The sequence below is a fragment of the Streptomyces sp. NPDC043176 genome (genome assembly GCF_056436715.1).
Window position 1 is genome coordinate 1 of record NZ_JBWKCA010000016.1, and the last position, 115343, is coordinate 115343.

Sequence of the window (115343 nt, forward strand, 5' to 3'; positions counted from 1 at the left end):
CCAACTCGCCGACCGCATCGCCGTCCTGAACAACGGCAGGATCGCCGCCGAAGGCACCGCCGAGGAACTCAAGCGCCTCGTCCCCGGCGGCCACGTACGCCTCCGCTTCACCGCCCCCGACGCCTACCGGACCGCCGCCGCCGCCCTGAGCGGCGCGGCGCGGGACGACGAGGCCCTCGCCCTCCAGATCCCCAGCGACGGCAGCCAGCGCGACCTGCGCTCCGTCCTCGACCGGCTCGACGCGGCCGGCATCGAGGCCGACGAACTCACCGTCCACACCCCCGACCTCGACGACGTCTTCTTCGCCCTCACCGGCACCACCGACATCCCCGCCCAGCAGAACCAGCCCAAGGAGAACGTCCGATGAGCTCCCTCTCCCTCGCCCTGCGCGACTCGTCCACGATGCTGCGCCGCAACCTCCTGCACGCCCGCCGCTACCCGTCGCTCACCCTGAACCTGCTGCTCACGCCGATCATGCTGCTGCTGCTCTTCGTCTACGTCTTCGGAGACGCGATGAGCGCGGGTCTCAGCGGCGGCGGAGGCCGCTCGGCGTACATCGCCTACATCGTCCCCGGCATCCTGATGATGACCATCGGCTCCACCGTCGTCGGCACCGCCGTCTCCGTCTCCACCGACATGACCGAGGGCATCATCGCCCGCTTCCGGACCATGGCCATCCACCGCGGCTCCGTCCTCTTCGGACACGTCGCCGGCAGCGTCCTCCAGTCGGTCGTCAGCGTCACCCTCGTCGGCGGCGTCGCCGCGGCCATCGGCTTCCGCTCCACGGACGCCACCCTCCTGGAGTGGCTCGCCGCCTTCGGCCTGCTCGCGCTGTTCGCCCTGGCCTTCACCTGGATCGCGGTCGGCATGGGCATGGGCAGCCCGAACGCCGAGGCCGCCAGCAACAGCGCGATGCCGCTCATCCTGCTCCCGCTGATCTCCAGCGCCTTCGTCCCCCTGACCTCCATGCCGGGCTGGTTCCAGCCGATCGCCGAGTACCAGCCCTTCACCCCCGCCATCGAGACCCTCCGCGGCCTCCTCCTCGGCACCGAGATCGGCCACAACGGCTGGATCGCCGTCGCCTGGTGCCTCGGCCTCACCGTCCTCGGCTACTTCTGGTCGAAGGCACAGTTCGACCGCGACCCCAAGTAACTCCCATGAACACACGGGCCCTTGAGCCCGACCGCACCGAACGCACAACCCACACAGCCTGCACCGACCGCTCCGAACGCACCGCCCGCCCAGCCCACAGCCCACGCCGAACGCACCACCCGCACCACCCGCACAGCCCGCACAGCCCGCACAGCCCGCACCGACCGGGCGAGCCCACCCGGGCTCCACCCCCGAAGGCCCGTCCCCACCGTCATCCGACGGTCGCGACGGGCCTTCGCCGCGTCCGGACGCCTGTACGGGTACACGGGTCCCCCGACGGCGTTACGGGCCCGGGCCGCGCTGCCGCGAAGCCCGCGAGGCCCTCAGACGCCGGCCGCGTACTCCGCCAGGGCCTCCGTGCGCGTACGGCGGGCGACCTCCGCGAGGACCGGGTTCGTCACGCGGTAGTAGTTCTCGGTCACCAGACCCCAGGCGAGGGCCCAGCCGCGCCCGCGCGCCCAGGTGGCGTCGTCGACACCGGACGCCTCGCGGAAGAGGTCCCGGGTGCCGGCCGTCAGCAGCGTCCAGGCCGGCATCGTGTCGCAGGCGGGGTCGCCGACACCGATGCAGCCGAAGTCGATGACGGCGCTGAGACGGCCGTCGCGGGTCAGGAGGTTGCCGGGCAGCAGGTCGGCGTGCACCCAGACGGGAGCGCCCTCCCACTGCGGCAGCCGCAGCACCGACTCCCATGCGGCAAAGGCCTGTTCGGCGTCGACACCGCCGTCCGCCGCGAGGGCGCGGATCGCCCCCGGGAGGTTCCCGTCCTCCCACGCCGTCACCGGCCCGCCCCGGAACGAGGCGGGGCCGCCACTCGCGTCGACAGCCCGCAGGGCGCGCCCGAAACGACCCAACTCCACGGCAGCGTGCGCGAGATCGGCGACCGGCGCGTCGAACGCGTCGTCCCCGTCGAGCCACCGGTACACCGACCACGGCAGCGGGAAGCCCTCCCCCGCCTCCGCCCGCCCCACCGGCACCGGAACCGCCAGCGGCAGGTGCGGGGCGAGCAACGGCAGCCACCGCTGCTCCTTCTCCACCTGGGCCGCCGCGTACGGGACCCGGGGCAGCCGTACGACGAACTCCTCCCCGAGCCGGAACATCGCGTTGTCCGTACCCGCCGAGTCCACCGCCCGCACGCTCAGCCCCGCCCACTCGGGGAAGCGCCTCTTGACCAGCCCCTCCACGAGGGCCGTGTCGATGTCCAGTTCGCCGGGTTGCATCCGCGTGAGCGCCATGCCGCGGAGGCTAGCCGCCCCGCTCCGGCCCCGGCCATAAGTTTTCACCCCACCCAGTGCCCCCGGTCGCGGGCCGCACCTCCCCGTACCCGAGTCACAGGCCGCGCCTCCCCGTACCCGAGTCACAGGCCGCGCCCGGGTTGTGGGCCGCGCCTCCCCGTGCCCAGGTTGTGGGCCGCGCCCGGGTTGTGGGCCGCCCCTCCCCGTACCCGGGCCACAGGCCGCACCCGGCCCCTGGGTTGCGGAGCCACCGGGCCCCAGAGTCGCGGCCACGCCCACCCTGCGCCCCACGGGTTGTGGACGGCGCCCACCTCGTGCCCCGGGGTTGTGGGCAGGCGTTCCGCGGGGCGGAACGGGTGGGCACAACCCACGACGGCGCCGCACCTTCGGCGCACCGCTCAGGCACGGAAAGCCTGGGCCCGGCAAAGGGCGCCGTCCCGTGTGCCCACCCGTCCCGCCCAGCGGGACGATTGCCCACACGGCGGGGTGGGTGGGTGGCGGACGCAAGCGCCCACACAGGGCGGGGCGGGCGCAGAGGCCCACGCGGGCGGGGGCGCGGGCGCCGGACCCGCGGGGCGGCACGGCCGTCCGGCCGGACGCGGGCCCACACGGGCTGGGGCGCGGGCCCACACGGCGGGCGGGTGGCGGCCCCGACCCAGCGGGCGGGGCCCACCCAGAGCGGCAACGGTCGAGGCCCACCCAGACAGCGGAGTTCAGGGCACCGCCCAGACCGGCGGAGGTCAGGGCCCCGCCCGGGCGGCGAAGGTCAGGGCACCACCCAGGGCCGCGGAGGTCAGGGCGCGGCCCGGGGCCGCCCGGGTTCAGTTGGGGCGCCCCCGGCGGAGGGGGCGTGGTGCGGGTCCGGCCCTCCGCGGGTTACGTGTCGAGGGCGGTGCGCCAGGTGCGGACGGCGTCGGGGGAGACGGGGGCGGCCCAGCCCCGGGGGCGGGCGGCGCCGCCGATGTGGAAGGCGGTGAGTCCGGCGGAGCGGAGCTCGGGGAGGTGGTCGAGGCGGAGGCCGCCGCCGACGAGGATCTGGGGCTCGTAGCCGGGTTCGCCGGCGCGGGCGGCCTCGGCCTTGAGGGTGGCGAGGCCGTCGTCGACGCCGGTGGCGGAGCCGGCGGTGAGGTAGGTGTCGAGGCCGGGCAGGTCGGCGAGCCGCTTGCGGAGTCCGTCGCGGTCGGCGGCGCGGTCGATGGCCCGGTGGAAGGTCCAGCGGCAGCCGTCGAGGACGGTGATCAGCCGCTCGACGGCGACCAGGTCGGGCTCGCCGTCGGGGGTGAGGAAACCGAGGACGAACTCGTCGGCGCCGGCGGCCCGCAGTTCCTGGGCCCGTCCGACGAGGGCGTCGACGTCTCCGGCGGCGAAGCCGTCGGTGAGGCGGAGCATCACGCGCAGCGGGATGTCGACGGCGGCGCGGATCGCCGCGAACGAGGCCGTGGACGGTGTGAGCCCGTCCGCCGCCATGTCGGTGACGAGTTCGAGCCGGTCGGCGCCGCCGGTCTGGGCGGCGACCGCGTCCTCCTCGTCGAGGGCGATCACCTCAAGGACTGCACGGTTGCTCATCGAGCCCATTCCTCCATGAATGACGGCTACAGGTCTAGTCCAATGACCAGACTAACCGTGCGCGTGGCCCGCCGCACCGTGCGTGGGCTCACCGATGGCGGGAACGGTCGCCTTCCCGGTCGCCCGCGCGCTTCCGGTGGTGACCGTGAAGGCGGCGGTGCGGACCTTGCCCTCGTGCCGGAAGTCCAGGAAGAGACGGTACGCGCCGGGGCTGGGCGCGGTCGCCGTGAAGGAGACGTCGGGGCCGGGGCCACCCTCGTTCGGGTGCACGTGGAGGTAGGCGAGGTCGCCGTCGCGGAGGGCGACGAGGTGCCCGTACGCCCCGAGGTAGGGCTCGAGGTCGGTGACGGGCTCGCCGGCCTTGGTCACGGTGAGCCGGAGCTCGCCGGCCTTGCCGGGGTCGAGGGTGCCGCCGAGCCGGACCTGGTAGCCGTCGACGGTCGCGGTCGAGGCGACGGCGGGGAGCGGCTTGGGCGCGTACGCCCCGGGTACGGCGAGGTCGGCGCCGAGGGTGACGGCCTTGGCGCCGGGTGTGGCGGGCTTGAAGTCGGCGAAGGCCTTGTAGCCGCCGGCGGCGGGGAGGTCGGCGGCCACCGACCAGGTGCCGTCCGCGGCCTTGACGGGGTGCAGGTGGCGGAAGGTGCCGAGGTCGCGCGAGGCGACGACGAAGTGCAGTTCCTTGCCGTGTTCGGTGGTGAAGGCGGTGACCTTCCTGCCGGTCGCGTCCTTGATCGAGAACGTGAGGACGCTGCGGCCCGCGGGCGGCGTGGGCGTCTCCAGGGCGAGCGTGTAGCCGCCCTGGGAGACCTGGAGGCCGCCGGGGGGTTCCGCGGTGGCGGGGGTGCCGGTCGTGGCGCCCTCGTCGCGGCCGGCGTGTCCGCCGACCGTGGGGCTCTTCGAGGGTGCGGGCGCGGCGGCGTGATCGCCGTGCGCGGCCTGCTTCGGTTCGCCGACGGGCCCGACCCCCTTGCCGACCCCGTACGCGGTCCCGAAGGTCGCGGCGAGCGCGGCGGCAAAGGCGGTGATCTTCACTCCGGTGTTCATTGCTGCTCTCCCGTGCGTGAGGGGCGTACGTACGTGAGGGGCGTACGTACGTGAGGGGCGTATGGGACGGAGGCGTACAGGGGCGCGAGGAGGGGTTGAGGGGGCGGGGGTGAGCGGCGGTGAGCCGCAGTGACCCCTTCGACGCGCTTCCCCCCATACACTTCACCATACCCCTAGGGGGTATCAAGTCAAGCCGCCGATTCGCTTGCTTCAGATACCACTGGGGGGTATACATGGACCCACGACCTGATACCCCCCTAGGGTATCGAAGAAAGTGGAACCGACCGAGGAGGAAGCCATGGGCTCCTGCTGCACCCCCGACCACAGCTGCTCCACCACGCAGACCGCCGCCGTCGCCGACAGCACCGTCACCGTCTACGCCGTCTCCGGCATGACGTGCGGCCACTGCAGGACCGCGATCACCGACTCCGTGAGCGCGCTCGACGGCGTCATCTCCGTGGACGTCGACGTCGCCGGCGGCCTGGTGACCGTGACCACCGGCGGTGAGCCCGACGACGCCGCGATCACCGCGGCCGTCGACGACGCGGGCTACGAGCTGACCGGCCGGGCCTGATCCGCCGCCGGGCCGGCCGACGCCCACCCGCGCCCCGTCCCGGTACACGCCGGTCCGCCCGGCCGACGGACGACCGCCCGCCTCCCCGTCCCCTACGCGACGGTCCGCCCGGTCGGCGGACGGCCGCCCTCACCACCCCGGCCGCCGGGGCCCACCGCCACGCCCGGGCCCCGGCCCCGCCCGACCCCGCCGAACGGCCGCCACGACGGGCGAACCGAGCCCAATCAAAAGGGAGCAGGAAATGACCACGACCACTCCGGGCACCGCCCAGGTCGAGCTCGCCATCGGCGGCATGACCTGCGCCTCCTGCGCGGCCCGCATCGAGAAGAAGCTCAACCGCATGGACGGGGTCGAGGCCACCGTCAACTACGCCACCGAGAAGGCGAAGGTCACCTTCGACGCCGACGTCGACGTCGCCGACCTGATCGCCACCGTCGAGGCCACCGGCTACACCGCCAGGGAGCCCGGGCCGGAGCGTCCGGCCGCCGCCGGAGCCCCCGAGGGCCCGAGCGACGAGGAGAAGGCCGACGAGGAGCTGCGGCCGCTCAGGCAGCGCCTGGTCACCGCCGTCTCGCTCGCCGTGCCCGTCATCGCGATGGCGATGGTCCCGGCCCTCCAGATCGAGTACTGGCAGTGGCTGAGCCTCACCCTCGCCGCCCCGGTCGTCGTCTACGCCGCCTGGCCGTTCCACAAGGCCGCCTGGACCAACGCCAGGCACGGCGCCGCCACCATGGACACCCTGATCTCGGTCGGCACGACCGCCGCGTTCCTGTGGTCGCTGTGGGCGCTGTTCCTCGGCACGGCCGGTACGCCGGGTATGACGCACCCCTTCGAGTTCACGATCGCCCGCACCGACGGCGCCGGGAACATCTACCTGGAGGCCGCCGCCGGCGTCACCGCCTTCATCCTGGCCGGCCGGTACTTCGAGGCCCGCTCCAAGCGCAAGGCGGGCGCCGCACTGAAGGCGCTGATGCAGCTGGGCGCGAAGGAGGTGACCGTCCTCAGGAACGACCGCGAGGTCACCGTACCCACCGCGGAACTCCAGGTCGGGGACCGCTTCCTGGTCCGCCCGGGCGAGAAGATCGCCACCGACGGCACCGTCGTCGAGGGATCCTCGGCCGTCGACGCCTCCATGCTCACCGGCGAGTCCGTCCCGGTCGAGGTCTCGGTCGGCGACTCGGTCACCGGCGCCACCCTGAACGCCGGCGGCCGGCTGGTCGTCGAGGCCACCCGCGTCGGCGCCGACACCCAGCTCGCCCGGATGGCGAAGCTCGTCGAGGACGCGCAGAACGGCAAGGCCGCCGCCCAGCGCCTCGCCGACCGGATCTCCGCCGTCTTCGTCCCCGTCGTCATCGCGCTCGCGCTCGGCACCCTCGGCTTCTGGCTCGGCACCGGACAGGGCCTGACCGCGGCCTTCACCGCCGCCGTCGCCGTCCTGATCATCGCCTGCCCCTGCGCCCTCGGCCTGGCCACCCCGACCGCCCTCATGGTCGGCACCGGCCGCGGCGCCCAGCTCGGCATCCTGATCAAGGGCCCCGAGGTCCTGGAGACCACCCGCAAGGTCGACACCATCGTCCTCGACAAGACCGGCACCGTCACCACCGGCCTGATGACCCTCATCAAGGTCCACACCGCCGACGGCACCGTCGAGACCGACGTCCTGCGCCTCGCCGGCGCCCTGGAGCACTCCTCCGAGCACCCGATCGCGCAGGCCGTCGCCACCGGCGCCGCCGCCAGGGTCGGCACCCTGCCCACCCCCGAGGACTTCGCCAACGTCCCCGGTCTCGGCGTCCAGGGCGTCGTCGACGGCCACGCCGTCCTCGTCGGCCGGGAGAAGCTGCTCGAGGAGTGGGCCATGGCCCTCCCGGCGGACCTCAAGTCCGCGAAGGACACGGCCGAGAAGACCGGCAGGACCGTGATCGCCGTGGCCTGGGACGGCGAGGCCCGCGCGGTCCTGGAGGTCGCCGACGCCGTGAAGGAGACCAGCCCGGAGGCCATCCGCCGGCTCCGCGCCCTGGGGCTCACCCCGATCCTGCTCACCGGCGACAACAAGGCGGTCGCCGAGGCCGTCGCCGCCGAGGTCGGCATCGACGAGGTCATCGCCGAGGTCATGCCGCAGGACAAGGTCGACGTCGTCAAGCGGCTGCAGGCCGAGGGGCGTTCGGTCGCCATGGTCGGCGACGGCGTGAACGACGCCGCCGCGCTCGCCCAGGCCGACCTGGGTCTGGCGATGGGCACCGGGACGGACGCCGCCATCGAGGCCGGCGACCTGACCCTCGTACGGGGCGACCTGCGGGCCGCGGCCGACGCCATCCGGCTCTCGCGCAGGACCCTCGGCACGATCCGCTCGAACCTCTTCTGGGCCTTCGCCTACAACGTGGCCGCCCTGCCGCTCGCCGCGGCCGGACTGCTCAACCCGATGATCGCGGGCGCGGCCATGGCCTTCTCCTCGGTCTTCGTGGTCGGCAACAGCCTCCGCCTGCGCGGTTTCCAGGCCGCCGACCGCTGACGCACGACCCCGCGCCACCCCGCCGTGCAGCCCTTGTCGGCACCCGTGTCCCATGAGACCGTTTTCGACCAACGACCGGACATCCAGGGGGAGTTCACATGGCAGTCGAACCGATGGACGGCGACCGGGCGCTGATGGACCAGTACGCCCTGCCCTGGATCGAGGCGAACGAGGACCGGTCGTCCGACGCCGACGGACACCTCCGCTCCTACCGGTCCTCCCTGGAGGAGGACGGCCACAAAGCGACCAAGGCCGTCCAGCGGTTGATCTCCAGCGGGCGCGGCGAGGCGCTCAAGGCCCTGGAGGCGCACTGGACCCGCGTCCGCGCGTGCTTCGACCGGACGACCGCCGCCGCCCTGACCATCGCCGCCGAGATCCAGGGCTGCGGCGACACCATCGCCATCGGCAAGGACCGCGCCCAGGACATCGTCTCGTACCTCCGGACGATGAACCCCGACATCGGCACCGCCGCCCCCAACGCCACACTCCAGCGGCACATCGACGTCGCCAGGGAAGACCTGGAGACCAACGTGACGACGACCCTCGCCGAAGCCCGGGAAGGCGCCGCCCGCGCCCGCGGCGACGAGGACGTCATCGCCGTCAAGACCGTCCCCACCACCCTCGGCGGCCTCCTCGGCCGCGCCATCGGCGGCGACCTGGGCGACGGCGTCCGCGGCAGCTCGGGAGGCGACCTCCCCGACGGCATCCGCGGCAGCTCCGGCGGCGACCTCCCCGACGGCATCCGCGGCAGCTCCGGCGACGACCTCCCCGACGGAACCGGCTCCGGCACCAGGGGCGCGTCCTTCGCCACGACCCCCGGCCCCGTCACAGGGACCAACGCGGGCAGCTGGAGCGTCTTCGTCGACCACGACGAGCACAAGCGTGCCGCCGAAGGCCTCGCCAAGGCCGCCGAGCACATCCGCGGCGACACCACCACCGCCCTCGCCCGCGCCCTCTACGACCTCGACGCCCTCGCCGCCAGCGGCTCCGTCGGCAGCTCCATCGCCGCCGAGTACACCCCCCTCCTCGACGACCTCGACCTCGCCGGCCGCGCCCTCGCCGACCACCTCGACGGCCCCCTCCGCGACATCGTCCTCACCATCTCCACCGACCAGCAGGACACCGACGACGACAACCGCGGCCGCTTCGACTGGTGGCGCGACCGACCGCCGCGCACATCTCCCCGCGACTGACCTCCGCGCACAGTTCCCCGCGGCCGACCGCCGCGCACGACCCCCGGCCGGTGCCAACTCACCGGCCGGGCCCGGGGGCGGACCGGGCCCGTAGGGTCGGTGTCATCGTCTGGGCCGACTCCGCCCACGCGGGCCGGCTCGTCACCTGGGCCAAGGAGCACCTCCGCCTCACCATCAAAACGCTCAGCCGGCCCAAGGACGCCACCGGATTCGTCGCCCTGCCCCGCCGCTGGGTGGTCGAGCGGACACTGGCCTGGCCCGCCGTTGGGTGGTCGAGCGGACACTGGCCTGGCCGATGCGCGCCCGCCGCCACGCACGCGGCTACGAACGGCTCATCCAGCGCTCCGAAGCCTCGTCACTTGGGCTGCGATCACGTTGATGACCCGACGAATCACCCGAGGCCGCGAAGGTCGGACCGCACACCGAACGGCCGACTTGGGCGACTCGGACACAGGTACTCAGCGGCGCCAGAACAGGTGGTGCGTCACCCCGCCCCTCGGGCTCACCACCGCCTCGTGCTCGAAGCGGTCCAGCAGCTCGTCCGGGGACTCCCAGAGCCGCGCCCCGGCCCCCAGCTCCACCGGCGACACCGCCACGTGCAGCGTGTCGACCAGGTCGGCGTCGAGGAACTCCCGGATCACCGTCGCCCCGCCACCCAGCCGGACGTCCTGGCCCTTCGCCGCCTCCCGCGCCCTCGCGAGGACCTTCGCCGGTTCCTCGTCCACGAAGTGGAACGTCGTGTCCGACAGCGTGAACGACGGCCGCGGGTGGTGCGTCATGACGAACACCGGCGTCCGGAAAGGCGGTTCCTCACCCCACCAGCCCTTCCACTCGTGATCGACCCACGGCCCCCGCTGCGGCCCGAACTTGTTCCGGCCCATGATCTCCGCGCCGATGTTCCGTGCGAAGTCCCGCGTGAAGTAGTCGTCGAGCCCTCTGCTGCCCCCCGAATCCGTCCTCATCGGCCAGCTCGCCGTCGCCCCCGCCCACGCGAACATCTCCCCCGGCTCCGCATGCCCGAACGGCCTCTCCAGGCTCTGCCCCACCCCCGCCCCGAACCCGTCGCTCGACACGCTGAAGTTCATGACCCTCAGCAACTGCTCCACGTACGTCCTCCTCCACGACCACGACGGCACCACGACCTCGGCGGCACCGCGACACCGCGACACCGCGTCCACGGTGATATCGCGACGACAGCGGCTTCCCGCGGCGACTCTCCGAGAACGACTCCCCGCACCTCCGGAACTCATCGCCCGCCCGCCCGAGCGCCCGAGCGCCCGAGCGCCCACCCACCCCGCCGCACCCGCTCGCCGGTCGTCCCGGCCCTGCCTAGGATCGCCGCATGACCACTCAGCGCACCTCGCCCCTGTCCCTGTGGTCCCGGGACTCGTTCCTGTCCGTGGGCTCGGTCGGCTCGACCCTCTCCATCGGCTCGGTCGGCTCCTTCATGTCCGTCGGCTCCGTCGGCTCCGCCCTGTCGATCGGCTCCATCGGCTCCGCCCAGTCCATCGCGTCCGTCGGCTCCTGGGCGAGCGTCTGCTCCCTGCTCTCCGCCCGATCGACCCGCTCCGTACTCTCCTGGCGCTCCCACCGCGGTGTCCTCGCCGCCGGCACCGCCCTGGCCCTCGCCGGCACCGTCGCCCTCGCCGTCTGTTCCCGCCGCACCCCCTGACACGCGTCCGGCCTCCCCCGTACACGACGGGAGAGGCCGGATCCGTACTTCCTTGCGCGCCCTACTCAGGCACGATCGTGTGCGCCGATACGCGCTCCGCCCCACCCGGGACGGTCGCGGCGGTCACACCGAGGACGAGCAGCGACAGCGCGCCGAGCGCGAGGGCGATGGTGCGGGTCATGGGGATGATCTCCAGCGAGAGTTACGGATGGTTGGTGACGGTGCCGGCCTGGACCGTGCCGCTGTCGGCGGCGGACGACTGGAGCGCGAACGCGCCGGCGGCGAAGCCGAACGCGGCGACGGCCACCGCCAGGGCGAAGGTGACGCGGGTCTTGATGCTCATGGATCCCCCCGGGTTCACGGCATGTTGACGATGTTGCCGGCCTGGACCGTGGTGGCTCCGGCTGACGGCTGAAGGGTGAGGGCGCCGGCGGCGAGGCCGAAGGCGGCGGCGGCCGCCGCGACAACGATGGTGATGCGGGCCGTGATGTTCATGAATCCCCCCGGAGTCACGGACGGTTGGTGATGGTGCCGGCCTGGACCGTGGACGACTGGGCGTCGGTCGGGGCGGCGAGCGTGACCGCGGTGAAGGCCAGGCCGGTGGCCGTGAAGGCGATGGCGACGGCGGCGGCGATCCGCTGCGGGATGCGCATGGTGGTAATCCCCCTAAATGTCGGCCCCCTGCCGACAGTTGGGGATGATCATCGCATGTTTCCGGCCAGGTGATCAGAGCGTTTCGGTTACGCCCGGCGGGAGGAGGCGGAGGCGGCCCGCGAGGTCGGGAGTGGCGAAGGCCGCGGTGATGCGGGCGGGGTCCTCGGCGAGGTGGTCCCAGGAGTCGAAGTGGAGGGGGATGACGGTACGGGCGTCCAGGGTCCGGGCGAGGGCGGCGCCTTCCCGGGCGCTCATGGAGAAGGCGCGGTCGCCGGTGGTGGGGAAGTGGGCGTCGCCGAGGTGGAGGAAGGCGGTGTCGATGGCGAAGCGGGCGCCGATCTCGGCCAGGGCGTCGTGGCGGACGGTGTCGCCGGAGACGTACAGGGTCCCGCCGTCGTACTCGACGACGAAGCCGGTCACGGGCCCGGTGACGTGCTCGGTGCCCGCCGGGCCGTGACGGGCCGGGGTGGCGGTGACCGTGACCGTGGTGCCGCCGGCGGTGACCTTCCGGCTCTCCCAGGGCGCGAGGCCCTCGATCCGGCCGTTCGTCAGACCGTCGTCGCCGAGGCGTTCGGCAGCCTCGGGCGTGGTGAGGACCGTCGCCGCCCGGGCGAGCACCTCGCGGCCGGCGTGGTCGAGGTTGTCGGCGTGCTGGTCGTGGGAGAGCAGGACCAGGTCGACGTGCGGCAGCCGGTCGGCGGCGAGCGCGGGGCCGGTGGTGCGACGGAGGGGGCGAGCCCCCGGATAGTCGGCGGGGGCCTCGTCGAACGCGGGGTCGGTGAGGACGGTGAGACCGCCGAGACGGAGGAGAACCGTCGCGGTCCCGACGTACGTCACGGTCGCGGGCACAGGGTCCGGCGCGGGCACAGGGTCCGGCGCGGGCACAGGGTCCGGCGCGGGCACGGGGTCCGGTGCGGGCGCAGGCTCGTAGGCGGGCGCGGGCGCGGGCTCGTACGCGGGCAGGGGCTCGCACTCAGGCGCGGGCCCGTACTCAGACGCGAACTCGGAGGGTGTCATGCGCGGGTCGCCGCCCCTTCGATCTTGGAGTGGAGGGCGGTGAGGAGGTCCTGGAGGAGCGTGACGGTGGTGTCGTCGGTGAGGTGGCCGTCGGCGTCGAAGCGCTCGTGGGAACGGAAGACGTGGACCTCGGGCTTCACGACGACGTCGTTGTCGGTGCAGACGAGGATCTGGCGGAGGGCGATCTGTGCGCGGACGGTGCCGAAGGCGCCGGGGCCGGCGCCGAGGATGGCGGTGGGCTTGCGGCTCAGGGGGAGGCCCTCGGTGCGGGTCCAGTCGGTGCTGAGCCAGTCGAGGGCGTTCTTGAGGACGCCGGGGACGGAGTAGTTGAACTCCGGGGTCGCGATGAGCAGGCCGTCCGCCTCGGCGACGCGGCGGCGGAGGTCGCGGACGGCGGCCGGTCGCAGGTCGGGGGTGTCGAGGTCGAGGTCGTACGGCGGGATGTCGCGCAGGCCTTCGTAGATCTCGATCTCCATGCCGCCGGGATTGAACTTCCGTGCGGCACGCAGCAGCAGCGTGTTGTGCGAGTCGGCGCGGAGCGAGCCGGAGATGGCGAGGATCGAGGACGCGGACATGGGAACCCCCCAGTTCGTCGGGTGAGCCGGCGGGCGCCGGACTCGACGACGACGAAGCTAAACCGGTCGGTTCAGTCTGTCAACCAACCGGTTCAGTCAACAAAACAGTTCAGTCTTGACAGTGAACTGAATGGTGTAGTTCATTCGACGCATGGCTTCCTCCGTGATCGACTCCGCGACCGCCGTGGCGGCGACCGCGACCCCCGCCACCGCCACCGCCACCGCCACCGCCACCGCGAGCACCACCGCGCGGGCCGTCGCCCGTGTCACCCGCCCCGTCCACACCTACGAGGGCGCCGGATTCCCCGTCCGCCGCCCCTTCCCCACCGAGGACCTCCCCTTCGTCGACCCTTTCCTGATGGTCGACCAGGTCGGGCCGGTCGACCTCGGGCCCGGCGAGGCGAAGGGCGCTCCCCCGCACCCTCACCGCGGTTTCGAGACGATCCAGTACGTGCTCGACGGCGACATCGCGAACGCCGACTCCCGCGGCCACCACGCCGTCGTCCGCTCCGGTGGCGTCCAGTGGCTGACCGCCGGTGCCGGAATCGTCCACGAGGCCCTGCCCACCGAGGAGTTCCTCGCCTCCGGCGGCCGTCAGCACATGCTCCAGATCTGGCTGAACCTTCCCGCCCGGCTGAAGGCCCTCCCGCCGCACAGCCAGAACGCCGAGGCCGCCGAACTCCCCGTCGCCGTCGCCCCGGACGGCACCTCCGTGACCGTCCTCGCCGGCACCAGCCACGGCGTGACGGGCCCCTTCGAGACCCGTACGTCCGTCCTCGTCGCCCACGGCCGCCTCACGCCCGGCGGCCGCGCCGAGTTCACCGTCCCCACCGGTCACAACGCGATGGTCTACGTCCTCCAGGGCGCGGCCACCGTCTCCGGCACCCACCTCCCCGACGGCCACCTCGCCGTCCTCGCCCGGGACGGCGAACGCTTCACGATCGAGGCGGGCCCGTTCGACGAGCCGCACGGGACCGACGAGCCGGGCCCGACCCACAAGGCGGGCCCGGCCGACGCCCCGGCCCCGGGCGACGAGCCGGTCACCGTCGCCGCCTCACACCCCCGCTGGGCGGCCGAAGTGCTCGTCCTCACCGGTGAGCCGATCGGCGAACCGGTCGCCCGGAGCGGCCCGTTCGTGATGAACACGGCCGCCGAACTCCGTCAGGCGGAACGGGACTTCAGGCACGGCGCGATGGGACGGATGCCGGCATGACCGCCGTGTCCACGTCGACGCCCCTACGCGACGCCGCTCCACGCGGCGGCACCCGGGCCGGACTGCTGCTGGCGGCGCTCGCCGCGCCCGCGGCGATGGGCGTGTCCGGCCCGAGCCTCGCCCTTCCGGAGGCGGCCCGCGAACTGGCCGTGTCCCCGGCTTCGGCGGCCTGGCTGATGACGGCGTACGGGCTCGGGATGGCGGCCGGCACCCCGCTCCTGTCGGCCACGGCCGGCCGCCGGCACGGGCCCGCCGGCGTCATACGGGCCGCCGCCGTCCTCGTCGCCCTCGGCGCCCTGCTCGTCCTCCTCGCCCCCACCCTCTCCCTGGCGGTCGCCGGGCGCGCCCTGGAGGCGGCGGGCGCGGCCGGCCTGAACATCGCCGCCTTCCAGCTCGCCGGCCGGGACTCCACGGGCCGCACCCCCGGGCTCGTCGCCATCGGCAGCGCCGCCGGCGGCACCATCGGCCTCTTCGCCGGCGCGGCCGTCGCCGGAGCCCTCGACTGGCGCGCCGCCCTGGTCCTCCCCCTCCTCAGCCTCCTCGCCCTCGCCCCGGCCCTCCGCCTGTCGGCCCAGGGACAGGAGCCGAGGTACATCCCGATCCCGCGCCCCTCCCCCACCCCCAGCCACTCCCCCACACTCCACCCCGACCCCAACCTCGCACCCGCCCCCAGTCCCTCCCCCACCCCCACACTCACCCCGACACTCACCCCCGCCCCCGCCCTCCCCCTCGACATCCTCCGCAACGCCCGCTTCCGCACCGCCGCCGGCCTCATGCTCGTCCTCTCGATCGTCAACTTCGCCCTGCTGTACGCGGCTCCGCGCCGCGTCGCCGCCCTCACCGGCTGGAGTTCCGTGCAGACGGGTGCGGTCGCGTCGCTGGCGGCGCTCGCGGGGGCGCTGCTGTCGTGGCTGCTGATCCGGTCGGCGCTGATCCTGGGAGCACGCAGGGTCCGGATGGTGCTGGGGACGGGTTCGGCGGGGGCGCTCGTGCTCGCGCTCGCCGCGCCGTGGCCGGCTGTGGTCCTCGTCGGCTCGGGGATGAGCGCCCTCGTCACCGCAGGAGGGCAGGGGCTCCTCACGGGTGCCGCGACCGGTGGCCTGCCGCAGGCCCGTCACGGCCTCGCGATCAGCCTCTTCAACCTGGCGTTCCTGGTCGGGGTCGCGGCGGGGCCGGCCCTGGCCGCCCTGGCGGCCCCGACGACATGAGCGGCCCGCGACGCGTTCCCGGCCGGTTCGGCGCCGCGCCCGCCCTTTGCAGACCAAACCGTTCAGTTCATATACTGACGGTTCCCTGTCACCCCCGCAGTCCCCGAAGTCACCCCGAAGTCACCCCGCAGTACCCCATAGCCACCCCCCGTCGTCACCCCGCGTAAGGACACCCCCATGGGAGCCGGAGCCGAGACCCAGGACGCCCTCGACGAGTACGGCATCCCGATCATCCCGGACCCCGCGGACGCGGCGTCGCGGAAGCGGCAGGCGATCATCGACGCGGCGCTCGCGGAGTTCCTCGCGGAGGGCTACTCGGCGGCGTCGATGGACGCGATCACCCGCGGCTCGGGCGTCTCGAAGGCGACGATCTACAAGCACTTCGGCAGCAAGGAGCGGCTGTTCCTCGCGGTGATCGGCGGGGTGCTGCCGAAGACGTACGCGGATCTGGAGCCGTCGAACTCCACCATCGCCGAGGCGCCGGACCTGCGGGCGGCGCTGATCAGGCTGACCACGGACTGGGCCCGGATCCTGCTGCGGCCGGACATCATGTCGCTGCGGCGGCTGGTGATCGGCGAGATAGACCGTTTCCCGCAGCTGGGGCAGCTCTGGTACCGGGTGAGCTACGACATGAACAACGGTCCGCTCATCGAGGCCTTCACGGAGCTGAACGCGCGCGGCACGCTCGACGTGCCGGATCCGGCCCTCGCCGTGCAGCAGTTGGTCGCGGCGACGCTGGGCGTGCCGCAGCTCGTCCGCACCTTCTCGCCCGCGGCCGAGATCGACGACGCCGAGCTGACGCGGGTGATCAGTTCGGGAGTGGATCTGTTCCTGGCCCGGTACGCGCGTTCCTGACGCTCCTGACCCACGCCCAGGCCAGCAGGGCGGCGGCCCAGCAGCCGGTGGTGAGGAGCTGGGTGCGGCTGGCCGCGTCGCCGAGCATGAAGAGCAGCACCGCGCCGATGCCCGCGAGGGCGAGACAGGCCCGTGCGGACGGGCCGTGCAGCCGCAGGTGCGACGCGGCGATCAGCGCCCAGACGATCAGGATCGCGGCGCCGATGGAGTTGAGCAGGAACGGGAAGACCGTACGCGGCCAGAGCAGGCTGAGGACGACCGAGACGAAGCCGAAGGCGGCGGAGGCGAGGACGGCGGCGTAGGGCACGCCGGCGCGCAGCCGGCCCAGGGGGCGGGGCGCGTCGCCGCGGCCGACCAGGGCGTACAGCATGCGCGAGGAGCCGTAGACGTTGGCGTTCATCGCCGACAGGAGGGCGACGAGCACGACGGCCTTCATGAGGTCGGCGGCGCCGGGGACGCCGAGGGTGTCCATCACGGCGGCGTACGGGCCGTCGGCGACGCCGGGCGCGTTCCACGGGACGAGGGTGACGATGACCGCCATCGAGCCCAGGTAGCAGACCGACACGCGCCACATGACGGCCCGTACGCCCGCGCGCACGGCGCGGACCGGGTCGTCGGACTCCGCCGCCGCGATCGTGACGGTCTCCAGGCCGCCGAAGGCGAACACGGCCGCGACCATGCCGACGGCCACGCCGTGCCAGCCGTGCGGCAGGAAGCCGCCGTCGCCGGTGAGGTGGGCGGCGCCGGGGGACGGATGGCCGGGGAGCAGCCCCGCGACGACGACCGCCCCGAGCACGAGGAAGCCGCCGATGGCGGCGATCTTCAGACCCGCGAACCAGAACTCCAGCTCACCGAAGTTGCGCACCCCGGCCAGGTTGCTCACGGTGAACACGCTCATGAAGACGGCCACCCACGCCCAGCCGGGCACCCCCGGCACCCAGCCGCCCACGATGCGCGCCGCCCCGACGGCCTCCGCCGCCACGCTCACCACGAGCAGCGCCCAGTACATCCACCCGGCCAGCAGCCCCGCCCACGGCCCGAACGCCCGCCGCGCGTGCTCCGCGAACGAGCCCGTCACCGGACGCGCCGCCGACATCTCCCCCAGCATCCGCATCACCAGCACCGTCAGCACCCCGGCCAGCGCGTACGCCACCAGGATTCCCGGTCCGGCCGCCGCGATCCCGAACCCCGACCCCACGAACAGCCCGGCCCCGATCGCCCCGCCCAGCGCGATCATCGCCAGATGCCGCTGCCGCAACCCCGACCCCAGTACCCGCCCCGTCACGGCTCCCCCGTTCTCCGAAGCCGCCCGGACCACCTCCGGACGATCAGCGCAGGAGCCTGACCCGAACGCCCGTCCCAGGGCAAGCCGCTTCCGGGCACTGAGACGTCACGAAAGGCGGAGACGGCGACACCAGGGGGATGGCGACACCAGGGGGATCGCGAGGGCCCGGGGGACGCAGCCGTGGACCGCCTGATCATCCGGAGGGCCTGTGCCCGTGGGACGCCGACACCGTTGATCTTCTGTTGGTGGGCTGTTGGAGGGAGGCGGGAGGCTGAGGGCGGTTGCCCCGCTACTGGGGTGCGGGGCGGCCGGTCACGCCGACACCCTTCAGGAATCGAGGATTCGCACGTGAACTTCAAGGCGCCGATGGCCCGACTCGGATTCGTCGCGGCAAGCACCGCTCTCGCCCTGGGCGCGTGGGCCGCTCCCGCCCAGGCCCACCCCTGGGCCCAGTGGATCGGCTACGGGCAGCCGAACACCCGGGAAGGGGTGGGGTGCTTCCAGGACCTCTTCAACGACCTGTGGTGGCAGACCGGTTACCACCCGATCGCCGAGGACCGTCTCTTCGGCCCGGACACCGACGGTGCGATCAGGGCCTTCCAGAAGTGGAAGGGCCTGAATCAGGACGGGATCGTGGGGCCGACGACGGGTACCGCGCTCCTCAACGCGACCAACTGGGGCAACGGCACCGGCTGCGACTACTACATCCCCAGCAACTAGCCCTTCAGCGAAGCCTCTTGCCCGGCCCGGGGGTCACACCACGAGGCCCACCGCCAGCGCCGCGATGAGCGCGCTCGACGCCAGGGCGGTCGTGAGGCGGCCTCGCGGGCCGGTCAGGACCCGGCCGAGGAGGGTGCCGCCCGTGGAGAGCAGCAGTTGCCAGCTGGCCGAGGCGACGAGTGCGGCGAGGACGAAGACGGTGCCTTCGGTGACGGTCGACGCGGCCGAGGGGCCGCGGGCGAGGATCAGGGCGGCGAAGTAGATCACCGTCATCGGGTTGAGGATCGTGATGCCGAGGAAGGCGAGGAAGGCCCGGACCGGGGTGAGCGGGGCGCCCGTCCCGTCCCGCGTGGGCGCCGAGCGCGCCCGGTAGGCCCGTACGGCCGTCCACGTCGCCCGCGCCGCGAGCCCCACGAGCACCACGGCCGAGATCCACCGCAGCGGGGTCGTCACGGGAGCGATCACCGGGACGAGCGCCGCCCCGCCGAGCACGGCGAGCAGCGCGTACACGCCGTCCGCCGCCGCGATGCCCAGGGCCGCGCCCGCACCCGTACGCCACGGGGAGCGGGCCGCGACCGCCACCAGGTGGGCGCCGACGGCGCCGACCGGGATCGCGATGCCGTAGCCGGCCAACAGCCCGGCCACGACCGTCCCGCCCATCACGCGACGGCGGGGATCGCGCCTCCGGGGGTGCCGGGCTGCTGCTGTCGGCGGTAGTCCGCCCCGTCCTTCGTACGGGTCAGGAACCCGCCGATCACCAGGTATCGGCGCAGGGCCGGGAAGTCCTCGTGCACGGCGCTCAGGGCCTCGTTGACCTCGGGCTCGCGGTAGGTCCGGTCCGCCTCGAACAGGGTCGCGGCGAGGTGCGCGAGCAGCGCCTCGCGGCGTGCGGGCTTGCGCGGGATCGCCTTGAGGCGCCCGTCGGCGGAGAACAGGTCCGCGACGGGGCGGGAAGGATGACTGGTCATGCCCGAGAGGGTGGCTCCCGACGCCCCCGCCCCGCAAAGCATTTTCGGCGACCTTCGGCAGCCTTCGGGCCCGGAGGCCGTTCAGCCGCCCCCGCCCCGCACGACCACGTTCACCGCCTGCTGCACGCTCGGAACGGCCTCCCGGGCCCCGCCTCCTCGAAGAACGGCATCGCCTTCTGCGCGAAGGCCTCGAAGTGCTCCTCCGTCTCGAAGAAGTCCACGATCCGCCATCTCCCGGAACCGTCCGGCCCCGACGCGTGCGCGAGGAACCCCTCCGGCGGAAACCACTCCGCGCCCTGGATCAGCGCCGTCATCCTCTCGCACTGCTCCTGGTTCCCGCCGGGGATCTCCACGTCACGGGACCTCCACCGATGCCGTACGCCGCCTCGGGCATCCCGTCGGCGCGCCAGACGAGCGGAAGCGAAAGGTCGCTCACTCGTACGGGCGACGATCACCGATCGTGTCGGCGTCGACACCCTGAGTGGGATACGTTCACGCGAAATGGCCCCCGGCGATGCTTGGAACATCAGCCGGGGGCCTCGACCACCGATGGAAACAGGGATCCACCGTGATCTACCGGCACTTTAGCTCTCCCTCGCGTGCCTTCACTCAGCTCTCGCACGACATCATTCGGCACCCCCGGCTGAGCTCCGACGCCGTGCGGCTTCTGACCTGGCAGCTTTCCCTTCCGCGGGGCGCCCGCGAGTCGTTGTCCCGTACCGCGGAACGTGCCCGAATCGGTGCATGCGCGTTCACCCGTGCGAAGCGGCAGTTGAAGGACGAGGGGTTCGTGCACGAGCGCCGGGTACAGGGGGAAGGCGGACGCTGGGTGACACAACAGCTGGTCTCCAGCACCCCGTTGAGCCCCGCCGAGGCGGTGAAGCTCCTCGCGGGGACACCACTGCCCGTCTGCTCGGACCTCGTATCGCCGCAGGTCGTACCGGGTCCTCGGAAACCGGGTGCCGGTGAGCCGGTCGTCGGTGAGCCGGGGACCCCGCCGACCGACGGTCATCCAGAGAAAGACCTGGGGGAAGACACCTCCTACCTTCCGGGCGGGGTGGGAGGTGGAGGGGCGGCCGGGGTGGCCGAGGCGGCCGAGGTGGCCGAGGCGGCGGAAGCGACCGAGGCGGCCGAGGTGGCCGAGGCAACGAGGGTGGCCGGGGCGGCCGGGGCGGCGGAAGCGACCGGGGCTACCGGGACCACCTCGCCCGGGACCGAGGGTCCTCACCTGGAAGCCGCCCGCGCGCTGGTCGGCGTACTGCACCTCCTCTCCCCCGCGCTGAGGGCCATCCCGCCCGGCATGCGGGAGGAGCTCGCGCGGCTGGCGGAGCGGTGGTTGGAGGCGGGGTACTCGTCGGGGGAGGTGCACGAGCACGTGCTGCGGGGGATGCCGGGCGCCGGGACGCCCGTACACCGGCCCGGGGGGCTGGTGAGGTTCCTGCTGAGGGAGGTGCCGCCGAGGGTTCTGGCGCCCGCGCACGCACCCGGGCCCGTACCCGCATCCGGGCCCGCACCCGAGTCCGAGCCCGAGCCCGAGGCCGTGGGGGCCGCGACGGCCGGGCCGGGTGGGCAACGGCTGTCGGCGCGGCTGGAGGGGGCGCGGGAGTGCGAGGGGGGTGGGCACACACAGCCGATGCTGTTCCGGGGGGCCGAGGGGGAGACGCTGTGCGGGGAATGCAGGCGGAACGGACTCCTCCCTGTACCTCCTCGGTAACAGAAGCGCCCCACAGGCTTCTTGGGATCCGGTGGCGAGCAGACTCTGCTCGCCAAGGACAGTGCGGAAGCGGCCACGTACGGCCGAACACGGGGGATACATCATGAGGACTTCGGTCAGTCTGCCCACACGCAGGAGCTCCAGGGGCCGACGGCGGTACGCCGCCGGGGCCGCCGTCGTCGCGGCGCTGCTGACGTCGACGGCGTGCCAGGGGTCGGAGGACGGCTCGGACCAGGGGAAGGGCTCGGGCGGGCCGAGCGCGACGAGCTCGTCGACGCCGGGCGCCACGGCGTCGGCGACGCCGAGCCGGACCGCCTCGCCGAGCGCGGGCACGCCGACCGAGACCGCGCCGCCGAAGCCCGGCGCGACGACGGACGGCAACGGAAACGGTGGCGGCCGCACCGCCATCCCCACCTGCACGCAGGAACAACTCGCCGTCTCCTCCGAACTGGAGCCCCCGGACAGCAAGGAGCCGAGGCACCTCCTCCTCACCGTCCAGAACGTCAGCGAGAAGAAGTGCAACCTCTTCCGCTACCCCCACGTACGGATCGGCGCCGACTCCCAGGCCGACACCCCCGTCCTCAAGGACACCGACCCCGACCCGGGCAAGCCCGTCACCCTCGACCCCGGCCGCGAGGGCTACGCCGCCCTGCTCGTCGCCGGCGGCGCCCGCGACGAGTACGAGGCCACCGGCATCACCCTCACCCTCCAGGGCGCCAAGGCCGGCACCCACGCGGGCTCCCCCATCGACGTCCCCCTGCCCGTCGCCAAGCTCTACGCCGACGACGGCCAGCTCGTCACCTACTGGACGACCGCCTCCGGCTTCGCCCTCCGCGCCATCATGTCCAAGTAACCCTCGCCTCCCCCTCCCCGCCCCCGCCCACCGCCCACCGCCCGCGAACACCTGCGGCCAGGTGGGCGGTTGGGAGAAACTTCCGAGTGGGGCGCCCACACCGGCCACCCCCGGACGAAGGGAACCCATGGGCAACGGAATCTCGCTGGCCGAAGCACTCCGAGAGCTGCGACAGGAGCTGTACGCGGCCCAGGCCGACGGGGCCCACCAACAGTTCCGGTTCGAGGTCGAACAGGCCGAACTCACCCTCGAAGTCGAGTTCCGCCGCGACGGCAACGGCAAGGTCAAAGTCGACGTCGGCGCCCTCGGCGCCAAGATCGGCGGCGAGGCCGGCGGCGGCCTCGGCAGCACCCACCGCCAGACCCTGACCCTCACCTTCCAGGTGCGCGACGAGGCCACGGGCGGGGAGAGGGCACGGATCCGGCGCCAGGCGGGAGGCCTCGGGCCCCGCCCGAACGGCGGGGCCGGCGGCGCCGGTGGGGCCGGTGGGGCAAACAACGCGGGGAACCCCGCGGAGGACGAGGAGGAAGAGGGCTCGGAGGACGGCGCCGAAGAGGGCTCGGGCACGAACCCGGAGAGCGGCGGCCCGGCCAACGGCTCGGGCACGAACCAGGCGGCCAACGGCTCGGGGGACGATCCGTCTTCTCCGTCCGGCACCTCCGGCGAGGGAGCCCGGCGCCGGCCGTGGGACGAGGACTGAGGTGGATCCCCAACGGCTGGTGTGGGTCCGCACCGGAGACCCGGACGGCTCCGGCTCCGGCTACCTCGTGGGCCCCCGGCTCGTCCTGACCGCCCTGCACGTCGTACGGGAGGACGGCCACTGGGCCGGCCGCGTACAAGTGCGGGTGGGACACCCCCACTTCGGACAGCTCCTCGAACGCCGGGCCGAGGTCTGCTGGCCCGACCCCCGGTCCGGCGTCCCGCCCGAGGACGCCCTGGACATCGCCCTCCTCTGGCTCGACGAGCCCGTCGCGGCCGGCGAGGGACCGGTCCGGTGGGGGCGGCCCGGCGGGACGGCCCGCATCCCGTTCACCGGGGCGGGCCTCCCCGCCTTCGCGGCGGACGAGGGCAGCGACGCCCAGTTCGAGGACCTGCACGGCGAACTGTCGGTCGTGTCGACGTCGTTGCCCGGATGGGTCCTCGACTGTCCGGTGTGGCCGGCGGCGAGGAGTCTCGACGGACCTCCCGCTCACGGCGGCGGCGGTGGCCCCGCAGGCCCCGGCCGTCCGGCAGCCGGACCCACCCGCCCCGGCCGTCCGGCCGCCGGAGCCCCCCGCCCCGACCAGGGCGGCGAACGGCCCTGGGCCGGCGCCTCCGGCTCGGCGATCTTCTGCCACGGCCGGATCGTCGGCGTCGCGGTCGAGGACAACCGCACCATGGACTGGCGCCGCCTCCACGCCGCCCCCGTCCACGAGGCCCTCGGCCTGCCCGGCTTCGCCTCCCTCGTCGCCCGGCACGGACACCCCGGCACCACGGCCGTACCGGAGGACGTCACCGCCGAGAGCGGCACCACGCCACCGGCCGACGATCACGTGCCGTGGCCCGTGGAGGTGGGCCCGGTACCGGCCCTGGCCTCCGCCTTCCAGCCGCGCGGCGGCCTCCGCGACCGGATCGACGCGGCCCGGTCCGACGGCGGAACCGTGGTCCTCACCCAGGTCCTCTCCGGCGGCGGCGGATTCGGCAAGACACAGCTCGCCGCCGCCTGCGCCACCGACGCCCTCGCCCAAGGCGTCGACCTGGTCGTCTGGGCCTCCGCCACCGAGGTCCAGCAGGTCATCACCCAGTACGCCCAGGCCGCCGCCGACATCCGCCTCCCCGGCACCACCGGCCAAGACCCCGAGGCCGACGCCCGCACCCTGCTCCGCTGGCTCGCCACCACCTCCCGACGCTGGCTGATCGTCCTCGACGACATCGCCCACCCCACCGACCTCACCCCCTGGTGGCCCGCCAGCCGAACCGGCACGGGCTGGGTCCTGGCCACGACCCGACTGAACGACGCCCGTCTCACCGGCGGCCGCCGCACCCGCGTCGACATCGACGTCTACTCCCCCGAGGAAGCCGACGCGTACCTCCGCGAACGTCTCGACGGCGACGGCGTGGGCCATCTCGTCGACGACCGCGCCCCCGCCCTCGCCGACGCCTTGGGCCACCTCCCCCTGGCACTGGGCCTGGCCGCCGCGCACATGATCAACGAGGACCTGACCTGCACGGCGTACCTGCGACGCTTCAGCGACCGCCGGACCCGCTTGGAGGAGGCCCTGCCGGAGACGGCGGACACGGAGGGATACGGGCGTCGGATCACGGTCGCGCTCCTTCTGTCCCTCGACGCCGCCCGGGCCGCCGACACCTCCGGCCTGGCCGTCCACGCCCTGCACCTGGTGGCGCTCCTGGACCCCGCCGGCCACCCCCACACCCTGTGGGCCGCCCCACCCCTGCTCGACCACCTCACCCGGTACGAGCCCGAGGTCACCCCCGACCTCACCCACTCCGTGCTACGCCTGCTGCACCGCTATGCGCTGATCACCTGCGAAACCCGCGCCGAACCCCGCGCGGTGCGCATCCACGCCCTCACGGCGCGCGCGGTCCGCGAGAACCTGCCCGAGTCCGACCTTCCCCGTCTCGTCGGCGCGGCTGCTGACGCGATCCTCCGGATCTGGCCCGATGTCGACCAGCCCCACCCGGAGCTGGCCGCCGCGCTACGCGCCAACTCGGACGCTCTCGCCCACCACGCGGAGCAACACCTCTGGCACCCCAAGGCACATGCTGTCCTGTATCGCGTCGGCAACAGCCTCCTCGACGCGGGCTTGGCCGCCACCGCCACCGCCCACTGGCAGGGCATGGTCGGCACTGCCGTACGGGTGCTGGGTTCCGACCACCCCGACACCCTCGCCACCCGCAGCAACGTCGCTCTGGCCTACCAGCAAGAACGGCGCACCGACGAAGCCATCGCCCTCGCGGAGGAGGTACTGGCCGACTACGAGCGCGTGTTCGGCGTCGACCACCCCGACGCCCTCACTCCCCGCGCCAACCTCGCGGGTTTCTACTGGGAGGCGGGGCGCACCGACGACGCCATCGCCATCGAAGAGCAGGTACTGGCCGACTACGAGCGCGTGTTCGGCGACGACCACCCGGGCACCCTGATCGCCCGGGTCAACCTGGCCGCCTCCTACACGCAGGCGGGGCGCACGGGGGAAGGCATCGCCATCGAAGAGCGGGTGCTGGCCGACTACGAGCGCTTGCTCGGTGCCGACCATCCCGACACCCTTACGGTCCGCGCCAACCTCGCTATCTCCTACGGGGAGGCAGGGCGGACCGACGAGGCCGTCGCCATCGAGGAGGTGGTGGTGGCCGCCCGTGAGCGGGTGCTGGGTGAGGACCACCCGGACACCCTCACGGCCCGTGCCCACCTCGCGTCCTCCTACTGGGAGTCAGGGCGGATCGACGAGGCCGTCACCATCGAACAGCGCGTGGTCGCCGCCCGTGAACGCGTGCTCGGTCAAGACCACCCCGACACCCTCACCTCGCGCAGCAACCTGGCCTTCGCCCAGCAGTACCTGAAGGACAACGGCGAACGGCCTGCGGACCCGCCCGGTACCGGCTCCTCCTGACCCGCCCGCGAGGGGCCAGTCGTCCCGTTCGGCGACGTCGGCGGCGTTAGCTTCGGGCTTCGGGCTTCGGCTTTCGGGCGTCAGGCTTCGGGCGTCAGGCTTCGGGCGTCAGGCGTCGGGCGTCAGGCAGCCCCTTCGGGGCGGGTCAGGCAGAGGCCCTCTCGCTCTGCGGGGCGGGCGCGGGTGCGGCCTCGGTGGCGACGGCCTTGTCGCTCTTCATGACGAGGAGGGTGACGACACCGCCGAGCAGCAGGCCGCCGAAGACGATCACGTAGGCATTGAAGACCCCCTGGAGCTCGCCCTGCGTGAAGCCCAGGTCCTTCTGCACCTCGGGGAGCGCCACCCCGATGATCAACGTGTCCATGATGACCATGAACTGGGCGGCCGCGAGCACGACAAGTGCCCACCAGCGCCGGGGATTGACGGCTGACATTGCCCTGACCCTTCGCGCGCCTCGACCCCCGACAGGAACCAGGGGATACCTCTAGGGGGTATTTGTGCGGAGCACCGTAACATACCCATGCGGGGTATGTAAGAGTGAGGTGCGGGCGGCAGCGCGAGCCCCGGGGAGGCGGGCTTTCCGGGTCCGGCGCGCAGATCGGGACCGCCCCCTCCAGGCACCCCGGCGGGCAGAATGCCCCCATGACCGCAGACCAGGAACCCGCCCTCCTCCGGCGCTGGACCAGCACCCTGCTCGCCGCCCGCGCCGGCCGCGAGGGCCCCGACCCCGACCCGTACGGCCGGAACCTCCTGGCCCGCTGGGCCGAGCCACAGCGCCGCTACCACACGGTCGACCACCTCCGCGCCGTCCTCGACCGCATCGACGAACTCACCGACCAGGGCGGCGAAGGCGGCGAGCTGGAGCTCGTACGACTCGCCGCCTGGTTCCACGACGCCGTCTACCGGCCCGACCGCTCCGAGAACGAGGAACGCTCCGCGACCCTCGCCGAAAAGGCCCTCACCGAGGCCGGACTCACCCCGCACGAGGTCACCGAGGTCGCCCGCCTCGTCCGGCTCACCACGACGCACGACCCCGACCCCGGCGACCTCAACGGGGAGACCCTCTGCGACGCCGACCTCGCGATCCTGGCGACCGACCCCGACACGTACCGGGAGTACACGACAGCCGTCCGCGCGGAATACGCCTTCGTCCCCGACGACGCCTTCCGCGAAGGCCGCGCCTCCGTCCTCCGCCACCTCCTCTCCCTCCCCCGCCTCTTCCGCACCCCGTACGGCGCGGCCGTCTGGGAGGAGAAGGCGAGGGAGAACGTGGAGCGCGAACTCGCGGAGCTGACGGACTCGAACGAGCCCTAGGGCCCGGCGGAGGCGCTCCCCACAGGGTCGACGAAAAGGCACTCCGTCGATGTCGTAGGCCCCTGTTAGCCTCCGGCGGTCGTGATCCACGGATCACGCGTTCGACCAGGGGAGGGAACCTTTGTTCAACCAGTTGAGAAACACGGCGAGAACTCTGGCGGCCGGGTGTTGCGCGGCCGCCGTCGTGACAGCTCTGCCGGGCACGGCGCACGCCGCGGAGAACCTGCCGCCGAAACAGCCTGTCGTCCAGGACCTGCAGACGAACTTCAAGGCGTGCGCCACCGGTGACGCGCCCACCTACGTCGCGGCCGTGCCGGTGGTGACCGCCGTGCTGTACGACCCGGAGGAGGACAACCAGCCCGCCGAAGCCAACATGGTCGGCGGCGAGTTCGAGGCCTGGTGGACGGACGCGTCCGGAGCCGAGCAGCGCCGTACGTACGCCTCCTCCTACCAGCAGCCCTCCGGCATCGCACAGCGCTGGCAGCTCCCGTCCGACGTACCGGCGGACACCCTCGTCTCGTGGCACGTCCGCGCCACCGACGGCACCGCCACCTCCGCGTGGAGCTCCGAGGGCACGGGGGCGGCCTGCCGGTTCGTGGTCGACCGCGTGAGCCCGGACAAGCCGGTCGTCGCCTCGGCGGAGTACCCCGCAGAGCAGTGGCGGGACGGCGTCGGCGTCTACGGCTCCTTCACCGTGGACTCCCCGTCTCCCGACGTCGTCGCGTACGAGTACGACTTCATGGGCGGCCCCCGTGGGACCGCTCGCCCCGCCGAGCCGGGCGGGGCCGCCACCATCCGCTTCCTGCCCCAGCGGACCGGCCCCACCTACCTGAGCGTCCGGGCCGTCGACCGGGCGGGCCGGAGCAGCGCGACCGCCACGCACTTCTTCTACGTGAACCCGGGCCGCGCCCCCATCGCCCACTGGCGGCTGGCCGACGCCGCCGGATCCACGAGCGCCGCCGCGGAGACGGGCCCCGCCGCCCGGGCCGGCGGCGGGGTGACCTTCGGCGGCCCGGCGCCCACCGGCACCGACCTCACGGCCACAGCCGCGCTCGACGGCGGCAGCGGGGGCTTCCTCACCACCGACGCCCCGGCCGCCGACCTCCGCAAGACCTTCGCAGTCAGCGCCTGGGTCCGCCCGACCCGCACCGACCGCACCATGGCGGTGGCGAGCCAGGACACCGCGGACGGAGCCGGCTTCACCCTCGGCCTCCGCGCCGAGGACTCCGGCACCACCTGGTCCTTCGCCCTTGGCAACGCCCGGGTGTCGGGGGGACTCCCCGAGACCGGTGAGTGGGCCCATCTGCTGGGGCTCCACGACGCCGAGACCGGCCGTGCCCGGCTGTACGTCAACGGGCACGAGGTGGGCACCCCGGCCCAGGCCGCGCCCGCCGTGGCGAGCGGCGCCTTCCAGATCGGCCGCGCCCGCCACGGGGCCGGCTACGGCCACCGCTGGCAGGGCGACCTCGGCGACGTCCGGGTCCACGACAGGGTCGTCGTCGCCGAGGAGGCGGCCTGGCTCGCCCACCGGCAGCCACAGCGGCTCGGCCACTGGTCCCTGGAGAACGCGACGGACGGCACCAGCCCCGAGCGGAACGGCGGCGCGCCGCTCCGGCTCGCCCCGGGGGCGACGATCCACCGCGGTCCCGACAACTCCTGCATCCCCGACCTCGACCCCGACTGCCCGGTCGTCCCGTACGCCCTCGACGGTGACGGCCACCTGACCCTCGACGGCGCGAGCGGCCACGCCGTGGCCGACGGGACCGTCATGGACACCTCGGACAGCTTCACGCTCGGCGTGGTCGTCCGGCTCGCGGACAGCGAGCCGGCCCGCCCGATGACCGTCCTCTCCCTGCCCGGGCAGCACACCGACGCCTTCAAGGTGCGCTACGAGCCGACGGCACACTCCTGGCAGCTCGTCGTGCCGGAGCGCGACGAGGCGGGCGCACCCGAGCGGGTCGTCTCCCAGATCGTCCCGGCGGACGGCGGCGAGGGCCAGGGACACCGGCTGGCCGTCGTCTACGACGACGGGAGCGACACGATCAAGCTGTACGTCGACGGCTACACCAACGCCGGCGCGACCGCGGACCTCCCGCGGACCTGGCGCGCCACCGGCCCGCTCCAGATCGGGCGCGGCCTCACCGCCGAGGGCCCCGGCGAGTACCTGCGCGGCGACGTGGACGAGGTCCAGGCGTACGCCGGCGCCCTGCGCGACCGGGACATCCCCGCACTCGGCAATGGCGGGGGCGAACCCTGCCTCTGCTGACGGTGAAGGACGGGGCCGCCCGAGATCGGGCGGCCCCGTCCGCATGACGAGACGGCCCGCAGAGCCGGAATGACAGGCACAAATCGAGGGTTGACGCATGTCATGCCGTCTCCCTCTGCCGAGCCCACCCGCCCCGCCGCCGACACCCCGCCCGCCGCCCGCATGCCGCTGGCCGTCCACATCCTGGGGCTGTCGGTCTTCGCGCTCGGCACGAGCGAGTTCATGCTGTCCGGACTGCTGCCGCCCATCGCGGAGGACATGGGCGTGTCCATCCCGAGCGCCGGGCTCCTGATATCCGCCTTCGCGATCGGCATGGTCGTCGGCGCGCCCCTGCTCGCCGTCGCCACGCTCCGGCTCCCCCGCAAGACCACCCTGGTCGCCCTCATCACGGTCTTCGGCCTCGGCCAGGTCGCGGGCGCCCTCGCCCCGAACTACGCCGTGCTCTTCGCGTCCAGGATCGTGAGCGCGCTGGCCTGCGCGGGGTTCTGGGCGGTCGGCGCGGCCGTCGCCATCGCGATGGTGCCGGTCGGCGCGCGGGCCCGGGCCATGGCCGTCATGATCGGCGGCCTCTCCATCGCGAACGTCCTCGGCGTCCCCGCCGGCGCGTTCCTCGGTGAGCACCTCGGCTGGAGGTCGGCGTTCTGGGCGGTCGGCGCGGCCTCCGCGATCGCGCTCGTCGGCGTGGTGACCCGCATCCCGCACATCCCGCTGCCCGCGACGAAGCCCCGCCTCAAGCGCGAGCTGACCATCTACCGCGACCGCCAGGTCCTCCTCTCGGTCGCCGTCACCGCCCTCGCCGCCGGCGGCGTCTTCTGCGCCTTCTCCTACCTGGCCCCGCTCCTCACCGACGTCTCCGGCCTCGACGAGGGCTGGGTCTCGGCCGTCCTCGGGCTCTTCGGCATCGGCGCCGTCGTCGGTACGACGATCGGTGGCCGCGTCGCCGACGCCCACCTCTTCGGCGTGATGCTCAGCGGCATCGCCGCCTCCACCGTCTTCCTCACGGCCCTGGCCCTCTTCGCCTCCAGCCCGGCCGCCACGATCGTGCTGACCTTCCTCCTCGGCGTGTCCACCTTCTACACGGCCCCGGCCCTCAACGCCCGCATGTTCAACGTCGCCGGCGCCGCCCCCACCCTCGCCGGTGCCACCACCACCGCCGCCTTCAACCTCGGCAACACCGGCGGCCCCTGGCTCGGCGGCACCGTCATCGACGCCGGCCTCGGTTTCGCCTCCACCGCCTGGGCCGGCGCCGCCATGACCACCCTCGGCCTCGCGACGGCCGCCCTCGCGCTCAAGCTCCACAAGTCGCCGTCCCGCGTGGTGGCTTCCGGCGCCCCGGCGAAGCAGAAGGCCGTATCGTCCCGCTGACATCGCGTACGCACCCACGGGGGGAATCCGTGACCACCAGCAGCACCGCCGTCACCGTCATCGCACGACTCCGGGCCGCGCCGGGCCGGGAGGCCGCCGTCCGCCGCCAGGCCCTCTCGCTCGTCGCCCCGACCCTCGCCGAACCCGGGTGCCTCTCGTACCGCCCGTACGAGGACCCGCTGGAGCCCGGTTCCTGGATCGTCGTCGAGGAGTGGACCGACCGCGCCGCCTTCGACGCCCACCTCCGCAGCCCCCACCTGGCGGCGGCGATGGCCGCCGGACCGGAGCTGCTCAGCGGCCCACCGCAGGAGACGGTGCTCGTACGGGCCGACTGAAAACCCGCTGCGGAACCGCCCGGGGTTCCGTACGGTGACACCGTGACGATGCGAATGATCATCCTCAACGGCGCCTCCAGCTCGGGGAAGTCCGGCATCGTGCGGTGCCTGCAGTCCTTACTGCCCGACCCCTGGATGACGTTCGGATGCGATTCGTTCGTCGACGCCCTGCCCAAGAAGATGTGGTCCTCGGAGGGCGGGATCGTCTTCGGCGACGACGGCGGCGTCACCGTCGGCGAGGACTTCCGGCAGCTGGAGGCCGCCTGGGCGGAAGGCATCGCCACGATGGCCCGGGCCGGCGCCAGGATCGTCATCGACGACGTCTTCCTCGGCGGCGCCGCCTCCCAGCAGCGCTGGCGCACCGTCCTCGGCGACCTCCCCGTCCTCTGGGTCGGCGTCCGCTGCGACCCCGCCACCGCCGCCGGCCGCGAGATCGCCCGCGGCGACCGCACCCCCGGCATGGCCGCCCAGCAGGCCCTCGTCGTCCACGAAGGCGTCACCTACGACCTGGAGATCGACACCACCCACACCGAATCCCTCGCCTGCGCCCACACCATCGCGGCCCGCCTCGGCTGACCGGGCACTACCGAGGGGCGCGGGGCGTCAGTCGGCGTGGAGGGTCAGGCCGCGTGGAGGGTCAGGCCGCGTGGACGTCCCATCAATCGGCGGACTCGTCGCCCGTGGAAGTAGCGGCGGACGGCAGCGGGTCGGCGACGAACGTGCCCAGGCCGACTTCGCCCCGCGTCCACCCTTGTTCCCGTACATGCCGCATGGCCTTCGCCGCCGTCGCGTTCACCACGCCGAACTCCTGGGCGATCTCCAGCGTGGACGGCACACGGCTCCCCGGAGGGTAGGTCCCGCCCTCGATGCGCCGGATGATCTCCGCGGCGATCTGCCTCCACAGGGGGCGGGTGCGATCAAGATCCATGAAGCCAGCGTGGGTGACCACAGCTTTCCGCGCATCCGTAGATAACCGTGGATAACTGCGGATACAGTGACGCCGGACACAGAAGCGCCCCCAGGGCGGCCGGGCAAGGGCCGCTCCCCAGGGGCTGACCGAAGAACGGAGCTTCGGATATGCAAGACCCTATCGCCGCGCTGCTCGCGTGGCTGCTGGGCGTACTCGCGCCCGGTTGCGGGCAGCGTCGGGCAGGCACGCCACCCTCCTTCCCGGCCTACGCCCGAGGGGTGGAAGAGTCCCGCCCCACTGCCGCCCCCGCCCGGCGGTTGCCGCGCGAGCGGATCGGTTCCCCCCAGGGGAGCACGACACGTCCCAGGTCCCCGTACGGCCTCGCCGAGACGTTCGCCGGGGAGGACACGGCCCTCATCCGCCCCTACCTGATCGCGTGCGAGCGCCAAGAGGAGCGCGCACGCCAGCGGTGGCGGTGCGTCAGCCTCGTACTGGCGGCGGACTTCGGCATCGACCTGGACACCCGGGACGTGCACGCGGCGGGGGTGGCGTGATGAGCGAGCCGACCCCTGGCGGGCCGCCGCGAAAGCCCGTCCGCATGTGCGTGCGCTGCGCCGTCGTCACGGACGCGCCCGTGCTCGTCTCCGAGGTGCACCAGAACTCCGGGCCCGGGTTCAACGTGTACGCGTGCCCGGAGTGCGCGCCGCACTTCCCGCCAATGCCCGATGTGCTTGACCTCCTCCAAGGAGGCAGCGGTCACGCGTCGTAGCGCGGCAGGTCTACCCCTGCGCCGGTCGACTCTTCGGCCGGCGCAGGCCCGCGTCCGTGAGGCGGCGGAGCAGCTCCTTCGACCCGACCTCCACGGCGCCGCCCGCCACCGCGTCCGCGTAGCGGTCGGAGGGGATGTCGTAGTGGTCGCGCTCGAAGGCGCGGGGAGGGGCGCCGATGGACGCGGCGAAGGCGTGGAGCTCGTCGAAGGAGACGTCGCTGACGAGGTGGGACCACATGCGGCCATGACCCGGCCAGGTCGGCGGGTCGATGTAGAGGGTCACGCGGCGGCCTCCGTCGTGCGGTTCACTTCAGGGCCCCCACCGGCGCGACGACGACGCCCTGCTTGCCGCAGACCCAGTGCGGGTCGGGGCCGAGCTCGGGTTCGACGTCGAGGGCGTGGGGGTCGCCGGAGGAACAGACGGGACAGAGGGGCCAGCGTCCGTAGCGTTCGAGGAGCGCGTCCTGGACGTCCTGCGCGACGAGACCGGCGACGTACGTGAGGCCCTCGGGCCACTGCTCGACCCACCAGCGGCGGTGGGTCACCGAGTCCTCCACCATCGACACGACCTCGGCGGCAGCCACCTTCCGGGCCGCCAGGTCAGCCAGTACCAGCGCGCGGGCGGCGTGCAGCGCCTGCTCCACGGGGTCGATGTCGTCCATGCACTCATTGTCACCCGGAGTGCCGGAAAGGACGAAGGTCCCGTCCGTTTCCGGGACCCCTGCGGGACCGACGGGGTCTTGTCGGCCCACCCGGCCGAAAGTATCTTTCAGATGTGACCAATGACGTGAAGGAAAGTTTCACCAGCGACGCGCCCCCCTCGCCCCCCGCCCCCGCCGCGCTCGCCGCCAAGGTGCGGACCCTCGCCCCCTCCATGACCCGCTCCATGCAGCGGGTCGCCGAAGCCGTCGCCGGCGACCCGGCCGGCTGCGCCGCCCTCACGGTCACCGGCCTCGCCGAACTCACCGGCACCAGCGAGGCGACCGTCGTCCGCACCGCCCGCCTCCTCGGCTACCCCGGCTACCGCGACCTGCGCCTCGCCCTCGCCGGCCTCGCCGCCCAGCAGCAGTCCGGCCGCGCGCCCGCCGTCACCGCCGACATCGCCGTCGACGACCCGATCGCCGACGTCGTCGCCAAGCTCGCCCACGACGAACAGCAGACCCTCGCCGACACCGCCGCCGGACTCGACACCGTCCAGCTCGGCGCCGCCGTCGCCGCCCTCTCCACCGCCCGCCGCGTCGACATCTACGGCGTCGGCGCCTCCGGCCTCGTCGCCCAGGACCTCGCGCAGAAACTCCTCCGCATCGGCCTCATCGCACACGCCCACAGCGACCCGCACCTCGCCGTCACCAACGCCGTCCAGCTCCGCTCCGGCGACGTCGCCATCGCCATCACCCACTCCGGCTCCACCGGCGACGTCATAGAACCCCTCCGAGCGGCCTTCGACCACGGCGCGACGACCGTCGCGATCACCGGCCGCCCGGACGGGCCCGTCACCCAGTACGCCGACCACGTCCTCACCACCTCCACCGCCCGCGAGAGCGAACTGCGCCCCGCGGCCATGTCGTCCCGCACCAGCCAACTCCTGGTCGTGGACTGCCTGTTCACCTGCGTCACCCAGCGCACGTACGAGACGGCGGCCCCTGCCCTCGCCGCCTCGTACGAAGCCCTCGCCCACCGCCACTCGCCCCGGAACCGCTGAAGCCCCCGTCAGCCGAGCGTCACACGTCGACGCGGACGCCGCCGACGACGTCCACGCACCGAAAGAGCCCGCACATGTCCACTTCCGCGTACTCCGAACTCCGCGCCCAGCTCGCCACCCTCACCACCGAGGCGTTCCGGCCCGAGCTCGCCGAGATCGACCAGCTCCCGACCCTGGACATCGCCCGGACCATGAACGGCGAGGACCAGACCGTCCCCGCCGCCGTCGCCCGCCGGCTCCCCGCCATCGCCGCCGCGATCGACGCCACCGCCGAACGGATGGCACGCGGGGGACGGCTGATCTACATGGGCGCCGGCACGGCCGGCCGCCTCGGCGTCCTCGACGCCAGCGAATGCCCGCCCACCTTCAACACCGACCCCGCCCAGGTCGTCGGCCTCATCGCGGGCGGCCCCTCCGCCATGATCAAGGCCGTCGAGGGCGCCGAGGACTCCAAGGAACTCGCCGTCCAGGACCTCACCGCACTCGGCCTCACCGCCGACGACACCGTGGTCGGCATCTCCGCCTCCGGCCGCACCCCGTACGCCATCGGCGCCGTCGAACACGCCCGCACCCTCGGCGCGCTCACCATCGGCCTCTCCTGCAACGCCGACAGCGCGCTCGCCGCCGCCGCCGAACACGGCATCGAAGTCGTCCCCGGCCCCGAGCTCCTCACCGGCTCCACCCGCCTCAAGGCCGGCACCGCCCAGAAGCTCGTCCTCAACATGATCTCGACCATCACCATGATCCGCCTCGGCAAGACCTACGGAAACCTCATGGTCGACGTCCGCGCCTCCAACGAGAAGCTCCAGGCCCGCTCCCGGCGCATCGTCGCCCTCGCCACCGGCGCCCCCGACGAACAGATCGAGACGGCCCTCGCCGCCGCCGACGGCGAGGTCAAGAACGCCATCCTCATGCTCCTCGCCGACATCGACGCCCCGACGGCCGCCCGGCGGCTCACCGACTCACAGGGCCACCTGCGGGCAGCGCTGCACGCGACCGAGCCGACCGAGCCGACCGCGTAACCCGTGTATCCCCCACAGCAAGCCCCCAGCACGGCCCCTCACAGCAGGGCCCCCGCACCATGAGCTCAGACGACAAGAACCGCGCCATCGCCGCCGCGATCCTCCCCCTCGTCGGCGGCGCCGGGAACATCAGCACCGTGGCCCACTGCATGCCCCGCCTCCAGCTCGGTCTGCGGGACCGCTCACTCGTCCAGGACGAGGCCCTCAAGGCCCTGCCGTCCGTGATGGGCGTGGTGGAGGACGACACGTACCAGATCGTCCTCGGTCCCGGCACCGTCGCCCGCGTGACGCCGGAGATCGAGGCCCTGGTGGCGGCGGCAGCGCAACCCACTCACTCGGCGGAGGACCTCGCGGCGCAGGGCGCGGCCTGGAGGCGGCGCAGAAGGCGAAGAACGCCACCCCCTTCAAGCTCTTCCTCCGCCGGATCGCGAACATCTTCGTCCCGCTGATCCCCGCCCTCATCGGCTGCGGCATCATCGCCGGCCTCAACGGCCTCCTGATCAACCTCGGCTGGCTGCCCGGCGTCACCCCCGCCCTCGCCGCCATCGCCAGCGGCTTCATGGCGCTCATCGCGGTCTTCGTCGGCTACAACACGGCGAAGGAGTTCGGCGGTACGGCGATCCTCGGCGGCGCGGTCGCCTCCATCATCGTCTTCGCGGGCGTCGCCAAGATCGACGTCTTCGGCCAGACGCTCTCCCCCGGCCAGGGCGGCGTCCTCGGCGCGCTGGGGGCTGCGGTCCTCGCGGTGTACGTAGAGAAGTGGTGCCGCCGCCGGGTCCCCGAGTCCCTCGACGTCCTGGTCACCCCGACCCTGACGGTCCTGATCCCGGGCCTCGTCACCGTCTTCGGCCTCATGTTCGTCGCAGGCGAGATCTCCCGGGCCATCGGCGACTTCGCCAACTGGCTCCTCGCGAACGCGGGCGCCGGCGCGGGCCTCGTCCTCGGCGGCCTCTTCCTCCCGCTCGTGATGCTGGGCCTCCACCAGGCCCTCATCCCCATCCACACCACCCTCATCGAGCAGCAGGGCCACACCGTCCTCCTCCCCATCCTCGCGATGGCGGGCGCGGGCCAGGTCGGCGCGGCGGTGGCCGTCTACCTGAAGCTCCCCCGCAACGGCTCCCTCCGCCGCACCATCAAGTCCGCCCTCCCCGCCGGCTTCCTCGGCGTCGGCGAACCCCTCATCTACGGCGTCTCCCTCCCCCTCGGCCGCCCCTTCGTGACCGCCTGCGTCGGCGGCGCGGCCGGCGGCGCCTTCATCGGCCTCTTCTCCATGCTCGGCACCACCGTCGGCTCCACCGCCATCGGCCCCTCCGGCCGGGCCCTCTTCCCCCTCCTCAACGGCAACCACGGCCTCGGCGAAACGATCGCCATCTACGCGGGCGGCCTGCTGGTCGGTTACCTCGTCGGCTTCGTGGCGACCTACTTCTGTGGCTTCAGCCAGGAGCTCCTGGAGGAGTTCGACGTGGACACCGACCCTGGGGAGCTCCCGGCGTCGGCAGACTCCCCCACCTCGCCCGCCAGAGAACCGGACCGGCCTTCGCAACCGGCCAAGGTCTAACCCATCGCCGCTCCCGCCCCAAGCGGCTGAAACCCAAAGGACCGCGTCACGTCGGCGACGACGTGACGCGGTCCGTTTCAGGCCCCCCGCTCTGAACTTATGCGCCTAGACGAGCTATTCGCTAGACGACCCTTCAGGGAGGCCCGGGTAGTCCCCAACCCCCAGATCGTCCAAGAAGGCGCTCCAGAACCCGTCTGGGGATTCCGTGGACAGTTCGTCGATCCCAGTGAGGACCTCTCGAACTCTCGCTTCAGCTTCTTCAGCGATGTCAAGGTCCCGATCTTCTCCATAGAACGGGATCATCGACTGGACCGCATTCAAGCAGTCCCGGAAGCATCGAAGATCCCTGTTGATCAGGAGCGGGGCAAGCGGGTACCACTCCGCAAGAGTGACCACGTTACCTGTGACGAGGTCCAGGCAGATTTCCTCGCCCTCTCGCGAATACCCGACAACCAATCCGTCGAACTGGTAACTCAAGCCGGGGGTGGTCGGCGCATGCAGGGATTCGGCTGCCCTGAAGATGGTCCAGAGCCTCCCGGGAAGCCCGGTCCGCTCCAGTATGTCGATGAGTTCGTCACCGGCTCCACTTGGAACCTGCCCTGGATACGAGACGAAACCTTCAACTGGAGCAGACACGGACTAGACCCACCTTTCGATCAAAATATGCTTCTCACCAGCTCCTTCAGAGCCACCTTCGCCGCTGGTCGACTAGCAGGATCCGCGAAGGGAATCGAATAGTACAACTGCACATCCGGACGCAGCAGCGGCAGGACGGCTCGACTCCCACGGGGACCCTGACACCGCGGACACATTCCATACTCCGTGTACATCGCGTCGATGTCCGAGGCTTGATACCCCGCCGCCCTGACTCTCTCGAGGAGATAGTTCTCGGCATGTCCATCCGCGTCCGAGTGGGCTACGAATATTTCGTCACCCACCCTTGCGGCACCGTAGAGATTTCCCCGGTTTTCATCGAGCAGACGCTGGAACATCGTCGCCCGACTCAGTTCGTCGGAACCAGCCGCTATCTGGGTACCGATATCACCACAGTTGTGAACCAAGATCGGCGTAGCCGCAGCCAGCACATAGTACGTGTGCAGGTCACTGACAGTCAGGTTGTGGACCGTGGCCGACTGGGCCGTCCAGCGTTCGATCGAGGTGATCTGGACGTGGGTGCCGGAGCCGGTCTGGAGCCACTGGCCGGAGGTGAGGTCGGTGGCGTCGATCCACTGGGACAGCTCGGGGACCCAGAAGGGGTGGCCGTCGGTCGCGGTGACCTGGGCCGTCTTCGGGCCGGACTTGCCGTCCGTGTCGATGGTGACCTTGACCAGGTGCTTGACGCCCTGGCCCTTGATCTCCGCCGTGACCGTCTCGACGCGGGTCTCACCGGTCTTGGGGTCGGTGGCGAGGACCTTGTCGCCGGTCTTGACCTGTTCGATCGGCTTGGTGGAGCCGTCGGCCATCAGGACCTTGGTGCCCGGGACGAAGCTGTTGTCAGCGGTGGAGCAGGAACCGCCGCTCGACCCGCCGCTGCTGCGCGACGAACCGCCGTTGGAGCCGCCGGCCTTGGTCGTGCCGGCCTTGCCGCCACCTCCACCTCCGCCGCCCTTCCCGCCCCCCTTGCCCGAGCCTGCCGCGGACGAGGCCTTCGGGGCTGCCTTGGCCTGGGCCTGCTTCTGGACGGGGTTGCCGGTTTTCTTGGTTTTCTGGACGGCTTGGTCGCTGATTTTCTTGGCTTGGTCGGCGGCTTTCTTCTTGGCCGCCTGCGCGGCCTTCTTGGCCCGTTCTATCGCCGCCTTCTTGGCCTTGAGCGCGGCTGCTTCGGCGGCCTTCGCCGCCTTGAGGACGATCTCGGCGGCCTTCTTGGCGGCCTTGAAGGCCTGGATCGCGTCGATCGTGCGGTCGATGGCCTTGAGGACGGACGGGATCTTGCCGATCTTGCCCCACGGGATGGCGTCGATGATGAGGCTGCCGCAGGACCACATGTCGCCGCCGAAGCAGGCCATGGCGTCGTTGATGCCGATGAAGTCCTTGAGGGTCTCCCAAGCGATCGAAAGGATCACGGAGCTCAGGGACTTGCCCATGGTGGCCTGGGCCTGGGCGACTTCGGCGGCGCTGAGGCCGGCGCCGGCGAGGGCGGCTGCCTTCTCGGAGGCGGTGAGGGAGATGGCCAGACCGGTCGGGTCCGAGTGGGTGACCGGGTTGTTGTGGGCGTAGGCGTAGCCGTTGGACTGTTGGGGGTCGGTGAGGTCGACGATCGGGTCGACGGACAGGAAGCGTCCGACGACGGGGTCGTAGAGACGGGCGCCGAGGGGGGTGAAGCCGGAGGCGTCGTCCTCGGTGGCGCCGAGGAATCCCTTGTGGGTCTGCATGCCGATGCTGGTGGTCGCCGCGGCGCGCTGGTTGCCGAAGGGGTCCTGCTTGCGGATGCGGACCGACTGATCGCCGTTGAGCTCGACCTCGGCATAGGGGGTGCCTTGGTGGTCCATCGTGATGGCGACCAGCCAGGAGGCGGCGGAGCCGTAGGCGAAGCGCATGACCGCGCCGCCGGGAGCGGAGTACGTGCGCTGGGTGTTGATCAGCGCACCGCCCTTCTGGACCGTTACCTCGGCCTCGCCCAGGTGCAGGGTGGCCTGCTTGCCCTTGATGGTGAGGAGCCGGCTGCCGTCGGGGCCGTAGATGTGACGGGTGTCGTTCTGCGGAGCCCATTGCTGAGCCGCGGCGGTGCCGTTGCAGGTCGCCAGCACGATCGCCGTACCGCTCGCGGTGGCCGCGTCCTTGACCGCGACGCACAGGCCCGACACGACGTGTGTCAGCTGCCCTGCGGCGTTCCGCTTCAGCTGCTGCGCCGCGGTGCCGGAGCAAGGTTGGATCTGCACCGCAGAACCCACCGCGTTCGCCGCCGGCTGGAGACACCAGGTGTCGTACACCGCCAGCGAGCCCAGGTTCGGGTCGGCCTGATTCGGTCCGGGGGTGAAACGAAGCTTCTGCGCCGCCGTGTCGTTGCAGCCGTACAACTGGAGCGACTGGCCTGCGGCCGCCAAGCCTGACTTGAGGTCGAGACACTTGTCCGCGAGCCCCAGATACGGGGTCTTGCCTCCGGTGCCCTGGCCGGTGATGCGGTCGATCTGGCCGTCGTACGTCCAGCTCAGCGACTGGCTGTCGCCGGTCATGGGGTCGGTGATGGTCTTGGTCTCACCGGTGAGCTCGTACAGCCGCTGGGTCTCGGCCGTGACGGCCGCGCCGGCAGGCGTCTTGTACTTCTTCGACACCTTGGTCAGGGTGTGCGGCTGGGAGCCGTCCGCCTTGCCGTAGGTGTAGGAGGTGACTGCGTCCTTCGTGGTGTCGCCGGTGAAGTCCTTCTCGGTCAGCTTCTTGCGGTTGCCGAGGAGGTCGTACTCGTACTCCTGCCAGTAGCCGGAGCCGAGGGTCTTGCCGGTGCCGGGTGTGGCGTTGATCGACCCGTCGGTGTTCGTCGGGCCGGTGGAGCACGTGGGGTTCTTGTCGGTCCACGCCTTCTTCAGCTGGCCCAGCGGGTCGTACGAGAAGCACTGCCGCTCGTCGATGCCCGTGGAGTGCTCCTGGATCCCGGTGACGTTGCCGGCCGGGTCGTAGGCGTAGGAGCGCTTGGAGACGAGGATGCCGCCGACGAGGGAGGTGTCGCCGGTCTGCTCGCGGTAGACCTGCTGTTCCTGGAGTTCGCCGCTGGCCTCGTCGAAGGTGTTCTGCGTCCACACGCGGTACGGCTGGGCGCCGAGCGTGGAGCGCATGACCTGGCCGTACGGCGAGTAGACGGTCTCGGCGCCGTACCAGTCCTTGCCGGATATGGAGAGCGGCAGGCCGTCCTTGTTGTAGCGGACGACGAGCTTCTCGGCGGCGAGTGCGCCGACGGCGGGCAGGGTGGCCGCGTCGAGCCGGCCGGTGTCGGAGTACTGGTAGCCGTACGTGTACGAACTCTGCAGACCCCAGGTGTCGGCAATCGACTGCGGAAGGCTCAGAGTGGTCGAAGTCGGCTGGTAGTCCTTGTCGTAGCCGTTGATCTTCTGCGTGTACGCGAGACCGTCGGTGTAGCGGGTCACCGAGGCCGGGAGGCCCTTGCCGCCGGGGACGGTGTCGTACGTGAAGTCGGCCAGGACGGCGCCGGAGCCGTCGGTGAGCCGCTGCTGCTTGGGCCGCGACAGGTCGTCGTAGGAGTTCCAGACGGTGCCGCGTTGGGTGGTGACGGTCTGCGGACGGTCACGGTGGTCGTACTTCGTGCTCGTCGTGCCGGCGTCCGGGTCGGTGGAGGAGTCCAGCCGGCCGCGGTGGTCGTACGTCCAGGACCACGGGTGCGTGGTGTCGGCCGAGGAGGTGGCCTTCGCGAGCTGGCCCCGGGCGTCGTACTCGTACGCCATCGACGTGAACTGCGTGCGTGCCGCGTCGGTGAACGTGTCGACGCGGGAACTGCGGCCGAGGGCGTCGGTGTAGATCCGGTAGGACGGCGAGCCCTGCGGGTTGATGACCGTGGACCAGTCCGTGCCGTACTCGTAGCGGGTGGCCCGCGACGGGAACGGCTGCGAGGTGGCGCCCTCGGACCCGGGGGTCTCGTACTTGAGGAACGGCATCTCCTGCACCACGCGGCCGAGGCCGTCGTAGGTGTACTCGGTGACGTTCGGGACGGCCGTGTCGGCCTCCGGCGTGAACAGCTCGCCGGGCTTGGCCTCGTAGGTCAGATACGCGTTCCGGGTGCGCCAGACCTCGCTGGAGCGGTTGTAGAGGGTGTCCGTGAGCAGCCAGCCGCGGCCGACGGCCTGTTCCTGCGTCTGGCGTTCGCGGCCGAGGCCGTCGTAGATCGTGACGGAGGTGTCGATCCGGCCCTCGTCACCGCGTGCGTACGTGGTGACGTACGGCGGCAGGCGCGTCGGGTCCGCCGGGTCGACCTCGGGGATCGTGTAGACGGCCCGGAAGTCGGGCACGGCCGTGGGCGACGGCGTACGGCCGGCGCCCCAGGCCTTGACGAGCCGGCCGAGCGGGTCGTACTCCGCCTGGCTGACGCGGCCGTTGAGGTCGGTGGTCTTGACGGCGACGGACCGGCCGGGCTCCAGTTCCTGGATCTGCTCGTGGCCCGCCGAGTTCCGCTCGGTGACCGTGAAGACCTGTCCCTTGTCGGGGGTGTAGGTGATCGTGGAGGTCTTCAGGTCGGGGTCGGTGCGCGAGGTGACGCGGCCGACCTCGTCGAAGTCGGTGGTGCCGTCGTTCTGGAAGCCGGTGCCCTCGCCGTTGAGCGACCACGTCTGGGTGGCCTCGCCGAGGGTCGCGGCGGTGAGCGCCGCCCCGTAGGCCTGGTGGTCGTACGCCGTGCGCGTGGCGCCGCTGAGCGTCTTCAGGTCACCGAAGGTGGCGTCGGCGCAGGTGGTCGGGGAGGTGAGGACCTCCTTGGTGAGGCCGATGAGGTTCTTGTCGGCCCGGTCCAGGTAGGTGGACCTGGTGCAGGACTCGTCGCCCGGCTTCGCGGTGTCCCCGAGGAACTCGACCTGCGTGGGCAGGCCGTCCGCGTCGTACCGCGTCAGGGTCTCGACCTTGCGCTCGGTGCGCTTGTCGTCGCCGGTGCCGGAGGACTTGGTGTACGAGGTGGTCCTCGGCTCGGTGACGCGCCAGGAGCGCAGCGGGCTCAGGCCGTCGTCGCGGTTGCGCCGGGCGAGTTCCTCGGCCTCGGGCACGGTGACGCTGCGGGTCAGCCAGTCCTTGTCCGCGTCGTCGGCGCTCGCGTAGGTGAGCTCCTCGGCGATGCGGCCGGCGAAGGGTTCCTCGTCCTTGGCGATCACGGACGGGTCCGTGGGCTCGATGTCGGTCCTGCCGACACCGGTGATGTCCGTGACGAGCGTGTCGGCGCCCATGCCCTGGAAGAACCGGGTGACGGACTTGGATCGCTTGCTGCCGCTACTGGGGTCGTCGGCGCCGGTGATCGTGGTGGTCTGCGCGACGCCGGCGAACTGGGAGTAGGTGCGGGTGGACTTCTTGGTGAACTCCGCCTCGGCAAGCTTCCAGCGCGGGTCCTTGTACTCGTAGGACGTCAGTGTCGGGTACGAGCCGGGGATGTTGGGGAGCTCTTCGACGCTGTCCACGGCGTACTTGTGGAACCAGTCGATGTCCTCGACGCTCGGGTCGGGGTTCCAGAACGAGGGGTAGCAGAAGCGGTTGTTGGCCTTCAGTCCCGCCGTGTCGTCCTTGCCGGGCAGTCCGGTGCCGGTGGCGCAGGCGCCGGTGGGCTTCTTGTAGGTGACGACGGTCTCGCCGCCGTACTCGTTGATGACCCGGCTGATCCGCTGGCGGGAGAAGCCGGGGCTCGAGTCGTCCTTGACGCGGTTGGGCATGTCCTCCCTGTTGGGCAGGAACCGCACGGCGTTGAGCTTCACGCTCGCGTCGCCGGCGCCGTTGCGCCCGAAGCCCGTGCGGGTGACCGAGTCCAGCCACAGCGCGGTGTTCACGCCGGTCTCGGTGGTCGGGAACTTCTGCGCCAGCCGGTACTCGTCCACCGCCTGGCGGGCGGTGGTGGAGGAGAGCCGCTGCGCCGACGTGGTGATCTTGTCGAGGCGCTTGCGGGTCCAGAAGGTGGGGCCGGCGTTCCAGCACGGCTTGCCGGAGGCACAGCGCAGGTCGGCGGGGGTGTCGTACCAGCCGCGGTAGTTGCCCGGTTGCTTGGAGGTGAAGTTGGCCTCGGTGCAGGCGATCGATTCGACCGTGTAGCAGCGCTCCTCGACGTCGAACGCGACGCTGGCGGGTGCGGTGGCCGAGAAGACGGTGTCCTTGCGCTGGCCGTAGTCGATGCGGGACAGGTAGCCGTCCCGGTGGTACAGGACCGGCGCGTTCCAGTTGAAGTTGCGGGCGTAGTAGTTGTTGTCGCGGGTCCACCACAGCGACATGGCGTTGCCGTGGATGTTCTCGACGTAGTCGAGGTTCCAGCGCCAGGCCTGGTTGCAGAACGAGTTGGGCCAGTCGCCCGCCTTGTAGCAGGGCTCGCCCTCGTGGTTGCCGTACACCGGGACGGCGAGCACGGAGTTCGTGTACGGGTCGTCGGCGAGGGTGCCGTTGTCGGACCAGCCCGGGAGCTTGTTGAGGCCGAAGTAGTACTTCGTGCCGTCCTTGGTCGTGACGACCCAGTACTCGCCGTCCGCGTCCTTCATGACACCGGTGCCGGTGCGCGGGTCCTTGCTGGTGTCCTTGATCCGCTCGATCTTCGAGCCGTCACCGTTCGCGGTGAACCACTGGCCGACGGGCTTGCCGTCGGAGCCGAGCGGGCCCTTGGTCGCGTCCCACACGAGTTCGGTGGTCGAGCCGCCGAGGGAGAGGGTGGCGTTCTCGGAGCCGTAGCAGAGGTCGCCGGTGCCGTGCGTGGGGTTGTTCGACCCGGGCTTCTTGGCGTCCTGGCGGCAGTTGGCGTAGGTGCGGGTGATGGAGCCCGCGTTGTAGTCCCAGCCGTCGCCGATCCAGGAGGCCTGGTTGTTCGTCGCCGAGGTGCGGCCGTCGACCGACTGCGAGGAGTACGACAGGTTCACCTTCGGCATGAGGCCGCCGGCGACCTCGGGGACCTGCACCTGGTAGCCGTAGGTGAAGGCGCCGCTCGACGAGCCGGACGACCACGAGCCGGACGACAGCAGCGGCGACGCGCCGAAGTCGCTGGCGCTGGAGGCGCCGGTGTCGAGCACGCCGAGGGTCTTGGGGTCCGGGGCGGTCTCCGCGACGAAGGCGGCGGTGTGTACGGAGGAGCCGGAGGCCAGCGGGGCGGGCTCGTCGGCCAGCAGCTTGGCGACGGGCACGGTGCCGGAGACGATCGTCCGGTTCGGCAGGTTCTTCGCGCCGGTGTTCCTGGTGGCCGCGGCCTTGGCCGGCACCACCTTCACCGAGCTGCGGAGCCGCTCGAACGACTCGGTGTCGTCCTTGCCCGTCATGGTCTCGGTGCCGCCGGAGCAGTCGCCGGACGTGGGCGAGGTCAGGACGCAGTCGGGCAGCAGCACGACGCCGAAGCGCTCGCCGGCCTGGGCGCCGTAGAGGTCCTTGAAGCTGCTGGTGTCGACGTCCAGGACGACCTGGGCGTTCGGGTCGACGGTGGCCGGCGGCGTGATCTGCATGATCAGACCGGAGACGCCCGCCTCCTCGGAGGCGGCGGGCGCGGCCAGGTCGACCTTCCACTCGCCCGCCAGCGCCGACGGCTCGGTGCCCTCGGGGACGCCGAGGGCGATGGGCAGGCCGTTGGTGACCGCGACCGACTTCCCGGGCTCCGCCGTGCTGGGGTCAGCGGTGCCGGAACCTTCCTGCCAGGGAGTCACGTTGGCCGGTGCGTAGGGCTTGACCGGCACCTCTTCGGAGATGCTCAGTTCCTTGACGGCCGTCGGGTCGGGATCGAGCGGTACGTCCTCGGGCAGGTCGGGCAGCTTGATCTGCGCCGTGTCCTCGGTACGGCTCATGCCGGGACCCGGCGCGGCCCACGCCTCGGCGCCCAGGGTCGTCACCGACAACGTCGAGGACAGCAGTAGGACGGTCGCCGTGCGGCCGAGCCGCCGACGCCGTCGTTGTGATTCCGTCATGGCTAGGCGTCCCCGCCCCAGCCATGACAGCGGACCTGAAGCACGCATACGCGGCGACTCCCACTGAGGCAATCCAGACAACGGATGAGGTGCGGAAACACCAAAGAGCGCACGCCCGTGACGGGCGCACGCGTGTGCACCCTCCGTCATCGACACCGCATGCCTCAAGACCGGTCGCGATCGGTTCCATCCCTCGACTGTGAGGTCGGACACGGGATATGACGCACCGAAAGACCATCCCGGCGATCTTTCGGATGGATCATCCGATTTGCCAGATACCAGGCCCTAAAGGTCTCCCGAAAGCCCCAGCGTGCGCCTTAGTGCCCGCTCGGTCATGGAACCCCCGGCTTCAGGTCACGACTTCATAAAACCTTCATGGATGGACAGGATGTGAAGCCCGTGTGATCGTTTGCGCGCCTGTGCCCCGCGGTCCGCCGTCCGGGGCTGTCTGTGCTGCCCCTTTCCGCTTGGTCCCCACGGGAGTAGACCGCCGTGACCGCGCCCCGCCTGCTCAGCCCCTTCGTGCGCACGCGCACCAGGCTGGCCTGCACCCTCGGCCTCGTTCTGGCCGCCCTCACCGCCGCCCTGTTGCCCTGGTGGCAACCCGACGGTCCACCGACGGCCCAACCCGCCGGACCGGTCGACGCGAAGCACGCCTCGACCGGTCCGCGCGACACGAAGGCCGCGGTGGAGCAGGCCCGGCGGACCGGAAAGCCGGTGCTCGTCGAGACGGCGACCACGGCCACCGAACTGACCTGGGCCCTGCCGAACGGGCTGATGCGGACCCGGATCAGTGCCCTCCCCAAGCGTGCGAAGAACGCCAAGGGCCAGTGGGCGCCCATCGACAACAAGCTGGTCCGGACGAAGGACGCGCCCCGCGGACTCTCCGTCCGGCCGGTCAACGCTGCTCTTCCCGTACGGTTCTCCGGCGGCAGCTCCGACGCCTCCCGCGCCGACCGGTCCTTCGCCCGGACTCCGCGGCCCGGCGACACCGTGCTGGCCGAGATGGACGTCGACGGGCACACCGTCGCGTACACCTGGCCCGGCACCCTGCCCGAGCCCGTCCTCGACGGCCCCCGCGCCCTCTACTCCGAGGTCCTCCCCGGCGTCGACCTGCTCGTCCTCGCCCGCGAGGAGGGCGGCTTCGCCCAGCTCCTCATCGTGAAGACCCGCGAGGCGGCGCGGCAGCAGGCGCTCAGGACCGTGACGTACGGACTCCGTTCGGATACCGCCGTCTTCCGGTACGAGGACAAGGGCAGCCGAGTACGGATCCTGGACAAGGCCGGCAAGGACGTCGGTTCGATCCCCACCCCGTTCGCCTGGGACTCCAGTGGCCGCGACCCCGAGCTTCCCGGCCCCGAGGCCACACCCCGTACCTCGACGGCCACCCCCGCCGACGTCCTGAAGCTGTCCGGCCTGAGCGGCATCGAGCCGGGCGCCAAGTCCGCCACCGTGCCCGTCCGGCTGGAGGGCGAGGGCACCGGCGACGCGCGCCTGGAGCTGGGGGCGGCCGCGACAGGGCTGTTCACCGACAAGGACGTCCGCTTCCCCGTCTTCGTCGACCCGACGATGAAGACCCCCAAGGAGCACTGGACGACCGCCTACCGGCCTTACCCGAACAGCAGCTTCTACGACGGCACCAACTTCAGCTCCGGCACTTCGGACGCCCGCGTGGGATACGAGACCGACACCGGTGGTCTGGCCCGCTCGTTCTGGCAGATGGACTTCAAGACCATCACGGGTGCCACGGTCTACGACGCCTCGTTCAAGGTGCTCAACAACCACTCGTGGTCGTGCAGCGCACGAGAGTTCCAGTTCTACCTGACCGGCGGGATCTCCACCGGCACCACGTGGAACGCGCAGCCGAGCTGGGCCACGTGGCTGCAGAACAAGAGCTTCGCCCACGGCTACGATCCGAAGGTCACGAACTGCGGCGACGCGTACGAGATGTTCGACAACACGAACGTGAAGGCCGCCGCGCAGAAGGCCGCCACCGGCGGTTGGGGCAACATCACTTTCGGTCTCCGCGCCACCAGCGAGGGCGACGCCCACACCTGGCGCAAGTTCCAGGCCTCCTCCGCCGAGTTCCAGGCGGACTACAACCGCAAGCCCAAGGAACCCACCGGCGGCTACAGCACGCCCGGCGGAGCGTGCGTGATCGCCCCGGGCACCAAGACCATCGCGTCGACCAACATCACCCTCACGGCCAACGCGAAGGACGACGACCTCAACCTGAAGCTGCTCCGCTTCCGCGTCACGAAGGTCGGCGGCACCGCGGTCGACTACCTGGGGACCACGAACTCCGCCGGAACCGCCACCGTGAACGTCAACGGCCTGGTGAACGGCGCCACCTACACCTGGGTGGTGCAGGCCGAGGACTCCTATGTCCCGGCAGGTCTCTCCAGCTGGTTCCCCCTGGGCGACCAGCCCTGCCGCCTCACCGTCGACACCACGGCGCCCCCGGCGCCCGACGTGGAGAGCACCGACTTCCCCGAGATCACGGACGACGGTCAGACCTGGTCCAAGGTTAAGTTCGGCGGCACCGGCACCATCAAGTTCAGTTCCGTCGGTGCCTCGAAGTTCCGCTACAACTTCGAGGGCGTCGGCAGCACCGACGTGGTCGCGACCAACGGTGTCGCGACGGTGAGCAACCTGAGGCCCCCGCACGCCGGCCCGAACGGAATGCAGATCTTCTCCCTCGACGCGGTGGGCAACGTCAGCGGCCGCACGGACTACGCCTTCTACGTCCGGCCCCGCGACAAGGCGGACGGCCCGGGTGACGTCGGCGGCGACAACATCGTCGACCTCCTGATCATCAACTCCAGCGGCAGCCTCCAGTCCCTGGCCGGCATCGAAGGGGGGGACCTGTACAGCGGCATGCGCGGCTCGTACGTCCTCAGGCCCGACGCCAAGGACCCGAACATCCTCAGGGCCGAGGAACCGCCGCCCGGCTACTGGTACGACGCCACCACCGGCAAGACAGCGTTGATCAGCAAGTACGCCGACACCTACCCGGGCGACGGCTACACCGACCTGTTCTCCGTCGCGCCGGACGGCACCTTCTGGATCTACCCCGGCGACGGCTACGGCACGTTCAACGTCGAGGAGCGGGTCTCCGTCCAGCTGCCGTCGAACGCCCCGGCGCCGTCGACCTGGACTCAGATGAAGGCGGTCGGCGACATCACCGGCGACAAGCTGCCCGACGTCCTCGTCCGCGCGGGTGCGAACTTCTGGATCCTCTCCGGCTACACCGGAGCCCACTTCCAGACGGCCACCCAGATGACCGGCGAGACCTGGACCAGCCGCGACATCGTCAACCTCGCCGACATCGACAAGGACACCACCCCCGACCTGCTGTTCCGGGACGTCAACACCGGCGTCATGTACATCCGCCACGGCAAGCCGGGCAGCGTCACCGGAAGCGTCACCCTGGCCTCCCTGATGACGTCCGCCGCCTCCCGGCAGGGTGACGTCTCGTACGGCACCGGCTGGACGCAGGCGAACGTCTCGGCCGTCATCGGCATCCCCGATGTGAACACGGTCGACTTCGCCGACGAGACCCGGAACAACGTCCCCGACCTGTGGGCCCGGGACGGGGCGACCGGGAACATGCGCGTCTACTACCCGTCCACGGGCAACACCCTCGCGGCGGCGAAGACCGTGCTCTCCATCGACTGGAGAAGCGTCAAGGCCTTCACGTAGCGGAAAGCGGTACGGGGAAGGGCCCGGTCGACACCAGTCGGCCGGGCCCTTCCCCGTATCCATCCGCGGAGGGCTCAGCGGCAGAGGGCGTCCTCCGCCGGGCGGGTGCCCTCCGTCAGGAAGCGGGTGACCGCGCGGTCGCCGCAGGCGTTGCCGCTGCCGAGGTAGACGGCGTGGCCGCCCTTGTCGACGGAGACGAGGCGGGCGCGGTCGCCGAAGGCCGCGCGCATCCGGAGGCCGGCCGAGTGGGGGGTGGCGGGGTCGCGGAGGCTCTGGATCATGAGGACGTTGGAGGGGCCGTGGTCGGTGATGCGGGTCGGCTTCTCGACGGCGCCGCCCTTCCAGAAGGCGCACGGGGTGATGTTGGCGGGCATCCCGGCCGTCAGGGGGTGGCGGGCGCGGTCGGCGGCGACGGCCCGCTCGTAGGCGGGGACGGAGCGGGGCCAGTCGACGTCGTTGCAGATCACGCCGACGCTCACCGTCGCGGCCTCGTCGGGCATCGGCCCGGTCAGCTCGGGCGGCAGGGCGGGGACGCCCGCCGGGTCGAGGGCCTGGGACACGAGACGGGCGAAGGGCTCGAAGGCGGTGTCGGAGTACAGGGCCTGCTGGAGGGCCTGGCGCAGGACCGTGCCGGTCAGCGGGACGCCGGGGGTGGTCGACGGGCGCGGGGCCCGGTCGAGGCGGGCGGCGAGGTCCAGGAACAACGGCCGTACTTCCTCCGGGCGTTCGGCAAGACGGAGTTCCTCCGACCGTGCCGGGTCCGAGGCCCAGGCGGCGAAGTCCGGGAAGCGGTCCTCGGCGCCCCGGGCCATGCCGGTCAGCCAGCCGTGGGCGACGTGCCTCGGGTCGGGGTCGGCGCTGCTGTCGAGGACCCAGCGGTCGGTGCGCTCGGGGAACTTCTGCGCGTACACCGCGGCCACGTACGTCCCGTACGACACGCTCCACGCCGACAGCTTCCGCTCGCCGAGCGCCTGCCGCAGCCGGTCCAGGTCCCGCACCTGGTTGGCGGTCGTCAGGCCGCGCAGCATCGCGCCGCCGTTGCGCTCGCAGGCCTCCGCCATCCGGCGTGACCGGGCCACGTTCTCGCCGATGCCGCCGTCCGCCGCGGGCCAGGACCGCAGCGTCACCAGCCGCCGGTCGTCCTCCGCGAACCCGCACCGGGCCTTCGCCGAGCCGCCGACGCCCCGCGGGTCGAAGGCCACCAGGTCGTAGGCCCCGCCCATCTCCTTCGCCAGGGCCGCCCCCTTCTGCCCGAGCCGCTGCACCCCGGAGCTCCCCGGGCCGCCGGGGATCACCATCAGCGTCCCGCGCCGCGCCTCGGGCCGGTCGCTGCGCAGCCGAGCGACGGCGAGCCGGATCTGCTCGCCGTCGGGGCGGGCGTAGTCCAGGGGTACGGAGAGCATCGCGCACTGCTGTCCGGGCAGCGGCTTCACCGCCGGGGCGCAGTCCCCCCATTCGAGCCCGCTCGCCGCGACGGCGGGCGTGACCCCGCCCCCGGCGAGGGCGACACCGGCCACGGCGGTGGCGGAGAGGGCGAGCATCAGAGCCTTGCGTCCACGGTTCGTCGTCATGGGCACAGCCTCCCGAACCCCGACCCCGGCTCCCATCCGGCAGACAGGCGGGTCGCAGGTAGGGCCAACCCCCCGCTTTCACGGCCGACTTCGTGAAACTCCGGTGCGGCGGCCCGGCCCTTTCCGCACAATGATCGTTTCCCTCGAACCGCAAGGTGGACCTCCCATGGAAACCGCAGCACACGCGACCGCCTCCGGGACCTGGCTCCTCGGCGGCGACCTCCCCGTCAACCGGATCGGCTTCGGCGCCATGCGGCTGCCGCAGCGCGGCGAGGCGCTTGTTGAGAACGCCGTCCCGATGGACCGCGACCGGGCGATCGCCGTCCTGCGCAAGGCCGTCGACCTCGGCGTGAACCACATCGACACGGCGTCCTTCTACTTCTCCCCGCTGCGCTCCGCGAACGAGCTGATCAACAGCGCCCTCGGGGGGCCGTACCCCGACGACCTCGTCATCGCCACCAAGGTCGGTCCCGCCCGTGACGCCTCCGGCGCCTGGAGCGACCACGCCCGCACGCCCGCGGCGTTGCGCGCGCAGGTCGAGGAGAACCTGCGGCAGCTCGGCCGGGACCGGCTCGACGTCGTCAACCTCCGTATCGTCGGCACCGATTCGATCGCCGAACGCTTCGGCGCCCTCGCCGAACTGCGCCGGGCGGGCCTCATCCGCCACCTCGGCCTCTCCAACGTCACGCCGGCCCAGCTCGCCGAGGCGCAGGCGATCGCCCCGGTCGTCTGCGTGCAGAACATGTACGGGATCGGGGTGCGCCCCGAGTACGAGGAGTTCGTCCGGCACTGCGGAGAGCAGGGCATCGCGTTCGTCCCCTTCTACGCGATAGCCGCCGCCGGCCGCGAGACGGGAGCCACCGCGGCCGAACACGCCGACGTCCTCGCCGTCGCCGAGGCCCACGGCGCGAGCCCCGCCCAGGTCCGCATCGCCTGGACCCTCCACCAGGGCCCCCACCTCCTCGCCATCCCCGGCACCGGCGATCCCGCCCACCTCGCCGCCAACGTCGCCGCCGGCGCCCTCCGCCTCACTCCTGAGGACCTGACCCGCCTGCGCAGCGCCCACCGGGCCCCCGTCGCCCGAGTGCCGGGGCCGAGCGTCGCCGCTTGGGCGCCCGGGGCCGAGCGACCGGAGGCTGACGCGTCCGAGGGCTGACGCGCCGGCCCCGTCCGACGCCCGGCGCGTCAGCCCGTCACTCCCTCCAGGGTCAGCGGCTTGCCCGGGATGAGGGCCTGGTCCCGGGGCCCGTACGGGATGAGCTCGTCCCACCACTGGGCCGCCGGGTCGAGGCGGGCGTGGGCGAGGGTTCCGACCAGGGACGGGTCGCGGGCCCGGAGGGCGCGCAGGGCGAACGCGGGGCCGTCGGGGAGGTGGGCGACGCCGTCGAGGACGAGCTTGCCGAGCTCGGTGGACATGACCGGGCCGCGCGCGGTCCGCGCGAGGCCGGAGACCCGGCGGGTGGCGTCGGCGTGGACGTCCAGGGCGCGGGCGAGCGGCAGCCCGAAGTAGCGGCGGGGGCCCGTGTCGCGCTCCACGAACATGTAGGAGGGCACGAGCCCCAGTTCGACCTGCTCCTGCCACATGCGGGCCCAGACCCCGGCGTCGTCGTTGACGTGCCGGGCGACGGGGGCCTGGGTGCGCAGCACCGCGCCGGTGGCGCGGAGCCGGCGCAGGGCGCGGCGGGCCGGCTCGGGGTGGAGTTCCCGCGGGTGGGAGACGTGCAGCATCAGGGCGAGGTGCCGCCCGGAGGCGACGACGCGCTCGAAGAGCCGGAGCAGGTCGTCGGCGTCGGGGGCGGTGAGGAAGCGTTCGGGCTGGAACGACACCGCCTTGGTCCCGATGCGGACGGTACGGACCTGGGGCAGGTCGAGGAGCGGTGCGACGTACGCGTCGAGCAGCTCGGTCCGCATCACCAGCGGGTCGCCGCCGGTCAACAGGACGTCGGTGACCTCCGGATGGCGCGCCAGGTGCCCGGTCATCACCCCGGGTCCGCCGACCGCCTGCCGGCCTGCCGCGTCGCCGGTGAACTGCGGCCGGCCGAAGCAGTACGCGCAGTACCCGTGGCAGGTCTGCCCCTCCCGGGGAAAGACCAGCAGCGTCTCCGGGTACTCGTGCTGGAGCCCCCACCCGTCCTCCGGCACGTTCAGGTGCAGCCGGCCGCCCGGATGCGGGTTCAGCCGTTCCCTCAGCCCGTCCACGACCAGCCGCAGCCGCACCCGGTCCCCGCCCCGCAACGCCGCCTCCACGGCGGCGAAGTCCGCGGGCGCCAGCATGTCCCGGTGCGGCATCACCAGCCGGTACAGCGGATCGTCGGGCGCCCTCGACCAGTCCACGAGCTCGTCGGCCACATGCGCGCTGACCTTGAACGGCAGCACCCGCCCCACGACCGCAGCGTCGTGACCGAGCGACGGCTGCCCCGTCCGGGCCGCGATCAGCCCCGCCAGCCGCTGCCCGGTGAACGACCTCACCTGTAGCCCCCCGCCAGAACGCCCGTCATCCGCACGGCTGCTCCCTCCCCGGAGCTCGCTCCGTCCCATCCGCCCGATGATGGAGAGCCTTGGGGGAGCCGCCAATACCGCTAGCGGTGGCCGTAGTCGAGGGCAACCCGCCAGTCCGGCCAATCGCCTCCACCACCTACCGGACAGACCCGGACACCACCGGACACCACCCCACGCCCCACACGACCGGTCTGCCCCTGTAAGTCCCCTTCGTCACCTGCCACTTTCGGCCCGCACCCGACGCCACGGCACCCGCCAGATTGACGCCTTTCCTCCGTGCCGCCACCGAGCGGCGGTCACCGGAGAATCCGTGGGATCAGTGACCTCGGCTCCCCCCGAAAAGACCCCTCCCCGGCCCTGGGAGCGACCCTCAGGGGGCCCGGACGCCAGGCCCGCCGGGGCGGTCCAGGGCGCCGTCAGACACCCGCCCACGGCCCGCACAGCACTGCCGCATACCCCATCTGACCTGGGCTTTTACCGCCTTCGCCTCTATCCTTGAGGGACTCGGAGGGGAGATCCACATGGAGCGGGACATCCGTACGATCGACGACGTCATGGCGCTGCTGGACGGGCTGTTCGCGCCCGGGGCGGACCGGTGGACCGAGGAGGGGGCGGAGTGGTGGGACGGGTTCTACGGGGACCGGGAGAAGGGTGTGCCGTTCTTCGTGGAGAAGCCGGACGAGAGTCTGGTGGAGTACGTGGGGCGGGAGTTGCTGCCGGGGCGAGGGAGGGCTCTCGACCTGGGGTGCGGGCCGGGGCGTAACGCGCTGTACCTGGCGTCGCTCGGATACGAGGTGGACGCGGTGGACCTGTCCGCCGAGGCGATCGAGTGGGCGGAGGAACGGGCCCGGGAGGCGGGGGCCGAGGGCGTCCGGTTCGTGTGCGGGGACGTGTTCGCGGCCGCACTGGAGGGGCCGTACGACCTCGTGTACGACTCCGGGTGCTTCCACCACCTGCCGCCGCACCGCCGCGTCGGCTATCTCGCCCTCCTGGACCGGGTCCTGGCGCCCGGCGGGCACTTCGCGCTCACGACGTTCGCGGCCGGCGAGGGCGGGATGGGTTCGGAGCTCCCGGACGCCGAGTTCTACCGGCGCGGAAAGCTGGAGGGCGGCCTCGCGTACACGGACGACTCGCTGCGCGCGATCTTCGCGGACCTGACCGAGGTCGAGGTGCGCCGGATGCGCGACGAGCCGGCCGAGTCCCCCGTGTTCGGCGAATCGTTCCTCTGGGCGGCCCTGTTCAGGCGCGCTGCGTAGACTCACCGGCATGACATCTGTGGCCCTCGCGGTCTACGACGGAGCCATGCTGTTCGAGGCCGCGGCGGCCTGCGAGGTCTTCGGCGTGGATCGAGAGATCACCGACGGATGGTACGAGTTCACGGTCTGCGCCCCGCCGGGCGCGGACCGGCTCAACAGCGGCTGGCTCCGCATCGACACCCCGCACGGACTCGACGTCCTGGCGGAGGCGGACACCGTGATCGTCCCGGCCTGCACGGACGTCGACGCCGAACCGCCGGCCGAACTGCTCGCCGCCGTCCGCGCGGCGCACGACCGGGGCGCCCGGCTCGTCTCCCTGTGCACCGGGGCGTTCGTCCTGGCGGCCGCCGGGGTCCTGGACGGCCGCCGCGCCACCACGCACTGGGCGCACACCGACGACCTCGCGGCCCGCCACCCCCGGGTGGACGTCGACCCGGACATCCTCTACGTCGAGGACGGGAACGTGCTGACCTCGGCAGGCAAGGCCGCCGGCATGGACCTGTGCCTGCACCTCGTCGCCGCCGACCACGGCGCCGCCGTCGCGGCCGAGCTGGCCCGCCGGCTGCTCGTGCCGGCCCGCCGCGCGGGCGGCCAGGTCCAGTACGTCGCCGCGCCGACCGTCGCCGACACCGGCCACGCGTTCGCCGACCTCCTCGACTGGGCGAGCGCCCGGCTGCACGAGCCGCTGGCCGTCCCCGACCTGGCCCGCCGGGTGAACATGAGCACCCGCAACCTGACCCGCCGCTTCACCGCCACCACCGGAACCACCCCGCTGCGCTGGCTGCACACCCAGCGCATCCACCGGGCCCAGGAACTCTTGGAGACCACCGACGACAGCGTGGAGCTCATCGCCTCCCGCACCGGCATGGGCACCGCGGCCACCCTCCGCCGCCACTTCCACAACGCCCTCGGCGTCCCCCCGGACGTCTACCGCCGCACCTTCCGCGGGCACCGCGCGGCCGCCTGAGCCCGGCGACGAGGCCCGGCAGCGGCCGGGCCCGCCCGCGGTGCCCCCCCCGGCGGCGCCTCACATCGACCCCGGCCGGCGGCGCCTCACATCGACGCCAGGTACTCCGCGAGCCGGTCGTACTGCTCCCGCACCCCCGCCTCCATGCCCGCCGCCAGTGCCTGGTCCCTGATGTCGTTCGACGGCCAGAAGGACGTGCTGGTCAGGGCCGTGCCCCCGTCGGGCGTCGCGTCGAAGGCGAGGTTCACCCGGACCGGCTCGGAGTCCGGCATCTGCTCGAAGACCTCCGTGTAGTCCAGCCGCTCGACCGGGACGACGTCCTCGTACGTGCCGGAGAAGACGATCTCCTGCCCGTCCGGCGCGGTCTGCCCCCACCGCCAGGCGCCGCCGGGCCGCAGGTCGATGTCCACGACGGTCGTCCTCAGGACGGCCGCCCCGTACCACTCGCGCACGTGCTCGGGGACCGTCCAGGCCTCCCAGACCCGCGCCGGCGGGGCGTCGAAGGTGCGCGTGATGACCAGCTCGCGATCGGCCGGCGTCGTCAGCAGGGTGACCATGGTCGCGACCCCTTCCGTACGCCCCCGCACGGCGGCCCTCCACCGTGACTGCCCCTTCCAGCATCCGCCGAACGCCCGAGGGCGGCACCCCCTGATGGGAGTGCCGCCCTCGGTCGCGTTCAGCGATGAACCACCGATCCCGGAGGATCAGAAGTCCATGTCACCGCCCGGCATGCCGCCGCCGGCCGGCGCGGACGCCTTCTCCGGCTTGTCGGCGATGACGGCCTCGGTGGTGAGGAACAGCGCGGCGATCGACGCGGCGTTCTGCAGCGCGGAGCGCGTGACCTTCGCCGGGTCGATGATGCCCTCGGCGATGAGGTCGACGTACTCGTTGGTCGCGGCGTTCAGGCCGTGGCCGACGGGCAGGTTGCGGACCTTCTCCGCGACGACGCCACCCTCGAGGCCGGCGTTGACGGCGATCTGCTTCAGCGGGGCCTCGAGGGCCAGCTTCACGATGTTCGCACCCGTGGCCTCGTCGCCCGCGAGGTCGGCCTCGAGCTTCTCGAAGACGTTGGACGCCTGGAGCAGGGCGACGCCACCGCCGGCGACGATGCCCTCCTCGACGGCCGCCTTCGCGTTGCGAACGGCGTCCTCGATGCGGTGCTTGCGCTCCTTGAGCTCGACCTCGGTCGCGGCACCGGCCTTGATGACGGCCACGCCGCCGGCCAGCTTCGCGAGGCGCTCCTGGAGCTTCTCGCGGTCGTAGTCCGAGTCGGAGTTCTCGATCTCGGCGCGGATCTGGTTCACGCGACCGGCGACCTGCTCGCTGTCACCGGCACCGTCGACGATGGTGGTCTCGTCCTTGGTGATGACGACCTTGCGGGCGCGGCCCAGCAGGTCGAGGCCCGCGTTCTCCAGCTTGAGGCCGACCTCCTCGGAGATGACCGTGCCGCCGGTGAGGATGGCGATGTCGTTCAGCATGGCCTTGCGACGGTCGCCGAAGCCCGGGGCCTTGACCGCGACGGACTTGAAGGTGCCGCGGATCTTGTTGACGACCAGGGTCGACAGGGCCTCGCCCTCGACGTCCTCGGCGATGATCAGCAGCGGCTTGCCCGACTGCATGACCTTCTCCAGGAGCGGGAGCAGGTCCTTCACGGAGGAGATCTTGGAGTTGACGATCAGGAGGTAGGGGTCGTCGAGCGACGCCTCCATGCGCTCCATGTCGGTGGCGAAGTACGCCGAGATGTAGCCCTTGTCGAAGCGCATGCCCTCGGTGAGCTCCAGCTCCAGACCGAAGGTCTGGGACTCCTCGACGGTGATGACGCCTTCCTTGCCGACCTTGTCCATCGCCTCGGCGATGAGCTCGCCGATCTGGGTGTCGGCGGCGGAGATGGAGGCCGTGGAAGCGATCTGCTCCTTGGTCTCGACATCCTTCGCCTGCTCGAGCAGGGCGCCGGAGACGGCCTCGACGGCCTTCTCGATACCGCGCTTGAGGGCCATCGGGTTCGCACCGGCGGCCACGTTGCGCAGGCCCTCGCGGACGAGCGCCTGGGCGAGGACGGTGGCGGTGGTCGTACCGTCGCCGGCGACGTCGTCCGTCTTCTTGGCGACTTCCTTGACCAGCTCGGCGCCGATCTTCTCGTACGGGTCCTCGAGCTCGATCTCCTTGGCGATGGAGACACCATCGTTGGTGATCGTGGGGGCACCCCACTTCTTCTCGAGGACGACGTTGCGGCCCTTGGGGCCGAGGGTGACCTTGACGGCGTCAGCGAGCTGGTTCATGCCGCGCTCGAGACCGCGCCGGGCCTCCTCGTCGAACGCGATGATCTTGGCCATGTGAAGTGGTCCTCCCGGACATGGGGTGGATAACGCTCCAGGACCGCGCCGACGCCCGCGACGGACGGCCTGCGTGCCCTGTGGTTCCTTGCCCCACCTGGCCGCGGACCTCGTCTGCCCGATCCTCGTAAGCACTCTCACCTTCCGAGTGCTAACGCCAATGATTAGCACTCGGCATAGGAGAGTGCAAGCGACTCTCGACGATCGGGATGTGGCGGAAGGGGCGCGCGGGGGCGCGCGGCAACGCACGAGGGGGTCCGTACGGGAACGCGGGACCCGGTCCGCGCGGGACCCCGGCCCTGGTCCCCCGCGAGAACGCGTGAGCGGGTCCGCGCGACCACCAGGACCGGGTCCCGTACGGGACCCGGTCCGCGCGGGACTCCAGGAGCGGGTGCCGTGCGGGAACGCGTGAGGGGTCCGCATCCCCTCAGGGATGCGGACCCCTCGACGGCGTTGCGTCGGTGGCCGATCGCGCCGCGCTCAGACGGCGAGCTTGACCATGTCCGCCTGCGGACCCTTCTGGCCCTGCGAGATCTCGAACTCGACTCGCTGTCCCTCTTCGAGGCTGCGGTAGCCATCCATCTGGATCGCGCTGTAGTGGACGAAAACATCCGCACCACCGTCGACCGCGATGAAGCCGTAGCCCTTCTCCGCGTTGAACCACTTGACGGTGCCCTGAGCCATGCCTAACTCCCCTGTTACTGGCCCTTGCGCGGGACCGCACTTCGCGGACCCGGGTCAGACCCTGCGCCGGAACGCGTCGACCGCCGCTGAATGTATCTGCCCAACTGCCCTCTGCAACAGGTCATTCGAGCGAGAAATCTCGGCGCGACGGAAAGGGGAATTGGGGAGAATCCCCTGGATGCCGGGGCAAGTCGGGCCCGGCAAAAGGCGCAGAACGCGCACAACGCACAGGGACTTTGGCTGCTTCTTGTCGCGCGGGGACGCTTTCTCATATGCGTCCGGCATGAGCAGCGGAGGGGACTTCCCCAACTCTACCCCGCTCAACCATGCAGAATTGCCCCTTCCGCTTATGGACGCGGAAGGGGCAATTCGAGAAACAGGGGACGCTTTACGCCTCGTACGGCTCAGCGGCCGCCGGCACCGTGGCGACGGCCGGCCGCCACCGCGCCCGGCGGTCAGCCGCCGGCGACGGCCGGGATGATCGAGACGCCGGCGCCGGCCGGGGTGGCCGTCTCCAGGCCCTGCTCGAAGCGCACGTCGTCGTCGTTCACGTAGACGTTGACGAAGCGGCGGAGCTTGCCCTGGTCGTCCAGGACGCGGGCGGCGATGCCGGTGTGGTTCTTCTCCAGGTCGGCGATGACCTCGGCGAGGGTCACGCCCTCGGCCTGGACCTCGGACCGACCGCCCGTGTAGGTGCGGAGGATGGTGGGGATGCGGACGTTCACGGCCATGTCTTCGTAACCTTTCGGAGGACCTGGAGGGCGGGCGGGCTCAGAGCGCCAGACCGGCGTCGCGGAACGCGTCCAGGCTCGGGCGGATGGTGACGGTCGCCTGGGAGGTGTCGGCCACCGCGTCCAGGGTCTTGAGGCCGTCGCCGGTGTTGAGGACGACCGTGGTGAGGTTCGGGTCGATCAGACCCGCCTCGACGAGCTTGCGGGTGACGCCGACGGTGACGCCGCCCGCGGTCTCGGCGAAGATGCCCTCGGTCCGCGCGAGCAGCTTGATCGCGTCCACGACCTGCTCGTCGTTCACGTCCTCCACGGCACCGCCGGTGCGGCGCGCGATGTCGAGGACGTACGGGCCGTCGGCCGGGTTGCCGATCGCGAGCGACTTGGCGATCGTGTTCGGCTTCTGCGGGCGGACGACGTCGTGGCCGGCCTTGAACGCGGCGGAGACCGGGGAGCAGCCCTCGGCCTGGGCGCCGAAGATCTTGTACGGCTTGTCCTCGACGAGGCCCAGCTTGACGAGCTCCTGGAGACCCTTGTCGATCTTCGTGAGCTGGGAGCCGGAGGCGATCGGGATGACGAGCTGGTCGGGGATGACCCAGCCGAGCTGCTCGCAGATCTCGTACGCGAGCGTCTTGGAGCCCTCGCCGTAGTACGGGCGGAGGTTGACGTTCACGAAGCCCCAGCCCTCGCCGAGCGGGTCGCCGATGAGCTCCGAGCAGAAGCGGTTGACGTCGTCGTAGTTGCCCTCGATGGCGACCAGGTCGCCGCCGTAGACGCCGGCCATGACGACCTTGCCCTGCTCCAGGTCGTGCGGGATGAAGACGCAGGAGCGGAAGCCGGCGCGGGCGGCCGCGGCGCCGACGGCGCCGGCCAGGTTGCCGGTGGAGGAGCAGGAGAGGGTGGTGAAGCCGAAGGCGCGGGCGGCTTCGAGGGCCTGCGCGACGACCCGGTCCTTGAAGGAGTGGGTCGGGTTGCCGGAGTCGTCCTTGACGAAGAGCTTGCCGGGGGCGACGCCGATCTCGCCGGCGAGGTTGTCGGCCCGGACGAGCTGGGTCCAGCCCGGGTTCAGGTTCGGCTTCTCGGCGACGTCGGCCGGGACGGGCAGCAGCGGGGCGTAGCGCCAGATGTTGGCGGGTCCGGCCTCGATCCGCTTGCGCAGCGCCTCGGGGTCACCGGTGGGGAAGTCGTACGCGACTTCGAGGGGTCCGAAACAGAGTTCGCAGGCGAAGATCGGGCCGAGCGGGAAGATCTCACCGCATTCCCGACAGGAAAGCCCGGACGCGGGACCGAGGTCGACCGAAGTAGCGGGAGTAACAGTCTGTGCAGCCATGGAGGCGAGGCCCTTTCTCCTCATCTTTCCCATGACGAATTTTTCGCCATGAGACGGATTTGGCACCTTCCCTAGCCGGGAGCCTCGCTGGAGGACGAGTAACCGACTGGAGGGTTGCCGGGGCTTCAACGGGCCGTTTCCCTCTGCCCCTCTGGATGAGCGGTATTCGATTGTGAGGCGCGGGAAGCTTCGTTCCTGCGCTCCGACGCGGTCGGCACCCCGACGTGCATCGGGGATCCGCGTTGTTCAAGACTGTAACCGAAGGCCCGGACCCTTGGACCGGCCGTCCGTAACGCGAGATGGAGATCACGTGCTGGAAGAGGTGGAGCGCTGGCTGGACCGGCGGTCCTGGTCAGTGACGGACCGGCCGCTGGAGCGCGTCCTCGCCGCCAAGCGCAACACGAGGGTCAGCGTCGTGCTGCCCGCGCTGAACGAGGAGGCGACGGTCGGGGACATCGTCTCCGTGATCCGCCGCGAGCTGATGTCGGAGGCGGTGCCGCTGGTCGACGAGCTCGTGGTGATCGACTCGGGCTCCACGGACCGCACGGCGGAGGTCGCGGCGGCGGCCGGCGCGCGGGTGGTCGCGCGCGACGCGATCCTCCCCCGGATACCGGCCGTCCCCGGCAAGGGCGAGGTGCTGTGGCGGTCACTGATGGTGACGAGCGGGGACGTCGTCTGCTTCGTCGACGCGGACCTGCGGGACTTCTCCGCGGATTTCGTCACCGGCATCGTGGGCCCGCTGCTCACCGATCCGGACGTGGACTTCGTGAAGGCGATGTACGACCGCCCGTTCGGGGACACCCCTGGTCAAGGGGGTCGGGTCACGGAACTCGTGGCGCGCCCGCTCCTCAACCTCCACTGGCCGCAGCTGGCCGGGTTCGTCCAGCCCCTCGGCGGGGAGTACGCGGCGCGGCGCTCGCTGCTCGAACGCCTCCCGTTCCCCGTCGGTTACGGAGTGGAGCTGGGGCTGCTGGTCGACGCGCTGCACACGGTGGGCCTGGACGCCCTCGCCCAGGTGGACGTCGGCGTGCGCAAGCACCGGCACCAGGACGGGCAGGCGCTCGGCCGGATGGCGGCCGCGATCTACCGGACCGCGCAGCTGCGGCTCTCCCGGGGCCACCTCGTGCGGCCGCGGCTCACCCAGTTCGAGCGCGGCGAGAAGGGCTTCGAGCCGCGCACGTACGCGGTGGACACGGAGGAACGCCCCCCGATGGCCGAGATCACGGAGTACGCGCGGCGCCGGGTGGCCTGACGTCCGGGGGCCCGCGGTGCGGCGCCCGTGGACACGCGCGCCGCAAGGCGGGCCGACCGCGTGGCGTAACGCCTCATGATGATCGGTTTTGCCTACATTGCCCTTTTATGCGCTTCAGACGACATCACCTGGGCAGAGTGCTGGCGGCCATCGGCCTGACGGCGGGTCCGCTCGCGTTCACGGCGGCCGGACCGGCCGCCGCGGACGTGGTCGAGCCCTTCGGCAAGCGGTACGGCGAGTCGCTGTACGGCGACTTCACCACCCTCGGCAACACGGTCATGGGCTGCCCCACCGCCCCCGCCGACCTGGCCGCCCGCTGCGCGACGGCGGCGAGCGGCCAGGGCGCCGACGGCGACGACACCTTCGTGATGCAGCGCGTCGACGCGGCCGGCCTGACGCCGGGCGCGGCGCCCGACCACGGTTCGAGCACCGGCCACGTCGTCGTTCCGGCCGGTGCGGAGGTCGCGTACGCCCGGCTGTTCTGGGGCGGCAACGACGGCACGTACAAGAGCCCGGGCGGCGCGCAGCTCAAGCGCTGCGACCTCTCCGGCACGGACGTCGTCCCCTCGCCCGGCGACCCGGCGACGACCGCCCCCGTGATCAAGGTCGGCGCGGCGGCCACCGCCACCCCGGTCTCGATCGACAGCATGGTCGTGGACCCCTCCGACACCGGCGGCCCGCACTACTTCACGGGCGAGTCGGACGTCACCGCCGCCTTCGCGGGCGTCACGGGCACGGACGCGCGGGTCTCGGTCGGCAACCTCTGGGCGCCGAACGGCAAGGGCTGCGTCGCCGGCTGGTCCCTCACCGTCGTCCACCGGTTCCCCGCGCCCGACCCGGTCCACGCCCCCGGGCGCCGCAACGTGTACGTCTACGGTGGCCACGTCCTGCAGCGCTCCACCTCGCCCGCCACCACCGTCACCGTCGACGGCTTCCACCGGAGCCCCGGCACCGTGCGGGCGAGCGTCACCGCTTTCGGGGGCGACCGGAACACGCCGGGCGACAAGGTCCTCGTCGACGGCGAGAACGTCACCGGGTCCCCCACGGGCGACACGGACAACTTCTTCGTCGGCGAGGACGACGGCGCCGTCTCCCCCCGGCTGACCGACAACCTCGGCATCGACGCCAAGGCCTTCGACGTCCCCGCCGGCGCCGTCCCGCCCGGTGCGACCTCGGCCGGCCTGACCTTCTCCACGAACGGCGACACCTACGTGCCGTCCGCACTCGCCTTCTCCGTGCCGGTCCCCGACCTGGAGATCACCAAGACGGCGAGCCCGAAGCCGACGGAGCCCTCGCCGGAGCCGTCCGACCCCTCGCCGGAGCCGTCCGCCCCCTCGCCGAGCCCGACGGCGCCGCGGCCGACCGGGACCGGTGAGCCCTCCGTCCCCGCCACGTCCACGAAGACCCCGCTCTCCTCCCCCGCGCCCCCGGCCCCCGGCCCGCAGGGCGGCTCCTCCGGCTCCATGGCGGAGACCGGCACGACGGGCGAACGGCTGTGGCTCCTCGGCGCCCTCGCCGTGGCCCTCGTGGCGACCGGCCTGGTCGCGAAGGCGGCGATGCGAGGTCGCCGCGACTGACGGAACGACGGCGGCCGGGGCAGTGGCGTGACGGGCGGAACGACGACCGCCGGGGCAGCGCGGCTGACGGAACGACCGCCGGGGCCGCGGCGTGACGGCCCCGCGCGGTGACCGCCCCGCACCGGCGCGTCGTCGCCCGCTCCCGCCGCTGACCTGCGGTGACTCCCCGTGGCCGAATCGGCCTGTCTCGTATACGTACGTTTGAGCGTTTACAGGACGGGCTAGGTTCGCCACATGGCTACTGTGCTCGTGGCATCCAACCGGGGACCGGTCTCGTACGTCCTCGGCGACGACGGCTCACTCGACGCCCGCCGGGGCGGCGGCGGCCTGGTCTCGGGCCTGAGCGCCGTGTCCGCCCAGGAGAGCCTGTGGGTGTGCGCGGCACTCGGCGAGGGCGACCGCGAGGCCGTCCGGCGCGGGATCGGCGAGCCCGGCGTCCGCATGCTGGAGATCGCCCCCGAGGTGTACGCGGACGCGTACAACGGCGTCGCGAACTCGGCGCTGTGGTTCCTCCACCACCACCTCTACGACATCCCCCGCGAACCCGTCTTCGACGCCGGGTTCCGCCGCCAGTGGGAGTCGTACCGCGCCTACAACCGCGCCTTCGCCGAAGCCCTGGCCGCCGAGGCCGACCACGGCGCGGCGGTCCTGGTCCAGGACTACCACCTCGCCCTCGTCCCCGGGCAGCTGCGGGCCCTCCGCCCCGACCTCCGCATCGCCCACTTCACCCACACCCCGTGGGCCTCCCCCGCCTATCTGCGGATGCTCCCGGACGACCTCCGCGAGGAGCTCCTGTGGGGCATGCTCGGCGCGGACCAGCTCGGCTTCCACACCCGGTCGTGGGCGTCCGCCTTCATGGACTGCGCGGACGTCGACAGCGCGACCGGCACGGCGAGCGCCTCCTCCCCGGGCGACGGCCCGCGCCGACTGGTGACGCACCGGCGCGGCACGGACCCGGTGCGGACCACCCGGATCGAGGTGTACCCGCTCGGCGTCGACGCCGACGAGCTCCGCGCCCTGGCCCACCGTCCGGAGGTGGACGAGAAGCTGGCCCGGCTCCGTGACGAGGTCGGGGACCGCAGGACGATCGTCCGCGTCGACCGCACGGAACTCTCCAAGAACATCCTCCGCGGCCTCCTCGCCTACCGCGAGCTCCTCGTCACCCACCCGGAGTGGCACGACCGCGTCGTCCACCTCGCCTCGGCCTACCCCTCCCGCCAGGACCTCGCCGTCTACCGCTCCTACACGGCGGCCGTCTCGGACCTCGCCGAGGAGATCAACGCCGAGTTCGGCACCCCCGGCTGGCGGCCGGTCCTCGTCTCCGTCCAGGACGACTTCCCCCGCTCCCTCGCCGCCTACCGGCTCGCCGACGTGGCGCTCGTCAATCCCGTCCGCGACGGCATGAACCTCGTCGCCAAGGAGATACCGGTCGTCTCCGAGTCCGGCTGCGCCCTTGTCCTGTCCACCGGCGCCGGCGCCTACGACGAGCTCAAGGACGACGCCGTCACCGTCAACCCCTTCGACGTCTCCCAGACCGCGGAAGCCCTCCACGCCGCCCTCTCCATGCCCGCCGCCGACCGCACCGAGCGCACCAAGCGCCTCGCGGCCACGGCCACCGCCGTGCCTCCCCAGCGCTGGTTCCTGAACCAGCTGGACGCCCTCGGGAGTTGACGCCCCCGCCCCGCTCGCTCCCCGCCCTCCGTGACGGCGTCGGCGGGGGCCGACGGGCACGTGTCCCGGCGGGGACGGTGAATCTTCTCCTCCGATTATCGGTACGACCTCTCCCCTGAGAGGTCGTCTCGTGTCAGACTCTGCGGCGATCGTTCCCCCAGGCGATCCGTTTTTCCCCATGAAGCACATGAGGCAAGCGGAAGGATCGCAAGTAACGTGAAGAAGATTGTCGTGGGCATGACCCTCGGGTCGGCGCTCACCGCACTCCTCGCCGCGGGGCTCACCCCCGCCGCCGCGCAGGAGGCCAGGGACGGAGCGCCGGCGGGCGCGAAGGCACACCGCTCGGACAACCGCCCCGGACCGCTCACGAAGCAGCGCAGCGAACTGCGAGAGAAGGCGATCGACCTGGTCGCCAAGGGCAAGGCGAAGGCGAACGCCAAGGGCGTCGTCGAGGTCGCCGACGGCAAGTTCGTGGAGACCCTGACCACGACCGCCCAGCGCCAGGAGAAGATCTTCACGATCCTCTCCGAGTTCGGCGACCAGGGCTCCGGCAAGCTCGGCACCGTCCCCGGCCCCCTGCACAACCGGATCCCCCAGCCGGACCGGACCACGGACAACTCCAACGCCTGGACCGCCGACTTCTCGAAGCCGTACTACGAGAACCTCTTCAACGGCTCCGGCGAGTCGATGAAGACGTACTACGAGAAGCTGTCGGGCGGCCGGTACTCGGTGACCAACACGGTCGAGGACTGGGTCAAGGTCCCCGGCAACGCCTCCACCTACGGCGACAACGCCGTCGAGGACAACGGAGGTTCGTGGGCCTTCATCCAGGACACCGGCGACGCGTGGTGGAACGCCCGGATCGCGGCCGGCCAGACGCCCGCCGAGATCGACGCGTACCTCGCGCAGTTCGACGTCTGGGACCGCAACGACTGGGACCACGACGGCGACTTCGACGAGGCCGACGGCTACATCGACCACTTCCAGGCCGTGCACGCCGGCATGGGCGAGGACGCGGGCGGCGGCGCGCAGGGCGAGGACGCCATCTGGTCGCACCGCTGGTTCGTGAACGGCGACGACTACGGCCTCACCGGACCGGACGTGGCCGGCACCCAGAACAAGGGCGGCGGCGCGCGCATCGGCCAGTCGAAGTACTGGCTCGGCGACTACACCACCGAGGGCGAGAACGGCGGACTCGGCGTCTTCTGCCACGAGTTCGGCCACGACCTCGGCCTGCCGGACTACTACGACACCGACGGCGGCGAGAACTCCACCGCCTTCTGGACCCTGATGAGCTCCGGCTCCTGGCTCGGCCACGGCGCCGCCGCCAACGCGGGCATCGGCACCCACCCGGGCCTCATGGGCGCCGAGGAGAAGCTCTTCCTCGGCTGGCTGGACCACAGCGACGCCCCGCTCGGCGCCGACGGCACGTACACCCTGAACCCGGCGCAGTTCCAGGTCACCGGCAAGGACCAGGCGGTCCGCGTCGCGCTCCCGGACAAGACGAGCAGCACCACGTACGCGACGCCCGCCTCGGGCACGCACGCCTGGTGGACCGGCTCGGCCGACGGCCTCAACCAGTCCCTCACCCGCTCCGTGCCGGCCGCCCCGCGCGTGACCGTCAAGGCGAGCGCCTGGTACGAGATCGAGGCGGACTTCGACTACCTGTTCGCCGAGTACTCCCTCGACGGCGGCGCCACCTGGGCCCGCGCCGGCGACGCCGTCTCCGGCTCCTCGGCCGGCAAGTGGACGACGCTGCGGTACACGTACGACTCCGCCGGCAAGCCGTCGCTGTTCCGCTTCCGCTACCAGAGCGACGGCGGCGTGCACTTCGCCGGCGCGTTCCTCGACGACGTCACGCTGACCTCGGGCGGTACGACCCTGGCGACCGACGACGTCGAGAACGGCGTGGGCGGCTGGACCGCGCAGGGCCGCTGGAAGATCTCCACCGGCACCGAGACGGCCACCTCCCCGCGGTACTACCTCCTGGAGAACCGCGAGTACGTCGGCTCCGACGCGCTCCTCGCCGAGGGCCCGTACCAGTTCAGCAAGGGCATCTCCGCCCCGGACTGGGTCGAGTACTTCCGCTACCAGAACGGCCTGCTCGTCTGGTACGTCGACCGGTCCTTCGACGACAACAACGTCAGCAACCACCCCGGTGGCGGCTCGGCGATGGCCGTCGACGCCCGGCCGGCGCCCTTCAAGTACGCCGACGGGACCGCGCCCAGCAACCGGCGCCAGCCCTTCGACGCGACCTTCGGCCTGGAGGCCACCGACACGACCTGCCTCCACAAGGAGGTCCTGGTGGGCAAGGGCGGCAACAAGACCGTCGAGACGCAGGCGGCCTGCGCCCCCTCCGTCCCCGGCATCCCGGTCTTCGACGACACCGACCCGAACGCCTACTACGACACGACGGCCCCGCAGGCCAGCGTCAAGGTCGCCGGCCACGGCGTGCGCGTCACGGTCACCGGTGACGCCGGCGACGACCTGACGATCAGCGTGACCAACCCGGCCGCGCACTGATCGCCGATCCACCCGGAGAGGGCGGTGCGGAGGGGCTCAGGCCTCCCGTACCGCCCTCGCCAGTTCCGTCAGGAACGCGACCACGCCCGACGGCCCCTGGACCGCGAGGTCGGCGCGCCCGGCCAGCTCCGGGACCTCGGTGGAGCCGCTGCAGACGAGGAGCCCGGGAACGCCGTCGGAGCGGAGCTTCTCCACGGCCGCGAAGGCCGGCAGGTCGCCCAGGTCGTCGCCCGCGTACAGCACGGACCCGGCCCCCACCTCCCGTACGTACCCGGCCAGGGCCACGCCCTTGTCCATGCCGGGCGGCCGCAGCTCCAGGACCATGCGGCCGGGCTCCAGGACGAGCCCGTGGTGGGCGGCGAGCTCGGCGAGCGGGCCCTTGAGCGCCTCGAAGGCGGCCTCCGGATCGAGGGCGCGGCGGGTGTGGACGGCGACCGCCCGGCCCTTCTCCTCGATCCAGACGCCCTGCCAGGCACCGGCCCGGTCCAGGAACCCGGGGAGCTCGGCGCGGACGGAGGCGACGCCCGGGTGCGGGGCGGCGGCCTGGACGGTCCCCGTGACGGCGTCCCAGCGCTCGGCGCCGTAATGACCGAGGACGACGAGCCGCTCCAGGCCCGGCACACCGGCGAAGCCGCCGTAGCGGACGGCGACCCCGGCCGGGCGGCCCGTCACCACGGCGACGGACGCGACCTCCGGCGCGAGGGCCGCGAGGGCCTCGACCGCGCCGGGGTGCGCGCGGGCCTGTTCGGGGTCGGGGACGATCTCGGCGAGGGTCCCGTCGAAGTCGAGCGCGACGACGGCCTTCTCGGGCCGCGCGAGAAGCGCGGCCAGACCGTCGCGGCCGGAGGACGTGGCGGGGTGCGGAAGGCTGCTGACCATGCTCCCGACCCTACCGACGTCCGGGCCGTCCCGTCAGTGGGGCCTGGGTCACCCCCGGCCCGGACCTCAGCCGGAGGGGACGACCTTGACGCCGCTGAGGGACGTGAAGGGCGGGCCCATGGTGAGGACGCGCTGGTCGCCGGTGGCCGGGTCCACCCGGAACACGGTGGGCTCCCTGGTCAGTGCCTTGTTGTCGGTGACCAGCAGGGTGCCGTCGGCCTCGACGGCGATCGCGGCAGGTGTGTCGAAACTGCCGCCGGAGCTCACGGTGGTCTGCCGCCCGCTCACCGGGTCCACCTTGATCACCCCGCCGACGAAGCCCTCGAACGCGTTGGCGTCGACGACCACGATGTCCCCGTAGGGGTCGATCACGACGTCCACGGGGCTGCGGAGACTGCCGCCGGACGAGATCACCGTGCGCGCGCCGCTGACCGGGTCGATGCGGACCACCTGCGGCGCGGGCGGCTCGGGGACGGGGCCGGCCTGTTCGACGATCACGATGCCGCCGTCGGCCTCCACGCACAGCCCGCAGGGGCGCAGGGGATCGGTCCTGGACTCGCCCACCGACAGGACGGTCTGCTCCCCGGTGACGGGGTCGATCCGGATGACGGCGCCCATGCCCTTGGAGAAGAGATCGGCCACGAGGATGTTGCCGTCGTTCTCGACGGCGACGGCGATCGGGCTCACGAGGTTCCCGTCGGACGACACCACCGTCTGCTTCGCCGTCCCGTCCACCCTGAAGAGCCGCAGCAGCGTGCCGCCGCCGGGATGGTGCCGGTCCTTGGTCACCAGGACGTTGCCGTCGGCTTCGAGCGCGATTCCGGTGGCCCCCACGAGGTCACCGCCCACGGCGAAGAATCCCCGCAGGCCCGTGGCCGGGTCGAAGAAGTGCACCCCGCCCTCGCAGCCGAAGGTGGACGAGTCGGAGAGCAGGACGGTGCCTGCGGGAAGTCTGCGGTCGGTCGTGGTCACGACGGCTCCTTGAGGAGGGGAGCGAGGGGGACCGATCCACTCAACCCCGCGCCCCGCCGCCGCCCGCGAACCCGCCCCGCGCCACGCCGCCCGGCGGGCTGCGAATCGTCCGATCGCAGCACCGGACGGGCCCCCTGCACGCGGCGCCCGCCCGGCGGGCCGACGGCACGGCTTTCCCCCGGGCCCTACCGCCGGCTCTGCCTCTCCTCCCGGACCCGGCGCAGCCGGTTGACCGTCACCGGGTCGTGGGCGAGCGCACGCGGGTCGTCGAGGAGGGCGTTGAGCAGCTGGTAGTAGCGCGTCGGGGAGAGCCCCAGCCGCTCCCTGACCGCCCGCTCCTTGGCCCCCGGACCGGGCCAGGACCGGCGCTCGAGCGCGAGGAGCGCCTGCTCGCGCTCCCCGAGCGCGCTCTCGCCGCCCGCCGTCTCTTCGGTCATAAGACCAACCTATTACTCGGCGGCCTCCGCCGCCGTCGCCGCCCGGCCGATGGAGGCGAGGACGTCGGCGGGCTTGGCGCCCGGGGCGACGGCCTTGCCGATGTTCTGCTTGACGTTCTCGCTGACCTTGGCCCAGGAGGTCTTGCCGACCGGCGGGAGCTGGGCGTTGGGGAGGCCCTTGAGGAACTCGCGGAGGTTGGCGTACTCGGGGTCGGTCTCCATGCGGGCGGAGGCGCTGACGGTGACCGGCAGGAGGTCGTTGTCCCCGGCGAACTTGAGGACGTTCTCGTCGGTGAAGACGAAGTTGAGGAAGTCGCCGATCTCCTTGCGGTGGCCGTTCTGCTTGAAGCCCATGATCCAGTCGGCGACGCCCATGGAGCTCTTGGGCGTGCCGTCGACGCCGGGGAGGGGGACCTGCCCGACCTTGACGCCCTTCTTGGCGGCCTCCTTGACGAGCGAGGGGTGGCCGTTGAGCATGCCGACCTCGCCGCGCGCGAAGGCGGCGAACGCGGCCTTGCGGTTGAGCTTGCCGGGGGCGACGGGGCCGGTGAGGCCCTTGCCGACGAGGTTCGTGCGGAGCCACTCGAAGGTGCGGACGTTGGCGTCGGAGTCGACGACGTAGTGGTCGGTGGCGTCGGTCCAGCCGCCGCCGCCGCTGAGCAGCCACATCAGGGTCTCGGCCTGGGCCTCCTCGGGGCCGAGGGGCAGCGCGAAGGGGGTGGGGACGCCGTCATCCTTCAGCTTCTCGGCGGCGGCGGCCAGCTCGGCCCAGGTCTTGGGGGCCTTGAGCCCGGCCTGGTCGAAGAGGTCCTCGTTGTAGAAGAGGGGCCGGGTGGAGGCCACGAAGGGCAGGCCGTACTGGGTGCGCTTGGACTCGCCGGCGGCGACGAGCGGGGCGAGGAAGTTGGCCTGGACGGGTATGGAGAGGATCTCGTCGGCGGCGTAGAGCTTGCCGGCGGCGGCGTAGTCGGCGTAGGCGCCGATCTGGGCGATGTCGGGGGCGTTGCCGGCCGCGACCATCTCGGCGACCTTGCGGTCGACGTCGTCCCAGGACTCGACCTGGAGTTCGATCTTGACGCCGGGGTGCTGCGCCTCGAAGGCGGTGACGAGGTCGGTCCAGTACTTCTTGGTGGAGTCGCCGCCGGTCAGGTCGTACTCGGCGGCGACCAGCCGGAGGGTCACGTCGCCGGAGTCACCCCCGAGGGAGCCGCACCCGGCGACCGTGGCGGTCAGTCCGAGGGCGGCGGCGGCCGCGGTCAGTCCAAGGAATCGTCGCCGCTCCACGGCTTCATCCACCTTCTGCTCGTCGTTGAGCTGCGCGGAGCCGGGTGTTCGCTCTTCGCAGGGCCGCAAGTCTCTCCCGGGGCCGGACATGAGGTCTACACCACTTGGGTATCACTTCCGCAACTCGGGGCGGTCCTCGAATTTGTATCCGTACGCAACAATCCTCGGCAGTGGACTAGACCTTTTGGGTGCTCGCGCGCCAGACTGTCCCCGTGAGACACGTCATCGCCCTGGATGTGGGCGGCACCGGCATGAAGGCCGCCCTCGTCGGGGCGGACGGCACCCTGCTCCACGAGGCCCGCCGCGCCACCGGGCGCCGCCGCGGCCCCGAGGCCGTCGTGGAGACCATCCTCGGCTTCGCCGAAGACCTCCGCACCCTCGGCCGGGAACGCTACGGCGAGCCCGCCGCGGCCGCCGGAGTCGCCGTCCCCGGCATCGTCGACGCCGAGAACGGCATCGCCGTCTACGCCGCCAACCTCGGCTGGCGCGACGTTCCCATGCGCGAACTCCTCAGCACCCGTCTCGACGGCATCCCCGTCGCCCTCGGCCACGACGTGCGCACCGGCGGCCTCGCCGAAGGCCGCATCGGCGCGGGCAACGGCGCCGACCGCTTCCTCTTCGTCCCCCTCGGCACCGGCATCGCCGGCGCCATCGGCATCGGAGACCGCATCGAGGCGGGCGCCCACGGCTACGCCGGCGAGATCGGCCACATCGTCGTCCGCCCCGGTGGCACCGACTGCGGCTGCGGCCAGCGCGGCTGCCTGGAGCGGTACGCCTCCGCCTCCGCCGTCTCCCAGGCCTGGGCCGCCGCCAGCGGCGACCCCGAGGCCGACGCCGCCGACTGCGCGAAGGCCGTCGAGTCCGGCGACGCCACCGCCGCCCGGGTGTGGCAGGAGGCCGTCGACGCCCTCGCCGACGGGCTCGTCACCGCGCTCACCCTGCTGGACCCCCGCACGCTCATCATCGGTGGCGGTCTCGCCGAGGCCGGGGAAACCTTGTTCACACCACTCCGGGCCGCGGTGGAGGAGCGAGTCACGTTCCAGAAGCTGCCCGCCATCGTCCCGGCGGCCCTCGGGGACACCGCCGGATGCCTGGGCGCGGGCCTCCTCGCCTGGGACCTGCTCGCCGAACAGCCCCCCACCGACCCGGAGGTTTCCGCCTGATGGCCGATCACAAGGTTCTCGCCGGCGCACACGTCGTGCTGCCCACCGGAATCGTCGAGAACGGACGCGTGATCGTCGACGGCGACCGCATCGCGGGCAGCGCGCCCGAGGGCGCCCCGAGCATCGACCTGACCGGCCACTGGCTCGTCCCCGGCTTCGTCGACATGCACAACCACGGCGGCGGCGGCGCCTCCTTCACCTCCGGCACGGTCGACGACGTCCTCAAGGGCGTCCACACCCACCGCCTGCACGGCACGACCACCGTCGTCGCCTCCTTCGTCACCGGCGAGATGGACTTCCTGACCCGGCGCGCCGGCCTGCTCTCGGAACTCGCCGAGCAGGGCGACATCGCCGGCCTCCACTTCGAGGGCCCGTTCATCTCCCCCTGCCGCAAGGGCGCACACGACGAGACGCTGCTCCGCGACCCCGACCCGGCCGAGGTCCGCAAGCTGATCGACGCCGGCCGCGGCCAGGCCAGGATGGTCACCCTCGCCACCGAGCTGCCCGGCGGCCTCGACTCCGTACGCCTCCTCGCCGAGCACGGCGTGATCGCCGCCGTCGGCCACACCGACGCCACGTACGAGCAGACGGTCGCCGCCATCGACGCGGGCGCCACCGTCGCCACCCACCTCTTCAACGCGATGCCCGCCCTCGGCCACCGCACGCCCGGCCCGATCGCCGCCCTCCTGGAGGACGAGCGGATCACCGTCGAGCTCATCAACGACGGCACCCACCTGCACCCCGCCGCCCTGGAACTCGCCTTCCACCACGCCGGAGCCGAGCGCGTCGCCTTCATCAGCGACGCCATGGACGCGGCCGGCTTCGGCGACGGCCGCTACATGCTCGGCCCCCTGGCCGTCGAGGTGAAGGACAGCGTCGCCCGCCTCGTCGAGGGCGGCTCCATCGCCGGCTCCACCCTCACCCTGGACCGCGCCTTCAAGCGCGCCGTCACCATCGACCGCCTCCCCGTCGAGTCCGCCGTCCAGGCCCTCTCCGCCAACCCCGCCCGCCTGCTCGGCGCCTACGACCGCGTCGGCTCCCTGGAGCCCGGCAAGGACGCCGACATCGTCGTCCTCGACGCCGAGTTCACCCTCAAGGGCGTCATGCGCAAGGGCGAGTGGATCGTCGACCCCCGAGCGCCCGCAGCGGCCTGATCAGGAGTCATGCGCGAGGGCGGTCGGCCGGGGGTCTGGGCCTACCGCCTTTCGTTTGGCATGATCAGTGCCCGTCGCAGCGGTCGTTCCACGCCTCCCCACGAGGCGCGGAGCGAGGAGTACGGAGTACGGGGGTGGGACAGGTGATCCTGACGGTCACCCTCAACACGGCACTGGACCTGACCTACCGGGTCCCCGCCCTCACCCCGCACGCCTCCCACCGGGTCACCCAGGTCATCGAACGCCCCGGCGGCAAGGGCCTCAACGTGGCCCGGGTGCTCGCCGCGCTCGGCCACGAGACGGTGGCCACCGGGTTCGCGGGCGGCGCCACCGGCGCCACCCTGCGGGAGCTGCTCGCACCGACGCCCGTACGGGACGAACTCGTGGAGACCGCGGGCACCACCCGGCGCACCGTCGCGGTCGTCGACACCGCGACCGGCGACACCACGCAGCTGAACGAGCCGGGACCGGTCGTCACCGCCGCCGAGTGGACCGCCTTCCGCACCCGCTTCGCCGAACTCCTGGACGGGGCAAGGGCAGTGGCGCTCTGCGGCAGCCTCCCGCCCGGCATCCACGTGGGGGCGTACGCGGAACTCGTCCGGCTCGCCCGGACCGCGGCCGTGCCCGTACTCCTCGACACCAGCGGGGAACCCCTGCGCCGCGGCATCGCCGCCCGCCCCGACCTGGTGAAACCCAACACCGACGAACTCGCCCAGCTCACCGGCTCCCGCGAACCCCGCCGCGCCACCCGCGACGCGCGCCGCAGGGGCGCCCACGCCGTGATCTCCTCACTCGGCCCCGAAGGCCTCCTCGCCGCCACCCCCGAAGGCCTCTGGCGCGCCGCCCCGCCGGCCCCGGTCCGCGGCAACCCGACCGGCGCCGGCGACTCCGCCGTCGCCGGCCTGATCTCAGGCCTGGTCGAAGACCTCCCCTGGCCCGACCGCCTCGCCCGCGCCGTGGCCCTCTCCGCGGCCACGGTCCTCTCCCCGGTCGCCGGCGAATTCGACACGGCGGCCTACGAGGACCTCCTGCCCCGCGTAAAGGTGACGGAAGAGGCCCCCTGAGAGGGCCCGCCTCCGCTACCGGAGTCCTGTAGGGCCTGTCTGACCATTCCCGTCGGATCAGGCTGGGGCGTTCGGTGCGTGCGATCGGCGTGCGGCGGGGGCGCCCTCGAATGGGGTCTCCCCCGCTCGAGCGAAGCCGAGAGCTTGGGGAAGGAGCTACTGGGGCGTTTCGGCCGTGCGGCGAGCGTGCGTGCCGGGCGGTCCGGACCCGACGGGAATGGTCAGACAGGCCCTAGCCCGGGGTGACTTCCAGCCAGTCGAGCAGCACGTTGCACTGGTTGCCGGCCTCGCACGAGATCTTGATCTCGTTCTCGCCCTTCTGGAGGGTGACCGGCGCCCAGGTGGTCTGCCAGTTCTTCTCCAGGTTCGGGTCCGAGGACTTGACGAAGTTCTTCAGACCGATCGGCTGCGAGTTCGCCTTCCCGTTGACCGTCAGCGTGGCGTTGGCGTCCACGGCCGGGATGGCGTAGCGCACGGTCAGGCGGTACGCGCCCTCCGTCGGCATGTTCGCCTTCCAGGTCACCGAGGCACCGACCTGGTTGAAGCCCGACACGTACACGCCGCCCGCGCCCTCGGCGCCCTTGACGACGGTCTCGGTGGCGGCCGTGCCGCCCAGCTTCAGCGTCGCCGCGTCCTGCTTCGGGAGTTCTTCCGGGGTCTTGTCCGCGCTGGGCTCGGGGCTCGGCTGCTCGGAGACCTGGGAGGACGGAGCCGTGGAGGGAGCGCCGCCGGCCTGGCCGTCCTTGTCCTTGTCGCCCGCGTTGGAGATCACGGCCGCGGTGATGCCGATGACGACGACCGCGACGACCGCGACCGCGCCGATCAGCAGGCCCCTGGTGTTGGGGCCGCGGCCGGAGCCGCCGCCGCGCTGGGGCGGGATGGGGGCCTGGCGGGTCTGCGGGCCGCCGGGACCACCGTGGCCGCCGTAGGTCTCCGGCGCGGCGTACTGCGCCTGCGGCCGGCCGTACGGGGCCTGCTGCTGCGGCGGCACGTAGGGCTGCTGCTGGTGCTGGCCGTACTGGCGCTCGCCGACCGTTCTGACCTGGTTGTACGAGGTCCGGGGCACACCGGGCTGCGCGGGGGCGGGGCCGGGGTAGCCGTAGCCGCCGCCTTGCGGGGGCCGGGCGCCCGCTGCCTGGCCATCCTCGTAGAGGTAGCCGAACGGATCGTCGTCCTCGGGCGTGTTCGCGCCGTCGTTTCCGGCAGCCATCCGGGTCGTCCTCTCCATGCTCGCCAGCCGTCGCCGACCGGCCGAGCCTACCCCGAACGGACGAGCGCTCGACTCAGCCGGCCCGCCGGTGGACCTTGGCGCGGGAGCGTTTCTCCACGTACATCCGCTGGTCGGCGGAGTTCAGGACCTCTTCGACGGTCATCCCGCACTCGGCCCAACCTATGCCGAAACTCGCCCCCACCCGGACCGCCCGCCCGTCCACCCGGATCGGCGGGATGATCGCGTTGCGGAGGCGTACGGCCAGGTCGGCGGCGTCCGCGGCGCCGAGGCCGTCGGCGAGGACGACGAACTCGTCGCCGCCGAGCCGGGCCACGGTGTCGCCGTCCCGCACGCCGGTGGTGAGCCGGCGGGCGACCTCGATGAGGACGGCGTCGCCGGTGTGGTGGCCGAACCGGTCGTTGATCGACTTGAAGCCGTCGAGGTCGCAGAAGAGGACCGCGAGCCCCTTGGTGCCGTCGTCGACCTCGCCACCGGACGGGGCGACCGCGTGGACGTGGTGGTCGTACGGCCCCACACCGCCCGCCGGCTCGAAACCGAAGCCGTGCTCGTGCTCGTGCTCGTACGGCTGCGGTTCGTAGCCGGAGTCGTACGAGGTGTCGTACGAGGTGTCGTGCCCGGTCGCGTAGCCGCCGTCGCGCGCGGAGTCGTAGGCGCCGTACGCGACCTCGTCACCCGGCGCCGACGGGCGCTCGCAGATGCGGGCCGAGAGACGGGAGCGCAGCTCGGCACTGTTGGGCAGGCCGGTGAGCGCGTCGTGCGAGGCCCGGTGGGCGAGCTGGAGCTCGTGCCGCTTGCGCTCCTCGATGTCCTCGACGTGGGTGAGGAGGAAACGCGGCCCGTCGGCGGTGTCGGCGACGACCGAGTTGCGGAGGGAGACCCACACGTACGTGCCGTCGCGCCGCCCGAGCCGCAGCTCGGCCCGGCCGCCCTCGGCGGAGGTCCTGAGCAGGGTCCCGATGTCCTCGGGGTGGACGAGGTCGGCGAAGGAGTAGCGCCGCATCACGGAGGCGGGCCGACCGAGGAGCCGGCACAGGGCGTCGTTGGTCCGCAGCAGCCGGCCGTGCTGGTCGCCGCCCATCTCGGCGATGGCCATGCCGGAGGGCGCGTACTCGAAGGCCTGCCGGAACGACTCCTCGCTGGCCCGCAGGGCCTGCTGCTCGCGCTCCAGGCGGACCAGGGCGCGCTGCATGTTGGAGCGGAGGCGGGCGTTGCTGATGGCGATGGCCGACTGGGAGGCGTACATCTGGAGCGCCTCCTGGCCCCAGGGGCCGGGGTGCCGTCCGTTGCGCGGGCGGTCGACGGATATGACGCCGAGGAGCTCGCGGCCGGAGCCGGAGGCGTACATCGGGGCGTAGAGCCGGTCGTGCGGGTGCCACTCGTCCTCGAAGCGGGGCGCCGGGCCGTCGGTGTGCCACTGGGGGACGTCGTCCTCCATCAGCACCCAGCCCTCGGTGTGCGGGATGAACCGCAGATCCCCCCACGCGACGCCCATGGCCAGGCGCCGCTCCCAGGACTCGCGGGGGCCCACCCGGCCGGTGATCAGGGCCTCGGCGGCGGAGCTTCCGGCGAACGCGGCGACGACCAGGTCACCGTCGGGACGGACGAGGTTGACGCAGGCCAGCTCGTAGTTGAGACCCGCGACGACACCGTCGGCGACGGTCTGCAGGGTGTCCGCCAGGCTGCGGGCAGTGTTGAGGTCCGCCACGACCTGATGCAGCTGCCGCAGGGTCGAGAGACGGACGTACGGCTCCGACTCGGTCTCCATCGCTCGCTCTCCCCGAGACCTCGACAGCAACTCCAGGGTTCTCATCGGCTACGTGTTGCACTGTCACTGCCACTGAATCACAGCGAGCTGCGCACCCGGTACACAGGGTCAGCAAATACTGGCCTCTGTGACTCAAGTCACAGCAGCTCGTGGCGGGTCGCATCTTTCCTCCTGAGGCCTTGCGCCATAGGGCCCACGAGGGGCCGTGGAGGGATCGGGGAGAGGCCGGCGAGAGACCGGACGTGGTGCCCGCGAGGCCCCGGAACGGGGTCCCGGGCAGGGTCCGGGCGGGTCCCGCGCGGAGCCCCGGCGGGGTCCCGCGCGGGGGCCGGAACGGGGTCCCGGGCGGGGTCCCGGACGGGGGGCGTGGGGCAGGACCTAGGACCGGCGGGGGTGACGGACTGGTCCCAGGGGCCGATGCGCGCGGCTCGGGCGCCGGAATAGCGTGCCGGTGTGCTGCAGAAGACCCTCGCCCCGCCCCCCGTCTCCGACCTGGCCATCCCGCATGCTGAGGGGGTGAGCAACGACGAGTTCCGGGCGGCCATGTCCCGCCTCGCGTCGGGCGTGGTCCTGGTGACCGCGCACGACCCCGACGACGGCCCGCGCGGCGAGGACGTCGGCATGACGGCCACCGCCTTCATGTCGGTCTCCCTCGACCCGCCCCTGGTCCTGGTCAGCCTCCGCAACGGCTCCCGCATGGACGACCTGCTCACCGACGTCCCCGTCTGGGCGGTCTCGATGCTCGCGGAGGACCAGCGGCACGTCGCCGGCCGCTTCGCCATGAAGAACCGCGTCAGCGACCGGCTTCTCTTCGCCGACCTCCCCCACACCCGCGGCGAGGCGAGCGGCGCCCTCCTCATGGGCGGCGCGCTGGCCACTCTGGAGTGCCGCACCGAGAGCCGCGTCGTCGCCGGCGACCACACCCTCGTCGTCGGCCGCGTCCTGACCTCCACGCTGCCGTCCGCCTCGAACCGCGGCCCCCTCACGTACTTCCAGGGCAAGTACCGCCACCTGTCCTGAACACGAGGCGGGCACCCGGCCCGGCGCCGACGGACGCTCAGCCCCAGTCGCGGGACCGGCGGGTCTTCTTCGTCTCCGAGCGCTGCTTCTTCTCGCGCAGCCGCCGCTCGTTGATCCCGCGCGGGATCTTCGTCGGACGGCGGGGCTTCGGCGGCGGGGCCGTCGCCTCGGCGAGCAGCGCGGCGAGACGCACCGCCGCCGTCTCGCGGTTGCGCCACTGGGAGCGGTGCTCCGACGCGCGCACCGACACGACGCCGTTGACGAGGCGGGACGCGAGGCGCTCCAAAGCGCGCGCCTTCCACACCTCGGGAAGCGCCTCGGTGGCCGCGAGGTCGAAGCGGAGCTCCACCTGCGAGTCGCTGGTGTTGACGTGCTGCCCGCCGGGCCCCGACGACCGCGAGAAACGCCACTGGAGCTCGGCCTCGGGAAGCGAGACGGAGCCGCGGATGGGATACGGACCGGACATGCCCTCCATGTTCCCTGGAGTGGGCCAGGGGAGTCATCCTGTTTTCACCACGGACCCCACGGGAAACCCTGCGGGAGACCGGACGGGAACCGCCGGAGCCGCGTACGCGTTCCTCCAGGCGACGACATCACGATGAAAGGGACTTTCCATGGCTGTGAGCCTGTCCAAGGGCGGCAACGTCTCCCTGACCAAGGAGGCCCCCGGCCTCGCCGCCGTCACCGTGGGCCTCGGCTGGGACGTCCGCACCACCACCGGCACCGACTTCGACCTCGACGCCTCCGCGATCGGCGTGGACGCCGCCGGCAAGGTCGCGTCCGACGCGCACTTCGTCTTCTTCAACAACAAGTCGACGCCGGACCAGACCATCGTCCACACCGGTGACAACCGCACCGGCGAGGGCGGCGGCGACGACGAGCAGATCAACGTCAACCTCGCGGCCCTCCCGCCGAGCGTCGACAAGATCGTGTTCCCGGTCTCCATCTACGACGCGGTCAACCGCTCGCAGAACTTCGGCCAGGTGCGCAACGCCTACATCCGCATCGTCAACCAGGCCGGCGGCGCCGAGCTCGCCCGCTACGACCTCTCCGAGGACGCGGCCGTCGAGACCGCCATGGTCTTCGGCGAGCTCTACCGCAACGGCGCCGAGTGGAAGTTCCGCGCCGTCGGCCAGGGCTACGCCTCCGGCCTGGAGGGCATCGCCCGCGACTTCGGCGTCAACCTCTGACACGTCACGTCCGACGCGGCAACCTCCGGCGCGTCACCTCGTGCACGTCACCTCTGACACGTCATTTCTTACGCGTCATTTCTGATCCGTCGCACGCAGGTTGAGCCCCGGCCGGGTTTCCCGGCCGGGGCTCTACCCTGTCCGCGTGATCGTCGAAGCCCTCGCCCCCAAGGCCCTGGAGGACGGCGCCGCCCTCCCCGGCGCGCTGCTCACCGAGCTCACCGCGCTGTACGCGTCGAACGCCGAGTTCCAGCAGCTCAGCGGTGACTTCCCAAACCCGTCCGACATCCGGCCCGAGCAGGTCGCGGCCGCGCTCGCCGACGACCTCGCCGAGCCGACCGCCGAGGTGCTGCTGGCCCGTTCCGAGGGCCGGCTCGTGGCCGTCGCCGTGACGCTCGGCCGCCACCCCGACCCGGCCGACCCCGATCCGTGGCTGGGACTCCTCATGGTCCACGCGGACGAGCACCGCGCGGGACACGGCCGCCGGCTCGCCGCGTACGTCGAGGACCGTTTCCGCGCGGCCGGCCGCACCGGACTACGGCTCGCCGTCCTGGAGAACAACCCGAAGGCCCTCGCCTTCTGGACCTCCCTCGGTTACGAGGAGACCGCCCGCCGCCCGGACCTCGCCCACGGCCGCCCGTGCGTCGTCCTGCGAAAGCCGCTGGTCCGAGCCGATCGACAAGACAGGCCCTGAGGCCGAACCGGCTTCCGGTCGAGGGCGGGGCAGGATTCCCTCCACGCGCCGGGCCGGCGGCCCCAGGGCCGGGCCGGCTTCCCCGGCCCGGCTTCCCGCTCAAGGCCGGGCCGGCTTCCCGTCGCCGTAGAGCCAGACGTCCCAGAGGCCGTCGAGGTCCTTCCCCGCCACGCTCTCCGCGTAGGCCGTGAAGTCGTCCGTGGAGGCGTTGGCGTGCCGGTACTTCGCCGGCCAGCCGCGCAGGATCTCGCCGAAGACGGGGTCGCCGACGGTCTCGCGCAGCTTGTGCAGCACCATCGCGCCGCGCTGGTAGACGGGCGGGTCGAAGAGGTTGCCGGGGCCGGGCGGCCGGGCGGGCGGGAAGGCCCAGTTGGCGTCCTGGGCGAAGGCCCGCTCGAAGTGGGTCCGGGCGGGGACGCCCTCGTGCTCCTCCGTGTACAGCCACTCGGCGTACGTGGCGAAGCCCTCGTTCAGCCACAGGTCCCGCCAGGTCGCGGGGGTGACCGAGTTCCCGAACCACTGGTGGGCCAGCTCGTGGACGAGGGTCGTCCGGTCGAACGACGCGGCGGGGAAGACGGGTCGCGTCTGCGTCTCCAGCGCGTAGCCGAGCGGTCCGTCCTTCACGACGATCGCCCCGGCGGCGGAGAACGGGTACGGCCCGAACCGTTCCTCCTGCCGCCCGAGGATCACCGGGATCTCCGCGCGCAGCGCCGCCGTGTCCGCCGTGACCGACTTCTCGACGGCGGTCAGCACGGGCACGGAACCGGGGGCCGTCGCCGTCCCCGTCTCGTAGCGGCCGATCGCGACCGTCGCCAGGTAGCTCGCCATCGGCTCGGACGCGTGCCACACGGTGGTGACGCGGCCGTCGGCGGCCGTACGGCGCTCGGTCCTCACCCCGTTGGAGAACGCGTCGAGGCCGGCCGGAACGGTGAGCGTGATGTCGTACGCGGCCTTGTCGGAGGGGTGGTGGTTGCCCGGGAACCAGGTCATGGAGCCCTCCGGCTCGCCGACCGCGACCGCCCCGCCGGCGGTGCGCAGCCAGCCCTCCGCCGAGCCGTCCGCGTCGGTGATCGGCTCGGGCACGCCCGCGTACGCGACGGTGACCCGGAACTCCGCGCCCTTCGGGATCTCCTCGCGGGGCCGGAGCGTCAGTTCGTCGCCGGCGCGGTTGTACGCGGCGGGGGCGCCGTCGACGGTCGCGCCGTCCACGGTGAGGCCGGCGAGGTCGAGGTTGAAGGCGCTGAGGTCCTGGGTGGCGCGGGCGGTGATCTCGGCGGACCCGTCGATCCGCCCGGTGCGGGGGTCGTACGCGACGGACAGGGCGTAATGGCCCACGTCGTAGCCGCCGTTGCCCAGCCTCGGAAAGTACGGGTCGCGCACCCCGGCGGCCCCCGGCGTGCCGCGTACCCCGCCGGTGACCCCCGTACATCCGCCGGCGAGCAGCGCGAGGGCTACGAGGGCGGCTGCGGCTCCGGTCCGGTTGCGCTGGGTCACGTACCGATCCTAAGCAACCCTCCCGAACCGGGCGCATACGGACCGGCCCGTGGACACGCGGGAACGGCGGCCCACCGGCCGGACCCGCGGACACACGACAACGGCGGCGGCGCCCGGCGGGGGTCCGGGCGCCGCCGCCGGTCAGGGGCGTCGGTGACGGGTGTCCGTGACAAGCGTGAGTGGCGGGCGGCGGCGACGGGAGTCGGTCAGTTGGCGAGGGCGGCGACGCCGGCCCGGGCGAACTTCTCGTCGAGGTCGCCGGAGGGGGCGCCGGCGACGCCGATGCCGGCGATGGGGGCGCCCTTGGCGGTGACGGGGGCGCCGCCGCCGAGGAAGAGGGTGCCGGGGATGTCCTTGAGGGTGGGGGTGTTGGTGAGGCGCTTGACGAGTTCGGAGGTGGGGGCGTTCCAGGAGACGGCGGTGTAGGCCTTCTTCACGGCGGACTCGTAGGACTGCGGGCCGGCGCCGTCGCCGCGGAGGGTGACGAGGGTGTTGCCGTTGCGGTCGACGACGGCGACGGAGACGCGCTGGTTCTCCTTCTCGGCGGCGTCCAGGGTCGCCTGCGCGGCCTTCGTCGCGGCCTCGATCGTCAGGTGCGTCGACTGCCGGAGGTCGGCGTTCCCCGCGTCGGCCGTGATCGCGGTGGGGGCGGCGGCGGCCGGGGCGGAGGCGTTCGCGGAGACGACGCCGAAGGTACCGGCGGCGATGACGGCGGCAGCGGTGGCACCGAAGAGGATCTTCTTCATGAGGGACTCCGTGAGGTGAGGCGCGGCGGGAGACGTTCGTTCGCTCTGCCCTCCATCCTGTGGTCGCGACCGGGTCCCGCCGGTCCACGTACCGGCTGCCCTCCTCGCGCACACTGGAGGACGGCCGGGTCAGCCGATCGGCTGATGCCCCTGTGGTCCCCGCGGGCCACGATGGACAGATAACCCCAGGTCAGGGGCAGAAGGAGGTGGGACGGTGACACGGCCGACGGAACAGGGGCAGGAGCAGGACCCGGACACCCGATGGCTGGCACGGGTCATGCACATCGCCTTCTTCCTCCTCCTCGGCGCCTCGCTGGCCCGCTTCCTGCTGCGCCACCCCTGGGAGGACCGCAGCCCCTGGATCGTCGCCCTCTCCGGCGCGCTCGCCTCCCTGTACCTCCTCGGCCCCGTCGTCGGCACCCGGGCGGCCCCCCGCAGGCTCGCCTGGCTGGGCACGGTCGTCGCCGTCTGGATCGTCCTCGTCGTCCTCGCGCCCAGCTTCGCCTGGTGCGCCGTGCCGCTCTTCTACACGGGCCTGCGGACCCTCCCGGCGCGCGCCGCGCTCGGCCTGGTCACCCTGCTCACCGCGTTCGTGGTCTTCGCCCAGGTGCAGCTCGCGCACGGCGGCTGGGACCCCAACCTGATCGTCGCCCCGCCCGCCGTCGCCGCCATCGCGACCGGGGTGTTCGTGTACTCCGACCGGCAGGCGGCCCGCCAGCGGGCCCTCATCGACGACCTGATCCGCACCCGGCGCGAACTGGCCGCCACCGAGCGGCGGGAGGGCACGCTCGCGGAGCGCCAGCGGCTGTCGATGGAGATCCACGACACCCTCGCCCAGGGTCTGTCCAGCCAGCAGATGCTGCTCCAGGCCGCCGACCGGACCTGGGACAGCGATCCGTCGACGGCCCGCCGCCACGTCCGTACCGCCGAGTCCATCGCCGAGCGGAACCTCGCCGAGGCCCGGCGGTTCGTCCACGACCTGGCGCCCGCCGACCTCGCCGAGGGCGGCAGCCTCGAAGAGGCGCTGCGCGGCCTCGCCACCCGCGAGTCGGCGGCCTTCCGGGTCGACGGGACCGCCGTGCCGCTGCCCGAACGGGTGCAGTCGGCGCTGCTGCGGATCGCGCAGGGCGCCCTCGCCAACATCCGCGAACACGCCGGCGCCGAATCCGCCGCCCTCACCCTCACCTACCTCGACGACCAGGTCGTCCTCGACATCGCCGACGACGGCCGCGGCTTCGACCCCGCCGACACCCCCGGCGGCGTACGCGGCCACGGCCTGCCCGCCATGCGCGTCCGCGCCCGCCAGCTCGGCGGCACCCTCACCGTCGAGTCCGCCCCGGGCGAGGGCACGGTGCTCTCCGCCGCCATCCCCCTCACCCTGGAGCCCTGATGTCCGTACGCATCCTGCTCTGCGACGACCACGTCGTCGTCCGCGCCGGGCTGCTCGCCCTGCTCGGCAGCACCCCCGACATCGAGGTCGTCGGCGAGGCGGGCAGCGGCGAGGAGGCCGTCGCCATGGCGGCCAAACTGAAGCCGGACGTCGTCCTCATGGACCTCCAGCTCGGCGCGGGCATCGACGGCGTCGAGGCGACCCGCCGCATCGCGCCCACCGGCGTCCACGTCCTCGTCCTCACCACGTACGACACGGACGCCGACATCACCCGCGCCATCGAGGCCGGCGCGACCGGCTACCTCCTGAAGGCCGAGCGGCCCGAGGAGCTCTTCGCCGCCATCCACTCCGCCGCCCAGGGCCGCACCGCCCTCTCCCCTCCGGTCGCCAGCCGCGTCATGGACGTGATGCGCGGCGCCGCCGGCCCCAGCCTCACCGACCGCGAGCGCGACATCCTCGGCCAGCTCGGCCGCGGCCTCGGCAACCGCGAGATCGCCCGCGCCCTGTTCATCAGCGAAGCGACCGTGAAGACCCACCTCGGCCGCATCTACGCCAAACTCGGCGTCGACACCCGGGCAGGCGCCGTCGCGGTCGCGAAGGAACGCCGCCTGCTGCCGTGACGGTGTCCCGCCCCGCACGACCGGCAGGACCCCCGCCCCCCAGAGGAGTGTCTTCCCCTGGCATGACGCCCCCTGACACGCACCCACTGCTACTGTGCGCTACTGCCTGACCGCACGGTGTCATGCATCGGTTCTCCGTGGGAGCGCACGTGAAGCTCGCGATCGTCGGCGGCGGCCCCGCCGGCCTCTACCTCTCGATCCTGCTGAAGCGGCAGGACCCGTCCCACGACATCGCCGTGTACGAGCGGAACCCCGAAGGCTCCACGTACGGCTGGGGCGTCACCTACTGGGCCGGACTCCTCGACAAACTCCGCGCGGGCGACCCCGAGTCCGCCGACGCGGTCGCCGAGGCCTCCGTGACCTGGACCGACGGCATCGCCATCGTCCGCGACCAGCGGACCGTCCACCACGGCGACGCCGGCTTCGGCATCGGACGGCGCCGGATGCTCGGGCTGCTCGCCGACCGCGCCCGGGAGCTCGGCGTACGGGTGGAGTTCGAACACGACATCACCGGCCCCGACGCGCCCGAACTCGCCGGCGCGGACCTCGTCGTGGCCGCCGACGGCGTCCACAGCGTGCTCCGCGAAGCACACGCCGACCGCTTCGGACCCACGGTCACCCACGGCCGCAACCACTACATCTGGCTCGGCACCACCAAGGTCTTCGACTCCTTCAGCTTCGCCTTCAAGGAGACCGAGCACGGCTGGATCTGGTGCTACGCCTACGGGTTCAGCGGCGAGCGCTCCACCTGCGTCGTCGAGTGCTCCCCCGAGACCTGGACCGGCCTCGGCCTGGACACCCGCGGCGAGGCCGACAGCCTCAACCTCCTCGAGAAGCTCTTCCACGACCTCCTCGACGGGCACGAGCTGATCGGCCGCGACCGGGCCGACGCCGCCGCCCAGTGGCTCACCTTCCGCACCCTCACCAACCGCGCCTGGCACCACGGCAACCTCGTCCTCCTCGGCGACGCCGCCCACACCACCCACTACTCCATCGGCGCGGGCACCACCCTCGCCCTCGAGGACGCCCTCGCCCTCGCCGACGCCCTGCGCGACCCCACCGACCTCGACACCGCCCTCACCACCTACGGCAAGCGCCGCCGCGCCGAACTCGTCTCCGCCCAGAGCGCCGCCCGCTACAGCGCCCAGTGGTACGAGAACCTCCCCCGCTACATGGACCTCCCCCCGGCCCACATGTTCGCCCTCCTCGGCCAACGCCACTCCCCCCTCCTCCCCCACATCCCCCCTCAGCTCTACTACCGCCTCGACCGCGCCGCCGACCACCTCCAGCCCCTCCGCCGCCTCAAGCGCTGGCTCGCCCCCCACCTGGCCCGAGCCACCCGGCCACGCCACTGAGCACGGCGGGGGACGAGGCGGTGACGGCGGCCGGTCCCGCCGCCGGGTGCCGACGTCCTCCGTGCGAGGGGCGCGGCGGGGCGTGACACCATCGGTCCGTGCTCGACATCGGCTACTCCCTCTCGCGTCGCTTTCCCGACCCGCCGCAGACCGACTACCGCCGCGCGGACGTCCACGCGCTGCGGCACGACCTGTTCTGCGGGGACGTGTACCTCGCCGACACCAAGGCGGACCGTGAGGTGTCCACAGCCTGGGGATGGGTGCCGGTCCTCGACTTCGCCTGGGCCCTGTGCGACATCGTCGAACAACTCGACGAGGACCCGCGCGGCAGCCGCGCCGCGCAGCCGCAGTACGCCGAGCTCGACTTCACCGAGTCCTCGGACCGGATGCTCTTCGAGCGCCGCTTCGGCTGGGTGGACGTCGAAGCCGACTGGATGCCCGGCGACGAGCCGCCGATCACCTTCAACCACGCCGAGCTGCGACGCGAGGCGCGGGACTTCCTGCACGACCTGATCGCCGACCTCACGGACATGCACGAAGGCCTCGCCGACAACCCCGCCATCTGGTCCCTCCAGTCCCGCTTCCCCCGCCTCCGGTAAACCCCCGCCCGGCCCCGCCCCACCGCCGCGTGGGCCTTCGCCCGCCCGGGCCGGCACCCACCGCGCCCCGCTGCCGTGTGGCCCTTCGCCCGCCGCCGTGTGGGCAATCGTCCCGCTGGGCGGGACGGGTGGGCACACGGGACGGCGCCCTCGGCGGCGCCTCCGCCCCTTGTGCCTGGACCCGCACCGGTACGGCGTCGCACCACGTGGTGCGGGTGCAGGCGCGGAAGCCTGGGCCCGGCAAGGGCGCCGTCCGTTGTGCCCACCCGTTCCGCCCCAGCGGAACGATTGCCCACAACGGGCGGGGCGCGGAGGCACGGGGACGGCAGCCCCCGGCGAAGGACGCGCGCAGGCCACGGCAGGGGCACGGGGGCGCAGCCCGCGACGCGAGGGCGGGGGCGCAGACCGCGACGCGGGGGCGGGGCCCCGGGGTCAGGGGACGATGCGGAGGCCGAGGTGGGCGGCGAGGAGCGGCGCGAGATCGAGAAGCTGCGCCGAGGAGATGACGGCCCCGCCCAACGACGACACCCCCCGCGCGATCTCGAGGCGGGAGACCCCCCGCAGGTCGACGTCCTTGAGCCGCACCGAGGAGAAGTCCACCCCGGTCAGCACGCAGTCGACGAACTCGACCCGTTCGAGAACCGCCCCGCCGAAGTCCGGCTCGCTGAGGACCACGCCTTCGAAGACGACGTCCTTGAGCCGGGCGGACCGGAGGTTCAGGTAGTCGCTCTTGCCGCCCCGGACGACGACTCTCTCCAGCACGGCTCCGTGCAGCTGCGCGCCGCCGAGTCGCGCGTCGACGATCTCGACGTCACGGAACTGCGCGCGGGAGAGGTCGGTGCCCACGCCGCGCACTCCGGTGAGGAGGGAGTCGAGGAACCGCGCGTTGGCCAGCCGCGCCTCGTCGAGCCCGCAGTCGCGGAGGGCGCAGTCGAGGAAGCGGGCGCCTTCGCCGGACTGGCCGGTGAGGTCGAGCCCGGTCAGGTCGAGCCCGTCGTAGTCGCCGTCGGGGTCGAGGCCGCCGTCGTACGGCTGGAGGGGAGGCAGGCGCACCTCCGGCCGTCGCGCCCCCGTCACCTGCTTCTTGCGTGTCGTCGCCATGCCCCCATGGTGATGTACGCCACTGACAGCGCCCGGATGTCACGAACGCGGACCCGTCGCCCGTCCCCCGTACGAGACCTGGACGAGGGAGACGGACATGCGGAAGCTCACGATCGTCGGCGGCGGCTTCGCCGGACTGACCGCGGCCATCACCGCCGCCGAGGCGGGCACGAAGGTCACGGTGCACGAGGCCCACCGGACCCTCGGCGGCCGGGCCCGTACCGCCGAGGGCCCGTACCGTACGAACGAGGGCCCGCACGCCCTGTACGCCGGCGGTCCGCACTGGACCTGGCTGAAGCAGCGCGGGCTCCTCGGGCCCCTGGCGCCGCTGCCGGCGGCCGAGGGCCTCCGGTTCCGCTTCCACCGGGGCGGCGCGCTGCGGCGCGTACCCCCGCCGGGTCTGCTGCGCCAGGCGCTGCGCACCGCCGAACGGGCCCCCGTCGACGTCGACTTCCGTACGTGGGTCACCGGCCTCGCGGGGGCCGGCACCGCCGGGGTCGCCGCCGCGTACAGCGGGGTCGCGCTGTTCCACCACGACCCGGGCGCCCTGTCCGCCCGCTTCGTGCAGGAACGCCTGCACCGCGCCGCGTCCCTGCCGCCCGAGGCGCACTACGTCCGCGGCGGGTGGGGTGAGCTGATCGACCGGATGGCGGCGCGCGCGTGGGAGATGGGCGTACGGGTCGAAACCTCGTCCCGGGTCGACGCCCTGCCGGCCGACGGCGGGCCCGTGATCGTCGCGACCGCCCTGCCGGCCGCGGCCCGCCTGCTCGGCGACCCGTCGCTGACCTGGGAGAGCGGCCGCACGGTCCTGCTCGATCTGGCGCTGCGGACCCGGAAGGGCGATCCGTTCGTCGTCTCCGACCTGGACGCGCCGGGCTGGATCGAACGGTTCACCGCGCAGGACCCCTCGCTCGCCCCCGCCGGTCGTCAACTGATCCAGGCCCAGCTGCCCCTCGCCCCCGACGCCTCCAAGACCGACGGCGTCGCCCACGCCGAACGCCTCCTCGACCTCGGTTTCCCCGGCTGGCGCGAACGCACGGTGTGGCGACGCGAGTCCGTCTCCCAGGGCCGCACCGGCGCCGTCGACCGTCCCGGCACCACCTGGCGCGACCGTCCCTCCGTCGACCGCGGCGACGGCGTGTACCTGGTCGGCGACCAGGTGGCCGCGCCCGGCGTGCTCTCCGAGGTGTCCTTCACGAGCGCGGTCGAAGCCGTCTCCCTCGCCCTCCGCGCCGACCGCGGCCGCGCCGTCCGCCCGGGCCGCTCCACCGGCCCCGCCCCCCGCACCCCCCACACCCCCCACGACCGTCTTGACCTCAAGCGCGCTTGAGGTCGGAGGCTGTACGCGTCAAGCCGCTCACGCGCCCGTACGACGACACAGGGGACCCGCCATGCACGCCATCCGCCTCCACGCCTTCGGCCCCGCGGAGAACCTCGCCTACGAGGAGACGCCCGACCCCGTGCCGGGCCCCGGCCAGGTCCGCATCCGGGTGGCGGCGGCCGGCGTACACCTCCTGGACACCGCGCTCCGGGAGGGCGCGCGCGGGCCCTTCCCGACTCCCACCACGCTGCCCACGATCCCCGGCCGCGAGGTCGCCGGCACCGTCGACGCCGTCGGCGAGGGCACCGACCCGTCCTGGCTGGGCCGGCGGGTCGTCGCCCACCTCGGCATGAACCCCGGCGGCTACGCCGAACTCGCCGTCACCGACGCCGCCCGCCTCCACGCCCTGCCCGACCACCTCGGCGAGGCCGAGGCCGTCGCCATGATCGGCACCGGCCGCACGGCCCTCGGCATCCTGCAGTTCACGCAGCTCGGCCCGGACTCGGTCGCGGTCGTGCCCGCCGCCGCCGGCGGCATCGGCACCCTGCTCGTCCAGTACGCCAAGAACGCCGGCGCCACCGTCATCGGCCTCGCCGGCGGCCCCGCGAAGGTCGCGCTCGTCCGGGAGAACGGCGCCGACCTGGCCGTCGACTACACGCGGCCCGACTGGCCGGACGAGGTCCGGGCGTACCTCGAACCCCTCGGCAAACCGGTCACCGTCGTCTTCGACTCGGTCGGCGGCGAGACCGGCCGCACCGCCGTCGACCTCCTCGGCAAGGGCGGACAGCACATCGTCTTCGGCTGGTCCGGCTCCGGCCTCCACGACGGCGAACCGCTCACCTACACCGCGGAGGAACTCGCCTCCCGGGGGATCACCTCGGAGTCCGTCCTCGGCCCCGTCATGATCCAGAAGGCCGGCGGCGACGTCCGCGCCCTCGAACTCGCCGCCCTCCACGCCGCCTCCACCGGCACCCTCCGCCCCGCCGTCCACCCCTTCCCCCTCGCCGACGCGGCGGGCGCCCACCGCGCCCTGGAGAACCGGGGCACGACGGGCAAGGTGGTCCTGGTCCCGTAGGGAACGGAGGCGACACGGGGGACGCGGGAGGACGCCGGGGACGCCGGGGACGCCGGGGACGCCGGGGACGCCGGAGGACGCCGGGAGCGCGGGCCGAGGCCCCGCCGACGTCACGAGACCAGGGCCCGTCCCGCCGACGTCACGAGACCGGGTCCCACCCCGCCCGGATCACATCCCGACCGGGGCCCGTCCCGCCCGGATCACATCCCGACCGGGGCCCGTCCCGCCCGGATCACACCCCGCACGGGCCCCGTCCCGCCCGGATCACACCCCGACGACGTCCCAGGAGTGCGCCTTGAACTCCTTCAGGAAGTCCGGGTGGTCCTCCCACATCCGGGCGACCGACCGCAGCACGTCCCAGTTGTGCTCCAGGGCCTGGTCGACGATCTGCCGCAGTTCCGGCGCCGTCTCCCGCTTCTCCACGAGGCCGTTGACGGCCGCCGCGGCCTGCACGGTGTAGCGGGTGGCGCGCAGGGCACGGGAGGTGTCGTCCATGCCGAAACCGTGGTCGCTGCCGTTCGCCGGGTCGAAGAGCGGAGTCAACCGCGCCTCGATGAAGGCCGTGATCCGCTGGAAGCGCTGCTCGATGTCCGTATCCATGCCCTCTTCCTACACCCCCGCCCCACCGAGCTCAGCCAGCGCCCCGTCCGTCAGGCGGTAGACCGTCCACTCGTCCTGCGGGCGGGCGCCGAGGGACTCGTAGAAGTCGATCGACGGCTTGTTCCAGTTGAGGACCGACCACTCCAGGCGCCCGTAGCCCCGGTCGACGCAGATGCGGGCCAGTTCGCGCAGCAGCGCCTTGCCGTGGCCGCCGCCCCGGACCTCGGGACGGACGTACAGGTCCTCCAGGTAGATGCCTTGGACACCGCGCCACGTCGAGAAGTCGAGGAACCAGAGCGCGAAGCCGGCGACCTCGCCGGAGTCGGTCTCCGCGATGTGCGCGAAGGCCGCGGGGTGCTCGCCGAAGAGGGCCTCGTGGATCTGGTCCACGGTCGCGTGGACCTCGTCGAGGGCCTTCTCGTACTCCGCGAGGTCGCGGACCATGGCGTAGATGACAGGGACGTCGGCAGGCGTGGCTGTACGGATCATGGAGTCAGCCTGCCCCGGAGCAGGCCCTCCTGGCCAGCAGGATCCGTGTCGGCGCCACCTGCTCGTCGTCGAGTCCCGGTTCGCCGTCCTCGACGTCCCACAGCCCGTTCCGCAGCACCCGGCCGAGCGTCCACGCCACCGCGCGCCGCCGGCCGTCGACGGCCTCGGCCAGCAGGTCGAACCTCCGGAGCAGCTCGCCCGGATCGGGATCGAACCGGTCCGTCAGCGCCGGCAGCAGCTCGAACCCGGGATCCCCGGCCGGCGGCTTCGGGTCGATCGCCGGCCACGCTCCCCGCCCGCCGGACCGAGCCGCGCCGCCGCGCCCGGCACCTCCGCGAGCATCCCGGCCGCGAGCGCCGTGCCGCACCGGGGGTCGACGTACACCGTGACGATGGCCGTGCCGCGCCGGGGGGCGACGTACACCGTGCCGGTGCGCGGGGCCTTCGCCTCACCGACGACGATCTTCGTACCGGCCACGGCCGCCGGGAGCCCCGCGAGGACGGCGGCGTGCTCGGCGGGGGCCGCCGTCACCGTCGCGGCCGGAGCCGCGGGCGGCTGCCGGTCGCCCGAACACCCCATCGCCGCAAGGCCGATGAGACCGGCGACGACCGCCGTGGCGACAGCGCGCCGGGCGCTGCGCACGGGCCTGGAGAAGTCCTTGCGGAACAACGAAATCCGCACCGGGGCGGCACCCTCGGACCCGGGCCGGGCACCGCCGGGGAACCGCCGCCGAAGGACCCGTATCCAGGGGACCAAGGCCCCGGGTAACGTCCCGCCCACGCACCCGGAAGAGGGATAGACATGAGCACCACCAACGGCGGCATTTCGTTCTGGTACGCGCAGGAGGGCGCCCCCGCGCCCCGCGAACCGCTCCCCGGCGACACCACCGCCGACGTCTGCGTCGTCGGCGGCGGCTACACGGGCCTGTGGACCGCCTACTACCTCAAGAAGGCCGTCCCCTTCCTCAACATCACCGTCCTGGAGGCCAAGTTCTGCGGGTACGGGGCCTCCGGCCGCAACGGCGGCTGGCTCTACAACGGCATCGCCGGCCGCGACCGTTACGCCGAGCTGCACGGCCACGAGGCGGCCGTCCGCCTCCAGCAGGCCATGAACGCCACCGTCACCGAGGTCCTCGACGTCTGCGAGACCGAGAAGATCGACGCCGACCAGCACCGCGGCGGCGTCCTCGAAGTCGCCCTCTCCCCCGCCCAGCTCGTCCGTCTCAAGGCCTTCCACGCCGCCGAGACCGCGTTCGGCGAGACCGACCGCGAGCTGTACGGCGCCCGCGAGACCGCCGACCGCGTCCGCGTCACCGGCGCCGTCGGATCCTCCTGGACCCCGCACGGCGCCCGCCTCCACCCGGTGAAACTGGTGACGGGCCTCGCGGCCGCCGTCGAGGCGCTCGGCGTCACGATCCACGAGTCCACCCCGGTCACCGAGATCAAGCCCAAGCACGCCGTCACCCCGTACGGCACGGTCCGCGCGCCCTACGTCCTGCGCTGCACCGAAGGCTTCACGGCCTCCCTCGCCGGCCAGCGGCGCACCTGGCTCCCGATGAACTCCTCGATGATCGCCACCGAGCCCCTCACCGACGCCCAGTGGGACTCCGTCGGCTGGGCGGGCGGCGAGACCCTCGGCGACATGGCCCACGCCTACATGTACGCCCAGCGCACCGCCGACGGCCGCATCGCCCTGGGCGGCAGGGGCGTCCCGTACCGCTACGGCTCCAAGACCGACAACGACGGCCGCACCCAGCCGCAGACCATCGAGGCCCTCCGCGACATCCTCGTCCGCTTCTTCCCGCAGCTGGCCGGCGTGGGCATCGACCACGCCTGGTCCGGCGTCCTCGGCGTCCCCCGCGACTGGTGCGCCACCGTCACCCTCGACCGCTCCACCGGTCTCGGCTGGGCCGGCGGCTACGTCGGCTCCGGCGTCGCCACCGCCAACCTCGCCGCCCGCACCCTCCGCGACCTCATCCAACAGGACTCCGGCCAGTCCGGCCCCACCGACCTCACCACCCTCCCCTGGGTCGACCACAAGGTCCGCAAGTGGGAGCCCGAACCCCTTCGCTGGCTCGGCGTCCACACCATGTACGCCGCCCTCCGCGGCGCCGACCACCGCGAATCCACCACCCACACCGCCACCACGGACCGCATCGCAACCCTGGCGAACCGCCTGAGCGGCCGCTGACGAGAGGGCGGGGCGGCTCCCGACCGTGCGGGCCGCCCCACCGCCCTCAGGACCGAGCCTGCTTCAACAGCCCCTTGACGGACACCTCCGAGTTGACGGAGACGAAGCCCAGTCCGTACCTCTCGGCCTCCCTGGCCACTTCCTTTTCGTCCAGGCCTTCGTAGATGTCGTAGATCGACTTGGCCTTCTTCTGCTTCTTGAAGTTGAACGAGGACACGAAGACGCTCGGATCCTCTTCCGGCGACCAGAACGCCGCCACGTACCGCGGTTTGCGCGTCACGTTGATCAGGTTCGCATTGTAGCGAACCCTGCCGTGATAGATCACATGCTCGCCACAGTCATCGGGCGGGCAGTAATACCGTCCCTCGGACTCCATCCAGGAGAGATTGTCGTAATAGAACTCGTCATCGACTTTCCCCCGGTCCTGCCGCAGAAAGGCGAACTGGAGAACGGCGTCCAGCGTCTCGTACCTGGTTTCCTTGGGGAGCGTGATCACCCGCTCCATCTTGAACTCCTCCCCGGCATCCAGCGTCGACCCGGGACCCTGGAACTGCCCGGACGCGACTACTTCAGGCTCGGACCCGTCCACGAAGGCCTCCGCCTCCGCGTTCCACCAGCCTCCGTCCTCGTCACCCTTCCACTTCGCCATCCCGTCACCGGACGCCGCGAACTTCGAAAGTTCTCCGAAGACCGTGTAGTCATCGACGACGAGATACACCGGAATCCCGCCGGCATTCCTCGCGTAAAGCTTCAACGGGACATGAATGTAAGGGGAATCGGCATCCGTCTGCGGCACCCCGAACTCCGCCCTGAGCACGAAATGAAGAGGCGCGGCGATCGGCTGGTAAAGAATCGAGTACCCCAGACTGATACCCGTCAGCAGGGCCGTGACGGTGACCCCGGCCGCGAACTTCTTCGGATGCGGAATACCCCGCCACACCTTCTCGCGAATCAACACGTTCAGCGCCCACAGCGACCACAACCACAATCCGAGGAAGAGCCACACGGTGGCGATGTACTCCCGCTCCTGCAACCACAGGAACAGCAGCAACGTCGTCGTGGCCAGCGTCATCAAGACGCCCACCAGCACCAACGCCCCCGACAGCTTCACCTGCCGTCGCCCCCAGTGATCGACCACCGCCGGCAAGGCCATCCCCTGCACGACGCCCGCCAGGAGGAACAACACCCCCACCAACCTCTGCGCGAACGTCAACGCGCCCAGGGCGTCAGCCCAGCCGATCTCCGCATGCAGCCCCAGCGACGCCAGCAGCCCCAGGAGCATCACGGCGATGACCGCCCGCCTTCTCCACCCCCTCTCATCCGGCCAGACTCCACTGTCCCCACCCCGCCAGTGAACCCGCGCGGGATCATCGAGGTCCATGTCCTCCGGATACCCCAGACGCTGCAGCACCCGCCTCAGCTCGCGCAGAGACCAGGCGCTCCCCACCGTCTTTCCATGAATGCTGATCCGGCGCAGACCGCGCCGGTCGGGTGGCTCGACGACCACCCACGGTCGTATCCCCATGCACCCACCCTCCCGGCCCACCCCGCCCCCCGCACCCCCGACTACTGCGTTCGGATGCCCCACCCACCCCCGCACACGCAAAAGAGCCGGCCCCGGGCATCACCTGGCACCGGCCCTTCACCCCGTCCTACCTGCATCCCCCGACCGCGTCCTGAGGGATCAGGCGCTCGGCCCTGAAGCGGAGTCACCGAGGTGCCGTACGTACCTCCCGCTCGCCCACCGCAGCAGCGAGCGCCAACAGCGCTTCGACCTGAGCCATCCGCACCCGCGTCTCATGACTGAGACGCCCCTTCGACTCCCGCTCGACGGTTTCGAGCAACTGGAGCCCCCTGCCGGGTTCGAACCGACGCCCCCCGCTTCACAAGTTCGATCCGAGCCTGCTCCGGCGGCTGATGTCGACGGACGCGACGGCCGGACAGGGGTGCTGGCGTATGTGCCCGTCCAGCGTTGTTGATGTCAGCTGTGGATGTCAGGCACGCCGAGGCGCAATGCTGACCGCGCGGTAGTCGTATCCGTCCTGTTTGAAGCCCGGAGCCTCCCACTTGAGGTCCACCTGTTGTCCGGGCGACAGGGTGCGGAAGCCGGGCGCCTGGATGTCGGAGTAGTGGCCGAAGCAACCCCCGGGGGTCTCGGGGGAGTCGAGCACACCCCACCCTTCCTCGTCGTTCCACTCGCGGACAGTCGCAGTCACCATGGGCGGCATGCTACGGGCTTCGTACGCGCCGACGCGCTTGGTACCTCAGCTTGGAAGCTCAGGTTTCTTGGTAGCGGTTGCTGTGCTGACCTGCGCCGGGAGTGTCCGATCCTCAGCCGGCGGCAGTCAGCCACGATGGCGGGTGCGCCGACCGATCACGCACGCGTATGCCTCGCCGCGGCCCCGCCGGCCTCAGCCACGCCGCCATGTCGTCGACGAGAGCAAGCCGCGCCGGCGGAAGCGTGACGTTGAGACACTGAGTGAGGACCTCTTCGTCCCGAAGCAACTCGGAATGCTTGCTGCCGTGGGCTGGTGTCCCTGTCACCTGCGTTGACAGTCCCCAGGCGTCCGCGCTCGTCCGCCTCTGTTCGTCGGCGTCGTCACGCGGTTAGACGCTCACCGCGCTCAACAGCCAACCACGCACAGGCCCGTTGTCAGTGCCGGCCTCTATGGTCTCAAGCGCGCGGTCGGCTTCCGGGGGCTCCAGCTCTGAAGAGGATGGTTGCATCCCCGGCCTGTCTGGGGGCGGCCCGGAGACTCATCCGGGACCTAACCGACGGTCGGGCTTCGTCGATGGCCAGGAGGTGACCTGCCAGCGCCGACCGCGCACCCCGTCCATCAGCCGGCTGCGTAGGCAGAGGTCTGATAGTCCAGCGTCGGATCGGGCGGACCACAGTGCAGAATCTCGTCCACGGCGGGCCAAACGGCTAGAGGCACGTTGTAGCCGTAGACCATCCAAGGGTCATCCGTATCCGGCGTGATCACCTCACGGAGCCTGATGATCTGCTCCCGGCTGATGGGGTGCTGCGTGCGCAGGAACTCGTCCTTCTTGCTGTATCCGTCCAGGGACCAGACGGCATGTGGTGCTTCTGTGGCCATGGACGGAGCGTAAGACGTTCTCCGAGCAAGGTCGGCGGTGCGGCTTTGGCCAGCGTCCTGCCCGACCTGAGGACGGCATGATCAGGGAGGCGTGCGCCGGCCGGCAACCCGGTCAGGTCCTTGAGACGACACGCTCATCCACCACAGCGAGACCGGTACCGACGCGGAGCGACCCCACCGGCCGGCGACACATCGCGGCAGCAGCTGCTCCCCGCTCGCCCATTCCCGGTGGCGCGTTCGCCTCACGCGCCCGTCATCGGTGACGGCGGGGGTACGGCGTCCGGCCCTACTCAGGGCTCGCAGGCGGCCGGCCTTGCGCAAGAGGCCACCCCTCCCTCGCTGGTGGCCGTCTTTTGGCATCCCCTCGCGGCCGCAGTCGGCAGCGCTCCCGGCCACGCATGCCATGTGACGGTTGCCGTGCCTGTAGGCCCGCTCATGCCCCCCCCATCAACCCGAGCCGTCAGGCGTGCGGGCGGCGGCCGGGCCGGACCGGGGAAGACGCCTCGCGGTGCGGTTGGGCTCGGCCGGGCGTCGGTCGGGGCCCGCTTTGACAGCCCTTTGGGGGTGGAGAAGAGTTGAGCTTGTGCGGGCGGGGGGACGTACCCGGATCGGAGGCCACCGATGCCCACCCCTGACCGTAGTCGCGCACTGGACCATGTGGTCGTGGTGATGTTCGAGAACCGATCGTTCGACAACCTGCTCGGACGACTGTACGAGCCGGGTGAGGTCGCGGCCTTCGAGGGCCTTCACGGTAAGGAGCTGTCGAACCCGATCCCGGACTGGGCCGAGGACCGCTCGGGCGGGCTGACCGTGCCGTACGGGATCGCCGAGACGATGGACACGCCGAACCCGGATCCGGGCGAGGAGTACCAGCACGTCAACACCCAGCTCTTCGGACTGATCGATCCTGAGGGGAACCGGGGAGTGCTGGCCGAGAAGATGGCCGCCCCCTTCAACACTCCGCCGGCCGAGCGAGCCCCGACGATGGACGGGTTCGTCACCGACTACATCAGCGCGTTCTGGGCCGAGATGGGCCGACAGCCCAAGTACCACGAGTACGCGCAGATCATGGCGGGGTACACCCCGGACCAGCTGCCTGTGATGTCCACACTGGCACGCGGCTTCGGCACCTTCGACCACTGGTTCGCCGAAGTGCCCTCGCAGACGTTCACCAACCGTTCCTTCTTCCACGCCGCGAGCGCGTCAGGCTTCGTCGTCAACGCTCCGTACCCCACCTTTCCGCTGGAGAACAACGCGGAGACGATCTTCGAGCGTCTGGACGCCGCCGGTCTGACCTGGCGGGTCTACGTGGACGCACCGAGCTCGATCCCGTTCACCGGGCTGATTCACGGCCCGCGGCTGCGTCACCGGTTCGCCACCCACTTCGTCACCACGGACCGCTTCCTCGAAGACGCCGCCGCCGGCAGGCTGCCCACCTACTCCTTCATCGAGCCCAACCTGTGGCACGGCCACAACGACATGCACCCGCCGGAATCGGCGCTGCTCCAGGGGGTTCCCTTCGACGCCCCTTCGTCTCTGCTGGGCGGCGAGGCATTGCTGGCGAAGATCTACGACGCCGTCCGCTCGTCGACCTCGACGGAAGGGTCGAACGCGCTCAACACACTGCTGATGGTCGTCTTCGACGAGCACGGCGGAACGTACGACCACGTGCCCCCGCCCGCCACCGTCGCCCCGGACCCCGGCGCGCCGCCCGGGCAGATGGGCTTCACCTTCGACCGGCTCGGCGTCCGGCTGCCCGCGATCGCGATCTCGGCCTGGCTGCCCGCCCGCACCGTCGTCACCGGTGTCCACCACCACACGTCGGTCATCCGCACTCTCCGCGAACGCTGGTCCCTCGGCCCGCCCCTCACGGCCCGAGACGCAGACGCCCCCGACCTGGCCGCTCTCCTGAGCCTCGACCAGCCGCGTGACCCGCAAGATTGGCCTGACGTCACCGCCCAGAGGGTTCCCGCCTTCGACCAGGACCTGGTGCCGCCCGACGCGCCGCTCAACCCCTTGGCCACCGCCTTGTTCCACGGCTATCTCGCCCTCGTCGGACAGCTGGGCGCCACAGTGCCTGCGATCGACGCAAAGGCGCCGCTCAAGGGCCGGGAAGCCATGTCGATCGTCCACGAGAGCGCACACACCCTCTTCCCGGGCCTTCGATCGGCGTCAGGCTGAGCCACACCCGCCGTCGAGCGCTGCAACCCCCTGCATCGACCTCGCCGACCGCTCGCCCCCGCTCCCCTCTCAACACTCCACGGCCGGCACCCGCCCACGGAGCCCCCTCCCTCCCAGAGTTCGAGCACCCCCGCCGGAGACACCGTCCTGAGCCGCACTCGCGTACCGCCTCGACAAGGCAGAGAAACCCGCAACAGCCACCTCGGCCATGCCTTACGCCGAAGACCCCCGACCAAGATCGGTCGGGGGTCTTCGCGTTTCCCACCTGGAGCCCCCTGTCGGGTTCGAACCGACGACCCCCGCTTTACAAGAGCGGTGCTCTGGCCAGCTGAGCTAAGGAGGCAGCGAGTGCAGTGTAACCAAAGGGGGAGGGCGGGGGTCGGGAATCTCATGGGCTGGGGAGGGCTGACAGATCGGGTGGGGGGAGGTAGCGTCACTTGCGGTTCACCCTGGTGGACTAGACCTGAATCCTTCCTTTACTCGGATCGTCCGGCACGTTCCTGCCGGTGAAGGGACACATCACCATGGCTTCCGTCACTTTCGACAAGGCGACCCGGGTGTACCCGGGCGCGACCAAGCCGTCCGTCGACCAGCTGGACATCGAGATCGCCGATGGCGAGTTCCTCGTGCTGGTGGGACCGTCCGGCTGTGGCAAGTCGACGTCGCTCCGCATGCTCGCGGGCCTCGAGGACGTCAACGCGGGCGCGATCCGGATCGGTGACCGCGACGTCACGCATCTGCCGCCGAAGGACCGGGACATCGCGATGGTGTTCCAGAACTACGCGCTGTACCCGCACATGACCGTCGCCGACAACATGGGCTTCGCGCTCAAGATCGCCGGCGTGAACAAGTCGGAGATCCGCGCGAAGGTCGAGGAGGCCGCGAAGATCCTCGACCTCACCGAGTACCTGGACCGCAAGCCGAAGGCACTCTCCGGCGGTCAGCGCCAGCGTGTCGCCATGGGCCGCGCGATCGTCCGCGAGCCGCAGGTCTTCCTGATGGACGAGCCGCTGTCGAACCTCGACGCGAAGCTCCGCGTGTCGACCCGTACGCAGATCGCGGGTCTCCAGCGCCGCCTGGGCATCACCACGGTCTACGTCACCCACGACCAGACCGAGGCCCTCACCATGGGCGACCGCGTCGCCGTGCTGAAGGACGGTCTGCTCCAGCAGGTCGACACCCCGCGCAACATGTACGACCGCCCGGCCAACCTCTTCGTCGCCGGCTTCATCGGCTCCCCTGCCATGAACCTGGTCGAGGTCCCGATCACCGACGGCGGCGTGAAGTTCGGCAACAGCGTCGTCCCCGTCTCCCGCGACGCCATCGCCGCCGCGGCCGCCAACGGCGACACCACGGTCACGGTCGGCGTCCGCCCCGAGCACTTCGACGTGCAGGGCCCGACGGGCAAGGACGGCCTGGCCGTCACCGTCAACGTGGTCGAGGAGCTCGGCTCGGACGGCTTCGTGTACGGCTCCACCCGCGTCGGCGGCGAGGACAAGGACCTGGTCGTCCGCGTCGGCGGCCGTGGCGTCCCCGCCAAGGGCACCACGCTGCACGTCGTGCCGCGCGCCGAAGAGCTGCACGTCTTCTCGACCTCGACGGGCGCCCGCCTCAGCGACTGACACGCCCGCCCCTGAGCGCCCGGACGCCCCGAGCGCTCACGTGCTGCCGGACGGCCCCGCATCTGTTGCAGATGCGGGGCCGTCCGTTTAAGCGGACCACGCGGAGCCCACAGCGGACTTACCCCGGAAAACCCAGGCATTCAGGGCCTGCACCGGCACCTCGCGTCAACACGGGATTCGAAAAGGCGCCTCGAACCATCCCTCGCGAGAGTGACTAAATGTCGCCATATCACTACCGCCCGCTACGCTCGCCTCCGTGACGCACACTGCCCGCCGAATCGGCCGCTCCCTCGCCCTCGTCCTGCCCGTCGTCCTGGTGCTCTCGGGCACGCTCGCGGTGTCCGCGGTGCCGTGGGCCGGCCAGAACTCCGGAACCCAGCTGACGGCGTCCTCCTCGGGGGTCTCCGTCCGGGCCAAGTCCCGTGCCCCGCAGGATGTTCTGCGCGACCAGCTCCTCACGGAACTTCAGGAGAAGGACCCCGGCACGGCCCTCACGCACCTCCAGCGCGAGGTGGAGAACCGGCCGTCGCTCGCCAAGCACTGCTTCTCGATCGCCCGCGCCCTCGGCCGCGCCGCCGTCGAGCACTACGGCCCCTCCCGCGCCCAGTCCTTCTCCCGCCCGGTCTGCGACACCTCGTACGCGACCGGCGTCATGCGCGCCGGCTGAACGCCCGCGCGCTGACCGGACACCGGCCGAGCGCGGGCGGGCAGGCCGCCCTCCGGTCCGCGGCCCGCGCGCTGGGAGGCCCGAGCAGGACGGGGCGCCTATCGTTCCCCGTATGCACACCTCTCCGACGCAGGCCGTGGTCCTGGCGGGTGGCCAGGGCTCGCGGCTCCGCCCGTACACAGACGACCGCCCCAAGCCGATGGTCGAGATCCCGGGCACCGGGACCCCGATCATCGGCCATCAGCTTTCCTGGCTCGCCGCCGAGGGCGTGACGGACGTCGTCGTCTCCTGCGGCCATCTCGCCGAGGTGCTCCAGGAGTGGCTCGAGGGCGCGGACCTCCCCCTCAAGGTGACCACGGTCGTCGAGAACGAGCCGCTCGGCCGCGGCGGCGGCCTGAAGTACGCCGCCGCGCACCTGCCCGAGCCGGAGCGGCCCTGGTACGCCACCAACGGCGACATCTGGACCCGTTTCTCGCTGCGCGAGATGGCCGCGTTCCACACGGAGCGGGACGCCGTCGCGACGCTGGCGCTGGCCCGTCCGCGGATCCCGTGGGGCGCCGTCGAGACCGACAACTTCGGTCACGTCACCGACTTCATCGAGGCGCCGCCGTCGCCGTTCCTGATCAACGCGGGCGTGTACGTCTTCTCCGCGGCCTTCACGGACCTCCTCCCCGACCTCGGCGACCACGAGCGGACCACCTTCCCCCGTCTCGCGCGCGAGCGCCGTCTGGCGGGCTTCCCGCTGCCCCAGGGGGCGTACTGGCGGGCCATCGACACCGCCAAGGACCTCACCGAGGCGGCCAAGGAGCTGGCCGCACAGCGGTCCTGACGTCCGGTCACCCCACGGGCGGCAGCCAGACGCGGGCGCCTGACGTACGACGAAGGCGGCGCGCGTACGACGAAGGCGGCGCGCATACCACGAAGGCGCCGGCCCCACGACGCGAGCCCCAACCCCCCGACACGGGCCCCAGCCCCACGACGCGAGCCCCAACCCCCCGGCACGGGCCCCAGCCCCACGACGCGGGCCCCAGCCCCACGACGCGGCCCCAGCCCCACGACGCGAGCCCCAACCCCCCGACGCGGGCCCCAGCCCCACGACGCGACCCCCAGCCGCACGACAGAGGGCGGCGCCGCTCACCCGGCGGTGCCGCCCTCCGTCGTGTCCGTGCGTCTCCGGGGTCAGCCGAGCAGGCCGCCGATCGGGTTCCTCGCGCCGCCGGAGGTCGAGCCGCTCTCGGTGGGGGTGCCGGTGGAGTCGCCGGTGCCGCCGCTCGACGTGCCGCCGGTGCCGGTGGGGGTGTCGCTGCTGGACGGCGGGGGCGCGGGCTTGGACTGGGTGGGCGTACGGCTGCTGGTGCCGCCGGTGCCGCTGCCCTGGGTCGCGGTCGGGCTCTGCGTCCGGGTGGACTGGCGGGTCTCGGTGGGCCGGGTGGCCTCCTGCGTCTCCTCCCGCTCCGCCGGGGCCTTGCTGGTCTCGACGGGCTTGGGGGCGGTGGAGGCGCTCGTGGAGGGCGCGCGGCGCTGCGGCTCGGTGGGGAGCGGCTGGCCGGGCAGGTGGTTGATCGGGTCGTCGTTGGGGCCGGGGACGGTGACCATCTCGGTGGAGCGGACGGCGCCGCCGAGGACGGAGCCGACGAGGAGGGTGAGGCCGACGACGACGGAGGCGAGGAGGGTGCTGCGGCGGATGACGCGGCGGCGGAGGTCCCAGAGGTCGGCACGGGGGCCGAGGGTGCGCCAGGCCTCGCCGGCGATGCGGCCGTCGAGGGAGTAGACGGGGGCGCCGGCGATGATCAGCGGGGACCAGGCGGCCAGGTAGATGATGTCGGCGGAGTCGTAGACCGGGACGGTCCTCCAGCTGACGGTCAGCAGGAGCGCGGCGGACAGCAGGGCGCCGACGACGGCCGCGACGCGCTGCCAGAGGCCGAGGACGGTGAGGACGCCGACGACGACCTGGAGGAAGGCGACGGTGAGTCCGGCGCCGACGGGGTGCTGGAGGGCGAAGTCGCGGAGGGGTTCGGCGAGGGCCCAGGGGTGGAGCGAGTTGAGCCACTTGACCATGGAGCCGCGCTCGCCGCCGTCGAAGTAGACGGGGTCGCAGAGCTTGCCCATGCCGGCGTAGATGGAGATGAAGCCGAGGAAGACGCGGAGCGGGAGGAGCACCACGCCGAGGTTCATCCGGCGGCCGGGGTAGTAGGCGTGCCGGACGGAGTCGTTGCCGTGGCGATGGGCCGCGCGGGTGTGCGGCGCGTCCTGGTCGTACGGCTCGGTGGTCTCGGGCCGGAGCTCGTACACGTCGTCGTAGGCGCCTTCGGCGCGGCGCATCGGCGGCAGCAGGGGCGCGGAGTCGGCGGGCACCACGGGGGTGGGCATCGTGGTGTCGATCCGCGGGATCGCCTGGGTGTCGCCGGTGTCGTGGCCGGGGTGGCCGGCGTGAGCCCCGCGGCCGCCGACCGGTTCGAGCGTGGAGACGGACGACTCGCGTACGGCCTGGAGGAGGCCGGTGGCGCCCGGTGCGGACTTGCCGGTCCACACGACGGGGCGGCGGCGCGGGCCGCCCGCTCCGGCGGCGGCTCCGGACAGGGCGGCGGTGCGGGCTCCGGCGCCGAACTTGGGCTGCGGGGCCGGCGCGAGCCGCACACGGAAGCTGGCGTGGTTCACGATCACCTGGGCGGGATCGGAATCCACCTTGACCATGCTCAGCGCCGGCTGATCGTCGAACCCCGGCCGGGGCGTTCTGGTGTCCACACTCATCTAACCGAGTGATCTGGGTTTAGGACACTGCCTTGACGGCTCGATAATGTCCGAGGCCCGTCAAGATCACGCCACGGCCGGGGCCGGGTGCACTCCGGGTGCGGGGTCAGCCCATGCGGCGGCGGGCGGCCTCGTAGAGGACGACGCCCGCGGCGACACCGGCGTTGAGCGACTCGGCGCCGCCCGGCATCGGGATGCGGACGAGGAAGTCGCAGGTCTCGCCGACCAGGCGGGACAGGCCCTTGCCCTCGGAGCCGACGACGATGACGACGGGGCCGCCCAGCTCCTCCAGCTCGTGGACCTCGCGGTCGCCGTCGGCGGCGAGGCCGACGACCGTGACGCCGGCCTTCTGGTACGCCTCCAGGCAGCGCGTCAGGTTGGTGGCGCGGGCGACGGGGGTGCGGGCGGCGGTGCCGGCCGAGGTCTTCCAGGCACCGGCGGTCATGCCGGCGGCGCGGCGCTCGGGGACGACGACGCCGTGGCCGCCGAAGGCGGAGACGGAGCGGACGACGGCGCCGAGGTTGCGCGGGTCGGTGACGCCGTCGAGGGCGACGATCAGCGGGTCCTCGTTGTGGTCGTACGCCGCCGCGGCGAGGTCCTCGGGGTGCGCGTACTCGTACGGCGGGACCTGGAGGACGAGGCCCTGGTGGTTGAGGCCGTTCGTCATCCGGTCGAGCTCGGGGCGCGGCGCTTCCATGATGTTGATGTTGCCGCGGCCGGTGGCGAGGTTCAGGGCCTCGCGCACGCGCTCGTCGTTGTCGATGAACTGCTGCACGTACAGGGTCGTGGCGGGCACGCCGTCGCGCAGGGCCTCGAAGACCGGGTTGCGGCCGACGACCATCTCGGACAGGCCCTTGCCGCCGCGCCGGGCGACGGGCTTGCGCTTGGCCGCGTTGCGGGCCATCGCGTTGGTGACGCGGAATGCCTTGTGGCCCTTGCGGTCCTCGGCCTTGGGCGTCGGGCCCTTGCCTTCCAGGCCCTTGCGCCGCTGGCCACCGCTGCCGATCGTCGCACCCTTCTTGTTGGACGTGCGACGGTTCCTGCGCTGGCTGTTCCCGGCCATGACTACCTAATCCTCGGTGTTGCGTACGAGGGCCTGTGAGACTCCCGTACGTAGGTCTGTAACTGAAGTGTGCCGCCCGGAGGCCCGAGCGGCACGTCTTCTAACGGTTGCCCAGCGTCCAGCGGGGGCCGTCGGGGCTGTCCTCGATGGCGAGGCCGGACTGGTTGAGCTGGTCGCGGATCGCGTCCGCGGTCGCCCAGTCCTTGCGCTCGCGCGCCGACTCGCGCTGCTGGAGCACGAGCCGTACGAGGGTGTCGACGGCGCCGTGGAGCTCCTCGCCGCCACCGGTCTCCTCGGCCCAGTGCGGGTCGAGCGGGTCCAGGCCGAGGACGCCGAGCATGGCGCGGACCTCGGCGAGGCGGGCGATGGCCTCGTCCTTGTCGTCCGCGGCGAGGGCGCTGTTGCCCTGGCGGACGGTGGTGTGGATGATCGCGAGCGCGTGCGGCACGCCCAGGTCGTCGTCCATGGCCTCGGCGAAGGCCGGCGGCACCTCGGCGGCGGGGGCGACGGGCGCCCCGGCCTTCTCGGTGGCGCGCTGGACGAAGCCCTCGATGCGGGCGAACGCCGACTCGGCCTCGCGCAGGGAGTCCTCGCTGTACTCGATCATCGAGCGGTAGTGCGGGGTGCCCAGGTAGTAGCGGAGGACGATGGGGCGCCAGTTCTTCACCATCTCGGACACCAGCACGCTGTTGCCGAGCGACTTCGACATCTTCTCGCCGCTCATGGTGACCCAGGCGTTGTGCACCCAGTACGAGGCGAAGTCGTCGCCGAAGGCCTTGGCCTGGGCGATCTCGTTCTCGTGGTGCGGGAAGATCAGGTCGAGGCCGCCGCCGTGGATGTCGAAGGCGGAGCCCAGGTACTTGTGCGCCATGGCCGAGCACTCCAGGTGCCAGCCGGGACGGCCGCGGCCCCACGGGGTCTCCCAGTCGGGCTCGCCAGGCTTGGTCGCCTTCCACATGGCGAAGTCGCGGGGGTCGCGCTTGCCGGAGACGCCCTCGTCGGGCTGGCGGAGGTCGTCGATGTCCTGGTTGGACAGCTCCAGGTACCCGGGGAAGGAGCGCACGTCGAAGTAGACGCTGCCGTCCGCCTCGTAGGCGTGGCCGCGCTCGATCAGCCCCTGCATCATCTCGATCATCTCGGGGACGTGACCGGTGGCGCGGGGCTCGTACGTCGGCGGGAGGCAGCCGAGCGCCTCGTAACCGGCGTTGAACGCGCGCTCGTTCTCGTATCCGATGGACCACCAGGGGCGGCCCTGCTCGGCGCCCTTCCTGATGATCTTGTCGTCGATGTCGGTGACGTTGCGGACGAACGTGACGTCGTAGCCGCGGTACGCGAACCAGCGGCGCATGATGTCGAAGTTCAGCCCCGACCTGATGTGGCCGATGTGCGGGGCCGCCTGCACGGTGGCGCCACAGAGGTAGATCGAGACGCAGCCCGGCGTGAGCGGGGTGAAGTCACGGATCTGCCGGGCGCTGGTGTCGTACAGGCGAATGGTCACCACTCCAGGGTAGTGGGCGTGTGGTAGTGCCCCGCGCCCGATTCCCGGCGACGGGGCACGTTTTTCACGACTGCCGGGGCGATACGGGGTACACGAGGGCGGTCGCGAGGGCGGCGAGGCCCTCGGCGCGTCCCGTGAGGCCGAGTCCGTCGGTGGTGGTGCCGGAGACGGAGACGGGTGCGCCGGCCGCCTCGCTCAGGGCCTTCTGCGCCTCGTCGCGGCGCTTGCCGACCTTGGGGCGGACGCCGATGACCTGGACGGCGATGTTGCCGATCTCGTACCCCTCGGCGCGGACGATCCGGGCGGCCTCGGCGAGGAGGGTGACGCCGGCGGCGCCGGACCACTCGGGCCGGGAGGTGCCGAAGTGGGCGCCGAGGTCGCCGATTCCGGCGGCGGAGAACAGCGCGTCGCAGGCGGCGTGGGCGGCGACGTCACCGTCGGAGTGCCCGGCGAGGCCGTACCCGTCACTGTCGGAGGCCTCCCACAGGAGACCGGCGCACCAGAGTTCGCGGCCCTTCTCGAAGGCGTGGACGTCGGTGCCGATGCCGGTGCGGGGGACGAGCGGGGTCTCAGAAGCCATCGTTGGCCCTCCTGCGGGCGAGTACGGCCTCGGCGAGGACGAGGTCGAGGGGGCGGGTCACCTTGAAGGCCTCTTCGTGGCCGGGCACGACGACGACGGGCGCGCCGAGCCGCTCGACCATGCCGGCGTCGTCGGTGGCGCCCTCGCCGGCGAGGGCGATGGTGGCGTGGGCGTTGACCAGGGTGTCGTGGTCGAAGCCCTGGGGGGTCTGGACGGCGCGGAGGCGGGCACGGACCGGGGTGGCGACGACCTGCTCGGGGTCGCCGGGCCTCTCGGCCGGCTCGACCTCCTTGACGGTGTCCGCGACGGGCAGCGCGGGGACGACGGCGACGGCCCCGTCGCGGACGGCCTCGATGACGGCGTCCACGGTGTCGACGGGGACGAGGGGGCGGGCGGCGTCGTGCACGAGGACCGTGGTGATGCCCTCGGGGAGCGCCTTCAGGCCGAGGTGCACGGATTCCTGGCGGGTGTCACCGCCGGGCACGACCAGGTAGTCGGTCCGCTCGGGGAGGGCGTGGGCGTCGAGGAGGTTCTTGACCTCGGCGGCGCCGTCGGAGGGGGCGACCACGACGACCAGCGAGACCGCGCGGGAGGCGGCCATCGCGCGGACGGCGTGGATGAGCATGGGGGTCCCGTTCAGCGCGCGCAGCGCCTTGGGGGCGCCCGGGCCGAGGCGTACGCCCCGTCCGGCCGCCGGGATCACCACAGCGGTACGAGGAGGACGCTCTTCGTCTGACATCGGTTGCACTCCGGCAGGTTTGTTTCCGCGGCCGACATGGGTATGGCCTCACCGTGCCGGACGCTCCGCCTTGACCGGGCCCTTTCCGTGACGACGGTCGAGGCGTTGCCGCCGAGCACAGGGGTTCGGACGTAACAGGGGGTGCGGGTTCTTTCTCAGCGGTGCACACACGTGTCCGTTCCCGTGTGCGTACGGCTGTGCGTACGCTCCGCAGGCGTACGCGGACATGCCGCAGCGCCCGACGACGGCACTGTGTGGATCACAGCACGCCAGCGGGCGCCGCGGCATCGCTTCACTTGGTCACGCGCTCGGACGTCGTCAGAGCACGCTCAGGACGCGAGGACCTCGTCGAGGAGAGCCTCGGCCTTGTCCTCGTTCGTGTTCTCCGCGAGGGCGAGCTCGCTCACCAGAATCTGCCGAGCCTTGGCGAGCATGCGCTTCTCACCTGCGGAGAGCCCGCGCTCGCGCTCGCGCCGCCACAGGTCGCGGACCACTTCGGCGACCTTGATGACATCGCCGGAGGCGAGCTTCTCGAGGTTCGCCTTGTAGCGGCGGGACCAGTTCGTCGGCTCCTCGGCGTACGGCGCACGCAGCACCTCGAAGACCCGGTCGAGACCGTCCTGCCCGACCACGTCGCGCACTCCGACGAACTCCGCATTGTCCGCAGGCACGCGGACAGTCAGGTCGCCCTGCGCGACCTTGAGCACCAAGTAGGTCTTGTCCACGCCTTTGATCTGGCGAGTTTCGATGGCCTCGATCAGCGCGGCCCCGTGATGGGGATAGACCACGGTGTCGCCAACCTTGAACGTCATGTGACAGGTACCCCTTCCGTGGCTATCCAGGGTAACACGGATTCGGCTTCTTCTGAATGGCGTTTTCGCAGGTCAGGGCATATCTCGGGGCTTGACAACGGCATCACGGACGTGCTGCGGAGGGCTTCCGGAAGACGGTATTCGCAGGTCGGAGCGGCTGTGCGGACACAGAGAAACGCGCACGTTACACATACCCGAGACCCCTCAAGGCAGGCTCGATGTCCCGTTTTGTCGGGTTCGGAGTGGCCTTCTTCACCTACTCCGTTCGAGGATCGTCCACCCGTACGGATGCATCCGGGGGTGATTCCGTAATTGATCAGCCGACCCGGGTCGGGGATTTCCCGGAGGCACGACTCCGGGTAATGCGCGACGACCCTCGAATTGATCAAGGCGGTTATGTGAACAACAGGTCAATGGGTCGTGATCCGGCCACGGTGAGCGATGGGCGCCGGGGGCGCACGGCCTGTCGGGCCGCGGACGGCGGGGAGCCGGGGTGCCGCGCCGGGGCCGCGGGCGGCGGCACCGGGGCCGCGGGCGGCGGCACCGGGGCCGCGCGGGCGGCGCGCCGCGGGCGGCGAGGGCCGGACGGCGGGCGGCGACGGCGGGCCCCGTCCGGGTGCGCCTCGGGGCGCCTCCGGGGCGCGCGCCGGGGCGCTCGGCGGACGCCCGTGTCCGGTTAGGGGCGGGTCGGGTGCGGGACGGAGAGTGCGGCTCGGTAACCTAAGCGCGCTGACACGCCTTTAGTTGTTTTTTAGTTCCCACGCCCGTCCGTACGTCCTAGGAGATGCCGCCGCCGTGAGCCGCAGCCTTCGACGCGGCGCCCTCGCCGCCACCGTCACCGTGTTCTCCATCGCCGCCCTGTCCGCCTGTGGTGCGGGCAACGACGCGCAGACGCTGGAAGTGCGGCCGGACAACCCCGCCGTCACCGTGGACGACGTCAAGATCCAGAACGCGCTGGTGATCACCCAGCCCGAGGTCGGCGTCAAGGGCCCGGCCGTCGTCTCGGCCACCGTCTTCAACAACGGCCGCCTGCCGCAGGTCATCGAGTCGATCACCCTCCCGGGTACGGCCGGCGTCGTGAAGCTGAAGGCGGCCGAGGGCGCCGGCCCGATCACCGTCCCGGCGCTCGGGTCCGTCATCATCGGCGGCGAGGGCAACGCCTCCGCCGTCATCGAGAACGGCCTCGTCGAGGGCCGCAACGGCGACGCCCAGAAGGTCGTCTTCAAGCTGAGCAAGACCGGCGACGTGAGCCTGAGCGCCTTCGTCGTCCCGGCGAGCGGCTACTTCAAGGGCTTCGGCCCGAGCATCGTCCCCGCTCCCCCGGGCGCCTCCCCCACCGCTTCGGCGACCGCCTCCGGCGAGGCCGAGCACGGCGAGGGCGAAGGCGAGCACGGCGCCGAGCCCTCGGGCGAGGCGACGACCGCCGGTCACTGACCCCGGTCCGCGCACGGCCGCCGGTCACCGACCCCGGCCCGTACGGCCGCCGGTCACCGACCGCGATCCGCCCGGCCGCCGGTCACCGACCGCGGCGCGCGCACGACGGAAGGGGCGCCCCCTGTACGGGGGGCGCCCCTTCTCGCGTACGCGCGCGGGCGGACTCTACGGCTCGAACTTGTAGCCCAGGCCGCGGACGGTCACCAGGTAGCGGGGAGCGCCGGGGTCGGGTTCGATCTTGGCGCGGAGGCGCTTGACGTGGACGTCGAGGGTCTTGGTGTCGCCGACGTAGTCGGCGCCCCAGACGCGGTCGATGAGCTGCATGCGGGTGAGCACGCGGCCCGCGTTGCGCAGCAGCATCTCCAGGAGGTCGAACTCCTTCAGCGGCAGGTCGACCTTGCCCCCGGAGACCGTCACCACGTGGCGGTCGACGTCCATGCGGACCGGGCCGGCCTCCAGGGCCGCCGGGGTGACCTCCTCCGGCTCGCCGCGGCGGCGGAGCACCGCGCGGATGCGGGCGACCAGCTCGCGCGAGGAGAAGGGCTTCGTCACGTAGTCGTCGGCCCCTATCTCCAGGCCGACGACCTTGTCGATCTCGCTGTCCTTGGCGGTCACCATGATGACCGGGACGTTCGAGCGTCCGCGCAGCTGGCGGCAGACCTCGGTACCGGGAAGCCCCGGAAGCATCAGGTCGAGGAGGACGAGGTCGGCTCCGTTGCGCTCGAACTCGTCGAGGCCGTCGGGCCCGGTCGCCGCGACGGCGACCTCGAAGCCCTCCTTGCGGAGCATGTACGACAGGGCGTCGCTGAAGGATTCCTCATCCTCGACGACAAGCACTCGGGTCACGGAAGGACCTCCGGGGCGGGGAGCGGTTCGGTCATGAGATCTGGGGTGGGGGAGGAGGCGGGCCGGCGGTCCCGTGCGACGCCCGCCTCGGGCAGCCGCAGGGTGAAGGTGGAGCCCTGACCCTCGGTGCTCCAGACGGTGACCTCCCCGCCGTGCGAGGCGGCCACGTGCTTCACGATGGCCAGGCCGAGCCCCGTACCGCCGGTGGCGCGGGAGCGGGCCGGGTCGACGCGGTAGAAGCGCTCGAAGACGCGCTCCTTGTCCTTGTCGGGGATGCCGATGCCCTGGTCGGTGACGGCTATCTCGATCAGGTCGCCGCCGGGCGCGGCGATCTTGCGGGCCGCGATGCCGACGCGGGTGCGGGCGGGTGAGTAGTTGACGGCGTTCTCGACGAGGTTGCCGAGGGCGGCGGCGAGCTGGCCGCGGCTGCCCCAGACCCGCAGGTCGGCGGTCCCCCCGGACGCCATGGTGATCTGCTTGGTGGTGGCCGTGTGCCGGGAGCGGTCGATCGCCTCGGCGACGAGCTCGTCCACGGACACCGGCTCGGAGTCCTCCAGCGGGTCGTCGTTCTGCACGCGGGAGAGGTCGATGAGCTCCTGTACGAGGTTGGTGAGGCGGGTCGCCTCGATCTGCATGCGGCCGGCGAAGCGGGTGACCGCCTCGGGGTCGTCCGAGGCGTCCATGACGGCCTCGGAGAGCAGCGAGAGCGCGCCCGTCGGGGTCTTGAGCTCATGGCTGACGTTGGCCACGAAGTCGCGCCGCACCGCTTCGATGCGGCGGGCCTCCGTGAGGTCCTCGACCAGGAGCAGCACGAGCCGCGAGCCCAGCGGGGCGACCCGGGCGGAGACGGCGAGCGCCTCGCCGCGTCCGGTGCCTCGCCGTGCCAGGTCCAGTTCGACCTGCCGTATCTCCCCGTCGCGTCGGGTGTCGCGGGCCATGTTGAGCATGGGCTCGACGGCCAGCTTCCCGCCCCGGACCAGGCCGAGCGCGTACGCCGCCGAGCTGGCCTTCACCACGGAGTCGCTCTCGTCGAGGACGACCGCGGAGGAGCGCAGCACGGACAGCACGGTGTCGACGCCGGGCGGGAGCACGGCGTCGGTGTGCAGGGAGGTACGGGTGGGGCGCGCGTGGTCGCGTTCGCTCCAGCGGAACGCCAACATGGCGATCACGCCGGTGCACACTCCGGCGATCGCTGCCAATGCGGCGACCGCCGCGTTCACGTCCATGCCCTCAAGGTTATGCGGGGTGACGGACACTCTCCCAGCCGTCCGAGTGGCTGCTCGAACAGTCGTCGCCCAGAGTTCACCGTGGAGACGGGGGTGGTTCATTTGCCCCGGCGGCGGTGGTGGCGCGCGTCGCCCACAGTTCACCTGGGGGAAAGGGACGGTTCACGTCAGGTGTCGGAACCGGACGCGTAGGGGGCCGAACGTGGCAACGTGGGGGTCCGAGCCCCACCCGGACCCCGGAGCATTGCGTAGAGAGGGACACCATGCGGGACGCGTACCACGAGGAACTCGACTCGATCGGCGAGAGCCTGGTCGAGATGGCCCGACTCGTCGGGTCGGCGATCGGGCGCGCCACGACGGCGATGCTCGACGCGGATCTGAAGCTCGCGGAGAGCGTGATCGCGGCCGACCAGAAGGTCGACGACCTCCAGCACGACCTGGAGGCGCGGGCGATAGCGCTGCTCGCCCGCCAGCAGCCGGTCGCGACGGATCTGCGGATCGTGGTGACCTCGCTGCGGATGAGCGCCGACCTGGAGCGCTCGGGCGACCTGGCCCAGCACGTGGCGAAGCTGGCACGGCTGCGGTTCCCGGACACGGCGGTGCCGCGGGACCTCCACGCGACGATCCTGGAGATGGGACAGCTGGCGCAGCGCCTGATGGCGAAGGCGGCGGAGGTCATCATCACCAAGGACGTCGACCTGGCGCTCCAGCTGGAGCAGGACGACGACGAGATGGACCTGCTGCACCGGACGCTCTTCCAGCACCTGATGGACGACCGCTGGAAGCACGGCATCGAGACGGCCGTCGACGTGACGCTGCTCGGCCGCTACTACGAGCGTTTCGCCGACCACGCGGTCTCCGTCGCCAAGCGCGTCGTCTACCTGGTGACCGGCGAGCACGCCGACGAACTCCAGGCGGCGGACGCCCCGGTGGAGGGCGCCTAGCCACGAGGCGGGGCGGGGGCGGGGATCCGGCCCGCCGGTCCCTGGGGATCCGATTCGTCGGTCCCTGGGGATCCGATTCGTCGGTCCCTGGGGATCCGGTCCGGCGCGGGGCCGGTGGCGGGCGGTCGGCGGGGGCGCATCGGCGCGCGGGCTTCGATGCGCCGTTGATGCGCCCGTGCGCGTGGGCATGCAATGGGGGGAGGCGACGCGCGCCTCGAAAGGGAGGGACCCTCATGGCCGAATCCCCGATGTCCCCGATGACGACCGAGTCCGGCACGGAGGCACCGCGCGAGGCGGTGTTCCTGCCGGTGCTCGGCGCCTGCGGCTGCGGCTCGGGCTGTGGCTGCGGCTGCCAGTCGGGCTCGCCGTGCCAGTGCGGGGGCTGCTCGGGCTGACCGGGGCGGGGCGGGGCGCGGCGCCGACCGCACCCCGCCCCGCCGCTCACCCGATGTCCAGTACGCCGACCGTCTGGCCGCCGCTGACCTCGCCGGTCGTACGGAAACCCAGCCGACGGTAGAACTCGCCGGGCCCGTCCTCGCCCGGCTCCCAGGTCACGTACAGCCGCCGCGCCCCGCGCCGCGCCAGCTCGTCGCGTACGGCCTCGACGGCGAACCGCCCGTACCCCTTGCCCTGTCCGGCGGCGGCGATGTTGAGGCGCCACAGGCCGCTGCGGCGGTCGGCGGGGTCCTTCTCCTCGTTCCACGGGATGTCGAGGAAGGCCATCACGAAACCGACGAGCTCGTCGCCGTCGAAGACCAGGCGCGGCCAGGCCGTGTCCCCGAAGGCGTACGCCTCCGCGAGGGACTTCACGACCGGCGCGACGTTGTGCTCCTGATGGGGATGGACGCGCAGGGCGAGTGCGGCGTCGACGTTGGCGGGGGTGACCGGCTCCAGCCGGAGGGCCGGACCGGCGCCGGGCGCACCCGGGCCGGAGGCGGCGCCGTCCGGGGAGGCGACGGGGGTGACCGTGGAGGTGGCGGCGCCGTCCGTGGAGGCGGCGGGGGTGACCGTGGAGGTGGCGGCGCCGTCCGTGGAGGCGACGGGGGTGACCGTGGAGGTGGCGGGGCCGTCCGTGGAGGCGGCGGGGGTGTCTGACGGGCTTGTGCCGGGCGTGCTCATGCGCCGGACGGTAACGATTCATCGCGCGTTCCGCCCGCGAATATCGGACCGGGCCATGCTGATCCCCATGACTGCCTGGCCGCACCGCGTCCTCCTGACCGCCGCCGTCCTCCCCCTGCTCGCGGGCTGCTCCGTGCCCGTCGGAGGGGTCACGGGCGTCTCCGTGACGGCCGACGGGGAACCGCTGGGCATGATCCGGATGTGCCACGGCCGGATCGACGGGGCGCTCCTCTACCCCGACGAGGGCGACGACCCCGGCACCCCGGAGACCACGGCCTTCTGGGACCACGACACCCCGGTCACCGGCTCCACCAGCTGGTCGCTGGTCTCCCCCGCCGACGGCTGGACGGCGGGGAAGACCCCCGGCCGGCTCGTTCCCGGACAGGTGTACGCCCTCTCCGGCTCCACCGAGGACAACTCCTGGTCCTCGGGACCGGTCCACTTCACGACGGCCGACCTGGCGAAGCTCGTACCCGGTCAGGTGCGGTACGAGAGGGGGGACGAGGTCAGGACGGTCTCCCTGGCCGACTTCCGCGACAAGGCGTGCGAGGACTTCTGAGGACCGGCCCCGGGGGCTGAGGACCGACCCCTCGGAGGCTGAGCACCGGCCCCGGGGCTGAGGGCTGATCCCTGAGATGAGCACCGCCCCCGGGCTGGGCCGAGGGCTGTCCCTCTCGTCCCCGCTAGCGGACGAAGACCACCGAACGGAGCGTCAGGCGGTCCGTGGCCGGGCGGCCGTGGGGGCGCAGGGTCCAGGAGTCACCCGTGCAGTCGGACCCGGTGTAGACGACCGCGAAGTCGTCCGTGTCGTTGTGCGGCGCGAAGGCGGGCGCGGAGGAACCCGGGTCGGCGGCCTCCGGGATCGTGACGCACACGCCGCTCGCCGGGTCGTGCAGCGTGACCCACTGCCGGTCGCCGCTGATGCCGACGAACCGGTAGGAGAAGTCACCGGTCGTGGCGTTCGCGGGAGTGGCCGGAGTGGCGGTGAGGGCGAGTGCGCCGCAGACGGCGGCGACGGAGTGACGGAGACGCACGAGGGTTCTCGTTTCGGTGGAGAGGGAGACGACCAGGGTCACCCCACCCCTAACCCCTCGCCCCACCCCCCAAGCGGCGCCCCACAGCCGGAAGGTTTCGCCCTCACCCTTCCGGCCGACCCCGGACGGCTACGGGGTGAAGACCTGCCCAGGGCGGTGGATGACGACACCCCGGAACGACACCGGGCCCCCCACCCACCGAGAACCGGCGGACAGGGGGCCGAAGGTGACTGCGCTACGCCGGGGCTACTTCTTGCCCTGGTTCTTCACGGCCTCGATGGCGGCGGCGGCCGCGTCGGGGTCGAGGTAGGTGCCGCCGGGGTTGAGAGGCTTGAAGTTCTCGTCGAGCTCGTAGGAGAGCGGGATGCCGGTGGGGATGTTGAGGC

101 protein-coding genes, 1 tRNA gene, 4 pseudogenes and 1 riboswitch (1 of these 107 running past the window's edge) are annotated in these 115343 nt (G+C 72.2%); of the genes and pseudogenes, 52 read left to right on the plus strand and 54 right to left on the minus strand.

Translation table 11 applies throughout. The features are described 5' to 3' along the window. Both AC067A_RS24460 and AC067A_RS24465 read left to right on the plus strand, forming a co-directional pair. Positions 1–367, plus strand: a pseudogene (locus tag AC067A_RS24460) (ABC transporter); the annotation flags it as partial. Beyond that, positions 364–1152, plus strand: a complete 789-nt coding sequence (locus AC067A_RS24465) for an ABC transporter permease (protein ID WP_479244616.1) — start codon at positions 364–366, stop codon at positions 1150–1152. The pseudogene AC067A_RS24460 and the gene AC067A_RS24465, both read left to right, overlap by 4 nt. 323 nt (positions 1153–1475) lie before the next feature. Here the strand turns inward: AC067A_RS24465 and AC067A_RS24470 are convergent, their stop codons facing one another. From AC067A_RS24470 to AC067A_RS24480, 3 genes are all read right to left on the minus strand, one after another. Beyond that, positions 1476–2384 carry an aminoglycoside phosphotransferase family protein gene (locus AC067A_RS24470; RefSeq protein ID WP_479244617.1) on the minus strand — a complete coding sequence of 303 codons (909 nt, stop codon included), beginning with the start codon at positions 2382–2384 and terminating at the stop codon, positions 1476–1478. A gap of 876 nt (positions 2385–3260) precedes the next feature. Next, complete coding sequence (locus AC067A_RS24475) at positions 3261–3950, minus strand: copper homeostasis protein CutC (RefSeq protein WP_479244618.1); 690 nt, start codon at positions 3948–3950, stop codon at positions 3261–3263. 51 nt (positions 3951–4001) lie between these two features. Continuing rightward, positions 4002–4994 carry a hypothetical protein gene (locus AC067A_RS24480; protein WP_479244619.1) on the minus strand — a complete coding sequence of 331 codons (993 nt, stop codon included), beginning with the start codon at positions 4992–4994 and terminating at the stop codon, positions 4002–4004. A 298-nt stretch (positions 4995–5292) separates the two neighbouring features. On the opposite strand from AC067A_RS24480, the gene AC067A_RS24485 reads away from it, so the two are divergent. The 4 genes and pseudogenes from AC067A_RS24485 to AC067A_RS24500 form a co-directional block, all read left to right on the plus strand. Next, entirely contained in the window at positions 5293–5568 is a 276-nt protein-coding gene (locus AC067A_RS24485) for a heavy-metal-associated domain-containing protein (protein WP_479244764.1), read from the plus strand. Positions 5569–5809: 241 nt separating this feature from the next. Continuing rightward, the gene (locus tag AC067A_RS24490) at positions 5810–8077 is read left to right on the plus strand and encodes a heavy metal translocating P-type ATPase (RefSeq protein ID WP_479244620.1); all 2268 of its coding nucleotides are present in this window, start codon (positions 5810–5812) and stop codon (positions 8075–8077) included. A gap of 98 nt (positions 8078–8175) precedes the next feature. Further along, a complete protein-coding gene (locus tag AC067A_RS24495) occupies positions 8176–9270 on the plus strand; it encodes a hypothetical protein (protein WP_479244621.1) in 1095 nt (364 codons plus the stop codon). Between the two features lie 104 nt (positions 9271–9374). Further along, positions 9375–9834: pseudogene (locus AC067A_RS24500) on the plus strand (hypothetical protein); the annotation flags it as partial. On the opposite strand, the gene AC067A_RS24505 reads toward AC067A_RS24500, so the two are convergent. Beyond that, on the minus strand, positions 9729–10376 hold the full coding sequence (locus tag AC067A_RS24505; protein WP_479244622.1) for a dihydrofolate reductase family protein: 648 nt from the start codon (positions 10374–10376) through the stop codon (positions 9729–9731). The pseudogene AC067A_RS24500 and the gene AC067A_RS24505 sit on opposite strands and share 106 nt — an antisense overlap. Before the next feature lie 236 nt (positions 10377–10612). Between AC067A_RS24505 and AC067A_RS24510 the strand changes: the two genes are divergently transcribed. Next, entirely contained in the window at positions 10613–10942 is a 330-nt protein-coding gene (locus AC067A_RS24510; protein WP_479244623.1) for a hypothetical protein, read from the plus strand. Positions 10943–11144: 202 nt separating this feature from the next. On the opposite strand, the gene AC067A_RS24515 is transcribed toward AC067A_RS24510, so the two are convergent. From AC067A_RS24515 to AC067A_RS24535, 5 genes are all read right to left on the minus strand, one after another. After that, positions 11145–11285, minus strand: a complete 141-nt coding sequence (locus tag AC067A_RS24515) for a hypothetical protein (RefSeq protein WP_479244624.1) — start codon at positions 11283–11285, stop codon at positions 11145–11147. Between the two features lie 14 nt (positions 11286–11299). Beyond that, positions 11300–11437, minus strand: a complete 138-nt coding sequence (locus AC067A_RS24520; protein ID WP_479244625.1) for a hypothetical protein — start codon at positions 11435–11437, stop codon at positions 11300–11302. Between the two features lie 14 nt (positions 11438–11451). Next, complete coding sequence (locus AC067A_RS24525; RefSeq protein WP_479244626.1) at positions 11452–11595, minus strand: hypothetical protein; 144 nt, start codon at positions 11593–11595, stop codon at positions 11452–11454. A gap of 73 nt (positions 11596–11668) precedes the next feature. After that, complete coding sequence (locus AC067A_RS24530; protein ID WP_479244627.1) at positions 11669–12433, minus strand: MBL fold metallo-hydrolase; 765 nt, start codon at positions 12431–12433, stop codon at positions 11669–11671. Positions 12434–12609: 176 nt separating this feature from the next. Continuing rightward, positions 12610–13188, minus strand: a complete 579-nt coding sequence (locus AC067A_RS24535) for an NADPH-dependent FMN reductase (protein WP_479244628.1) — start codon at positions 13186–13188, stop codon at positions 12610–12612. 151 nt (positions 13189–13339) lie between these two features. On the opposite strand from AC067A_RS24535, the gene AC067A_RS24540 reads away from it, so the two are divergent. From AC067A_RS24540 to AC067A_RS24550, 3 genes are all read left to right on the plus strand, one after another. Then, on the plus strand, positions 13340–14401 hold the full coding sequence (locus AC067A_RS24540) for a pirin family protein (protein ID WP_479244629.1): 1062 nt from the start codon (positions 13340–13342) through the stop codon (positions 14399–14401). Next, positions 14398–15609 carry an MFS transporter gene (locus AC067A_RS24545; RefSeq protein WP_479244630.1) on the plus strand — a complete coding sequence of 404 codons (1212 nt, stop codon included), beginning with the start codon at positions 14398–14400 and terminating at the stop codon, positions 15607–15609. Before AC067A_RS24540 ends, AC067A_RS24545 begins: the two co-directional genes overlap by 4 nt. Before the next feature lie 177 nt (positions 15610–15786). Beyond that, entirely contained in the window at positions 15787–16464 is a 678-nt protein-coding gene (locus AC067A_RS24550) for a TetR/AcrR family transcriptional regulator (protein ID WP_479244631.1), read from the plus strand. Here AC067A_RS24550 and AC067A_RS24555 read toward each other — a convergent pair. After that, on the minus strand, positions 16418–17782 hold the full coding sequence (locus tag AC067A_RS24555; RefSeq protein WP_479244632.1) for an amino acid permease: 1365 nt from the start codon (positions 17780–17782) through the stop codon (positions 16418–16420). The genes AC067A_RS24550 and AC067A_RS24555 overlap by 47 nt on opposite strands. 315 nt (positions 17783–18097) lie before the next feature. Between AC067A_RS24555 and AC067A_RS24560 the strand changes: the two genes are divergently transcribed. Then, positions 18098–18469 (plus strand): peptidoglycan-binding domain-containing protein, encoded by a 372-nt coding sequence (locus AC067A_RS24560; protein WP_479244633.1) that lies wholly within the window; start codon positions 18098–18100, stop codon positions 18467–18469. A gap of 33 nt (positions 18470–18502) precedes the next feature. Here AC067A_RS24560 and AC067A_RS24565 read toward each other — a convergent pair whose 3' ends face one another. The 3 genes from AC067A_RS24565 to AC067A_RS24575 all read right to left on the minus strand — a co-directional run bounded on the left by AC067A_RS24565 (position 18503) and on the right by AC067A_RS24575 (position 19790). After that, positions 18503–19129, minus strand: a complete 627-nt coding sequence (locus AC067A_RS24565) for a LysE family transporter (protein WP_479244634.1) — start codon at positions 19127–19129, stop codon at positions 18503–18505. After that, entirely contained in the window at positions 19129–19437 is a 309-nt protein-coding gene (locus tag AC067A_RS24570; protein ID WP_479244635.1) for a DUF2087 domain-containing protein, read from the minus strand. Before AC067A_RS24570 ends, AC067A_RS24565 begins: the two co-directional genes overlap by 1 nt. A 110-nt stretch (positions 19438–19547) precedes the next feature. Continuing rightward, positions 19548–19790, minus strand: a complete 243-nt coding sequence (locus tag AC067A_RS24575) for a hypothetical protein (RefSeq protein WP_479244636.1) — start codon at positions 19788–19790, stop codon at positions 19548–19550. Positions 19791–21254: 1464 nt separating this feature from the next. Between AC067A_RS24575 and AC067A_RS24580 the strand changes: the two genes are divergently transcribed. From AC067A_RS24580 to AC067A_RS24590, 3 genes are all read left to right on the plus strand, one after another. Then, the gene (locus tag AC067A_RS24580) at positions 21255–22004 is read left to right on the plus strand and encodes a DUF4232 domain-containing protein (protein WP_479244637.1); all 750 of its coding nucleotides are present in this window, start codon (positions 21255–21257) and stop codon (positions 22002–22004) included. 127 nt (positions 22005–22131) lie between these two features. Continuing rightward, positions 22132–22704: a trypco2 family protein gene (locus AC067A_RS24585; protein ID WP_479244638.1), complete on the plus strand. Its 573-nt coding sequence runs from the start codon at positions 22132–22134 to the stop codon at positions 22702–22704. A gap of 1 nt (position 22705) precedes the next feature. Then, the gene (locus AC067A_RS24590) at positions 22706–25612 is read left to right on the plus strand and encodes a tetratricopeptide repeat protein (RefSeq protein WP_479244639.1); all 2907 of its coding nucleotides are present in this window, start codon (positions 22706–22708) and stop codon (positions 25610–25612) included. A 238-nt stretch (positions 25613–25850) separates the two neighbouring features. Here AC067A_RS24590 and AC067A_RS24595 read toward each other — a convergent pair. Further along, positions 25851–26045, minus strand: a pseudogene (locus tag AC067A_RS24595) (MFS transporter); the annotation flags it as partial. A 209-nt stretch (positions 26046–26254) separates the two neighbouring features. Here AC067A_RS24595 and AC067A_RS24600 point away from each other — a divergent pair. The 5 genes from AC067A_RS24600 to cpt all read left to right on the plus strand — a co-directional run bounded on the left by AC067A_RS24600 (position 26255) and on the right by cpt (position 31468). Next, complete coding sequence (locus AC067A_RS24600; RefSeq protein ID WP_479244640.1) at positions 26255–26926, plus strand: HD domain-containing protein; 672 nt, start codon at positions 26255–26257, stop codon at positions 26924–26926. 184 nt (positions 26927–27110) lie between these two features. After that, the gene (locus AC067A_RS24605) at positions 27111–29192 is read left to right on the plus strand and encodes a LamG-like jellyroll fold domain-containing protein (RefSeq protein ID WP_479244641.1); all 2082 of its coding nucleotides are present in this window, start codon (positions 27111–27113) and stop codon (positions 29190–29192) included. Positions 29193–29354: 162 nt separating this feature from the next. Next, positions 29355–30557, plus strand: a complete 1203-nt coding sequence (locus AC067A_RS24610; protein WP_479244765.1) for a Cmx/CmrA family chloramphenicol efflux MFS transporter — start codon at positions 29355–29357, stop codon at positions 30555–30557. Positions 30558–30586: 29 nt separating this feature from the next. Continuing rightward, the gene (locus AC067A_RS24615; RefSeq protein ID WP_479244642.1) at positions 30587–30892 is read left to right on the plus strand and encodes a putative quinol monooxygenase; all 306 of its coding nucleotides are present in this window, start codon (positions 30587–30589) and stop codon (positions 30890–30892) included. A 54-nt stretch (positions 30893–30946) separates the two neighbouring features. Further along, positions 30947–31468: a chloramphenicol phosphotransferase CPT gene (cpt, locus tag AC067A_RS24620; protein WP_479244766.1), complete on the plus strand. Its 522-nt coding sequence runs from the start codon at positions 30947–30949 to the stop codon at positions 31466–31468. Between the two features lie 82 nt (positions 31469–31550). On the opposite strand, the gene AC067A_RS24625 is transcribed toward cpt, so the two are convergent. After that, positions 31551–31820 (minus strand): GntR family transcriptional regulator, encoded by a 270-nt coding sequence (locus AC067A_RS24625; protein WP_479244643.1) that lies wholly within the window; start codon positions 31818–31820, stop codon positions 31551–31553. Between the two features lie 149 nt (positions 31821–31969). Here AC067A_RS24625 and AC067A_RS24630 point away from each other — a divergent pair, with 149 nt between their 5' ends. Beyond that, a complete protein-coding gene (locus AC067A_RS24630; protein WP_479244644.1) occupies positions 31970–32356 on the plus strand; it encodes a hypothetical protein in 387 nt (128 codons plus the stop codon). A 225-nt stretch (positions 32357–32581) separates the two neighbouring features. Here the strand turns inward: AC067A_RS24630 and AC067A_RS24635 are convergent, their stop codons facing one another. Further along, positions 32582–32854 carry a DUF4031 domain-containing protein gene (locus tag AC067A_RS24635; protein ID WP_479244645.1) on the minus strand — a complete coding sequence of 91 codons (273 nt, stop codon included), beginning with the start codon at positions 32852–32854 and terminating at the stop codon, positions 32582–32584. A 22-nt stretch (positions 32855–32876) separates the two neighbouring features. Continuing rightward, positions 32877–33233, minus strand: a complete 357-nt coding sequence (locus tag AC067A_RS24640; RefSeq protein WP_479244646.1) for a hypothetical protein — start codon at positions 33231–33233, stop codon at positions 32877–32879. 113 nt (positions 33234–33346) lie between these two features. Here AC067A_RS24640 and AC067A_RS24645 point away from each other — a divergent pair, with 113 nt between their 5' ends. The 3 genes and pseudogenes from AC067A_RS24645 to AC067A_RS24655 all read left to right on the plus strand — a co-directional run bounded on the left by AC067A_RS24645 (position 33347) and on the right by AC067A_RS24655 (position 36853). Further along, positions 33347–34273, plus strand: a complete 927-nt coding sequence (locus AC067A_RS24645; protein WP_479244647.1) for a MurR/RpiR family transcriptional regulator — start codon at positions 33347–33349, stop codon at positions 34271–34273. A gap of 74 nt (positions 34274–34347) precedes the next feature. Then, positions 34348–35295 carry an N-acetylmuramic acid 6-phosphate etherase gene (gene murQ / locus AC067A_RS24650; protein ID WP_479244648.1) on the plus strand — a complete coding sequence of 316 codons (948 nt, stop codon included), beginning with the start codon at positions 34348–34350 and terminating at the stop codon, positions 35293–35295. A gap of 59 nt (positions 35296–35354) precedes the next feature. Continuing rightward, positions 35355–36853: pseudogene (locus AC067A_RS24655) on the plus strand (PTS transporter subunit EIIC). 114 nt (positions 36854–36967) lie between these two features. Here AC067A_RS24655 and AC067A_RS24660 read toward each other — a convergent pair. Both AC067A_RS24660 and AC067A_RS24665 read right to left on the minus strand, forming a co-directional pair. Next, the gene (locus AC067A_RS24660) at positions 36968–37489 is read right to left on the minus strand and encodes an SUKH-4 family immunity protein (protein ID WP_479244649.1); all 522 of its coding nucleotides are present in this window, start codon (positions 37487–37489) and stop codon (positions 36968–36970) included. Between the two features lie 20 nt (positions 37490–37509). Next, positions 37510–45417 carry a ricin-type beta-trefoil lectin domain protein gene (locus tag AC067A_RS24665; RefSeq protein ID WP_479244650.1) on the minus strand — a complete coding sequence of 2636 codons (7908 nt, stop codon included), beginning with the start codon at positions 45415–45417 and terminating at the stop codon, positions 37510–37512. Between the two features lie 492 nt (positions 45418–45909). Here AC067A_RS24665 and AC067A_RS24670 point away from each other — a divergent pair, with 492 nt between their 5' ends. Continuing rightward, positions 45910–49119: an FG-GAP-like repeat-containing protein gene (locus AC067A_RS24670; protein WP_479244651.1), complete on the plus strand. Its 3210-nt coding sequence runs from the start codon at positions 45910–45912 to the stop codon at positions 49117–49119. A 74-nt stretch (positions 49120–49193) separates the two neighbouring features. On the opposite strand, the gene AC067A_RS24675 is transcribed toward AC067A_RS24670, so the two are convergent. Then, positions 49194–50690, minus strand: a complete 1497-nt coding sequence (locus AC067A_RS24675) for an alpha/beta hydrolase (protein ID WP_479244652.1) — start codon at positions 50688–50690, stop codon at positions 49194–49196. A gap of 166 nt (positions 50691–50856) precedes the next feature. On the opposite strand from AC067A_RS24675, the gene AC067A_RS24680 reads away from it, so the two are divergent. Then, positions 50857–51846, plus strand: coding sequence for an aldo/keto reductase (locus tag AC067A_RS24680; protein ID WP_479244653.1), 990 nt, complete (start codon positions 50857–50859; stop codon positions 51844–51846). Between the two features lie 29 nt (positions 51847–51875). Here AC067A_RS24680 and AC067A_RS24685 read toward each other — a convergent pair whose 3' ends face one another. Next, complete coding sequence (locus AC067A_RS24685; RefSeq protein WP_479244654.1) at positions 51876–53159, minus strand: KamA family radical SAM protein; 1284 nt, start codon at positions 53157–53159, stop codon at positions 51876–51878. 551 nt (positions 53160–53710) lie between these two features. Between AC067A_RS24685 and AC067A_RS24690 the strand changes: the two genes are divergently transcribed. Further along, complete coding sequence (locus tag AC067A_RS24690) at positions 53711–54445, plus strand: class I SAM-dependent methyltransferase (protein WP_479244655.1); 735 nt, start codon at positions 53711–53713, stop codon at positions 54443–54445. A 10-nt stretch (positions 54446–54455) separates the two neighbouring features. After that, a complete protein-coding gene (locus tag AC067A_RS24695; RefSeq protein WP_479244656.1) occupies positions 54456–55412 on the plus strand; it encodes a helix-turn-helix domain-containing protein in 957 nt (318 codons plus the stop codon). A gap of 86 nt (positions 55413–55498) precedes the next feature. On the opposite strand, the gene AC067A_RS24700 is transcribed toward AC067A_RS24695, so the two are convergent. The 5 genes from AC067A_RS24700 to thrC all read right to left on the minus strand — a co-directional run bounded on the left by AC067A_RS24700 (position 55499) and on the right by thrC (position 60511). Beyond that, complete coding sequence (locus AC067A_RS24700) at positions 55499–55969, minus strand: SRPBCC domain-containing protein (protein WP_479244657.1); 471 nt, start codon at positions 55967–55969, stop codon at positions 55499–55501. Positions 55970–56116: 147 nt separating this feature from the next. After that, on the minus strand, positions 56117–57745 hold the full coding sequence (groL, locus tag AC067A_RS24705) for a chaperonin GroEL (protein ID WP_479244658.1): 1629 nt from the start codon (positions 57743–57745) through the stop codon (positions 56117–56119). A 480-nt stretch (positions 57746–58225) separates the two neighbouring features. Further along, a complete protein-coding gene (locus AC067A_RS24710) occupies positions 58226–58429 on the minus strand; it encodes a cold-shock protein (RefSeq protein WP_015035246.1) in 204 nt (67 codons plus the stop codon). A 455-nt stretch (positions 58430–58884) separates the two neighbouring features. Beyond that, complete coding sequence (locus tag AC067A_RS24715; protein WP_479244659.1) at positions 58885–59160, minus strand: MoaD/ThiS family protein; 276 nt, start codon at positions 59158–59160, stop codon at positions 58885–58887. 40 nt (positions 59161–59200) lie between these two features. Then, complete coding sequence (gene thrC, locus AC067A_RS24720) at positions 59201–60511, minus strand: threonine synthase (protein WP_479244767.1); 1311 nt, start codon at positions 60509–60511, stop codon at positions 59201–59203. Beyond that, a riboswitch (SAM riboswitch) is annotated at positions 60505–60649 on the minus strand. Its footprint overlaps the gene before it by 7 nt. A gap of 148 nt (positions 60650–60797) precedes the next feature. Here thrC and AC067A_RS24725 point away from each other — a divergent pair. The 4 genes from AC067A_RS24725 to AC067A_RS24740 all read left to right on the plus strand — a co-directional run bounded on the left by AC067A_RS24725 (position 60798) and on the right by AC067A_RS24740 (position 67510). After that, entirely contained in the window at positions 60798–61739 is a 942-nt protein-coding gene (locus tag AC067A_RS24725; protein WP_479244660.1) for a glucosyl-3-phosphoglycerate synthase, read from the plus strand. 107 nt (positions 61740–61846) lie between these two features. After that, positions 61847–63316 (plus strand): DUF11 domain-containing protein, encoded by a 1470-nt coding sequence (locus AC067A_RS24730; RefSeq protein ID WP_479244661.1) that lies wholly within the window; start codon positions 61847–61849, stop codon positions 63314–63316. Positions 63317–63550: 234 nt separating this feature from the next. Next, positions 63551–64987: an alpha,alpha-trehalose-phosphate synthase (UDP-forming) gene (locus tag AC067A_RS24735; RefSeq protein WP_479244662.1), complete on the plus strand. Its 1437-nt coding sequence runs from the start codon at positions 63551–63553 to the stop codon at positions 64985–64987. A 216-nt stretch (positions 64988–65203) separates the two neighbouring features. Further along, the gene (locus AC067A_RS24740; protein WP_479244663.1) at positions 65204–67510 is read left to right on the plus strand and encodes an immune inhibitor A domain-containing protein; all 2307 of its coding nucleotides are present in this window, start codon (positions 65204–65206) and stop codon (positions 67508–67510) included. Positions 67511–67546: 36 nt separating this feature from the next. On the opposite strand, the gene otsB is transcribed toward AC067A_RS24740, so the two are convergent. The 4 genes from otsB to AC067A_RS24760 form a co-directional block, all read right to left on the minus strand. Then, the gene (otsB, locus tag AC067A_RS24745; RefSeq protein WP_479244664.1) at positions 67547–68389 is read right to left on the minus strand and encodes a trehalose-phosphatase; all 843 of its coding nucleotides are present in this window, start codon (positions 68387–68389) and stop codon (positions 67547–67549) included. A 66-nt stretch (positions 68390–68455) separates the two neighbouring features. Then, positions 68456–69361 carry a Vgb family protein gene (locus tag AC067A_RS24750; protein ID WP_479244665.1) on the minus strand — a complete coding sequence of 302 codons (906 nt, stop codon included), beginning with the start codon at positions 69359–69361 and terminating at the stop codon, positions 68456–68458. 185 nt (positions 69362–69546) lie between these two features. Continuing rightward, positions 69547–69798 carry a DUF3263 domain-containing protein gene (locus AC067A_RS24755; RefSeq protein ID WP_479244666.1) on the minus strand — a complete coding sequence of 84 codons (252 nt, stop codon included), beginning with the start codon at positions 69796–69798 and terminating at the stop codon, positions 69547–69549. 12 nt (positions 69799–69810) lie between these two features. Continuing rightward, positions 69811–71094: an extracellular solute-binding protein gene (locus tag AC067A_RS24760; protein ID WP_479244768.1), complete on the minus strand. Its 1284-nt coding sequence runs from the start codon at positions 71092–71094 to the stop codon at positions 69811–69813. A 200-nt stretch (positions 71095–71294) separates the two neighbouring features. Here AC067A_RS24760 and AC067A_RS24765 point away from each other — a divergent pair, with 200 nt between their 5' ends. From AC067A_RS24765 to AC067A_RS24775, 3 genes are all read left to right on the plus strand, one after another. Continuing rightward, on the plus strand, positions 71295–72245 hold the full coding sequence (locus AC067A_RS24765) for an ROK family protein (protein ID WP_479244667.1): 951 nt from the start codon (positions 71295–71297) through the stop codon (positions 72243–72245). Next, positions 72245–73399 (plus strand): N-acetylglucosamine-6-phosphate deacetylase, encoded by a 1155-nt coding sequence (gene nagA / locus AC067A_RS24770; RefSeq protein ID WP_479244668.1) that lies wholly within the window; start codon positions 72245–72247, stop codon positions 73397–73399. Before AC067A_RS24765 ends, nagA begins: the two co-directional genes overlap by 1 nt. A gap of 143 nt (positions 73400–73542) precedes the next feature. Continuing rightward, a complete protein-coding gene (locus tag AC067A_RS24775; RefSeq protein WP_479244769.1) occupies positions 73543–74463 on the plus strand; it encodes a 1-phosphofructokinase family hexose kinase in 921 nt (306 codons plus the stop codon). A 232-nt stretch (positions 74464–74695) separates the two neighbouring features. Here AC067A_RS24775 and AC067A_RS24780 read toward each other — a convergent pair whose 3' ends face one another. Both AC067A_RS24780 and cdgB read right to left on the minus strand, forming a co-directional pair. Beyond that, positions 74696–75673 (minus strand): CBM35 domain-containing protein, encoded by a 978-nt coding sequence (locus AC067A_RS24780; protein WP_479244669.1) that lies wholly within the window; start codon positions 75671–75673, stop codon positions 74696–74698. Positions 75674–75746: 73 nt separating this feature from the next. Beyond that, a complete protein-coding gene (cdgB, locus tag AC067A_RS24785; protein WP_479244670.1) occupies positions 75747–77459 on the minus strand; it encodes a diguanylate cyclase CdgB in 1713 nt (570 codons plus the stop codon). 453 nt (positions 77460–77912) lie between these two features. On the opposite strand from cdgB, the gene AC067A_RS24790 reads away from it, so the two are divergent. Next, entirely contained in the window at positions 77913–78479 is a 567-nt protein-coding gene (locus tag AC067A_RS24790; protein WP_479244671.1) for a flavin reductase family protein, read from the plus strand. 37 nt (positions 78480–78516) lie between these two features. On the opposite strand, the gene arfB is transcribed toward AC067A_RS24790, so the two are convergent. Next, a complete protein-coding gene (gene arfB / locus AC067A_RS24795) occupies positions 78517–78954 on the minus strand; it encodes an alternative ribosome rescue aminoacyl-tRNA hydrolase ArfB (protein ID WP_479244672.1) in 438 nt (145 codons plus the stop codon). A 139-nt stretch (positions 78955–79093) separates the two neighbouring features. Here arfB and AC067A_RS24800 point away from each other — a divergent pair, with 139 nt between their 5' ends. Continuing rightward, positions 79094–79669, plus strand: coding sequence for a TerD family protein (locus AC067A_RS24800; RefSeq protein ID WP_479244673.1), 576 nt, complete (start codon positions 79094–79096; stop codon positions 79667–79669). Between the two features lie 145 nt (positions 79670–79814). Beyond that, positions 79815–80363: a GNAT family N-acetyltransferase gene (locus tag AC067A_RS24805; protein ID WP_479244674.1), complete on the plus strand. Its 549-nt coding sequence runs from the start codon at positions 79815–79817 to the stop codon at positions 80361–80363. A gap of 99 nt (positions 80364–80462) precedes the next feature. On the opposite strand, the gene AC067A_RS24810 is transcribed toward AC067A_RS24805, so the two are convergent. Both AC067A_RS24810 and AC067A_RS24815 read right to left on the minus strand, forming a co-directional pair. Further along, positions 80463–81857: a M1 family metallopeptidase gene (locus AC067A_RS24810; protein ID WP_479244675.1), complete on the minus strand. Its 1395-nt coding sequence runs from the start codon at positions 81855–81857 to the stop codon at positions 80463–80465. Between the two features lie 206 nt (positions 81858–82063). Continuing rightward, the gene (locus AC067A_RS24815; protein ID WP_479244676.1) at positions 82064–82603 is read right to left on the minus strand and encodes a GlcG/HbpS family heme-binding protein; all 540 of its coding nucleotides are present in this window, start codon (positions 82601–82603) and stop codon (positions 82064–82066) included. A 214-nt stretch (positions 82604–82817) separates the two neighbouring features. Between AC067A_RS24815 and AC067A_RS24820 the strand changes: the two genes are divergently transcribed. The 4 genes from AC067A_RS24820 to AC067A_RS24835 all read left to right on the plus strand — a co-directional run bounded on the left by AC067A_RS24820 (position 82818) and on the right by AC067A_RS24835 (position 86567). Beyond that, positions 82818–83993 (plus strand): sensor histidine kinase, encoded by a 1176-nt coding sequence (locus tag AC067A_RS24820; RefSeq protein WP_479244677.1) that lies wholly within the window; start codon positions 82818–82820, stop codon positions 83991–83993. Next, on the plus strand, positions 83993–84613 hold the full coding sequence (locus AC067A_RS24825; protein WP_017242455.1) for a response regulator: 621 nt from the start codon (positions 83993–83995) through the stop codon (positions 84611–84613). The genes AC067A_RS24820 and AC067A_RS24825 overlap by 1 nt, the downstream gene beginning before the upstream one ends. A 122-nt stretch (positions 84614–84735) precedes the next feature. Further along, positions 84736–85968, plus strand: coding sequence for an FAD-dependent monooxygenase (locus AC067A_RS24830; RefSeq protein WP_479244678.1), 1233 nt, complete (start codon positions 84736–84738; stop codon positions 85966–85968). A gap of 98 nt (positions 85969–86066) precedes the next feature. Continuing rightward, entirely contained in the window at positions 86067–86567 is a 501-nt protein-coding gene (locus AC067A_RS24835; RefSeq protein ID WP_479244679.1) for a hypothetical protein, read from the plus strand. Positions 86568–86999: 432 nt separating this feature from the next. On the opposite strand, the gene AC067A_RS24840 is transcribed toward AC067A_RS24835, so the two are convergent. After that, entirely contained in the window at positions 87000–87668 is a 669-nt protein-coding gene (locus AC067A_RS24840; protein WP_479244680.1) for a pentapeptide repeat-containing protein, read from the minus strand. A 97-nt stretch (positions 87669–87765) separates the two neighbouring features. Between AC067A_RS24840 and AC067A_RS24845 the strand changes: the two genes are divergently transcribed. Further along, positions 87766–88998, plus strand: coding sequence for a phytoene desaturase family protein (locus AC067A_RS24845; RefSeq protein ID WP_479244681.1), 1233 nt, complete (start codon positions 87766–87768; stop codon positions 88996–88998). A gap of 61 nt (positions 88999–89059) precedes the next feature. Then, positions 89060–90064, plus strand: coding sequence for a zinc-binding dehydrogenase (locus tag AC067A_RS24850; RefSeq protein ID WP_479244682.1), 1005 nt, complete (start codon positions 89060–89062; stop codon positions 90062–90064). A 264-nt stretch (positions 90065–90328) separates the two neighbouring features. Here the strand turns inward: AC067A_RS24850 and AC067A_RS24855 are convergent, their stop codons facing one another. From AC067A_RS24855 to AC067A_RS24865, 3 genes are all read right to left on the minus strand, one after another. Continuing rightward, positions 90329–90664, minus strand: coding sequence for a hypothetical protein (locus tag AC067A_RS24855; RefSeq protein WP_384902015.1), 336 nt, complete (start codon positions 90662–90664; stop codon positions 90329–90331). Between the two features lie 9 nt (positions 90665–90673). Further along, positions 90674–91153 (minus strand): N-acetyltransferase family protein, encoded by a 480-nt coding sequence (locus AC067A_RS24860; RefSeq protein WP_479244683.1) that lies wholly within the window; start codon positions 91151–91153, stop codon positions 90674–90676. Between the two features lie 222 nt (positions 91154–91375). Continuing rightward, the gene (locus tag AC067A_RS24865; protein ID WP_479244684.1) at positions 91376–91834 is read right to left on the minus strand and encodes a hypothetical protein; all 459 of its coding nucleotides are present in this window, start codon (positions 91832–91834) and stop codon (positions 91376–91378) included. A gap of 120 nt (positions 91835–91954) precedes the next feature. Between AC067A_RS24865 and AC067A_RS24870 the strand changes: the two genes are divergently transcribed. Continuing rightward, entirely contained in the window at positions 91955–93343 is a 1389-nt protein-coding gene (locus AC067A_RS24870) for an NAD(P)/FAD-dependent oxidoreductase (protein WP_479244685.1), read from the plus strand. 46 nt (positions 93344–93389) lie between these two features. On the opposite strand, the gene AC067A_RS24875 is transcribed toward AC067A_RS24870, so the two are convergent. From AC067A_RS24875 to AC067A_RS24885, 3 genes are all read right to left on the minus strand, one after another. Continuing rightward, the gene (locus AC067A_RS24875) at positions 93390–94850 is read right to left on the minus strand and encodes a hypothetical protein (protein ID WP_479244686.1); all 1461 of its coding nucleotides are present in this window, start codon (positions 94848–94850) and stop codon (positions 93390–93392) included. Between the two features lie 487 nt (positions 94851–95337). Continuing rightward, the gene (locus AC067A_RS24880; protein ID WP_033203862.1) at positions 95338–95562 is read right to left on the minus strand and encodes a cold-shock protein; all 225 of its coding nucleotides are present in this window, start codon (positions 95560–95562) and stop codon (positions 95338–95340) included. 618 nt (positions 95563–96180) lie between these two features. Beyond that, on the minus strand, positions 96181–96441 hold the full coding sequence (locus tag AC067A_RS24885) for a DUF7683 domain-containing protein (RefSeq protein WP_479244687.1): 261 nt from the start codon (positions 96439–96441) through the stop codon (positions 96181–96183). 621 nt (positions 96442–97062) lie between these two features. Here AC067A_RS24885 and AC067A_RS24890 point away from each other — a divergent pair. After that, positions 97063–98622: an alkaline phosphatase family protein gene (locus AC067A_RS24890; RefSeq protein WP_479244688.1), complete on the plus strand. Its 1560-nt coding sequence runs from the start codon at positions 97063–97065 to the stop codon at positions 98620–98622. Positions 98623–98888: 266 nt separating this feature from the next. Here AC067A_RS24890 and AC067A_RS24895 read toward each other — a convergent pair. Further along, a tRNA-Thr gene (locus AC067A_RS24895) sits at positions 98889–98965 on the minus strand. A gap of 181 nt (positions 98966–99146) precedes the next feature. Between AC067A_RS24895 and AC067A_RS24900 the strand changes: the two genes are divergently transcribed. From AC067A_RS24900 to AC067A_RS24910, 3 genes are all read left to right on the plus strand, one after another. Beyond that, on the plus strand, positions 99147–100244 hold the full coding sequence (locus AC067A_RS24900) for an ABC transporter ATP-binding protein (RefSeq protein WP_479244689.1): 1098 nt from the start codon (positions 99147–99149) through the stop codon (positions 100242–100244). A 256-nt stretch (positions 100245–100500) separates the two neighbouring features. After that, positions 100501–100911, plus strand: a complete 411-nt coding sequence (locus tag AC067A_RS24905; RefSeq protein ID WP_479244690.1) for a hypothetical protein — start codon at positions 100501–100503, stop codon at positions 100909–100911. 112 nt (positions 100912–101023) lie between these two features. Next, entirely contained in the window at positions 101024–101740 is a 717-nt protein-coding gene (locus tag AC067A_RS24910; protein ID WP_479244691.1) for a nucleotidyltransferase family protein, read from the plus strand. Between the two features lie 350 nt (positions 101741–102090). Here the strand turns inward: AC067A_RS24910 and AC067A_RS24915 are convergent, their stop codons facing one another. The 6 genes from AC067A_RS24915 to AC067A_RS24940 all read right to left on the minus strand — a co-directional run bounded on the left by AC067A_RS24915 (position 102091) and on the right by AC067A_RS24940 (position 108354). Further along, positions 102091–103662 (minus strand): DoxX family membrane protein, encoded by a 1572-nt coding sequence (locus AC067A_RS24915; RefSeq protein WP_479244692.1) that lies wholly within the window; start codon positions 103660–103662, stop codon positions 102091–102093. Between the two features lie 106 nt (positions 103663–103768). Beyond that, positions 103769–104725, minus strand: a complete 957-nt coding sequence (gene rlmB / locus AC067A_RS24920; RefSeq protein WP_479244693.1) for a 23S rRNA (guanosine(2251)-2'-O)-methyltransferase RlmB — start codon at positions 104723–104725, stop codon at positions 103769–103771. Between the two features lie 100 nt (positions 104726–104825). Next, a complete protein-coding gene (gene cysS, locus AC067A_RS24925; protein ID WP_479244694.1) occupies positions 104826–106223 on the minus strand; it encodes a cysteine--tRNA ligase in 1398 nt (465 codons plus the stop codon). 64 nt (positions 106224–106287) lie between these two features. Continuing rightward, entirely contained in the window at positions 106288–106803 is a 516-nt protein-coding gene (ispF, locus tag AC067A_RS24930; RefSeq protein WP_479244695.1) for a 2-C-methyl-D-erythritol 2,4-cyclodiphosphate synthase, read from the minus strand. Continuing rightward, positions 106793–107542 carry a 2-C-methyl-D-erythritol 4-phosphate cytidylyltransferase gene (ispD, locus tag AC067A_RS24935; protein WP_479244696.1) on the minus strand — a complete coding sequence of 250 codons (750 nt, stop codon included), beginning with the start codon at positions 107540–107542 and terminating at the stop codon, positions 106793–106795. Before ispD ends, ispF begins: the two co-directional genes overlap by 11 nt. Positions 107543–107871: 329 nt before the next feature. After that, on the minus strand, positions 107872–108354 hold the full coding sequence (locus tag AC067A_RS24940; protein WP_003953493.1) for a CarD family transcriptional regulator: 483 nt from the start codon (positions 108352–108354) through the stop codon (positions 107872–107874). Positions 108355–109149: 795 nt separating this feature from the next. Between AC067A_RS24940 and AC067A_RS24945 the strand changes: the two genes are divergently transcribed. After that, positions 109150–109788 carry a DUF461 domain-containing protein gene (locus AC067A_RS24945; protein WP_479244697.1) on the plus strand — a complete coding sequence of 213 codons (639 nt, stop codon included), beginning with the start codon at positions 109150–109152 and terminating at the stop codon, positions 109786–109788. Positions 109789–109953: 165 nt separating this feature from the next. On the opposite strand, the gene phoP is transcribed toward AC067A_RS24945, so the two are convergent. Both phoP and phoR read right to left on the minus strand, forming a co-directional pair. Then, a complete protein-coding gene (gene phoP / locus AC067A_RS24950) occupies positions 109954–110625 on the minus strand; it encodes a two-component system response regulator PhoP (protein ID WP_465270246.1) in 672 nt (223 codons plus the stop codon). Between the two features lie 5 nt (positions 110626–110630). After that, positions 110631–111860 (minus strand): two-component system sensor histidine kinase PhoR, encoded by a 1230-nt coding sequence (gene phoR / locus AC067A_RS24955; protein WP_479244698.1) that lies wholly within the window; start codon positions 111858–111860, stop codon positions 110631–110633. A 263-nt stretch (positions 111861–112123) separates the two neighbouring features. Between phoR and phoU the strand changes: the two genes are divergently transcribed. Beyond that, positions 112124–112804, plus strand: a complete 681-nt coding sequence (phoU, locus tag AC067A_RS24960; RefSeq protein WP_033203724.1) for a phosphate signaling complex protein PhoU — start codon at positions 112124–112126, stop codon at positions 112802–112804. A 233-nt stretch (positions 112805–113037) separates the two neighbouring features. After that, positions 113038–113199 (plus strand): hypothetical protein, encoded by a 162-nt coding sequence (locus AC067A_RS24965; protein ID WP_479244699.1) that lies wholly within the window; start codon positions 113038–113040, stop codon positions 113197–113199. Positions 113200–113245: 46 nt separating this feature from the next. Here AC067A_RS24965 and AC067A_RS24970 read toward each other — a convergent pair whose 3' ends face one another. Then, complete coding sequence (locus tag AC067A_RS24970) at positions 113246–113698, minus strand: GNAT family N-acetyltransferase (protein ID WP_479244770.1); 453 nt, start codon at positions 113696–113698, stop codon at positions 113246–113248. 292 nt (positions 113699–113990) lie between these two features. Here AC067A_RS24970 and AC067A_RS24975 point away from each other — a divergent pair, with 292 nt between their 5' ends. After that, positions 113991–114482: a hypothetical protein gene (locus AC067A_RS24975; protein WP_479244700.1), complete on the plus strand. Its 492-nt coding sequence runs from the start codon at positions 113991–113993 to the stop codon at positions 114480–114482. A gap of 124 nt (positions 114483–114606) precedes the next feature. Here AC067A_RS24975 and AC067A_RS24980 read toward each other — a convergent pair whose 3' ends face one another. Next, positions 114607–114957, minus strand: a complete 351-nt coding sequence (locus AC067A_RS24980; RefSeq protein WP_479244701.1) for a hypothetical protein — start codon at positions 114955–114957, stop codon at positions 114607–114609. A 246-nt stretch (positions 114958–115203) separates the two neighbouring features. Further along, on the minus strand, positions 115204–115343 hold the 3' portion of the coding sequence (locus AC067A_RS24985) for a phosphoglyceromutase (RefSeq protein WP_479244702.1). It continues 619 nt past the right edge of the window; only the last 140 of its 759 coding nucleotides appear in the window; the start codon falls outside the window, past its right edge; the stop codon is at positions 115204–115206.

Coding starts and splice junctions, on each gene's coding strand:
- AC067A_RS24465 (WP_479244616.1), top strand. CDS start 364: ATGAGCTCCCTCTCCCTCGCCCTGCGCGACTCGTCCACGATGCTGCGC.
- AC067A_RS24470 (WP_479244617.1), bottom strand. CDS start 2,384: ATGGCGCTCACGCGGATGCAACCCGGCGAACTGGACATCGACACGGCC.
- AC067A_RS24475 (WP_479244618.1), bottom strand. CDS start 3,950: ATGAGCAACCGTGCAGTCCTTGAGGTGATCGCCCTCGACGAGGAGGAC.
- AC067A_RS24480 (WP_479244619.1), bottom strand. CDS start 4,994: ATGAACACCGGAGTGAAGATCACCGCCTTTGCCGCCGCGCTCGCCGCG.
- AC067A_RS24485 (WP_479244764.1), top strand. CDS start 5,293: ATGGGCTCCTGCTGCACCCCCGACCACAGCTGCTCCACCACGCAGACC.
- AC067A_RS24490 (WP_479244620.1), top strand. CDS start 5,810: ATGACCACGACCACTCCGGGCACCGCCCAGGTCGAGCTCGCCATCGGC.
- AC067A_RS24495 (WP_479244621.1), top strand. CDS start 8,176: ATGGCAGTCGAACCGATGGACGGCGACCGGGCGCTGATGGACCAGTAC.
- AC067A_RS24510 (WP_479244623.1), top strand. CDS start 10,613: ATGACCACTCAGCGCACCTCGCCCCTGTCCCTGTGGTCCCGGGACTCG.
- AC067A_RS24515 (WP_479244624.1), bottom strand. CDS start 11,285: ATGAGCATCAAGACCCGCGTCACCTTCGCCCTGGCGGTGGCCGTCGCC.
- AC067A_RS24520 (WP_479244625.1), bottom strand. CDS start 11,437: ATGAACATCACGGCCCGCATCACCATCGTTGTCGCGGCGGCCGCCGCC.
- AC067A_RS24525 (WP_479244626.1), bottom strand. CDS start 11,595: ATGCGCATCCCGCAGCGGATCGCCGCCGCCGTCGCCATCGCCTTCACG.
- AC067A_RS24535 (WP_479244628.1), bottom strand. CDS start 13,188: ATGTCCGCGTCCTCGATCCTCGCCATCTCCGGCTCGCTCCGCGCCGAC.
- AC067A_RS24540 (WP_479244629.1), top strand. CDS start 13,340: ATGGCTTCCTCCGTGATCGACTCCGCGACCGCCGTGGCGGCGACCGCG.
- AC067A_RS24545 (WP_479244630.1), top strand. CDS start 14,398: ATGACCGCCGTGTCCACGTCGACGCCCCTACGCGACGCCGCTCCACGC.
- AC067A_RS24550 (WP_479244631.1), top strand. CDS start 15,787: ATGGGAGCCGGAGCCGAGACCCAGGACGCCCTCGACGAGTACGGCATC.
- AC067A_RS24565 (WP_479244634.1), bottom strand. CDS start 19,129: ATGGGCGGGACGGTCGTGGCCGGGCTGTTGGCCGGCTACGGCATCGCG.
- AC067A_RS24570 (WP_479244635.1), bottom strand. CDS start 19,437: ATGACCAGTCATCCTTCCCGCCCCGTCGCGGACCTGTTCTCCGCCGAC.
- AC067A_RS24580 (WP_479244637.1), top strand. CDS start 21,255: ATGAGGACTTCGGTCAGTCTGCCCACACGCAGGAGCTCCAGGGGCCGA.
- AC067A_RS24585 (WP_479244638.1), top strand. CDS start 22,132: ATGGGCAACGGAATCTCGCTGGCCGAAGCACTCCGAGAGCTGCGACAG.
- AC067A_RS24600 (WP_479244640.1), top strand. CDS start 26,255: ATGACCGCAGACCAGGAACCCGCCCTCCTCCGGCGCTGGACCAGCACC.
- AC067A_RS24610 (WP_479244765.1), top strand. CDS start 29,355: ATGCCGCTGGCCGTCCACATCCTGGGGCTGTCGGTCTTCGCGCTCGGC.
- cpt (WP_479244766.1), top strand. CDS start 30,947: ATGATCATCCTCAACGGCGCCTCCAGCTCGGGGAAGTCCGGCATCGTG.
- AC067A_RS24625 (WP_479244643.1), bottom strand. CDS start 31,820: ATGGATCTTGATCGCACCCGCCCCCTGTGGAGGCAGATCGCCGCGGAG.
- AC067A_RS24630 (WP_479244644.1), top strand. CDS start 31,970: ATGCAAGACCCTATCGCCGCGCTGCTCGCGTGGCTGCTGGGCGTACTC.
- AC067A_RS24640 (WP_479244646.1), bottom strand. CDS start 33,233: ATGGACGACATCGACCCCGTGGAGCAGGCGCTGCACGCCGCCCGCGCG.
- murQ (WP_479244648.1), top strand. CDS start 34,348: ATGTCCACTTCCGCGTACTCCGAACTCCGCGCCCAGCTCGCCACCCTC.
- AC067A_RS24665 (WP_479244650.1), bottom strand. CDS start 45,417: ATGACGGAATCACAACGACGGCGTCGGCGGCTCGGCCGCACGGCGACC.
- AC067A_RS24675 (WP_479244652.1), bottom strand. CDS start 50,690: ATGACGACGAACCGTGGACGCAAGGCTCTGATGCTCGCCCTCTCCGCC.
- AC067A_RS24680 (WP_479244653.1), top strand. CDS start 50,857: ATGGAAACCGCAGCACACGCGACCGCCTCCGGGACCTGGCTCCTCGGC.
- AC067A_RS24690 (WP_479244655.1), top strand. CDS start 53,711: ATGGAGCGGGACATCCGTACGATCGACGACGTCATGGCGCTGCTGGAC.
- AC067A_RS24695 (WP_479244656.1), top strand. CDS start 54,456: ATGACATCTGTGGCCCTCGCGGTCTACGACGGAGCCATGCTGTTCGAG.
- AC067A_RS24700 (WP_479244657.1), bottom strand. CDS start 55,969: ATGGTCACCCTGCTGACGACGCCGGCCGATCGCGAGCTGGTCATCACG.
- groL (WP_479244658.1), bottom strand. CDS start 57,745: ATGGCCAAGATCATCGCGTTCGACGAGGAGGCCCGGCGCGGTCTCGAG.
- AC067A_RS24710 (WP_015035246.1), bottom strand. CDS start 58,429: ATGGCTCAGGGCACCGTCAAGTGGTTCAACGCGGAGAAGGGCTACGGC.
- AC067A_RS24715 (WP_479244659.1), bottom strand. CDS start 59,160: ATGGCCGTGAACGTCCGCATCCCCACCATCCTCCGCACCTACACGGGC.
- thrC (WP_479244767.1), bottom strand. CDS start 60,511: ATGAGGAGAAAGGGCCTCGCCTCCATGGCTGCACAGACTGTTACTCCC.
- AC067A_RS24730 (WP_479244661.1), top strand. CDS start 61,847: ATGCGCTTCAGACGACATCACCTGGGCAGAGTGCTGGCGGCCATCGGC.
- AC067A_RS24735 (WP_479244662.1), top strand. CDS start 63,551: ATGGCTACTGTGCTCGTGGCATCCAACCGGGGACCGGTCTCGTACGTC.
- otsB (WP_479244664.1), bottom strand. CDS start 68,389: ATGGTCAGCAGCCTTCCGCACCCCGCCACGTCCTCCGGCCGCGACGGT.
- AC067A_RS24755 (WP_479244666.1), bottom strand. CDS start 69,798: ATGACCGAAGAGACGGCGGGCGGCGAGAGCGCGCTCGGGGAGCGCGAG.
- nagA (WP_479244668.1), top strand. CDS start 72,245: ATGGCCGATCACAAGGTTCTCGCCGGCGCACACGTCGTGCTGCCCACC.
- AC067A_RS24780 (WP_479244669.1), bottom strand. CDS start 75,673: ATGGCTGCCGGAAACGACGGCGCGAACACGCCCGAGGACGACGATCCG.
- cdgB (WP_479244670.1), bottom strand. CDS start 77,459: ATGGAGACCGAGTCGGAGCCGTACGTCCGTCTCTCGACCCTGCGGCAG.
- arfB (WP_479244672.1), bottom strand. CDS start 78,954: ATGGAGGGCATGTCCGGTCCGTATCCCATCCGCGGCTCCGTCTCGCTT.
- AC067A_RS24800 (WP_479244673.1), top strand. CDS start 79,094: ATGGCTGTGAGCCTGTCCAAGGGCGGCAACGTCTCCCTGACCAAGGAG.
- AC067A_RS24815 (WP_479244676.1), bottom strand. CDS start 82,603: ATGAAGAAGATCCTCTTCGGTGCCACCGCTGCCGCCGTCATCGCCGCC.
- AC067A_RS24825 (WP_017242455.1), top strand. CDS start 83,993: ATGTCCGTACGCATCCTGCTCTGCGACGACCACGTCGTCGTCCGCGCC.
- AC067A_RS24830 (WP_479244678.1), top strand. CDS start 84,736: ATGCATCGGTTCTCCGTGGGAGCGCACGTGAAGCTCGCGATCGTCGGC.
- AC067A_RS24840 (WP_479244680.1), bottom strand. CDS start 87,668: ATGGCGACGACACGCAAGAAGCAGGTGACGGGGGCGCGACGGCCGGAG.
- AC067A_RS24845 (WP_479244681.1), top strand. CDS start 87,766: ATGCGGAAGCTCACGATCGTCGGCGGCGGCTTCGCCGGACTGACCGCG.
- AC067A_RS24850 (WP_479244682.1), top strand. CDS start 89,060: ATGCACGCCATCCGCCTCCACGCCTTCGGCCCCGCGGAGAACCTCGCC.
- AC067A_RS24855 (WP_384902015.1), bottom strand. CDS start 90,664: ATGGATACGGACATCGAGCAGCGCTTCCAGCGGATCACGGCCTTCATC.
- AC067A_RS24860 (WP_479244683.1), bottom strand. CDS start 91,153: ATGATCCGTACAGCCACGCCTGCCGACGTCCCTGTCATCTACGCCATG.
- AC067A_RS24870 (WP_479244685.1), top strand. CDS start 91,955: ATGAGCACCACCAACGGCGGCATTTCGTTCTGGTACGCGCAGGAGGGC.
- AC067A_RS24880 (WP_033203862.1), bottom strand. CDS start 95,562: ATGGTGACTGCGACTGTCCGCGAGTGGAACGACGAGGAAGGGTGGGGT.
- AC067A_RS24885 (WP_479244687.1), bottom strand. CDS start 96,441: ATGGCCACAGAAGCACCACATGCCGTCTGGTCCCTGGACGGATACAGC.
- AC067A_RS24890 (WP_479244688.1), top strand. CDS start 97,063: ATGCCCACCCCTGACCGTAGTCGCGCACTGGACCATGTGGTCGTGGTG.
- AC067A_RS24900 (WP_479244689.1), top strand. CDS start 99,147: ATGGCTTCCGTCACTTTCGACAAGGCGACCCGGGTGTACCCGGGCGCG.
- AC067A_RS24910 (WP_479244691.1), top strand. CDS start 101,024: ATGCACACCTCTCCGACGCAGGCCGTGGTCCTGGCGGGTGGCCAGGGC.
- AC067A_RS24915 (WP_479244692.1), bottom strand. CDS start 103,662: ATGAGTGTGGACACCAGAACGCCCCGGCCGGGGTTCGACGATCAGCCG.
- rlmB (WP_479244693.1), bottom strand. CDS start 104,725: ATGGCCGGGAACAGCCAGCGCAGGAACCGTCGCACGTCCAACAAGAAG.
- ispF (WP_479244695.1), bottom strand. CDS start 106,803: ATGGCTTCTGAGACCCCGCTCGTCCCCCGCACCGGCATCGGCACCGAC.
- ispD (WP_479244696.1), bottom strand. CDS start 107,542: ATGTCAGACGAAGAGCGTCCTCCTCGTACCGCTGTGGTGATCCCGGCG.
- AC067A_RS24940 (WP_003953493.1), bottom strand. CDS start 108,354: ATGACGTTCAAGGTTGGCGACACCGTGGTCTATCCCCATCACGGGGCC.
- phoR (WP_479244698.1), bottom strand. CDS start 111,860: ATGGACGTGAACGCGGCGGTCGCCGCATTGGCAGCGATCGCCGGAGTG.
- phoU (WP_033203724.1), top strand. CDS start 112,124: ATGCGGGACGCGTACCACGAGGAACTCGACTCGATCGGCGAGAGCCTG.
- AC067A_RS24965 (WP_479244699.1), top strand. CDS start 113,038: ATGGCCGAATCCCCGATGTCCCCGATGACGACCGAGTCCGGCACGGAG.
- AC067A_RS24975 (WP_479244700.1), top strand. CDS start 113,991: ATGACTGCCTGGCCGCACCGCGTCCTCCTGACCGCCGCCGTCCTCCCC.